The 115,343-nt window shown below is 44.2% G+C and carries 99 protein-coding genes and 2 pseudogenes (2 of these 101 only partly in view); 31 read left to right on the top strand and 70 right to left on the bottom strand.

What is annotated here, in order from left to right:
• The 6 genes from ICW23_RS04735 to ICW23_RS04710 form a co-directional block, all read left to right on the top strand.
• Window positions 1–11,546 carry the 3' portion of a non-ribosomal peptide synthase/polyketide synthase gene (locus ICW23_RS04735; RefSeq protein ID WP_188154101.1) on the top strand. 4,540 nt of this gene lie to the left of the window's left edge, so 11,546 of the gene's 16,086 nt are visible here — the last part of the coding sequence; its start codon lies beyond the left edge, outside the window; it ends in the stop codon at window positions 11,544–11,546.
• 88 nt (window positions 11,547–11,634) lie between these two features.
• Window positions 11,635–19,491 (top strand): non-ribosomal peptide synthetase, encoded by a 7,857-nt coding sequence (locus ICW23_RS04730; RefSeq protein WP_188154100.1) that lies wholly within the window; start codon window positions 11,635–11,637, stop codon window positions 19,489–19,491.
• A gap of 307 nt (window positions 19,492–19,798) precedes the next feature.
• Entirely contained in the window at window positions 19,799–21,337 is a 1,539-nt protein-coding gene (locus ICW23_RS04725; RefSeq protein ID WP_188154099.1) for a glycoside hydrolase family 43 protein, read from the top strand.
• 76 nt (window positions 21,338–21,413) lie between these two features.
• Window positions 21,414–22,685 carry a glucuronoarabinoxylan endo-1,4-beta-xylanase XynC gene (xynC, locus tag ICW23_RS04720; RefSeq protein ID WP_188154098.1) on the top strand — a complete coding sequence of 424 codons (1,272 nt, stop codon included), beginning with the start codon at window positions 21,414–21,416 and terminating at the stop codon, window positions 22,683–22,685.
• Window positions 22,686–23,189: 504 nt separating this feature from the next.
• Window positions 23,190–24,689 (top strand): cellulase family glycosylhydrolase, encoded by a 1,500-nt coding sequence (locus ICW23_RS04715; protein ID WP_188154097.1) that lies wholly within the window; start codon window positions 23,190–23,192, stop codon window positions 24,687–24,689.
• 481 nt (window positions 24,690–25,170) lie between these two features.
• Window positions 25,171–26,307, top strand: a complete 1,137-nt coding sequence (locus tag ICW23_RS04710) for an alpha/beta hydrolase (protein ID WP_016935956.1) — start codon at window positions 25,171–25,173, stop codon at window positions 26,305–26,307.
• Between the two features lie 610 nt (window positions 26,308–26,917).
• Here the strand turns inward: ICW23_RS04710 and ICW23_RS04705 are convergent.
• The 4 genes from ICW23_RS04705 to ICW23_RS04690 all read right to left on the bottom strand — a co-directional run bounded on the left by ICW23_RS04705 (window position 26,918) and on the right by ICW23_RS04690 (window position 31,538).
• Window positions 26,918–28,546: a YndJ family protein gene (locus ICW23_RS04705; RefSeq protein ID WP_188154096.1), complete on the bottom strand. Its 1,629-nt coding sequence runs from the start codon at window positions 28,544–28,546 to the stop codon at window positions 26,918–26,920.
• Entirely contained in the window at window positions 28,540–29,148 is a 609-nt protein-coding gene (locus ICW23_RS04700; RefSeq protein WP_016935958.1) for a DUF4166 domain-containing protein, read from the bottom strand. Before ICW23_RS04700 ends, ICW23_RS04705 begins: the two co-directional genes overlap by 7 nt.
• Window position 29,149: 1 nt before the next feature.
• Complete coding sequence (locus ICW23_RS04695) at window positions 29,150–29,962, bottom strand: hypothetical protein (protein ID WP_188154095.1); 813 nt, start codon at window positions 29,960–29,962, stop codon at window positions 29,150–29,152.
• A 157-nt stretch (window positions 29,963–30,119) separates the two neighbouring features.
• A complete protein-coding gene (locus ICW23_RS04690) occupies window positions 30,120–31,538 on the bottom strand; it encodes an alanine/glycine:cation symporter family protein (protein WP_188154094.1) in 1,419 nt (472 codons plus the stop codon).
• A 378-nt stretch (window positions 31,539–31,916) separates the two neighbouring features.
• Between ICW23_RS04690 and ICW23_RS04685 the strand changes: the two genes are divergently transcribed.
• Together ICW23_RS04685 and ICW23_RS19085 are read left to right on the top strand one after the other, a co-directional pair.
• Window positions 31,917–32,270, top strand: coding sequence for a hypothetical protein (locus ICW23_RS04685; protein WP_188154093.1), 354 nt, complete (start codon window positions 31,917–31,919; stop codon window positions 32,268–32,270).
• A 24-nt stretch (window positions 32,271–32,294) separates the two neighbouring features.
• Complete coding sequence (locus ICW23_RS19085; RefSeq protein ID WP_013352436.1) at window positions 32,295–32,420, top strand: hypothetical protein; 126 nt, start codon at window positions 32,295–32,297, stop codon at window positions 32,418–32,420.
• A gap of 70 nt (window positions 32,421–32,490) precedes the next feature.
• On the opposite strand, the gene parC is transcribed toward ICW23_RS19085, so the two are convergent.
• The 3 genes from parC to ICW23_RS04670 form a co-directional block, all read right to left on the bottom strand.
• Window positions 32,491–34,914 (bottom strand): DNA topoisomerase IV subunit A, encoded by a 2,424-nt coding sequence (parC, locus tag ICW23_RS04680; RefSeq protein WP_047474768.1) that lies wholly within the window; start codon window positions 34,912–34,914, stop codon window positions 32,491–32,493.
• A gap of 2 nt (window positions 34,915–34,916) precedes the next feature.
• Window positions 34,917–36,884, bottom strand: a complete 1,968-nt coding sequence (parE, locus tag ICW23_RS04675) for a DNA topoisomerase IV subunit B (protein WP_016935963.1) — start codon at window positions 36,882–36,884, stop codon at window positions 34,917–34,919.
• 423 nt (window positions 36,885–37,307) lie between these two features.
• Window positions 37,308–37,715: a CoA-binding protein gene (locus ICW23_RS04670; protein WP_016935964.1), complete on the bottom strand. Its 408-nt coding sequence runs from the start codon at window positions 37,713–37,715 to the stop codon at window positions 37,308–37,310.
• Window positions 37,716–37,866: 151 nt separating this feature from the next.
• On the opposite strand from ICW23_RS04670, the gene plsY reads away from it, so the two are divergent.
• Window positions 37,867–38,448, top strand: coding sequence for a glycerol-3-phosphate 1-O-acyltransferase PlsY (gene plsY / locus ICW23_RS04665; protein ID WP_016935965.1), 582 nt, complete (start codon window positions 37,867–37,869; stop codon window positions 38,446–38,448).
• Between the two features lie 86 nt (window positions 38,449–38,534).
• Window positions 38,535–38,822: a HesB/YadR/YfhF family protein gene (locus ICW23_RS04660; RefSeq protein ID WP_016935966.1), complete on the top strand. Its 288-nt coding sequence runs from the start codon at window positions 38,535–38,537 to the stop codon at window positions 38,820–38,822.
• 32 nt (window positions 38,823–38,854) lie between these two features.
• On the opposite strand, the gene ICW23_RS04655 is transcribed toward ICW23_RS04660, so the two are convergent.
• The 7 genes from ICW23_RS04655 to acnA form a co-directional block, all read right to left on the bottom strand.
• A complete protein-coding gene (locus tag ICW23_RS04655) occupies window positions 38,855–39,154 on the bottom strand; it encodes a hypothetical protein (RefSeq protein ID WP_016935967.1) in 300 nt (99 codons plus the stop codon).
• Between the two features lie 15 nt (window positions 39,155–39,169).
• A complete protein-coding gene (locus ICW23_RS04650; protein WP_016935968.1) occupies window positions 39,170–39,586 on the bottom strand; it encodes a YbgC/FadM family acyl-CoA thioesterase in 417 nt (138 codons plus the stop codon).
• Window positions 39,587–39,671: 85 nt separating this feature from the next.
• Window positions 39,672–39,914 carry a small acid-soluble spore protein Tlp gene (gene tlp, locus ICW23_RS04645; RefSeq protein ID WP_032864748.1) on the bottom strand — a complete coding sequence of 81 codons (243 nt, stop codon included), beginning with the start codon at window positions 39,912–39,914 and terminating at the stop codon, window positions 39,672–39,674.
• A 24-nt stretch (window positions 39,915–39,938) separates the two neighbouring features.
• Complete coding sequence (locus tag ICW23_RS04640) at window positions 39,939–40,085, bottom strand: acid-soluble spore protein N (RefSeq protein ID WP_013352427.1); 147 nt, start codon at window positions 40,083–40,085, stop codon at window positions 39,939–39,941.
• Window positions 40,086–40,148: 63 nt separating this feature from the next.
• The gene (locus ICW23_RS04635) at window positions 40,149–40,274 is read right to left on the bottom strand and encodes an FbpB family small basic protein (RefSeq protein WP_012117651.1); all 126 of its coding nucleotides are present in this window, start codon (window positions 40,272–40,274) and stop codon (window positions 40,149–40,151) included.
• Between the two features lie 78 nt (window positions 40,275–40,352).
• Window positions 40,353–40,862, bottom strand: coding sequence for a TlpA family protein disulfide reductase (locus tag ICW23_RS04630; protein WP_045925797.1), 510 nt, complete (start codon window positions 40,860–40,862; stop codon window positions 40,353–40,355).
• Between the two features lie 60 nt (window positions 40,863–40,922).
• Complete coding sequence (gene acnA, locus ICW23_RS04625; RefSeq protein WP_049628547.1) at window positions 40,923–43,649, bottom strand: aconitate hydratase AcnA; 2,727 nt, start codon at window positions 43,647–43,649, stop codon at window positions 40,923–40,925.
• A 231-nt stretch (window positions 43,650–43,880) separates the two neighbouring features.
• Here acnA and sspO point away from each other — a divergent pair, with 231 nt between their 5' ends.
• The 4 genes from sspO to ICW23_RS04605 all read left to right on the top strand — a co-directional run bounded on the left by sspO (window position 43,881) and on the right by ICW23_RS04605 (window position 45,331).
• Window positions 43,881–44,027, top strand: a complete 147-nt coding sequence (sspO, locus tag ICW23_RS04620; RefSeq protein ID WP_003244839.1) for an acid-soluble spore protein SspO — start codon at window positions 43,881–43,883, stop codon at window positions 44,025–44,027.
• 30 nt (window positions 44,028–44,057) lie between these two features.
• Window positions 44,058–44,204, top strand: a complete 147-nt coding sequence (locus ICW23_RS04615; protein ID WP_003153984.1) for a small acid-soluble spore protein P — start codon at window positions 44,058–44,060, stop codon at window positions 44,202–44,204.
• Window positions 44,205–44,298: 94 nt separating this feature from the next.
• Window positions 44,299–44,670 carry an Hsp20/alpha crystallin family protein gene (locus tag ICW23_RS04610; RefSeq protein WP_188154092.1) on the top strand — a complete coding sequence of 124 codons (372 nt, stop codon included), beginning with the start codon at window positions 44,299–44,301 and terminating at the stop codon, window positions 44,668–44,670.
• A 232-nt stretch (window positions 44,671–44,902) separates the two neighbouring features.
• Window positions 44,903–45,331 (top strand): DUF2621 domain-containing protein, encoded by a 429-nt coding sequence (locus ICW23_RS04605; protein WP_045925794.1) that lies wholly within the window; start codon window positions 44,903–44,905, stop codon window positions 45,329–45,331.
• 27 nt (window positions 45,332–45,358) lie between these two features.
• On the opposite strand, the gene ICW23_RS04600 is transcribed toward ICW23_RS04605, so the two are convergent.
• The 3 genes from ICW23_RS04600 to ICW23_RS04590 form a co-directional block, all read right to left on the bottom strand.
• Complete coding sequence (locus tag ICW23_RS04600) at window positions 45,359–45,850, bottom strand: CcdC family protein (protein WP_095240656.1); 492 nt, start codon at window positions 45,848–45,850, stop codon at window positions 45,359–45,361.
• Between the two features lie 78 nt (window positions 45,851–45,928).
• Window positions 45,929–46,291, bottom strand: a complete 363-nt coding sequence (locus ICW23_RS04595) for a response regulator (protein WP_188154091.1) — start codon at window positions 46,289–46,291, stop codon at window positions 45,929–45,931.
• Window positions 46,292–46,375: 84 nt separating this feature from the next.
• Window positions 46,376–47,083 carry a cytochrome c biogenesis protein CcdA gene (locus ICW23_RS04590; protein WP_016935976.1) on the bottom strand — a complete coding sequence of 236 codons (708 nt, stop codon included), beginning with the start codon at window positions 47,081–47,083 and terminating at the stop codon, window positions 46,376–46,378.
• Window positions 47,084–47,284: 201 nt separating this feature from the next.
• Here ICW23_RS04590 and ICW23_RS04585 point away from each other — a divergent pair, with 201 nt between their 5' ends.
• On the top strand, window positions 47,285–47,458 hold the full coding sequence (locus ICW23_RS04585) for an aspartyl-phosphate phosphatase Spo0E family protein (RefSeq protein WP_012117647.1): 174 nt from the start codon (window positions 47,285–47,287) through the stop codon (window positions 47,456–47,458).
• A gap of 73 nt (window positions 47,459–47,531) precedes the next feature.
• On the opposite strand, the gene ICW23_RS04580 is transcribed toward ICW23_RS04585, so the two are convergent.
• The 6 genes from ICW23_RS04580 to yneA all read right to left on the bottom strand — a co-directional run bounded on the left by ICW23_RS04580 (window position 47,532) and on the right by yneA (window position 51,881).
• Window positions 47,532–47,750, bottom strand: coding sequence for a YneF family protein (locus tag ICW23_RS04580; RefSeq protein WP_003153994.1), 219 nt, complete (start codon window positions 47,748–47,750; stop codon window positions 47,532–47,534).
• An 85-nt stretch (window positions 47,751–47,835) separates the two neighbouring features.
• The gene (gene sirA / locus ICW23_RS04575; protein ID WP_045925793.1) at window positions 47,836–48,282 is read right to left on the bottom strand and encodes a sporulation inhibitor of replication protein SirA; all 447 of its coding nucleotides are present in this window, start codon (window positions 48,280–48,282) and stop codon (window positions 47,836–47,838) included.
• 150 nt (window positions 48,283–48,432) lie between these two features.
• The gene (tkt, locus tag ICW23_RS04570) at window positions 48,433–50,436 is read right to left on the bottom strand and encodes a transketolase (RefSeq protein WP_188154090.1); all 2,004 of its coding nucleotides are present in this window, start codon (window positions 50,434–50,436) and stop codon (window positions 48,433–48,435) included.
• Between the two features lie 165 nt (window positions 50,437–50,601).
• Complete coding sequence (locus ICW23_RS04565) at window positions 50,602–50,835, bottom strand: DUF896 domain-containing protein (RefSeq protein ID WP_003153997.1); 234 nt, start codon at window positions 50,833–50,835, stop codon at window positions 50,602–50,604.
• Between the two features lie 68 nt (window positions 50,836–50,903).
• Window positions 50,904–51,554 (bottom strand): YneB family resolvase-like protein, encoded by a 651-nt coding sequence (locus tag ICW23_RS04560; protein ID WP_016935979.1) that lies wholly within the window; start codon window positions 51,552–51,554, stop codon window positions 50,904–50,906.
• A gap of 15 nt (window positions 51,555–51,569) precedes the next feature.
• Window positions 51,570–51,881: a cell division suppressor protein YneA gene (yneA, locus tag ICW23_RS04555; protein ID WP_016935980.1), complete on the bottom strand. Its 312-nt coding sequence runs from the start codon at window positions 51,879–51,881 to the stop codon at window positions 51,570–51,572.
• A 152-nt stretch (window positions 51,882–52,033) separates the two neighbouring features.
• Between yneA and lexA the strand changes: the two genes are divergently transcribed.
• Window positions 52,034–52,654, top strand: a complete 621-nt coding sequence (gene lexA, locus ICW23_RS04550; protein ID WP_007611720.1) for a transcriptional repressor LexA — start codon at window positions 52,034–52,036, stop codon at window positions 52,652–52,654.
• A 339-nt stretch (window positions 52,655–52,993) separates the two neighbouring features.
• On the opposite strand, the gene ICW23_RS04545 is transcribed toward lexA, so the two are convergent.
• Window positions 52,994–53,422: a hypothetical protein gene (locus ICW23_RS04545; RefSeq protein WP_188154089.1), complete on the bottom strand. Its 429-nt coding sequence runs from the start codon at window positions 53,420–53,422 to the stop codon at window positions 52,994–52,996.
• Window positions 53,423–53,578: 156 nt separating this feature from the next.
• On the opposite strand from ICW23_RS04545, the gene ICW23_RS04540 reads away from it, so the two are divergent.
• Window positions 53,579–54,028 (top strand): YndM family protein, encoded by a 450-nt coding sequence (locus ICW23_RS04540; protein ID WP_188154088.1) that lies wholly within the window; start codon window positions 53,579–53,581, stop codon window positions 54,026–54,028.
• 26 nt (window positions 54,029–54,054) lie between these two features.
• On the opposite strand, the gene ICW23_RS04535 is transcribed toward ICW23_RS04540, so the two are convergent.
• The 5 genes and pseudogenes from ICW23_RS04535 to ICW23_RS18890 all read right to left on the bottom strand — a co-directional run bounded on the left by ICW23_RS04535 (window position 54,055) and on the right by ICW23_RS18890 (window position 56,917).
• Window positions 54,055–54,885 carry a prohibitin family protein gene (locus tag ICW23_RS04535; RefSeq protein ID WP_016935983.1) on the bottom strand — a complete coding sequence of 277 codons (831 nt, stop codon included), beginning with the start codon at window positions 54,883–54,885 and terminating at the stop codon, window positions 54,055–54,057.
• Window positions 54,872–55,021: a hypothetical protein gene (locus tag ICW23_RS04530; RefSeq protein WP_016935984.1), complete on the bottom strand. Its 150-nt coding sequence runs from the start codon at window positions 55,019–55,021 to the stop codon at window positions 54,872–54,874. The genes ICW23_RS04535 and ICW23_RS04530 overlap by 14 nt, the downstream gene beginning before the upstream one ends.
• A 106-nt stretch (window positions 55,022–55,127) precedes the next feature.
• The gene (locus ICW23_RS04525) at window positions 55,128–55,952 is read right to left on the bottom strand and encodes a poly-gamma-glutamate hydrolase family protein (protein ID WP_188154087.1); all 825 of its coding nucleotides are present in this window, start codon (window positions 55,950–55,952) and stop codon (window positions 55,128–55,130) included.
• Between the two features lie 212 nt (window positions 55,953–56,164).
• Window positions 56,165–56,599, bottom strand: coding sequence for a dUTP diphosphatase (locus ICW23_RS04520; protein ID WP_016935986.1), 435 nt, complete (start codon window positions 56,597–56,599; stop codon window positions 56,165–56,167).
• Between the two features lie 164 nt (window positions 56,600–56,763).
• Window positions 56,764–56,917 (bottom strand): annotated as a pseudogene (locus tag ICW23_RS18890) (TM2 domain-containing protein).
• Window positions 56,918–57,190: 273 nt separating this feature from the next.
• On the opposite strand from ICW23_RS18890, the gene ICW23_RS04515 reads away from it, so the two are divergent.
• Together ICW23_RS04515 and ICW23_RS04510 are read left to right on the top strand one after the other, a co-directional pair.
• Complete coding sequence (locus ICW23_RS04515) at window positions 57,191–59,608, top strand: peptidase G2 autoproteolytic cleavage domain-containing protein (RefSeq protein ID WP_188154086.1); 2,418 nt, start codon at window positions 57,191–57,193, stop codon at window positions 59,606–59,608.
• Window positions 59,609–59,775: 167 nt separating this feature from the next.
• Window positions 59,776–59,946 carry a hypothetical protein gene (locus ICW23_RS04510; protein WP_188154085.1) on the top strand — a complete coding sequence of 57 codons (171 nt, stop codon included), beginning with the start codon at window positions 59,776–59,778 and terminating at the stop codon, window positions 59,944–59,946.
• A gap of 378 nt (window positions 59,947–60,324) precedes the next feature.
• On the opposite strand, the pseudogene ICW23_RS04505 reads toward ICW23_RS04510, so the two are convergent.
• Window positions 60,325–60,790 (bottom strand): annotated as a pseudogene (locus ICW23_RS04505) (GNAT family N-acetyltransferase).
• A 142-nt stretch (window positions 60,791–60,932) separates the two neighbouring features.
• Here ICW23_RS04505 and ICW23_RS04500 point away from each other — a divergent pair.
• Entirely contained in the window at window positions 60,933–61,022 is a 90-nt protein-coding gene (locus tag ICW23_RS04500) for a YjcZ family sporulation protein (RefSeq protein WP_016935991.1), read from the top strand.
• Between the two features lie 160 nt (window positions 61,023–61,182).
• On the opposite strand, the gene ICW23_RS04495 is transcribed toward ICW23_RS04500, so the two are convergent.
• The 11 genes from ICW23_RS04495 to ICW23_RS04445 form a co-directional block, all read right to left on the bottom strand.
• A complete protein-coding gene (locus ICW23_RS04495) occupies window positions 61,183–61,803 on the bottom strand; it encodes a lytic polysaccharide monooxygenase auxiliary activity family 9 protein (RefSeq protein ID WP_064778967.1) in 621 nt (206 codons plus the stop codon).
• 205 nt (window positions 61,804–62,008) lie between these two features.
• Window positions 62,009–63,082 (bottom strand): LLM class flavin-dependent oxidoreductase, encoded by a 1,074-nt coding sequence (locus tag ICW23_RS04490; RefSeq protein ID WP_016935993.1) that lies wholly within the window; start codon window positions 63,080–63,082, stop codon window positions 62,009–62,011.
• Window positions 63,083–63,251: 169 nt separating this feature from the next.
• Window positions 63,252–63,899 carry a DUF3885 domain-containing protein gene (locus ICW23_RS04485; RefSeq protein ID WP_188154084.1) on the bottom strand — a complete coding sequence of 216 codons (648 nt, stop codon included), beginning with the start codon at window positions 63,897–63,899 and terminating at the stop codon, window positions 63,252–63,254.
• Window positions 63,900–64,243: 344 nt separating this feature from the next.
• On the bottom strand, window positions 64,244–64,468 hold the full coding sequence (locus ICW23_RS04480; protein WP_316936457.1) for a DUF4944 domain-containing protein: 225 nt from the start codon (window positions 64,466–64,468) through the stop codon (window positions 64,244–64,246).
• A 24-nt stretch (window positions 64,469–64,492) separates the two neighbouring features.
• On the bottom strand, window positions 64,493–64,852 hold the full coding sequence (locus ICW23_RS04475; RefSeq protein ID WP_188154205.1) for a hypothetical protein: 360 nt from the start codon (window positions 64,850–64,852) through the stop codon (window positions 64,493–64,495).
• A 194-nt stretch (window positions 64,853–65,046) separates the two neighbouring features.
• Window positions 65,047–65,589, bottom strand: a complete 543-nt coding sequence (locus tag ICW23_RS04470) for a GNAT family N-acetyltransferase (RefSeq protein ID WP_188154083.1) — start codon at window positions 65,587–65,589, stop codon at window positions 65,047–65,049.
• A gap of 172 nt (window positions 65,590–65,761) precedes the next feature.
• On the bottom strand, window positions 65,762–66,523 hold the full coding sequence (locus tag ICW23_RS04465; protein ID WP_045926665.1) for a GNAT family N-acetyltransferase: 762 nt from the start codon (window positions 66,521–66,523) through the stop codon (window positions 65,762–65,764).
• Window positions 66,524–66,571: 48 nt separating this feature from the next.
• Window positions 66,572–66,991 (bottom strand): UPF0715 family protein, encoded by a 420-nt coding sequence (locus ICW23_RS04460; protein WP_188154082.1) that lies wholly within the window; start codon window positions 66,989–66,991, stop codon window positions 66,572–66,574.
• Window positions 66,992–67,262: 271 nt separating this feature from the next.
• Entirely contained in the window at window positions 67,263–67,553 is a 291-nt protein-coding gene (locus ICW23_RS04455) for a YozQ family protein (protein WP_064778961.1), read from the bottom strand.
• A 52-nt stretch (window positions 67,554–67,605) separates the two neighbouring features.
• Window positions 67,606–67,719, bottom strand: a complete 114-nt coding sequence (locus tag ICW23_RS04450) for a hypothetical protein (RefSeq protein WP_064778960.1) — start codon at window positions 67,717–67,719, stop codon at window positions 67,606–67,608.
• Between the two features lie 243 nt (window positions 67,720–67,962).
• A complete protein-coding gene (locus ICW23_RS04445) occupies window positions 67,963–68,610 on the bottom strand; it encodes an LbetaH domain-containing protein (protein WP_395940998.1) in 648 nt (215 codons plus the stop codon).
• Window positions 68,611–68,861: 251 nt separating this feature from the next.
• Between ICW23_RS04445 and adhP the strand changes: the two genes are divergently transcribed.
• Complete coding sequence (gene adhP, locus ICW23_RS04440) at window positions 68,862–69,878, top strand: alcohol dehydrogenase AdhP (protein WP_188154081.1); 1,017 nt, start codon at window positions 68,862–68,864, stop codon at window positions 69,876–69,878.
• Between the two features lie 117 nt (window positions 69,879–69,995).
• Here adhP and ICW23_RS04435 read toward each other — a convergent pair whose 3' ends face one another.
• The 3 genes from ICW23_RS04435 to ICW23_RS04425 all read right to left on the bottom strand — a co-directional run bounded on the left by ICW23_RS04435 (window position 69,996) and on the right by ICW23_RS04425 (window position 72,010).
• Complete coding sequence (locus ICW23_RS04435; RefSeq protein ID WP_188154080.1) at window positions 69,996–70,496, bottom strand: DinB family protein; 501 nt, start codon at window positions 70,494–70,496, stop codon at window positions 69,996–69,998.
• A 64-nt stretch (window positions 70,497–70,560) separates the two neighbouring features.
• Window positions 70,561–71,472: a helix-turn-helix transcriptional regulator gene (locus tag ICW23_RS04430; RefSeq protein ID WP_188154079.1), complete on the bottom strand. Its 912-nt coding sequence runs from the start codon at window positions 71,470–71,472 to the stop codon at window positions 70,561–70,563.
• A gap of 352 nt (window positions 71,473–71,824) precedes the next feature.
• Window positions 71,825–72,010, bottom strand: coding sequence for a C2H2-type zinc finger protein (locus tag ICW23_RS04425; protein WP_045926671.1), 186 nt, complete (start codon window positions 72,008–72,010; stop codon window positions 71,825–71,827).
• Window positions 72,011–72,484: 474 nt separating this feature from the next.
• Here ICW23_RS04425 and ICW23_RS04420 point away from each other — a divergent pair, with 474 nt between their 5' ends.
• On the top strand, window positions 72,485–72,580 hold the full coding sequence (locus ICW23_RS04420; protein ID WP_016936006.1) for a YjcZ family sporulation protein: 96 nt from the start codon (window positions 72,485–72,487) through the stop codon (window positions 72,578–72,580).
• Window positions 72,581–72,811: 231 nt separating this feature from the next.
• On the opposite strand, the gene ppsA is transcribed toward ICW23_RS04420, so the two are convergent.
• The 3 genes from ppsA to xylA form a co-directional block, all read right to left on the bottom strand.
• The gene (gene ppsA / locus ICW23_RS04415; RefSeq protein ID WP_188154078.1) at window positions 72,812–75,409 is read right to left on the bottom strand and encodes a phosphoenolpyruvate synthase; all 2,598 of its coding nucleotides are present in this window, start codon (window positions 75,407–75,409) and stop codon (window positions 72,812–72,814) included.
• Between the two features lie 376 nt (window positions 75,410–75,785).
• The gene (gene xylB, locus ICW23_RS04410) at window positions 75,786–77,288 is read right to left on the bottom strand and encodes a xylulokinase (RefSeq protein ID WP_188154077.1); all 1,503 of its coding nucleotides are present in this window, start codon (window positions 77,286–77,288) and stop codon (window positions 75,786–75,788) included.
• 115 nt (window positions 77,289–77,403) lie between these two features.
• Window positions 77,404–78,741, bottom strand: coding sequence for a xylose isomerase (gene xylA / locus ICW23_RS04405; RefSeq protein WP_047474837.1), 1,338 nt, complete (start codon window positions 78,739–78,741; stop codon window positions 77,404–77,406).
• 241 nt (window positions 78,742–78,982) lie between these two features.
• Here xylA and xylR point away from each other — a divergent pair, with 241 nt between their 5' ends.
• Window positions 78,983–80,137, top strand: a complete 1,155-nt coding sequence (gene xylR, locus ICW23_RS04400; protein ID WP_016936010.1) for a transcriptional repressor XylR — start codon at window positions 78,983–78,985, stop codon at window positions 80,135–80,137.
• A 112-nt stretch (window positions 80,138–80,249) separates the two neighbouring features.
• Here xylR and xynB read toward each other — a convergent pair whose 3' ends face one another.
• Both xynB and ICW23_RS04390 read right to left on the bottom strand, forming a co-directional pair.
• Window positions 80,250–81,851, bottom strand: a complete 1,602-nt coding sequence (gene xynB / locus ICW23_RS04395) for a xylan 1,4-beta-xylosidase (protein WP_188154076.1) — start codon at window positions 81,849–81,851, stop codon at window positions 80,250–80,252.
• 41 nt (window positions 81,852–81,892) lie between these two features.
• Window positions 81,893–83,284 (bottom strand): MFS transporter, encoded by a 1,392-nt coding sequence (locus ICW23_RS04390; RefSeq protein ID WP_095240678.1) that lies wholly within the window; start codon window positions 83,282–83,284, stop codon window positions 81,893–81,895.
• 552 nt (window positions 83,285–83,836) lie between these two features.
• On the opposite strand from ICW23_RS04390, the gene ICW23_RS04385 reads away from it, so the two are divergent.
• Window positions 83,837–84,931, top strand: a complete 1,095-nt coding sequence (locus tag ICW23_RS04385; protein WP_188154075.1) for an L-dopachrome tautomerase-related protein — start codon at window positions 83,837–83,839, stop codon at window positions 84,929–84,931.
• Between the two features lie 481 nt (window positions 84,932–85,412).
• On the opposite strand, the gene glnA is transcribed toward ICW23_RS04385, so the two are convergent.
• The 5 genes from glnA to spoVK form a co-directional block, all read right to left on the bottom strand.
• The gene (glnA, locus tag ICW23_RS04380) at window positions 85,413–86,747 is read right to left on the bottom strand and encodes a type I glutamate--ammonia ligase (protein ID WP_016936014.1); all 1,335 of its coding nucleotides are present in this window, start codon (window positions 86,745–86,747) and stop codon (window positions 85,413–85,415) included.
• A 57-nt stretch (window positions 86,748–86,804) separates the two neighbouring features.
• Entirely contained in the window at window positions 86,805–87,209 is a 405-nt protein-coding gene (locus ICW23_RS04375) for a MerR family transcriptional regulator (protein WP_007410366.1), read from the bottom strand.
• A 109-nt stretch (window positions 87,210–87,318) separates the two neighbouring features.
• Window positions 87,319–88,584, bottom strand: coding sequence for a methionine gamma-lyase family protein (locus ICW23_RS04370; RefSeq protein WP_016936015.1), 1,266 nt, complete (start codon window positions 88,582–88,584; stop codon window positions 87,319–87,321).
• A gap of 16 nt (window positions 88,585–88,600) precedes the next feature.
• Complete coding sequence (gene hflX / locus ICW23_RS04365; protein ID WP_016936016.1) at window positions 88,601–89,863, bottom strand: GTPase HflX; 1,263 nt, start codon at window positions 89,861–89,863, stop codon at window positions 88,601–88,603.
• A gap of 128 nt (window positions 89,864–89,991) precedes the next feature.
• Window positions 89,992–90,960, bottom strand: coding sequence for a stage V sporulation protein K (spoVK, locus tag ICW23_RS04360; RefSeq protein ID WP_032864740.1), 969 nt, complete (start codon window positions 90,958–90,960; stop codon window positions 89,992–89,994).
• A 307-nt stretch (window positions 90,961–91,267) separates the two neighbouring features.
• Between spoVK and ICW23_RS04355 the strand changes: the two genes are divergently transcribed.
• Window positions 91,268–92,026: an N-acetylmuramoyl-L-alanine amidase gene (locus ICW23_RS04355; protein ID WP_188154074.1), complete on the top strand. Its 759-nt coding sequence runs from the start codon at window positions 91,268–91,270 to the stop codon at window positions 92,024–92,026.
• 48 nt (window positions 92,027–92,074) lie between these two features.
• Here ICW23_RS04355 and ICW23_RS04350 read toward each other — a convergent pair whose 3' ends face one another.
• The 9 genes from ICW23_RS04350 to ICW23_RS04310 all read right to left on the bottom strand — a co-directional run bounded on the left by ICW23_RS04350 (window position 92,075) and on the right by ICW23_RS04310 (window position 98,842).
• On the bottom strand, window positions 92,075–92,695 hold the full coding sequence (locus ICW23_RS04350) for a hypothetical protein (RefSeq protein ID WP_188154073.1): 621 nt from the start codon (window positions 92,693–92,695) through the stop codon (window positions 92,075–92,077).
• 48 nt (window positions 92,696–92,743) lie between these two features.
• Window positions 92,744–93,733: a class 1b ribonucleoside-diphosphate reductase subunit beta gene (nrdF, locus tag ICW23_RS04345; RefSeq protein ID WP_049628520.1), complete on the bottom strand. Its 990-nt coding sequence runs from the start codon at window positions 93,731–93,733 to the stop codon at window positions 92,744–92,746.
• A gap of 17 nt (window positions 93,734–93,750) precedes the next feature.
• A complete protein-coding gene (nrdE, locus tag ICW23_RS04340; RefSeq protein WP_007611605.1) occupies window positions 93,751–95,853 on the bottom strand; it encodes a class 1b ribonucleoside-diphosphate reductase subunit alpha in 2,103 nt (700 codons plus the stop codon).
• On the bottom strand, window positions 95,813–96,205 hold the full coding sequence (gene nrdI / locus ICW23_RS04335; RefSeq protein WP_016936022.1) for a class Ib ribonucleoside-diphosphate reductase assembly flavoprotein NrdI: 393 nt from the start codon (window positions 96,203–96,205) through the stop codon (window positions 95,813–95,815). Before nrdI ends, nrdE begins: the two co-directional genes overlap by 41 nt.
• 259 nt (window positions 96,206–96,464) lie before the next feature.
• On the bottom strand, window positions 96,465–96,680 hold the full coding sequence (locus ICW23_RS04330; protein ID WP_016936023.1) for a hypothetical protein: 216 nt from the start codon (window positions 96,678–96,680) through the stop codon (window positions 96,465–96,467).
• 82 nt (window positions 96,681–96,762) lie between these two features.
• The gene (locus ICW23_RS04325; RefSeq protein WP_045926683.1) at window positions 96,763–97,038 is read right to left on the bottom strand and encodes a YmzC family protein; all 276 of its coding nucleotides are present in this window, start codon (window positions 97,036–97,038) and stop codon (window positions 96,763–96,765) included.
• Between the two features lie 95 nt (window positions 97,039–97,133).
• Window positions 97,134–97,355 carry an RNA chaperone Hfq gene (gene hfq, locus ICW23_RS04320; RefSeq protein WP_003154064.1) on the bottom strand — a complete coding sequence of 74 codons (222 nt, stop codon included), beginning with the start codon at window positions 97,353–97,355 and terminating at the stop codon, window positions 97,134–97,136.
• Between the two features lie 39 nt (window positions 97,356–97,394).
• Window positions 97,395–98,339 (bottom strand): tRNA (adenosine(37)-N6)-dimethylallyltransferase MiaA, encoded by a 945-nt coding sequence (gene miaA / locus ICW23_RS04315; RefSeq protein ID WP_188154072.1) that lies wholly within the window; start codon window positions 98,337–98,339, stop codon window positions 97,395–97,397.
• 98 nt (window positions 98,340–98,437) lie between these two features.
• Window positions 98,438–98,842 carry a YmaF family protein gene (locus ICW23_RS04310; protein ID WP_049628518.1) on the bottom strand — a complete coding sequence of 135 codons (405 nt, stop codon included), beginning with the start codon at window positions 98,840–98,842 and terminating at the stop codon, window positions 98,438–98,440.
• Window positions 98,843–98,979: 137 nt separating this feature from the next.
• Here ICW23_RS04310 and ICW23_RS04305 point away from each other — a divergent pair, with 137 nt between their 5' ends.
• The 3 genes from ICW23_RS04305 (at window position 98,980) to erbB (ending at window position 100,073) form a co-directional block, all read left to right on the top strand.
• Complete coding sequence (locus ICW23_RS04305) at window positions 98,980–99,249, top strand: hypothetical protein (protein ID WP_395941033.1); 270 nt, start codon at window positions 98,980–98,982, stop codon at window positions 99,247–99,249.
• 138 nt (window positions 99,250–99,387) lie between these two features.
• On the top strand, window positions 99,388–99,702 hold the full coding sequence (gene erbA, locus ICW23_RS04300) for an SMR family multidrug efflux transporter EbrA (protein ID WP_064778945.1): 315 nt from the start codon (window positions 99,388–99,390) through the stop codon (window positions 99,700–99,702).
• A 17-nt stretch (window positions 99,703–99,719) separates the two neighbouring features.
• Window positions 99,720–100,073, top strand: coding sequence for an SMR family multidrug efflux transporter EbrB (erbB, locus tag ICW23_RS04295; RefSeq protein WP_223152198.1), 354 nt, complete (start codon window positions 99,720–99,722; stop codon window positions 100,071–100,073).
• A 13-nt stretch (window positions 100,074–100,086) separates the two neighbouring features.
• Here the strand turns inward: erbB and ICW23_RS04290 are convergent, their stop codons facing one another.
• The 3 genes from ICW23_RS04290 to ICW23_RS04280 all read right to left on the bottom strand — a co-directional run bounded on the left by ICW23_RS04290 (window position 100,087) and on the right by ICW23_RS04280 (window position 101,795).
• Window positions 100,087–100,539 (bottom strand): OsmC family protein, encoded by a 453-nt coding sequence (locus ICW23_RS04290; RefSeq protein ID WP_016936030.1) that lies wholly within the window; start codon window positions 100,537–100,539, stop codon window positions 100,087–100,089.
• Window positions 100,540–100,599: 60 nt separating this feature from the next.
• Window positions 100,600–101,307: a poly-gamma-glutamate hydrolase family protein gene (locus ICW23_RS04285; RefSeq protein WP_045926688.1), complete on the bottom strand. Its 708-nt coding sequence runs from the start codon at window positions 101,305–101,307 to the stop codon at window positions 100,600–100,602.
• 254 nt (window positions 101,308–101,561) lie between these two features.
• A complete protein-coding gene (locus ICW23_RS04280) occupies window positions 101,562–101,795 on the bottom strand; it encodes a hypothetical protein (protein WP_016936033.1) in 234 nt (77 codons plus the stop codon).
• Window positions 101,796–101,959: 164 nt separating this feature from the next.
• Here ICW23_RS04280 and aprX point away from each other — a divergent pair, with 164 nt between their 5' ends.
• Both aprX and ymzB read left to right on the top strand, forming a co-directional pair.
• Window positions 101,960–103,288, top strand: coding sequence for a serine protease AprX (aprX, locus tag ICW23_RS04275; protein ID WP_188154070.1), 1,329 nt, complete (start codon window positions 101,960–101,962; stop codon window positions 103,286–103,288).
• Between the two features lie 182 nt (window positions 103,289–103,470).
• Window positions 103,471–103,833, top strand: coding sequence for a protein YmzB (gene ymzB, locus ICW23_RS04270; protein ID WP_188154069.1), 363 nt, complete (start codon window positions 103,471–103,473; stop codon window positions 103,831–103,833).
• 34 nt (window positions 103,834–103,867) lie between these two features.
• Here ymzB and ICW23_RS04265 read toward each other — a convergent pair whose 3' ends face one another.
• Window positions 103,868–104,623, bottom strand: coding sequence for a YoaK family protein (locus tag ICW23_RS04265; RefSeq protein WP_032864741.1), 756 nt, complete (start codon window positions 104,621–104,623; stop codon window positions 103,868–103,870).
• A 60-nt stretch (window positions 104,624–104,683) separates the two neighbouring features.
• Window positions 104,684–105,115 carry a NucA/NucB deoxyribonuclease domain-containing protein gene (locus ICW23_RS04260; protein WP_016936037.1) on the bottom strand — a complete coding sequence of 144 codons (432 nt, stop codon included), beginning with the start codon at window positions 105,113–105,115 and terminating at the stop codon, window positions 104,684–104,686.
• Window positions 105,116–105,411: 296 nt separating this feature from the next.
• Here ICW23_RS04260 and ICW23_RS04255 point away from each other — a divergent pair, with 296 nt between their 5' ends.
• The gene (locus ICW23_RS04255) at window positions 105,412–106,623 is read left to right on the top strand and encodes a cytochrome P450 family protein (protein WP_064779007.1); all 1,212 of its coding nucleotides are present in this window, start codon (window positions 105,412–105,414) and stop codon (window positions 106,621–106,623) included.
• 139 nt (window positions 106,624–106,762) lie between these two features.
• On the opposite strand, the gene ICW23_RS04250 is transcribed toward ICW23_RS04255, so the two are convergent.
• Together ICW23_RS04250 and ICW23_RS04245 are read right to left on the bottom strand one after the other, a co-directional pair.
• Window positions 106,763–114,217, bottom strand: a complete 7,455-nt coding sequence (locus ICW23_RS04250) for a beta-ketoacyl synthase N-terminal-like domain-containing protein (protein ID WP_188154068.1) — start codon at window positions 114,215–114,217, stop codon at window positions 106,763–106,765.
• 13 nt (window positions 114,218–114,230) lie between these two features.
• Window positions 114,231–115,343, bottom strand: partial view of a non-ribosomal peptide synthetase gene (locus ICW23_RS04245; RefSeq protein WP_188154067.1) — the end only. Its footprint extends 15,186 nt past the window's final position; the window shows 1,113 of its 16,299 coding nt (coding positions 15,187–16,299); its start codon lies off the right edge, out of view — the gene reads right to left on this strand; the stop codon is at window positions 114,231–114,233.

The raw sequence follows: 115,343 nt of genomic DNA, 5'->3' as shown, positions 1-115,343 counted from the left end.
GATATGAAGAACAAACCGGCCTTCCTAAGGATCACCATGCACCAGAAGAACGATACATTCCGGAGAAAGTGACGTGTGACATAAGCACCGACCTCACTTTAAAAATGAAGCAGACGGCCGGCGGGCGCCATGTCACGCTGAACACGCTGCTGCAGACGGCATGGGCGGTTTTGCTGCAGAAATATAACCGAAGCAAGGACGTTGTTTTTGGGAGTGTCGTATCGGGAAGGCCGGCCGGAATTCCGAATGTGGAAACGATGATCGGCTTATTCATTAACACCATTCCCGTCCGGTTCAGGTGTGAAGCCGGGACAACGTTTGCCGAGCTTATGAAAGAAGCGCAGGAAAGGGCTGTAGCATCTCAACAATTCGAGACGCACCCGTTGTACGATATTCAAGCGCGTACAACGCAAAAGCAAGATTTAATTACACATTTAATGATCTTCGAAAATTATCCGGTTGATCAATATATGGAGAGCATAGGCCGGCAAAACGGATCATCCATCACCATTTCCAACGTACAAATGGAAGAGCAGACCAACTATGATTTTAATTTGACCGTTATACCGGGCGACGAGATGAACATCTCTTTTGAATACAATGCCAATGTATATGAGCGGGCAAGCATAGAGCGGGTTCGGGAACATTTCATGCAAATCCTGCAACAGGTCGTGACAGATCCGGATATCCGGGTGGATCAAGTAGATTTGTTAACGGAAAGTGAAAAAAGAACCCTTCTGCAGACGCTTAACGACACGGCTGCGCCATTTCCGCAGACGCCGGTACATCAATTATTTGAAGAGCAATCGCATCGTACGCCCGATCAAGCGGCCGTCATTGATAAGGACAGGCAGCTCACGTACGGAGAGCTCAATAAGCGGGCAAACCGCCTGGCGCGGACGTTAAGAGCGATGGGTGTACAGACGGATCATCCGGTAGCCATCATCAGCAGAAACAGCATCGAATCGGTGGTCGGAATCCTTGCCGTTTTAAAATCAGGCGGCGCCTATGTCCCTATAGATCCGGAATATCCGCAAGACCGCATCCGGTATATGCTGGATGACTCCCAAGCCGGAATCGTTTTGACGCAGCGAGATGTCAGGGAACAGCTTTCCTATGAAGGCGTCACGATTTTACTGGATGATGAAGAGTCGTATCACCAAGATGACTCTGACCTTCCACCGATAAGTGATGCAAGCCATTTGGCGTATGTCATTTATACGTCAGGTTCCACAGGGCGGCCAAAAGGCGTATTAATCGAGCACCGGGGCTTGACCAATTATATTTGGTGGGCGAAAGAAGTTTATGTAAAAGGCGAGAAAACCAACTTCCCGCTGTACTCCTCCATCTCTTTTGATCTGACGGTGACTTCTATTTTCACACCGCTTATCACAGGTAATACGATCATCGTCTATGACGGAGAGGATAAAACAGCTCTGCTTCAATCGATTGTGCAGGACCCGAGGGTGGATATTATTAAATTGACCCCGGCCCATTTGCAGGTTTTGAAGGAAATGAACATCGCCGATCAAACGGCTGTCCGAAGAATGATTGTGGGCGGAGAAAACTTAAGCACCCGGTTAGCCCAAAGTATTCATGAACAGTTCGAAGGCCGGATTGAAATATGCAATGAATACGGGCCGACGGAAACCGTTGTCGGCTGCATGATTTACCGTTATGATGCCGCAAAGGACAGACGGGAATCGGTACCGATCGGAACCGCTGCGGCAAACACGAGCATTTATGTGCTGGATGAGAATATGAAACCCGCGCCGATCGGTGTCCCAGGAGAAATCTATATCAGCGGCGCCGGTGTAGCAAGAGGATATTTGAACCGTCCGGAATTGACGGCAGAGAAATTCGTCGATGACCCGTTCGAACCGGGAGCCAAGATGTATAAGACCGGAGATTTGGCGAAGTGGCTGGCTGACGGAAACATTGAATATGCGGGCAGAATAGATGAACAAGTGAAAATCAGAGGCTACCGTATCGAATTAGGCGAAATCGAGGCGGCGCTGCTTCAAGAAGAAGCGGTCAAGGAAGCTGTCGTTACAGCAAGAGTTGATGCCAACGGGTTTAAACAATTGTGTGCATATTACGTGAGCGGCGGGCAAACAACGGCAGCCCGGCTCCGGAAACAACTGTCTCACAGCCTGGCGGGTTATATGGTTCCGGCTTATTTTATCGAGCTTGATGAAATGCCTTTAACGTCTAACGGAAAAATAAACAAAAAAGGGCTGCCGGCTCCGGATTTCGAGCTGCAGGACAGAGCAGAGTATAAAGCTCCCCGAACAAAAGCGGAAGAAATATTAGTTTCTGCCTGGGAATCGGTATTAGGCGCAGAGAATATCAGTATTCTTGATAATTTCTTTGAACTTGGCGGAGATTCCATTAAGTCAATCCAAGTGTCATCCAGATTAAAACAGAGCGGATACAAAATGGAAATCAAAGACTTGTTTCAATATGCTACGATTGCTGAATTGAGTCAGCATATCAAGCAGAATCTGCGTATAGCCGATCAAGGTGAGGTCAAAGGAAAAGTCAGCCTGACTCCTATTCAGCATTGGTTTTTTGAACAAACAACAATAGATCCGCATTATTATAATCAAGCCGTCATGCTGCATGCGCCGGAAGGTTTTCGGGAAACGCCGCTTCGTCAAACCCTGCAAAAGATAACAGAACATCACGATGCGCTCCGGATGACGTTCCAGACTACGGAAAAGGGTTACGAGGCACATCATGCAGAGATCGCCCAAAGCGGACTGTACAACCTTGAAGTCCTGAATCTGAAAGCAGAATCCGACCCAGGGCAGACCATTGAAGCCAAGGCTGATGAGATACAAAGCAGTATGCATTTAAGTGATGGCCCGTTAATGAAAGCCGGATTGTTTCAATGTGCAGATGGAGATCATTTGCTCATCGCCATCCATCATTTGATGGTAGACGGGGTGTCATGGCGCATTTTACTGGAGGATCTCGTGACCGGCTACAGGCAAGCCGAGAACGGGCAAGTGATTCAACTGCCGCAAAAAACAGACTCTTTCCAATTATGGGCTAAGAGACTTTCAGAATATGCGCAAAGTGAAACGATAAAACAAGAACAGGAATATTGGACAAAGATCGAACAAACCGAAGTAAAACCGCTGCCTACAGATTTTCAGGAAACCCATACAACTGCAAAAGACAGTGAAACAGCAACTGCGGAATGGACGAAAGAGGAAACGGAGCTCTTATTAAAACAAGCGAATCGCGCTTATAACACGGAAATAAATGATTTGCTTTTAACTTCTCTTGGTCTTTCTATATCCCATTGGTCGGGGCTTGACCGGATTCCGATTCATTTAGAGGGACACGGAAGAGAACAGATCATTCAGGATATGGATATATCGCGCACGGTCGGCTGGTTTACTAGTCTGTACCCGGTTGTGCTGCACGCGCAGCCAGGCAAAGAAATCTCTGATTATATCAAAACGACCAAAGAAGGACTGCGCCAAATTCCGCATAAAGGGATCGGATATGGAATAGCAAGGTACTTAAGCGGCGGAATGCCATCGAAGCTCAATCCTGAGATCAGCTTTAACTACCTGGGACAGTTTGACCAAGATTTACAGCAGCATGGGGTTCAATTATCTTCTTATTCTTGCGGTTCAGACTCGAGCGGAAATCAAGAAAGACCGTATGTATTGAATATAAACGGAATGATCACCGAGGGCCGGCTCAAGCTTACGATCAGCTACAGCAGCAAACAGTACGCAAAAGAAACAATCAAGCGGTTATCGGAAACGATTCAAAGCCGCCTGCGGACAATCATTACGCATTGCGTTCAGAAAGAACAATCGGAACTGACACCAAGCGATATTTTGTTAAAAGGCATGTCCATTGACGAATTGGATCAGCTCCTCATTCATCTGCCGCATACAGGTGAGATTGAAAACGTGTATCCGCTCACTCCGATGCAGAAAGGAATGCTCTTCCACAGCTTGCTGGACGAGGACTCACATTCTTATTTTGAACAAGCATCGTTCGATTTGCAGGGAGAGTTAAAGATTGATTGGTTTAAACAAAGCTTGGAGCGATTGTTTGAAAGATACGCCGTGCTCAGAACCCGTTTTTACAGCGGCTGGAACGATATTCCTTTGCAAATTGTCTATAAAACGCAAAAACCGCAAATTCATTTTGCAGATTTGCGTGACATAGAGGATCACCGGCGTGAGGATGTAATCGCAGCCTATCAAAGAGAAGACAAGGCAAAAGGATTTGACCTGGCTCGCGATCCTCTGATGCGGATAGCAATTTTCCGCATGGAAGACCGCAACTATCATTTGATTTGGAGCTTCCATCATATTGTCATGGATGGCTGGTGCCTGTCTCTTATCACGAAGGAAGTGTTTGATCATTATAGCGCCTTACAAGAAGGAAGGGGGACAGAACCGTCATCTGCAGCGCCTTACAGCGACTATATCGAGTGGCTTGACCGCCAAGATCAGGGAGCAGCAAAGCGGTTCTGGAGCGAGTATCTTGAAGGATATAAAGGTGAAACCGCGCTTCTTCATAAAACACCGCAGCATGAGCAAAAAGAATACGCTTATGCCAAGGTGATCTGCCAATTTGATCACGAACAGACAAAACAATTACAGCAGATCGCAAATCAGCATCAGGTTACGTTAAATACGTTGATCCAAACGTTGTGGGGAATTTTATTACAGAAATACAGCGGGTCCGCAGACGTTGTCTTTGGCAGTGTCGTGTCGGGAAGGCCGGCGGAAATTCCTGATGTGGAACAGATGATCGGCCTGTTCATCAATACCATTCCGGTTCGGGTCTGCTGCGATGAGACCAGCTCTTTTGCTGATACGATGCAAATGGTTCAACAAAAAGCGTTGACTTCCCAAGCATATGATACTTATCCTTTATACGAAATTCAGGCCCAAACGGAACAAAAGCAGAACCTGATTGACCATATCATGATCTTTGAAAACTATCCGATCGGACAGCAGGTCGAAGAGACGGGCCATCATGGTACGAAGCTGAACATTACGAATTTTTATATGCAGGAACACTCCCACTATGATTTGAATGTGGTTGTCATACCTGGCAAACAGCTGGCCGTTCATTTCGGTTTTAATGAAAACGAATATGAAAAATCAGAAGTGGAGCGGCTCTCCGGACATTTTGAACAGCTCATGCAGCAAGTATTACAGCAGCCGTCTGTCAAAATAGAAGAATTGGAGCTTCTCTCTCAGCAAGAAAAAGAACATCTGCTCAGCAGCTTTCAGTCTAATGACATGCATTACCCGCGTGAACAAACGATACATGAGCTGTTTGAGGAGCAAGCGCATCGTACTCCGGACAATACAGCGGTTGTATTCGAGGGTAAACAATTCACCTACGAAGAACTGAACCGGCGTGCCAATCAGCTTGCGCGAACCTTGCAGGCAAAAGGTGTGCGGACGGATCAGCTTGTCGGTATTATGACTGAACGCTCGCTTGAGATGATTGTAGGCATCTTGGGAGTTTTAAAAGCGGGCGGCGCATATTTGCCGATAGATCCTGATTCTCCGTCTGAACGCATCAGTTATATTTTAAATGATTCAAGCATCAGCGTTTTGCTTTACCGCGGGAAGCTTCCGGATGACATCGGCTTTCCAGGAACATGTATTGATCTCATGGAGGAACATTTCTATCACGAAAAAGACAGCAGTCTTGCACTCTCTTATCAGTCCAGTCAACTGGCCTATGCCATTTATACTTCCGGTACGACAGGCAAGCCTAAAGGCACGTTAATTGAACATCGCCAGGTCATTCACCTGATTGAAGGACTTCGACGCCAAATTTACTCTGCCTACGATGCGGAGCTGAATGTAGCCATGCTCGCTCCATATTATTTCGATGCTTCTGTTCAGCAAATGTATGCTTCCTTGCTGTCAGGACATACCTTGTTTATTGTTCCGAAAGAGATTGTGTCAGACGGTGCTGCCTTATGCCGTTACTATCGGCAGCATTCGATTGACATCACCGACGGAACACCTGCCCACTTAAAGCTTTTGATAGCTGCAGGTGATTTGCAGGGAGTCACGCTTCAGCATCTTTTAATCGGAGGAGAGGCTCTTTCCAAAACGACGGTAAATAAGCTCATGCAATTATTCGGCGATCATGGCGCTGAGCCTGGGATTACCAATGTATATGGGCCTACGGAGACTTGCGTAGACGCGTCTCTGTTCAACATTGAATGTTCTTCCGATGCGTGGGCACGCAGCCAAAACTATGTCCCTATAGGCAAGCCGTTAGGCAGAAACCGCATGTACATTCTTGATTCAAAAAAACGGCTGCAGCCGGCGGGCGTCCAAGGCGAGCTGTATATTGCAGGTGACGGTGTCGGGCGGGGTTACTTGAACCTGCCGGAACTGACGGACGAAAAATTTGTTGCCGATCCGTTTGTACCGGAGGACCGAATGTACAGAACCGGTGATCTGGCCCGCCTTCTGCCGGATGGAAATATTGAATATATCGGCCGGATTGATCATCAGGTGAAAATTCAAGGTTTTCGGATTGAACTCGGTGAAATCGAATCGGTGATGCTGAACGTTCCTGATATTCAAGAAGCCGCCGCAGCTGCCCTTAAAGATGCAGATGATGAATATTACTTGTGCGGATACTTTGCTGCGGATAAGACAATACAGATCAGTGAACTTCGCGAAAGAATGGCCCGGCATTTACCGGGATATATGATCCCGGCTCATTTTGTTCAGCTGGATAAGATGCCGCTGACGCCAAACGGGAAGTTGAATCGCCAGTTATTGCCGGCTCCGGTCAAAAAGCGTGACAGCGGCATAGAGTACGTCCCGCCCCAAACTTCGGCAGAAATCCAGCTGACAGCAATTTGGGAGGATGTCCTCGGATTAGAGCAGGTGGGGATCAGAGATCACTTTTTTGAGATCGGCGGACACTCCCTGCGGGCAACGGCGCTGATTGCAAAAATACAAAAGCAATTGCATGTCCAAATTCCTTTGCGGGACGTCTTCCGTTTTCCAACCATTGAACAGCTCGCACAGACGATCACGAAGACGGAGCTGACCGGGTATGCCGCGATTCCTGCAATTGAAGAAAGACCTTATTATCCGGTATCCTCAGCACAAAAACGGTTGTACATCCTGAATCACTTGGAAGGCGGAGAACTCAGTTACAACATGCTGGGACTGATGGCTGTCGAAGGCAAGCTTGACCGTGACAAGCTGCAGCAAGCCTTCCGCACGCTGATTTTGCGCCATGAATCTTTGCGCACCGGTTTTAAAATGGCTGACGGAGAACCCGTTCAGTATGTCTTAGATCACGCAAAGTTCGAAGTAGAGTGGTATCAGGCAGAAGAAAATGATGCGGACCTTTATATCCGCAAATTTATTCGTCCTTTTCATCTGGATGAGCCGCCGCTGCTTCGCGTGGGGCTGATTGAACTTCAACCTGACCGCGGAATTCTGATGTTTGATATGCACCATATTATTTCTGACGGAACATCCATGAGCGTATTGATTAAAGAATTTATCCGCATTTATGAAGGAGAAACATTACCGCCTTTGCGCATCCAGTACAAGGACTACGCAGTATGGCAGACCGGCGAAGCGCGGTTAAAACAGATCCAAAATCAAGAAGCCTATTGGTTAGAGCTGTACAGCGGCGACGTTCCTGTCCTTCATCTGCCGACCGATTATATCCGGCCGTCGGCACGGGATTTTGCGGGAGCCACAATGCATTTTACGCTTGATAAGCAAAAAAGCGCCGGATTAAAGCTGCTGGCATCCCAAACCGAATCGACTTTATATATGGTGCTCCTTGCGTCTTATACATTATTGCTTTCAAAATACAGCGGCCAGGAAGACATTATTGTCGGCAGTCCTATAGCGGGAAGACCGCACGCCGATTTGGAACCGATTATCGGAATGTTTGTGAATACATTGGCCATGAGAAATTACCCTGAAAAAGGGAAGACGTTCTCTCAGTATCTGTCCGAGGTGAAGGAGAATGCATTAAAAGCTTATGAACATCAAGATTATCCGTTCGAAGCGCTGATCGATCAACTGAATATCGCCAGAGACTTGAGCCGTAATCCATTGTTTGACACCATGTTTGTGCTTCAAAACACAGAGCAGGAACAGTTAGAGATAAATGACGTCACTTTCAAACCATATCCAAACGGACATACGATGGCTAAATTTGATTTAACCTTAACGGCTGTGGAAGAAGAGGCGGGTATTCAGTTCACGATGGAATACTTGACGGCTCTGTTTAAACCGGAAACGATCGAACGCATGATGGGGCATTTTGTGCAGCTGATTGATTCGATTATTAAACAGCCTGATGCCGAGCTGGCTCGTCTGAATATGATGACCAAGGAAGAGGAAAGAAACATTCAGCAACTCTTTAACGATACTGCAGTTGCGGAAAAACGAATTCCAACTACGGTTCATCAGCTTTTTGAGCAGCAGGCTGAGCTTAACCCGGATCATGAAGCCGTCCGGTTTGGAAATCAGACGCTGACTTATCGTCAGCTGAATGAACGCTCCAATCAGCTGGCTCGCGTCCTTCAAGATAAGGGTGCCTGCACTGATCAGGTGGTTGCCGTTCTCACGGATCGCTCAGCACATATGATCATCGGCATTTTAGCCATATTAAAGGCCGGCGCAGCATTTCTTCCTATCGATCCGGAGCTTCCCGAAAAACGGCGGGCTTTTATGCTGAAAGACAGCGGTGCCGACGTGCTTTTGACTTGTGCAGGTCACGCTATTCCGCCGCTCTTTGAAGGAGAAGCGCTTCTGCTTGATGATCCGATGATATATCAAGGCAGAGCAGACAATCTTAATCTTTCCTGCTCGGAAAATGATTTAATGTATGTTATTTACACGTCAGGCACAACGGGGCAGCCGAAAGGCGTTCAGCTGGAGCACAAGACGATGACGAATCTGCTCGCTTATGAGCAGGATCATACGCAGCTTCGCTTTGACAGAGTGCTGCAATTTGCCGCAATGAGCTTTGATGTCTGCTATCAAGAAATGTTCTCCGCGCTTTCAAGCGGAGGAACACTCTTTATCATCGGCAATGAGGCAAAACGTGACATACGTCAGCTCAATGATTTTGTCAGAACGCACGGGATACAAACAGCCTTTCTTCCGACAGCGTTCCTTAAGCTCCTTGCCTCAGAGAAACACTATTTCGAACCGTTTGCCGAGTGCGTGGATCACATCATCGCTGCGGGAGAACAGCTCATCGCAACAAGTATGCTGCGTGACATGCTGGCACGCCATCAAGTCACATTGCATAATCATTACGGTCCGTCGGAGACGCATGTCGTGACCATGTATACCGTTGATCCGAATACAGATCAGGAGCTTCAGCCGATCGGCAAACCGATTTCAAATACGGAGATTTTCATTTTGAATGAAGCCGGAACGCTTCAGCCTGTCGGAATCGTCGGTGAACTTTGTATTTCAGGAGTGAGCCTGGCCAGAGGCTATCATAACAGGGAGCCTTTGACACTCGAAACTTTTGTTCCGCACCCATATGACTCGAATCAGCTGATGTATAAAACAGGCGATCTGGCCCGTTACCTTCCTGACGGAAACATTGAATATGCGGGAAGGAGAGACCATCAGGTCAAAATCCGCGGTTATCGGATTGAACTCGGTGAGGTGGAGGCCGCTCTTCTCAAGCACGTACAGGAAGCAGTTGTCCTAGCAAAAGAAAATACCGATGGCCAAAGCGATTTATATGCCTATTTTACAGCGGAGCAATCACTCTCGATCAGTCAGCTGAAAGAAAAACTTGCTGGTCAAATACCGGGATACATGATCCCTTCATACTTCATCCAGCTGGAGAAACTGCCGCTAACCGGCAATGGAAAAGTAAATCGAAGAGCATTACCGATGCCTGAAGCAGGTCTGCAAACGGGAACCGATTACGTTGCTCCGCGGACGAATATGGAAGAGCAGCTGATATGCATCTGGCAAGACGTTTTGAAGGTAAAAGAAATAGGTGTAAAAGATAACTTTTTCGATTTGGGCGGCCACTCGTTGCGGGGGATGACGCTCATCGCCAAAATTCATAAGCAATTCAGCAAAAACATTTCATTGAGAGAAGTCTTTCAATGTCCGACAGTTGAAGAAATGGCAAAGGCTATTGCAGGAGCTGAAAACACCGGGCCGGATTACATTCCGAAAGCCAAAGCAAAAGATGTCTATCCTGTATCTTCCGTGCAGAAGATGGTTTACCTGTCAACACAAATAGAAGGCGGAGAACTGAGCTACAATATGCCGGGAATCCTTACATTAGAAGGAAAACTCGACATGAATCGCTTGCAAACCGCTTTCCAAAGACTGATCCAGCGTCATGAATCGCTGCGTACCGGTTTTGAAATGGTCCGCGGAGAACTGATGCAGGTGATCAAACCGCAAGTGGAGTTTTCGATGGAAAGATACAAGGCAACAGCTGACGAGGTTGAGGAATGTTTCCGCACCTTCGTGCGGCCGTTCGATCTCAGCCAGGCTCCATTACTCAGGGCCGGACTCATCGAGTTAGAACAAGACCTGCATATTTTCATGTTTGACATGCACCACATCATCACGGACGGCGCCTCCATGAATATTTTTGTCGAAGAACTGATTCAATTGTATGACGGCAAAGAGTTAGCTCCGCTCCGTATTCAGTACAAAGACTTTACGGAATGGAAACATCAAAAAGAACAAAGAGAACGAATCAAGAAGCAGGAAGAGTATTGGCTTGGTGTATTTCATGAAGAGCTCCCGTCATTCGAGCTGCCGAAAGATTTTGCGAGACCGCCGGTTAGAAGCTTTGATGGAAAAAGGCACAATTTTACGCTCGATAAGACTGTCACCCAAGGGATAAAGCAGCTGGAAGAATTGACCGGAACGACCGCTTACATGATTTTGTTCTCGGCCTATTCCATACTGCTGACAAAATACAGCGGTCAGGATGATATCGTCGTCGGCACCCCTATTGCGGGGAGACCGCATGCGGATTTGGAACCCATTATCGGAATGTTTGTCAATACATTAGCCATCCGCACCGCTCCGATGGCGGAAAAGACATTTTTGGATTATATAACGGAAACGAAAGAAACCATGCTGAAGGCTTTTGAACATCAAGAGTATCCTTTTGAAGAATTAGTTGAAAAACTGGGTGTAAAACGGGACTTAAGCCGAAATCCATTGTTTGATACGATGTTTGTCCTGCAAAATACGGAACAAACGGATATTGAAGTGGACTCTCTCACAGTCAGACCTTATGAACAAACGGAGACGGCAGCCAAGTTTGATTTACAGCTGAACTTCTTAATAGATCAAGATGAGATTCAAGGCAGTTTTGATTACTGTACGAAACTGTTTAAAAAGAAAACCATTGCTGTATTGGCCAAGGATTACGTCATGATTCTTTCGGCGATTATGAGAAACCCATCCATTCCTTTAAAAGACATTCAATTAAGCGAAAAAGTAAACAAAAGTAAACATCTCGCAAGCACAATCGAATTGGATTTCTAATCACGGGGGCAGCGGCTGTCCCGGCATGAATGCCGCGGCTGCCGCCAGCTGCCTGAAAACAGGAATGAAACCAACTGGAGGGGTATGAATGTCAGAATTCAAACAACAGGAGTTGTTCTGGGGCCGAATGTTTCACACGGAAGACCGTCCCAGTGCATTCCCTTCGTTTCAAGTGTCCGACTCAACAGTAAAGCGTGATATAACAAGCGGATCTGACTGTATTCACAGTTCATTGAGTGCGGATGTATCACGGCGCATCCTGACCATGACGAACCAAACGCCAATGGCCGTCTATCTGGTTCTCCTGATCGGAATTGAATCCCTTTTATACAAATACACGGGGGATGAGGGCGTGATTACAGGGGTTCCAACCTTTGAAGACGAAACTGATGAAGATCTTCGTTCAGACCAGCTCATGTTAATCAAACAGCATATCAATTCCGGCAGTACGTTTAAATCAATTTTCCATGAATTGAAACATACGCTGGACGAAGCGATCTTATATCAGGACGTTCCCTTTGATAAAATGGCCGGACAGCTGAGGCTGAACTACAATGCAAATCATTTGCCGATCATCCATACAGTCGTTTCACTAGAGCAAATTCATTCTGATGGTTTCATAGAAACGGCTGCTGCAGATGCTTTATTTCAGTTTGTTATGGGTGAAGGCTTGATTGACCTAAAGTTATGTTTTAATGAACAAGTCTATGACCGTCAGTATATGATGCAGGTGCTCGGACATTTAAACCGGCTATTTTCTGTCATATTATTTCAGCCTGACCTCCCCCTCGGCCAAGTGGATATTTTGCCAGAATCGGAGACACATACACTTCTCGTTGACAATCAAACTGCGAAAACTGAATATCCGCGGGATAAGACGATTTATCAGTTATTCGAAGAACAGATGAAACGAACACCGGATCAAGCAGCTGTTATTTGCGGAGAAAAGCAATTCACATATCGTCAGCTCAATGAACGTGCCAATCAATTAGCCCGAACGTTAAGGAAAAAGGGGGTAAAGACGGACCGGCTCACTGCGATTATTTGCGAACATGAGATCGAACTGGTCGTGGGAATACTGGCCGTTTTAAAAGCGGGAGGGGCCTATGTGCCAATTGACCCGGATTATCCGAAGCATCGCATACAGTATATAGCAGAAGACTCCCAAGCTGATATCATTCTGACGCAGAGCCATCTTCAAAAACAGTTGGAACTTGCGGGCACAATGGTTTTCCTCGATCAGGAAAGCTCTTACCACGAAGACGGCTCTGACCTGGAACCGATCAGCAGTACGAAGGATTTGGCTTATGTCATTTATACGTCAGGCTCCACAGGCAAGCCTAAAGGAGTGGCAATTGAGCATCAGGGCTTAACCAATTATATTTGGTGGGCCCGCCGGGTCTATGTCAAAGGGGAAAAAACCAACTTTCCCCTATATTCGTCCATCGCTTTTGATCTGACGATAACGTCTGTTTTCACTCCGCTTATTACAGGAAATTCCATTATTGTCTACGGAGGAGAAAACAGTGCTGCCTTGCTTGATTGCATTATTCAGGATTCAAGGGCGGATATTATCAAGCTGACCCCGGCGCACTTGCAGTTATTGAAAGAGATGAATATCCCTGCTGAGTGCACCATTCGGAAATTCATTGTCGGCGGTGACAATTTAAGCACGCGGCTCGCCCGAAGCATCAGCGGGAAATTCGGCGGAAAAATCGAAATTTTTAACGAATACGGGCCTACAGAGACAGTCGTCGGCTGTATGATTTATTCCTTTGATCCGCAAAACGACAGACGGGAATCAGTGCCGATCGGAACCGCCGCGGACAACATGAATATTTACGTGATGGATAAGAGCATGAAGCCGGTGCCTGCCGGCGTCCCGGGAGAAATCTATATCAGCGGGGACGGCATCGCCAGAGGATACTTGAACAGAGCGGAATTAACGGCGGAAAGGTTTTTGCAGCACCCCTTTGTGCCAGAGGTGAAAATGTACCGGACGGGAGATTTAGCAAGGCGGCTCCCGGACGGAAATATCGAATATTTAGGCCGGATCGACCACCAGGTCAAAATCCGCGGTTACCGCATTGAAATCGGGGAAGTCGAATCCGCATTTTTCCAAATACCGCCGATTCAAGAAGCTCTCGTTACGGCACAAGAAACCAACGGGGAAACATCCTTGTGCGCCTATTATACCGCACAGCATTCTTTAACCGCAGGCGAAATTCGGGAGCACCTGTCCCGGCAGCTTCCGTCCTATATGATCCCTGCTTATTTTGTACAGCTGGCAGCGATGCCGCTTACTTCCAACGGAAAAATAGATCGCGAGGCGCTGCCTGCTCCAACGGGAAATCTCACTGGCAATCCTTATACAGCTCCGCGGACAGAACTGGAAAAGATACTGGCCGGGGTGTGGGAATCCGTATTAGGCGCAGAACAGGTCGGAATCGATGATCATTTCTTTGAGCTGGGAGGAGATTCGATTAAGTCGATTCAGGTGACCTCAAGCTTATATCAAGCCGGGTATAAGCTTGACATCAAACACTTGTTCAAACACCCGACGATCTCCGGGCTTGCTCCTTTTATTGAGCCCGTTACCCGAATCGCAGAACAAGGGGAAATCAAAGGCCGTACCTTATTGACGCCGATTCAGCATTGGTTTTTCGCCCGGCAATACCCTGATCCGCACCATTATAATCAATCTGTCATGCTTTATTTTAAAGAGGGGTTGGACGAATCGAAGCTTCAGAAAGTCATGAAGAAGATAGCCGAGCATCACGATGCTTTGCGCATGGTCTATGTTCAGGGAGATCATGGACACGAAGCCCGAAATCGGGGGATCAGTGAAGGAGAATTATTCAGCCTCGAAGTATTCTCTTTACTCGAAGAAAACAACCCCGCTCAACCGATAGAAAAGATAGCCAATGACATTCAGCAATCCATCCATTTAGCCGCTGGTCCGCTCATGAAACTGGGATTGTTTCAATGTCAGGATGGCGATCATTTGCTGATTGCGATTCATCATCTGGTTGTAGATGGCGTATCGTGGAGGATTTTACTTGAGGATATAACGTCAGCTTATGAGCAGCTCCAAAACGGAGAAGCGATCACGCTCCCTAAGAAGACGGATTCCTATCTGTTATGGGCTGAACGATTGAAACGTTATGCAGAAAGTCCGGAATTTGAAGCGAAAAATCAATATTGGCTTGAGCAGAAACATATCTCGCAACACAAATTGCCAAAGGACAATGAGCAGGAAACCGGTCTGGCCGAAGACCGGGAAACGATCATCGTCCAATGGACAGAGGAAGAAACCGAGCGTTTATTAAAAAAATCGAACCGGGCCTATACGACTGACATTAATGATTTATTGCTGACCGGACTCGGAACGGCTGTTCATCGCTGGACGGGGCATGAAGAAATTCATGTTCATCTGGAAGGGCACGGCAGGGAATCTATTTTTCAAGACGTTGATATTTCACGTACGGTGGGCTGGTTCACAACCCAATACCCGGTTTCTCTTCAAATCCAGTCGGACCGGGACATCTCCCAGCGGATTAGAACAGTGAAAGAACAGCTGCGTCAGATTCCCCAAAAAGGAATAGGATATGGCCTGATGAAATATTCGTCCGATCATCCGAAGGCATCAGAATGGACCGGACATCCGGAAATCAGCTTCAATTACCTCGGACAATTTGATCAAGATTTCGAAAATGGAGGAATCGAGGTATCTCCTTACTCCGGAGGGAAAATTGCAAGCGACAGACATCCCATTGCCTATACGCTTGACATTAACGGCATGATCTCAGACGGCCGGCTGTCATTGGCCATCAGTTACAGCGGTAAACAATATCGAAGAGAAACAATGGAAACATGCGCAGCTCTCTTAAAGAACAGCTTAAAAGAAGTCATCGAACATTGCGCAGCTCAAAAAGACATTCACCTGACGCCAAGCGATATCTCGCTGAAGGACTTAACAATCGAAGAATTAGATCAATTTGTTCAGCAAACACAGCATATTGGCGACATTGAAAATATATATCCTTTAACTCCCATGCAGAAAGGTATGCTGTTCCATAGTTTAATGGATTCGGCTTCCAGAGCTTACTTTGAACAAGCCGCTTTTGATCTCAAAGGCGACTTGGATATCGAGGCATTTACAATGAGTTTGTCACAGCTGGCGGAAAGACATGAGATTCTCCGGACTCATTTTTATACGGAATGGAAAGATCAGCCTTTGCAGATCGTATTCCGGAAAAAACCGATCGAAATAACTGTTGACGATATTCGAAGCATGAAGAATAAACAACGAAACGAGTTCATTGCCGGCTTTGTACAAAAAGATAAGGCAAGAGGATTCGACCTTACCCAAGATGCGTTAATGCGCGTATCAATCCTTCGTACAGAGGATGACCAAGCCCGATTGATATGGAGCTTCCATCATATTTTAATGGATGGCTGGTGTCTGCCTCTTATTACGAAAGAAGTGTTTGAAACCTATTATGAGCTTATTGATAGAAGAAAACCGGAGCCCGAAGCCGTCACCCCGTACAGCCGATATATCGAATGGCTGGAAGACCAGGATCATAAGCACGCTTCAGCCTATTGGCAAAAATATTTGGACGGTTATGAAGGACAAACCGTTTTACTGAAAGAACCTGTCTCAAACCAAGCCACGGGATATCAAAAACAAAGGCTTGCATGCCGGCTCGGAAAACAGCTGTCAGAAGAAATCAGACAGACTGCAAGCAAGCATCACGTCACCGTGAATACGTTCATTCAAAGTGCGTGGGGACTATTGCTGCAAAGATACAACAACAGTCAGGATGTCGTTTTCGGATCGGTCGTATCCGGCCGCCCGGCAGAAATTCCGGGTATTGAATCCATGGTCGGTTTATTTATCAACACCATTCCCGTCCGTATTACCGCTCAGCCTGGAATGACTGTGGAACAAGTGTTGAAAATGAGCCAGGAGCAGGCATTGGCTTCTCAGGCGTATGATACATTTCCGTTATATGAAATTCAGGCTCAAACCGAACAAAAGCAGCAGCTGATCAGTCATATCATGGTATTTGAAAATTATCCGGTCGAGAAACAAATGGAACATATGAAACCGAATCGTGACGCGCTGGACATTATCAATTTCCATATGGAAGAGCATACCCATTACGATTTCAATTTCATTGTCATGCCCGCGGGAGAAATCGACATTCATTTTGTATACAATAGCAACGTCTATGATCATGCAAGTGTCAAGCGGATGGAAGAGCATTTTATGCAAATCATTAAGCAGATGGTGAACAGTCAGGCGATTCGCGTCCAAGACTTGGATATACTTACGGGGGATGAACGTTCGCTCCTTATAGAGGCATTTAATGATACGGAAGCAGATTATCCAAAGGAAAAGACGCTTCATCAATTGTTTGAGGAACAAGCACAGCGTACGCCTGATCAAACGGCTGTCGTATACGGGGAAAGCCAGCTGACATACCGGGAACTGAATGAAAGAGCCAATCAACTTGCCCGGACATTGCAATCAGAAGGCGTGCAGCCGGATCAGCCGGTCGGGATTATGGTCGAACGTTCCTTGGAAATGATCGCAGGACTCTTCGGAATCTTAAAAGCCGGCGGCGCGTATGTGCCGATCGATCCGAGCTATCCGGAAGAACGGATTCACTATATATTGGAGGATTCGGATACGAAGCTGTTGTTAGTACAGAGTCACTTGAGGAAAAGCGTGCCTTTTACGGGAAAAGTGCTTGACCTGGAAGATCCGCGATTCTCTTGGGAAGATGGTTCAAACTTGAAACAGACGGCCGGACCGAATCACTTAGCTTATGTTATCTATACTTCGGGATCAACAGGCCGACCGAAAGGGGTTATGGTGGAACACCGATCCGTAATCAATCGTCTCGTTTGGATGCAGGAACATTACCCGCTGGATAAGCAGGATGTCATTCTGCAAAAAACCCCAATCACCTTTGATGTATCGGTGTGGGAATTGTTCTGGTGGTCGATGACTGGTTCTAAAGCGGTATTGCTTCCAAACGGAGGGGAAAAGAACCCTGACGTCATCTTAGATACGATTGCGCAGAAAAATGTCACCGTTATGCATTTTGTGCCTGCGATGCTGCATGCTTTTCTTGAGTCCATGGAGCAGAAATCCGACGAGGAATTAAAGAGAAAGCTGGCGTCATTAAAATATGTATTTGCAAGCGGCGAGGCTTTGACGCCTGCGCACGTTGCCGGGTTTCATCGCTTGATCACACCGGCGGGTGAGGCTAAAATCATCAATTTATACGGGCCGACCGAAGCGACGATCGATGTATCGTATTTTGAATGCGAAGCGGGAGAAACGCTTAACTCAGTTCCGATAGGTAAACCGATTTCCAACATTCAATTGTATATCGTACACCCTGAATCAGAATTTCTTCAACCGCTCGGTGTGGCAGGAGAGCTGTGTATCGCCGGAGACGGGCTCGCACGGGGCTATTTGAACCGCCCGGAGCTGACGGCTGAGAAGTTTGCAGCTCACCCATTTGAAGCAGGGAAGCGGATGTACCGGACAGGCGACTTGGCAAGATGGCTGCCCGATGGCAATATCGAGTATTTGGGACGAATCGATCATCAAGTGAAAATCCGAGGCTACCGGATAGAACTCGGCGAGATCGAAGCATCTTTACTACAACTCGATGCTGTCAAAGAAGCGGTCGTCATCGCGATTGAAGAAGAGGGCTCAAAGCAGCTGTGCGCTTACTTGTCAGGAGACGAGTCATTAAATACGGCGCAGCTGAAGCGTCATTTGCTGAACAATCTGCCCGCGTATATGATTCCGGCTTATTTTGTACAAGTAGAGAAGATGCCGATAACCGCTAATGGAAAAATCGATCGAAAAGCGTTGCCGGCTCCTGAGGGAAATAGGCTTACCGGAACCGAATACGCAGCGCCAGGAACGTTAATTGAAAAGCAGCTGGCCGATATATGGAAGGATATTTTAGCTCTGCCTGACCCCGGGATTAAAGATCACTTCTTTGACGTTGGCGGCCATTCACTTAAAGTATTGCAGCTCATTCATCAAATTAACGCCAGTATGGGAATCAAAATGCATTATCAAGCCGTATACGATTTTCCTACCATCGAAACAATGGCACGCGCCATTCAAGCTGCAGTTTTCGAATCCGAGACGGATCATAACGTATTCGTCAAGCTGAACCAGGAAGATTCAATCCCTGTGTTCTGTTTCCCGCCTTTAATCGGGTATGGACTCGTTTATAATGAAATGGCGAAAAGACTTGACGGCGTCAGCACCGTCTATGCGGCAGATTTTTTAGAAGAGCCGTCTCATGAGAAAGAGATCGTTGACCGGTATGCAGAAAGCATGATAAGCATTCAAGAACAAGGGCCTTTTGTTCTGCTTGGTTACTCTTCGGGATCGAATTTGGCTTTTGAGGCTGCTAAAGCTTTGGAGAAGCGGGGCCGCACCGTATCTGATGTCATTATGCTGGATTCTAAAATCACCGATTCGGTAACTCATTTATCGGAAGAGGAAATCCAAGAGATCGTCCATCTGAATATGGACATTATTCCGGACTACTACAGAGAAATATTAACCATTCCTTCGATTAAGGATAAAATCAGAGGCTATCTTGCGTATCACAATGAACTGATCAATTCCGGCGCCGTTAACGCCAACATCCATCATTTGCTATGCGGCGATGTAACCGATGATAGGGGCTGGACACATTCAACAGCACAGCATTATCTTGAGTACAAATTAAAAGGAGATCACGTGACGATCTTTGAACCTCACAATATCGAAGAAAATACGGATGCAATTCGATCTATTATTAAACGGATTGAAGAACGGCATCATCACGGACTTGTTCTTGAAGAACAACTGTCAATGGGATCATTTGCGGGAAATACGAAGTTTGACAAAATGTAAATGATCCAGTGTAAAATGCCGCTGGATGACAGTCAGCGGCATTTTGTACGAAAAAGAAGAGAGTAAGCTCATGCATTTGAAACGGTTTCCTCGCATGCGTTCTCCATGACCATTTGTCATCAAATGTTAAAAGAAAATTCTCATTTTAAGGAAAAAGAAGGATATTCAGTCATGACAAAAAAGTGTAGCTTATGTTTAGGGGTTCTTGCTTTATGATTGAGCTGCTTATCTGGGAAGTCGTCGTATGCTGCCAGCACTGCAATTTCCCAAAAGGACCCTTATTTTAGGAAAAGGGGGATATGAAGTAATGAGGAAAAAATGTAGCTTATGTTTATGGGTTCTTGTTTTATTATTGAGCTGCTTATCTGGGAAGTCTGCGTATGCTGCCAGTACGCCAATTGCAAAACATGCAGGGAATTCAAACCCGCTGATCGACCATCATCTGGGCGCAGATCCGTTTGCACTGACTTATAACGGAAGAGTCTACATCTATATGTCAAGTGATGATTATGAATATAACAGCAACGGAACGATTAAGGATAATTCATTTGCCAATTTGAATAGAGTATTCGTCATATCTTCAGCGGATATGGTGAACTGGACAGACCACGGAGCCATTCCGGTAGCAGGTGCCTATGGCGCTAATGGCGGCCGGGGGATCGCAAAGTGGGCAGGTGCGTCCTGGGCCCCGTCAGTCGCCGTTAAAAAGATAAATGGCAAGGACAAATTCTTCCTTTATTTCGCAAACAGCGGCGGCGGTATCGGGGTTCTCACTGCAGACAGCCCGACCGGTCCGTGGACAGATCCGATCGGAAAACCGCTGGTGACGCCAAGTACACCAGGAATGTCCGGCGTTGTATGGCTTTTTGATCCGGCAGTATTCGTAGATGACGACGGTACCGGTTACCTGTATGCCGGCGGAGGCATCCCCGGAGGTTCAAATCCGACACAGGAGCAATGGGCAAACCCTAAAACAGCAAGAGTCATGAAATTAGGGCCTGATATGACCAGTGTTGCCGGAAGTGCATCTACAATCGATGCGCCTTTCATGTTTGAAGATTCGGGAATGCACAAATATAACGGGACATATTACTATTCCTATTGCATCAATTTCAGCGGCGCGCACCCGGCCGATAAACCCCCAGGTGAGATCGGCTACATGACCAGCTCAAGTCCCATGGGTCCCTTTACATATAGAGGGCACTTCCTGAAAAATCCGGGTGCATTTTTCGGAGGCGGCGGAAACAACCATCATGCCGTTTTCAATTTTAAAAACGAGTGGTACACGGTGTATCATACTCAAACTGTCAGCTCCGCTCTGTTCGGGGCCGGCAAAGGATACCGTTCTCCCCATATCAATAAGCTTGTGCATAATTCAGACGGATCCATTCAAGAGGTAGCGGCAAATTATACAGGCGTAAAACAGCTTTCTAACTTGAATCCATATCACCGGGTAGAAGCTGAAACGTTTGCCTGGAATGGACGGATTTTGACCGAGAATTCCTCTGCACCCGGCGGGCCGGTAAATAATCAACATATAACAAACATTCAGAACGGAGACTGGGTTGCTGTAGGAAATGCAGACTTCGGGTCGGGCGGTGCCAGGACGTTTAAAGCAAATGTAGCATCCGCTCTTGGCGGGAGAATAGAAGTGCGTCTCGATAGTCCAACCGGTAAACTTGCGGGAACACTGAATGTCCCTTCCACAGGCGGAACACAAAATTGGAAAGAAATAGAAACTGCGGTAAGCGGCGCAGCCGGTGTGCACAACGTATTCTTTGTATTTACCGGAACAGGCTCAGGAAACTTGTTTAATTTTGATTATTGGCAATTTACGCAAAGATAACATCAGTTTTGTGATATAAAAGCAGGACAGAACACATTTTCCTAATACGTTAAAAGACAGATAAAGGAGAGAAAAAATGATGTCGAGCGTAAAAAAAACAATTTGTCTATTATTGGTATGTTTCACTACGCTGTCAGTAATGTTAATGGGCCCAGGCGCTGCTGAGGTCTTGGCGGCAAATGATGTAACAGTTAACATTTCCGCAGAAAGACAAGTGATTCGCGGTTTTGGAGGGATGAACCACCCGGCTTGGGTTGGAGATTTAACAGCTGCTCAAAGAGAAACTGCTTTTGGCAATGGGCAGAACCAGTTAGGCTTTTCGATCTTAAGAATTCATGTAGATGAAAATAGAAATAACTGGTACAAAGAAGTAGAGACTGCAAAGAGTGCGATCAAACATGGAGCAATCGTTTTCGCTTCTCCCTGGAATCCGCCAAACGATATGGTCGAGACTTTCAATCATAATGGTGACACATCAGCTAAGCGGCTGAGATACGATAAGTACGCCGCATACGCGCAGCATCTTAACGATTTCGTTAACTTCATGAAGAGTAATGGTGTAAATCTGTATGCAATTTCCATCCAAAACGAGCCTGATTACGCTCACGAGTGGACATGGTGGACGCCGCAAGAAATACTTCGCTTTATGAGAGAAAACGCCGGCTCAATCAATGCCCGCGTCATTGCGCCTGAATCATTTCAATACTTAAAGAATTTATCGGACCCGATTTTGAACGATCCTCAGGCCCTTGCCAATATGGATATTCTCGGAACCCACCTGTACGGAACTCAGGTCAGTCAATTCCCTTATCCTCTTTTTAAACAAAAAGGAGCGGGGAAAGACCTTTGGATGACGGAAGTATACTATCCGAACAGTGATAACAACTCGGCGGATCGATGGCCCGAGGCCTTGGATGTTTCGCAACATATTCACAGTTCGATGGTAGAAGGGGATTTACAAGCTTATGTTTGGTGGTACATCCGAAGATCATATGGTCCTATGAAAGAAGATGGCACGATCAGCAAACGAGGCTACAATATGGCCCATTTCTCTAAATTTGTGCGCCCTGGATATGTAAGGATTGATGCAACGAAAAACCCTAATCCGAATGTTTACGTGTCAGCCTATAAAGGTGACAACAAAGTCGTGATTGTCGCCATTAACAAAACCAATACAGGGGTCAACCAAAACTTTGTGTTGCAGAACGGATCCGCTTCTCAAGTATCCAGATGGATCACGAGCAGCAGCAGCAATCTTCAGCCTGGAACGGATCTCAAAGTAACGGACAATCACTTTTGGGCCCATCTGCCGGCTCAAAGCGTGACAACATTTGTTGTAAAGCGTTAAAGGTATCTGTTTGTTCAAATAGATCATAGCAATAAGCCAATTTTCTGACTCTAAAAAGAAAATTGGCTTATTTTCTGTGGGTCTGACTGCATCCCTCACTGAAGTACAATCTCATTGTACAACTCCAACCTTAACCCGTATTAATCCGAACCTTACATCAACCTTAAATTAACCAGTACAGAATAAGGGATTGTCCTCTTACAGCAATCATAAGATTCAATGCCATATTGAGACTCATCACATTTAGCGTATCTACGTTGGAAATAAATTTAATTTTTCGATTCGATTGAAAAATGACGTGTAAAGTCCCGATTCAGTCCAGTTTTCTTTGTTCTATATGTGTCAGGTGTATCTTATTCAATAGAGATAGAGCAAATTGACAGGCTTTTAAACCTCCCAAAAACAAGAAATTAGGTTGATAGACAATCATGAGAAAGATTTTTACAATGAGTTCGTGCTCATAAGAAGTAGAGCCAAAATGATGTGAAGGAGGAAAAGACAGATATGAAACGGTCAATCTCTATTTTTATTACGTGTTTATTGATTGTGGTATTGACAATGGGCGGCATGCTGGCTTCGCCGGCATCTGCAGCAGGGACTAAAACGCCAGTAGCCAAGAATGGACAGCTTAGCATAAAAGGGACACAGCTCGTAAACCGAGACGGCAAAGCGGTACAGCTGAAAGGGATCAGTTCACACGGATTGCAATGGTATGGCGATTTCGTCAATAAAGACAGCTTAAAATGGCTGAGAGACGATTGGGGCATCACCGTTTTCCGCACGGCGATGTATACGGCAGATGGCGGTTATATTGACAACCCGTCCGTGAAAAATAAAGTGAAAGAAGCGGTTGAAGCAGCAAAAGAGCTTGGGATATATGTCATCATTGACTGGCATATCTTAAATGACGGCAATCCAAACCAACATAAAGAGAAGGCGAAAGAATTTTTCAAGGAAATGTCAAGTATTTACAAAAATACGCCAAACGTCATTTATGAAATTGCAAATGAACCAAACGGTGATGTGAACTGGAAGCGGGATATTAAACCGTATGCGGAAGAAGTGATTTCCGTGATCCGCAAAAATGACCCCGACAATCCCATCATTGTAGGTACCGGTACATGGAGCCAGGATGTGAATGATGCAGCCGATGATCAGCTAAAAGATGCAAACGTCATGTACGCGCTTCATTTTTATGCCGGCACACACGGCCAATCTTTACGGGATAAAGCAAACTATGCACTCAGTAAAGGAGCGCCTATTTTCGTGACGGAATGGGGAACAAGCGACGCGTCTGGAAATGGCGGTGTATTCCTTGACCAGTCGCGGGAATGGCTGAATTATCTCGACAGCAAGAAAATCAGCTGGGTGAACTGGAATCTTTCTGATAAGCAGGAATCATCCTCGGCGTTAAAGCCGGGAGCATCTAAAACAGGCGGCTGGCCGCTTACAGATTTAACTGCTTCAGGAACATTCGTAAGAGAAAACATTCGCGGCAACAAAGATTCAACGAAAGAACGCCCTGAAACGCCGGCACAAGATAACCCCGCACAGGAAAACGGCATTTCTGTACAATACAAAGCAGGGGATGAGGGTGTGAACAGCAACCAAATCCGCCCGCAGCTTCACATAAAAAATAACGGCAATACGACGGTTGATTTAAAAGATGTCACTGCCCGTTACTGGTATAACGCGAAAAACAAAGGCCAAAACTTTGACTGTGACTACGCGCAGATTGGATGCGGCAATCTGACCCACAAGTTTGTAATGCTGCATAAACCTAAGCAAGGTGCAGATACCTATCTGGAACTGGGGTTTAAAAAAGGAACGCTGTCACCGGGAGCAAGCACAGGGAATATTCAGCTTCGTCTTCACAACGATGACTGGAGCAATTATGCACAAAGCGGCGATTATTCCTTTTTCCAATCAAATACGTTTAAAACAACGAAAAAAATCACATTATATCATCAAGGAAAACTGATTTGGGGAACAGAACCCAATTAGTTAAGCTTTAGGCGGACATCAGCAACACGATGTCCGCTTTTATGATCTTAAAAACAGCAATACAAAGAAGTTTACGTGGCGGATGAAACTTCTGAAACAGTCTATAGGCCTGTACAAAATGTGCTAAAGGGCGAGTCATTCCCCTTAATCAAGGACATTTTACGCCGAATGAGGGCTGATGGAAATCTACGGCCTGATATTGGCGATGATCTGATTTCTTTTATATTTGAGTCAATGCAGTTTAATTTAGCCATGGTTTTTAGAGAATTCGATATTAAGGACTCTAGGCTATACTATAAGATTAGCAAGTACTTTGCTGACTTTATGGATCACGAGCTGCTTTAATATCACAAATATTCTGAAATTTTTAGCAATCTCAAGAAAGCAAGGGAGTAAATATGACTCACTGAACATAGGATGTAGTATTCAAAGTATGTATTTCACATTCGCCACTTTTATTCATTAAGGGGGCACAAAGAGAATGAAAACTTATGACACATTTCCAAAACCAATTGGCGGCTATACTGTCGGCCGAACCCAGATGGATTTTGATTACACGGCATCAGATCACTCAAAAAGAGAACTGACAGCGTTTGTGTACTATCCGTCCGACAGCAGCGAAGGGAAGACTACATCAACGTACATGTTTCCTGAAGTCTCCGAAATGCTTAATGAGCAGCCGCTTCTCACTGCGTTGAAGGATGCTTACTCTATAGATATCAAGACCCAATGTTACGACGACCTTGCTCTCTCCGGGAAGGAAAAACGCTATCCGGTGTTATTCTATGTTTGCGGCGGAGGCGGTTCTCCGGAATGGGGTACAGTGATCTGTACAGACTTGGCAAGCATGGGGTATGTTGTGGTAAGCATCGGCCATCAGAATAGCACAATGTATAAGCGTAAAGATGGGCGCATGTTTAATGTATCAAAGGATTTTTCGGATGCCATTTTGGCGTTTTCTGAAGATCCGGAGATGCTGGCGTTGGCTGATAAGATGGAGATGCGGCCTAACGATGAAACTGCCATTGAGATGTGCCGTAACGTGCTTACACTGCCGATACTTGACAAGTTAACAGTGTATAGTGAATTACAGGCGGAAGATGTAAGGTATGCAGCCGATTATCTTTACAAACTGGACTCTGGAGAGCTGAATTCTATCTTTAAAGATAGATTGTTGCTTGACATCGGCATGGGCATAGTCGGACATTCTTACGGAGGGCCTACGACAGCGATTGTTTGCCGGGATGACGACCGATTCGCCTGCGGGATTGGCCTGGATAGCGGTGCGTTCGGCCTTCAGGGCAGCGACCTAAAGAAACCCTTTTTGCTGCTGTTTTGTGAACCGAACTATAACATGAATGCGATCATTGGCGCTAACAATAGCATGGAAACCTATTATTTCTCTGTTGATCGTGCTGCGCATTTAGATTACTGCGACATCGTGTTTACTAATGTGAATGCGGAACTCAGAGGCGAACGGGATGCTATGGAGATGCGGAATCTTGTTACAAACTATACGAAGAACTTTTTTGATCATTACATACTGCAGAAGGCTGCAAGTGTGGAAAGTCTGGCATACGATGGCGTGGACTTGATCAAGAAGGCCGGCAACAAGTGACATAACCGATTAAAATACTCAAACCGAAAAACCTTTATGACCAATTTAATTTATTAAGGACGTAGAGGTTTTTTAATAGTACACTGCAAAAAGGGAGTGCTGTTAGAATCCATTTTTATATTCTCTTCACAATTTCTAGTTTACATAATATATATTCTAGGAAGTTATGTTAAGAGATGAATTACCTGTCTCATAAACTAAGTATACTTTAATCAATGAGACAAAAAAAGAAATATATAGCAAAATAACCGTATATTCCGTTTGCGCTTATTATTATTCATCTGTCACGCACAGGTTTAATTCCGGTTGATACAGCTGAATCAAACCTAATACTGCAAACGTCGCAAAAGCAATTTTTATAATGACAAAACCAAACCATAACAAATTATTTATCCAATGAACACACAGCTGTCAGCCTGAGCGCTGCCGCGAAATAAAATCCGGTTCTGTGCCCCAGCTCCAAATATATTGAACCGCCAAGCGATTTCAAACAAGTCGGCAAATGACGAATCTTGAGTACAACACGTTACGACAGCGCTTCCATTTCATAATTTCAGGATGTTCTATACATTGTAAATAAGCCGTCTTGAACAGACGGCTTTACAGCTTGTTATTTGCTTTGCTTACCTGCGGAAGTGTGAGTGATCCGATACTGCACAGTTAAAAACTTCAGGCCGAACAGCCACATATGATGAACGGCCTTCAAGCTTGTTTCGCTCTGGGCCGCAATAAGAAATGTCTCTGCCAGAGGAAGATGGCATGCCCCCCATTTCGTTTGCAGATAAATCCCTTCATCACCCGCTCCGCTTTTTCGGCGTCTGCTCGTCAAAACAAGATTCTGCTTATGCGCATAAGGTTTTAAAATGCCCGTCATTTGGCCAAACGGCAGCGGGAGAGAAATATTCATGTATCCCTCCCCTTTTGACCTGTACGCTGAATACAGCGCAGTAAAAACGGTTTCCTGCTTGTCATTTGTCCTGATCCACGCCCGGACATTTTTTCTGCCGTCTCTGTCAGAATCGACTCCTTTCATGCTAGTGTGCATGGTATACCAATCCGGATTCATTGACAGGTGGATCTGCCCCGCTCTTCTGCTGAACGGCTCGTACATGCGCGCGAACGGCCGAAACCATCCGCTCCACGTCACTTTTGCCTTGATGTCATAATCGATTGTCTCTTCATAAAAGGAAATAACGGCCGGAGCCAGTTTTTCAGTTGAAAAGTCTTCAGAATGCAGTTCTCTCATCTGATCCTGAAGGCCGGTATAATGGATTTCATTTGCTGCATGAATGTCAGTCAAAAAATTTTCGCCTATCGTTCTCTTCCCGTAAATTCGGCTGAACGTTCTTTCACTGCCCTCATCAAACGGTCTCGGATTTTCCAACCTCCACCCCGCCAAAGCCGGCAGAATAACGCCGAATGCATTGACGGCCCCGTGAATCCAAATCATCTGACTGATCGTGAGCGTTGCCTCCTCGCGGTAGACACCGAACGAATATATTAAAGAAAAAGCAATTGTAATCATTAACACAGCCGAAGAACTCCTGATCAAGAACCTGGCTGTTTTCACAGCAAACGGCGCCTTAAAGACGAGATACGCATTAACATACAGACCCGTCAGATACAGAGCGACAGCAATCACATCAAGTATCTTTGAAAATGTAATCCCCAGGGCGATAAGGATCGGCGAAATCAGGAGAATGACCGTGCTCAGTCTGTAAAGAACGCGATTCTCCCGCAGGACCCTGCCGAGCAATCCGTTAAAGATCGGAATGAGAAAAGCCGAATAGTGAAAGTGCACCGCCGTCAGCAGCACGATAAGCGGACCAAAATCCATGATAGGAATCTTAAGGATATATGCAAAAAACCAAAATCCGCCGCCGGCCAAATAAACGAAACCCATCATAACAGACATCTCTTTCGCTCTGTGGATATTTGTTTTCATCAGCCGCCATACAGCATACAGTGCCAGTCCAAGCGTATAAATGAGCCAGACAAAGGCAAAAAAGCTGAAGTCTGTAATCAGCGCAAGCACTGCACATAAAGCGGCAATGGGATAACTCCGTAATAGCACATTCTCTAAGGTCTTTGACGGCCGAAACGCAAAGCGGAATACAGCTGGAACGAAAAATAGTACGGATAATAAAACAAACGTCTCAGCAGCTGATATATGCGGTGCTTCAGCCGCCGCAAATCCCAAAAAGCAAACCGCGCCTACCATGAGATGACGCTTCAGCATGTTTCTCCCTCTGTTTCCCGGAAAGTCCCCCGGTAAGAGAAAATTGTGCCGAGTATCCTGTTTTTCACATGAACCTTTATGCTGAAGCAATTCACTTCCTCATCATAAGCCTCATAAACGGTTGAACTGCCGCACAGCCAAGCCGGAAGCGGGATTTTCTTTCCGCCTATCAGGAGCCACTGCTTTCCGGATGTAATAACAAGCCCTCCGTCTGAAGACGCTTCTAAATGCAGTTCAGACAGCAGGATATGAGGTTTACCGAAGTAATCAAGAATTCTGTTTTCCCGCTCGTCATATTCCATGATCGCATCAAAAAACCGGGTTTTGCCTTTAAAGAAAAAGGTTCGGTTCCACTCCACACCATTTTTCCTGTTTTTGTTCTCAATGGTAAAAGGGATATCTGTTCCCCTCTCTGAGAAAAAACATCTGAAAAAAACGCCTGTCTTTAAAAGCATTCTGACAAACAACGAACCTCCCTTAATTTCTGACATAACCCCTTCTCCGCAAAACGTGCGTGATCCGGCAAACCTATACCGTTTCTGCAGCATCGGATGCAGGAATTGATAATGAATAATCGCTTTTTCATACATTGAATCCGTCATTTCACTTCTCTCTCTTTCGTTTTGTATGCGCGGCGCTCGGCAGCAGGAATGTAAGAATCATACCCGCTATTGTAAGTAATCCTAATGAAATGGCGAATCCGCCGCCGGAATACTGCATTGCCGTTATACAAAAGAAGGCTGACTGTCCGGCGTGGATCAGCCGCTTTCTCCGCATAGGCAGCAGCCATAATATCCCTAATCCTGTCTTTTGCGCTCCTTTCACGATCTCTGCATCGGCACAGCCATCATGAAAGCCTTGAAAAAACCAATACAGACTGAATACGAGACACATCAGGACATAGACAAACCCGAAACGGACTGATATCTTCGGATGTCGGCTTTGTTCTATCCAAAGCCGCAACGCATCAAAGCTCCATGCGGTAGCCCAGCCGAGCAGCGGACGAAATAAAAACCGGTCTATCCATCTTCCCGGCAGACCCCAGGCCGTTTCATATTGATATTGAGTCAAAAATGTGATGTCCCCGTTATCCCGCTCTATATACCTCCAGTAGCCCCGGCCGTCTTTTATCAGAGACAGCGGATGATCCGATGCAAAAGCAAGCGCCGACACCCTTTCTGACGATTGAGGCCTTATGTCACCCATTGATTCACCCGTGCCGGACACCTTCAGCCCAAAACCGATTCGCGTTTCATATAGGAATCTCTGCGGTTCATCCGGTAACTTATGAAGATATGTAATGTCAGAAAAGCGCAGGTCCCATTCCTTATGAAGAACCGGATTTTGCGTATATTCCCAAAGCGTTTCTATATCAGACGCTATATTGATCTCGACATATATCGGCTTTTGTTTCATGCCCCCTCCTCTTCCCTTCTTTTGTAAACAATTCCTATATTATCATAGGGATGTATGAAATTCCGCAATAAGATTTCAGGAATATGAAGCTGGTTTTTAACATAAAAAAACCCTTCACATTAAACGTGAAGGGTTTCGTAAATGATATGCATATTCCTCAGTTGGCAGCCTTGTGTTCAGGGCTTGTACTTTCTTCTTCCGCCCATGTTTCAATATGCTTGAGTTCCGGAGTGTTCTCCGCTTTAAATACAGGGTCAAGTCCTTTTTTGCGCTGAGCGGCATAATCTTTATAGATTTTATAGGCTACATTACTCAGCAGCAAGATTGCCACTAAGTTAATGAGAGCTAAGAGACCCATGAACAAGTTTGCCATGTCCCAGACAATCTGGAAGTCAGCCAAACATCCGTATACCACCATCACTACGACGAATACGCGGTAAATATTAAGCCATGTTTTGCTTGTTTTAATAAATTCGATATTCGTTTCACCATAGTAATAGTTGCCGACGACTGAGCTGAATGCGAATAAGAACATCGCAATTGCAATAAACGTCGGGGCCCAGCCTCCGAGATGGTGCTGCAGTGCGGCTTGCGTCACTTGGATGCCGTCGCCTTTAGGCGTAAAGCTGTACAATAAAATGATAAAGGCAGTCGATGTACAAACGATAAATGTATCGAAAAACACGCCTAGCGTCTGGATTAATCCCTGCTTAGCCGGATGCGATACGTGTGCAGCTGCTGCGGCATTCGGCGCGCTCCCCATACCCGCTTCGTTTGAAAACAGGCCGCGCTGCGCACCGATAATAATGATGCTTCCTAAGCTTCCGCCGACGATCTGCTCAAAACCAAACGCATTTTTCACAATCGTCGCAAGCAATTCAGGTACTGCGGTAATATTCACAATCACAACATACAGCGCGATCAGAATATACATACCCGCCATGACTGGAACGATTAATTGCGAAACGGATACAACACGTTTCAGCCCGCCGAATATAATGAAAGCCGTTAATACAGCTAAGATGATGGCGATAATTGTTTTATTCACATGGAAAGCTTCGTCAAACGCGACAGAAATCGTATTTGACTGCACGGCATTAAAGATAAGTCCGAAAGAAACGGTAATCAATACGGCAAATAAAATACCGAGCCACCGGGCGCCGAGACCCTTTGCCATGTAATATGCCGGACCGCCGCGAAATTCATCGCCGGAGCGCACTTTATACAGCTGAGCCAAGGTACTTTCCACAAAGCTTGAAGCCATACCGACAATTGCTACGATCCACATCCAAAATACTGCGCCGGGACCGCCTGTTGCAATCGCCAGCGCGACACCGGTCAAGTTTCCGGTACCGACACGTGAAGCGGCCGAGATAAAGAATGCCTGCATTGAAGACACTCCTTTATTTCCTTGCGGCTTCTCCCCGACAATTCTAAACATTTCAATAAAGTATTGGAATTGAATGAAGCGAAAACGGAATGTGAAATACAATCCGATTCCTACTAAAATATAAACAAGATACTTCCAAATAAAATCATTTGGAACATTTATGATTTCACTGATGAAAGCCTCCATGTTTAACCTCCCTTTTACATATCTTTTACTGTCATTTTCGCTGCATATGTTAGATCTTTTAACACAACGGGTATTATTATATCACAACAACAGATGTTGAGAAGTTTTTTTAAGAAAATGTTTCGGTTTCTTCATCATGCTTATTGCTGGTATGCCCCGTTTCTTTATCCTGCAGCCTGAAAAATGTTGTCACATCAGAAGGGTTGCGTGCATATCATAACAAATAGGCCTTTAAGAATAAAAGAGATGAAATGACGGACGGAATGGTATATACTTAACCAGCATAATAATTTTTTAAATTTAATAAATGTGTTTACTTTCAATTTAAATTAGGGTATTATAATAAAAATATTCAGACTTATGAAGGGGGGAGAACATTTGAAAAAAATCTTGTTTTTAAAAGCTTCTATTTTATTTTTAGCGATTGCAAGCTTTCATTTGCTCTCCATTCCCCATGCGTTTGATACTGCTCATCATTTTAAAGCCGTAGCCGACCAGCAGGAAATGCACGAAATGAAGGCCGGCCAAAATGCTGACGATGAGAAAAAATCGCTGACGGGCTCATTTATTTTGACGGCGCTTTTTGCCGCTTCTGTCTCACTGATCGTGATATCAGACAGAAAGCGCCCCGCTTCCCGGAGAAGACAGCGAAAGAAAAGCTTTTTAATCGCTAAATTTTATCAGTCCTCGTATTTCGATGAGCTTCATGTTCAACATCGCCTAACTATGTAACATAAAATGAGGAGGTTGTTCAACATGTTGTTTATCTTACGAATGGTGATTTTAGGCTTATTTTCATTCACTGCATTAAATTTATTTGTGTGGCAGGGAATTGAAGTCGTTCACGCTATCACGGACTTATTCGGCAGCCACGAGAGCTAATAAATAGCAAAACCTCCGCTTTAGGACCAATTGAGCGGAGGTTTTTTTTCATTTTATTTTATTTTTACTCTTAAACATCAGATGCGGGGATACGCCATACATCTGTGACCGGCCCTGTCTCATCTTCATCTGTAAAGAAGGAGCCGTTGCTGTATCGGTCATTAGCCCGCAAAGATTTCACGGAGGCTTCAATTCTCTCGCCTTTTTCGGTTTCCGCAGCGATCATGTCGGCTAAAGCGCACGCGAATACTCCGACAACACGATGCGGGTTCTTTTTAAGCTCACGCAGCATGATGACGCCGCGCTTAGCCCTGGATGTTCTTTCGAATTCAGAGAGATTCATCCGTTTGATGGCTCCCCGCTGTGTGACGAGGACAAGCGAATCTGTTTCATGCAGGATTTGTCCTGATACGACGGTATCGCCGTCTTTTAAATTAATGCCCTTTACGCCGGCCGCACGGGCTCCGACTACATTTACTTCATCTTCACCGAACCATAAGCCGTACCCGAGCCGGGTGGCGATAAACAGCTGGCAGCCGCCGTCTGTGACATGAACATCAATCAGCTCATCGTCCCCTTTAAGGTTAAGAGCAACAAGCGCTTTTGAGTAACGCTGCGCTTTGTAATGCGTCATTTCAGTTCTTTTCACCATACCGTTTTTCGTCATAAACAATAAATATGAAGATGGATCAAATTCTTTTACCGGTATAGCTTTCACGATGGTTTCGTCACGGTCCATCGTGGTGATGTTCGTGACGTGCTGCCCCATGTCTTTCCACCTGATATCAGGGAGCTGGTGAACCGGACAATATATATAGCTTCCCTTATTGGTAAAGAGCAGGAGTACATCCGTTGTATTCATTTCAAATTGGTGAATCAGCCTGTCCGTGTCCTTCATCCCGAAATCCTGGCCGTTGGAAGCGGCAAATGACCGCTGGCTTGTTCGTTTTACATAGCCGTCTTTCGTGACTGTCACATAGACGTCCTCAGAGGCAACCATGACTTCGAGATTGATTTTAATTTCTTCAATCTTCTCTTCAATGACCGACCGTCTGCTGTCGGCATAAGTCTTTTTCACTTTTTTCAGGCTGCTGGTAATGACTTTTAACAGCTTTTTATCATGACTTAAAATGGCTTCAAGCTCCTGAATTTTCTTGCTGAGCTCTTCCGCTTCCTCTTTTAATGCCGTAATATCCGTATTTGTCAGACGATACAGCTGCAAAGATACGATCGCTTCCGCCTGAGGCTCCGTAAATGCGAATTTAGAAATTAAGTTTTGTTTCGCATCTTTCTTGTCGCTGCTTGCCCGGATGACGGCAATGACCTCATCTAGCACAGACAGTGCCTTCATCAGTCCTTCAACGATATGATGCCGCTCTTTTGCTTTTTGCAATTCAAAGACGGAGCGGTTTGTCACAACTTCCTTCTGGTGGGAAATATACGCATCCAGAATGGCCGTAAGACTCATCAGCATCGGCCGGCGGTTATGTATGGCGACCATATTAAAGTTATACGTTGTCTGCAGGTCAGTGTTTTTATATAAGAAATTCAAGATGCCTTTTGCATCGGCTTCTTTCTTTAACTCAACGACAACCCGCAGTCCCGTTCGGTCCGTTTCATCCCGGACTTCAGAAATACCTTCAACTTTTTTGTCAATGCGGTATTCGTCCATTTTCTTCACGAGATTGGCTTTGTTTACTTCAAACGGGATTTCTGTAATGACGATCTGCTCCCGTCCGCCTCTTACGGCTTCCACTTCAGCCTTGCCGCGGATAATAATTTTGCCTTTACCGGTTTCATAGGCCTTCCGAATGCCGTCGACACCTTGGATGATGCCTCCTGTCGGAAAGTCAGGCCCTTTAATCACCTGCATCAAGTCATCGACGGTGCAATCGGGCGATTCAATCCGCTTAATGACAGCATCAATGACCTCACCCAGATGATGAGGGGGAATGTCAGTCGCATAGCCTGCGGAAATCCCGGTAGATCCATTGACCAGCAAGTTAGGAAACATAGCGGGCAAAACAACCGGTTCTTTACTTGTGTCATCAAAGTTCGGAACGAATTCAACCGTATTTTTATCGATGTCCCGTAAAAGCTCTGATGCGATAGAAGATAATCTCGCTTCCGTATAACGCATGGCAGCAGGCGGATCACCGTCAATGCTTCCGTTGTTGCCGTGCATCTCAATCAGCACATTCCGCACTTTCCAATCCTGGCTCATCCGCACCATCGCTTCATAAACGGAGCTGTCTCCGTGCGGATGATAATTACCGATAACGTTCCCGACCGTTTTTGCCGCTTTCCGGAAATTTTTATCGAATGTATTTCCGTCTGCGTGCATGGCGTATAAAATTCTCCGCTGCACCGGCTTTAACCCGTCACGTGCATCGGGCAGCGCCCTGTCCTGGATAATATATTTACTGTAGCGTCCGAAACGGTCGCCGATTACTTCTTCTAACGGTAAATCATGAAATAATTCTGGCTGTGCCACTATTAAACCTCCTCAGCGACCGACAAGTTTTCATTTTCTAAAATATTGCTTTCCTCGTCTAATCCGAAGGCAACATTCTTTTCAATCCATTTTCTTCTCGGTTCTACTTTGTCTCCCATTAATGTCGTTACGCGGCGCTCTACGCGTGCCGCATCGTCAATCTTGACTCTGACGAGCGTTCGCGACTCGGGATTCATCGTCGTTTCCCAGAGCTGGTCTGCGTTCATTTCTCCCAGACCTTTATAACGCTGAATGGTATAGCCTTTGCCGACTTTCTTTAAAACGCCGTCCATTTCTTCGTCGGACCAAGCATATTCAATAATCTCTTTCTTGCCGCTTCCTTTGCTGACTTTGTAAAGAGGCGGAAGCGCGATGAAGACTTTTCCGTGCTCAATTAAAGGTTTCATATAGCGGTAGAAAAATGTTAACAGCAAGACTTGAATATGTGCGCCGTCGGTATCTGCATCGGTCATGATGACGATCTTGTCATAGTTAATGTCGTCTATCTCAAAATCTGCGCCGACTCCCCCGCCGATCGCATGAATAATTGTATTGATCTCTTCATTTTTGAAAATGTCTGCAAGCTTTGCTTTCTCTGTGTTGATGACCTTTCCGCGAAGGGGCAGCACGGCTTGGAATTTCCGGTCTCTTCCCTGTTTTGCAGAACCTCCGGCAGAGTCTCCCTCCACGAGATACAATTCATTCTTCGCCGGATTTCTGGAGCCTGCCGGTGTGAGTTTTCCGCTCAGCGTCGCTTCTGATTTTTTGCGTTTTTTACCGCTTCTCGCTTCTTCTCTCGCTTTACGGGCAGCTTCACGGGCCTGGCTTGCTTTAATCGCTTTTTTGACGAGCAGAGTCGCTGTATCGCGGTTTTCTTCCAAGAAATAAGCAAGATTCTCAGAAATGACTGCGTCTGCGGCGGATCTCGCCTCACTTGTGCCAAGTTTCCCTTTTGTCTGGCCTTCAAATTGCAGCAGTTCCTCCGGGATACGCACGGAAATGATCGCGGACAACCCTTCTCTGATATCGGCGCCTTCAAGGTTTTTGTCTTTCTCTTTTAAAAGCGCGACCTTTCGCGCATATTCATTAAACGCTCGTGTCATTGCCGTTTTGGCTCCTGATTCGTGGGTGCCGCCGTCCTTTGTTCTGACGTTATTAACGAATGACAGCATATTTTCTGAGTATCCGTCATTAAATTGGAAAGCAAAATCGACTTCAATGTCGTGGTGCTCGCCTTCAAAAGAAACCACTTCGCATAAAGCGTCTTTTTCTTCGTTTAAATAGGCGACAAATGCTTCAATTCCGTTCTCATAATAAAATACTTCTTTTACGTTGTTCCGCTCATCAATTAATTCTATTTTTAAGCCTTTTAATAAGAAGGCGGATTCGCGCAGACGTTCCGACAGCGTGTCAAAATTATAAACCGTTGCGCTGAACATTGACGGATCAGGTTTAAAATGGGTAAGCGTTCCCGTTTTCTTGGTCGTACCGATTTTTTCAAGTGAAGTCACAGGCTTGCCGCCGTTTTCAAACCGTTGTTTATAAACATAGCCGTCACGCTCAATGGTAACTGTCAGCCACTCTGATAAAGCGTTTACGACAGATGCGCCGACACCATGCAGACCGCCGCTTGTTTTATAGCCGCCCTGGCCGAATTTCCCTCCCGCATGCAGCACGGTGAAAATAACTTCCGGTGTCGGCTTTCCGAGCTTATGCATTCCGGTCGGCATTCCGCGCCCTCTGTCCTGCACGGAGATGCTGTTGTCCTTATGTATCGTTACGATAATATGATCTCCGTAGCCGGCAAGGACTTCATCGACGGAATTGTCGACGATCTCATATACCAGATGGTGCAGGCCGCGTGCGTCCGTCGAACCGATATACATTCCCGGTCTTTTTCTGACGGCTTCCAGGCCTTCAAGCACCTGTATGGCATCTTCGTTGTAATCAAATTGCTGTTTTCTAGCCAAACGTACAAACCCCTTTCAAAAAACCTGCTCTTAATCATTCTCTTTTTAAATGTTTTCATGTCTTTGTTTTTCAGTATGCGCAAGCTTCGGTCCAATTCTCCTCGGACTCACAATTATAACCAATATGCTTGATTTCGCAACATCTTTAAGCGAATGGCTCGTTTTTTAGGCCGCAAGACATACATTCGAACGGCTTTTCATCTTTTTGGTGCTCTTTTCCGGATACGGGAACTTATGTTCGCTTTCTATTATATAGATTTATGCCGTCCATCGCAAACAGACTGCAGCCCCCTTTAATGCAGGGGTTTCTAAAAAAGCTGTTCATGCTTTATTGTATCTGTTTCAACATCATACGCAAAGAGTATTCTTTCAATAAAAAAACAAAAACCCCTGATTTGCCAAGGATTTTTGCCTTTTTTGTTCCTATTTTATAACAGCGCGGGCGACTTTTATACATAAATCCATAATAGCCGTCCGCCCTTTCTCTGTAATCATGCGGTACGCTTCTTCATTTGCCAGGCCCTGCTGCGCCCAAAAAACGGGAGCATCCGTCTGTAAAAACTCTTCAGCGACGCCGGGAAGCTGCTCAGAGCGTCTGAACACGTTGACGATATCAATCGGTCCCTCAACGTCTTTTAATGAAGCGACGGCTTTAACGCCAAGCGCTTCATCAATCGTCGGATTGACAGGAATAATCTCGTACCCTTCATCCTGCATCGCTTTGGAAACCATGTAAGAAGTCCGGTCGGGACGGTCTGACAGCCCGACGACGGCGATACGTTTGCTTCGGTCAAGAATTTCTTTAATCTCTGACTTTGAAGGATTTTGCATCTTTACCATCTCCTTTTGTATTATTGTACACGACAGCTTCACCGGATTCAAAAAAAGCGGTTTGTCAGCTTAATTCTCAAAAAACTTGTCATCAGACAATAACAACTCGTGTTAAAATAAAGTGAAGGGACATTGAAAAGGAGAAATGTAGATGTTGATTGCTTTATTGATTATTTTGGCTTATGTAATAGGCAGCATCCCGTCAGGTTTAGTCGTAGGCAAACTTGCGAAAGGGATTGATATTAGAGAACATGGAAGCGGTAATTTGGGCGCCACAAATGCTTTTCGCACGCTTGGCGTTAAAGCGGGATCTGTCGTCGTTGCAGCCGATATTTTAAAAGGCACCTTGGCCGCGGCGCTGCCGTATTTATTGCACGTTCCCATTCACCCTCTTCTCGCAGGAGTGGCAGCAGTGATCGGTCATGTATTCCCCGTGTTCGCAAAATTCAAGGGCGGAAAAGCCGTAGCCACTTCAGGAGGCGTCCTGCTGTTTTATGCTCCGCTGTTATTCGTAACGATGGTTGCAGTGTTTTTCGTATTTTTATTCCTTACGAAATTTGTTTCTCTGTCTTCAATGTTAACAGGGATTTATACGATTATTTACTGTCTGTTTGTAAAAGACCCTTATTTATTAATCGTAGTGACGCTTTTGACCGCGTTTGTTATCTACAGACACAGGGCAAACATCAAACGGATTATGAACAAAACAGAACCGAAAATCAAATGGTTTTGATGAAACTTCAATTTTGACATCAAAATGCCATATGCGTTTATAATAGAGATAATTTCTTTATGAGAAACAAAAAGGGAGTGTACCGGATGAACATGAAAGTAACGAAAGGCGCGCTGGATTGGTACAAAGAAGAGCTTGAACTGGAAACAGGCGATCAGGTCCGTTTCTTTGTCCGTTACGGAGGATGCAGCAGCGTCCAGAAAGGCTTTTCTCTCGGTGTTTCAAAAGACCAGCCGATGAACGTCGGAATCAGCACGGAAGTTGAAGGCATTACCTTTTTTATTGAAGAAAGCGACTTATGGTACTTTGATAATCACGATCTGTCCGTCACATATTCAGATCAGTCAGAAGAGCCGGTATTTGATTACGTGTAAGAAAAAAGAACGCAGCGGATGCGTTCTTTTTTTTACAGTTTGAACCTTCTGATATGATCAGTCAGATGTTCTTTTTCTAATATGCGTTTCTGCGTTTCACCGAGCAGGTCAAAGTGGGGAAATGCATTTTTATGATGAATCCACTCAGGCTTCAGCCCGTATTCCGATCCCCATCGGATCAGCTTATCGAGATCGCTTGAACCGGCCTTCGTCACGGTCTTAGCCTCCGGAAAGCGGTCGTCCAGCCAATAATGCGTTAAAAAAGCGATTTTTCCTTCCGATACATCCCGCTTCCATCTTTCCAGTTCTCTGCGTGTAATTCCAAATGCCATAACTTGAGCCGCTCCTTATTTTTTTGCCTTTTCGTAAGCGGCATGCCAATCAGGAAAGGCCTTGCGGAACTGAATCGGTTTGAAGCTCTGTTTATCGACGCATATGTGAGAGGATGACGCTTCGATCGCAAGTTCTTGATCCGGATTATAGATGCGGTAGCCGTAAATGATTTTAAATCCGTTATATTCTTCAATCCACGTATGTACTTCTGCTGTTTCTCCGTAGCGGAGCGGCTTTTTATAAGAAATGCTGATATCCACTACAGGTGACAGCACCCCTCTTTCTTCCATGTCCTTGTACAGAAATCCGAGGTCCTTAATGAGCGCCGTTCTCCCGACCTCCATCCAGACTAAGTAATTGGCATGATAGACAATGCCCATTTGATCTGTTTCCGCATAACGCACTTCTATTTCTTTTTTTGACACATGCAACGTTCTCTGCTCCCTTATTATCAGATTAGCCCTATTTTATCACAACGAGGCGGAAAGAGAAAAAACCAGGTTTCCCTGGTTTTTATTACGATTGATAGCCGTTTTCTCTCGCAGCCGATTCATCCTGAATTTCACTTCGGAATGATTCAATGCTTTCATTGCGTCTGGCATTCTTCTCCTGAATGCGCTGTTTTTCCTCTTCTGTCGCAAACTCCATTGATTCTTTCGCTTCTTCTATATTTTCGATTGTATTCTGTACCATATCCTGAAGCTTTTCAACGTTATCAGAACGGTCGTCCGGGTTCGGTCTTTGGTTATGATTTGTCATCATGTCAGCTCTCCTTTAATGATATTATTCGCCTTTCGTCTGCATGACAATCGGATGTCCGTTTGACTTGTCATGAAACTTTTCCCCTTTGTTTCGTTTATATTTAACGGGTTTTGTCCCTAAGTGGCTCGGAGCGTACTGCGGCTGGCCGTCTTTCTTGTTTGTGCCCATGTTCATCCCTCCTTAAGAGTATATTTCGCAAAAGGAGGCGCAAACATGACTGCAAATTAAAGGTTATTTTTGTTTGAACCGCTGCTCCAGCTTTTCTTCAAGCTGATTCAAATATTCCGTATTGGTCATCAGCTCACGTTTATTCTCCATAACCAATTCATGAAAAGAACGTTTTCTCATTTTTTTCAATCTTCTCACCTCCGTGTTTTCATTCATTTTTTCCAATTTTTTAAAAGATAAGCCTTTCGCATAAAAAAAACTGAACCTCTACTTGAGATCCAGTTTTTCTTTCATTTCTTTTTTTGTCATCGTGCCTACTCGGATGTGCTGAATGGTTCCTTTTTCGTCTAATATGTATGATGTCGGATAAGAAAGCACGTTGAAATCTCCGTTAATCCCGCTTTTGTCAATCAGAATTGGAAAGGTCAGCTGATAAGTATCAGCGAATGATTTCACAGCCTGTATATTTTTTTCAGAGGACGTGAAATTAACGGCTACTACCGCAATATCAGGATTTTCTTTCTGCAGCTCCTGCATATCGGGCATTTCCATCCGGCATGGCTTGCACCACGTCGCCCAGAAATTAAGAAGCACTTTTTTACCTTTATAATCAGAAAGGGAGCTGCTTTTTCCTGACAGTGTGTCGAGTGTAAAGTCAGGAGCCTTCATCCCTTCTTCTGTCCCTTCTTTCGGACTTGTTTGTGCAGAATAAATGTTCCAGCCCGCATACACTAACAACCCGATAAGTAACAATACGCCCAGCCATTTTGCAAGCATCTCAAGGCCTCCCGTATAAAAAGAGAGAAAGCAGGCCGCTTTCTCTCTTTTGTCATTCTGCTACTGTTTCATTTTATCGCGAAGCACCATTTGTAAAATGCCGCCGTGGCGATAGTAATCAATTTCCACTTCACTGTCGAAACGGACAACGACTTCAAATGTTTTTACCGTACCGTCTTCACTGATAGCTCTGACAGTCAGCAAGTCGCGTGGACGTACAGTTTCATCAACATCCACCTCGATAACTTCCTTACCGGTTAAACCGAGTGTATCCGCGTTTTCACCCTGTTTGAACTGGAGCGGCAGCACACCCATGAAGACGAGGTTGCTTCTGTGAATTCTTTCAAAGCTTTCCGCAATGACTGTTCTGATGCCTAGCAGGTTTGTTCCTTTTGCAGCCCAGTCACGTGAAGAGCCCATTCCGTAATCTTTGCCGGCCAGGACGACAAGACCCGTTTTATCTTCTTTATACCGCATGCATGCGTCATAAATAGATGTCACGTCACCGGTAGGCCAGTGTGTAGTGTATCCGCCTTCTGTACCAGGCGCGATTTGGTTTTTAATGCGGATATTGGCGAATGTTCCTCTCATCATGACTTCATGGTTTCCGCGGCGTGAGCCATAAGAGTTAAAGTCCCGAGGAGAAACGCCTTTTTCCTGCAGGTATTTGCCCGCCGGCGTGTCTTTTCCGATCGCTCCGGCCGGAGAAATATGGTCAGTCGTCACGGAATCTCCGAATTTGCCGACAACGCGAAGCCCTCTTAATGGCTCAACTTTTCCCGGTTCTACAGACATTTCTTCAAAGAACGGCGGGTTTTGGATGTAAGTAGAATCCTTATCCCACTTGTAAAGTGCTTCATCCGTCGTTTCGATTTCATTCCAGCGCTGGTTGTCGTCAAATACCGTTTCATATTCTTTACGGAATAATTCCGGCGTCACAGTCTGTTTGACGAGGGAATTGATTTCATCCATTGACGGCCAGATGTCATCGAAGTATACGTTTTGCCCGTCTTTTCCGACACCGATCGGGTCAGATTTCAAGTTAATATTCACAGTGCCTGCCAATGCGTACGCGACGACAAGCGGCGGTGAAGCAAGGTAGTTTCCTTTGACAAGCGGATGGATCCGGCCTTCAAAGTTTCTGTTGCCTGACAGGACAGAAGTGATCAGAAGATCATTTTTAGCAACCGCTTCTTCAATCTCTGGAGAAAGCGGTCCGGAGTTTCCGATACATGTCGTACAGCCGTAACCGACAAGATTAAAGCCGAGCTCCTTCATATAAGGAAGAAGGCCTGAGTTGACTAAGTATCCAGTAACAACCTTAGATCCCGGTGCAAGTGATGTTTTCACATAATTCGGCACTTTCAATCCCAATTCTACCGCTTTTTTCGCTACCAATCCGGCACCGATTAATACAAAAGGATTAGATGTGTTTGTGCAGCTTGTAATGGCGGCAATTGCAATTGCCCCTGTTTTCATGACCGCATCTTCGCCGCTGTTAAGTTTAAATGAGATTTCTTTGTTCTCTTCAGCAGCATCCATTCCGAATCCTTGGTTGCCGGCCGGGCTGACGAGATGTTTTTTAAACGTTTCCTGCATGACAGAAAGCGGGATTAAATCCTGCGGACGTTTCGGGCCTGATAGGTTCGCTTCAATTTTTGACAGATCAATTTCTACAACGTCTGTAAAAATCGGCTCTTCTGCGTCAGGCGTATAGAATAAACCGTTGTTGCGGCAGTATGCTTCCACGACATCGATCTGCTCTTCTTCACGGCCGGTCAGACGCATGTAAGAAAGTGCTTCCTCGTCAACCGGGAAGAATCCGCAAGTCGCTCCGTATTCCGGCGCCATATTGGCAATAGTCGCCCGATCCGCAAGCGGAAGCTCAGCAACACCAGGGCCGAAGAATTCAACAAATTTATTGACTACGCCTTTTTCGCGCAGCACTTGAGTGACTTTCAGCGCTAAGTCAGTTGCCGTCGTTCCGTTAGGCAATTTTCCGACAAGTTTCGCGCCGATGACCTCAGGAACAGGGAAATATGAAGGCTGGCCGAGCATTCCCGCTTCCGCCTCAATACCGCCGACACCCCAGCCGAGAACGCCGATTCCGTTAATCATCGTGGTATGGGAGTCTGTTCCCACCAAAGTATCAGGATATGTCACAAGCTCTCCGTCTTCATCTTTCGTATGAACGACACTTGCCAAAAACTCAAGGTTTACCTGGTGGACGATACCTGTTGCAGGCGGAACGGCCTGATAGTTGTTAAACGCTTTCTTTGCCCAGCTTAAAAATTTATAACGTTCTGCATTTCTTTTGAATTCTAAGTCCATATTAATGGCTAACGCGTCTTCCGTACCTGCTTTGTCGACTTGTACGGAGTGGTCAATGACCAGGTCAACCGGAATTTCAGGATTGATTTTATCAGGGTCTCCGCCGACAGAAGCCATGGCTTTTCTTAAAGATGCCAGGTCAACTACGGCCGGAACGCCGGTAAAGTCCTGAAGGATAACCCGTGACGGTTTAAACGGCACATCGATATCTTTTAATTCAGCAGTACCCCATCTTGCTAAATTTTCAACATGTTCTTTCGTAATGACGCGTCCGTCTACCTGACGCAAAACGGATTCCAAAAGAACCTTAATAGAATAAGGAAGTTTTGAAACATTGCCGACTCCTGCGTCTTCCAATGCTTTTAATGAATAGTAGTGGTATGTTTTCCCGTTTGAAGAAAATGTTTTTCTTGCTTGGAAAACGTCTTGTGTTGCGACTTTTTGCTGATTTGTCATTCTCCAAAATCCCCCTTCAAAGATCAAGATCGTTCTTTAGATGAATGTTCACATTCCATCACAATTTTCTCACAATTTCATCTTAGTATAAAATCATACATAAGTAAATATCAATGTTTTTATTAAATACAATAAGATCGTCTTATCAGAATAATTTCCGGTAAATTTTGTCCTGTTTTATGTCTCATACAACGGGCTGTAAAGAGCCATATTAAAGTTGAGGTGATGATCATGGTAAAACGAAAAGCCAATCATGTGATAAATGGCATGAATGATGCAAAAAGCCAAGGTAAAGGCGCGGGTTATATTGAAAATGACCAGCTTGTCCTGACCGAAGCAGAACGGCAGAACAATAAAAAAAGAAAAACAAACCAATAGCCGTCACCCCTTAAAAAAGGAGGCTTTAACATGACAAATAAAAATACGAGCAAAGATATGCATAAAAATGCTCCGAAGGGCCATAATCCCGGCCAGCCGGAACCGTTAAGCGGAAGCAAAAAAGTGAAAAACCGCAACCATACAAGACAAAAACATAATACAAGCCACGATATGTAAAACAGACCTCGGTGTCTGTTTTTTTGTGCTTTCACCCATTCAAAGCTTCTGCATACGTTATAGCAAGGCTTTTTTAATATGGAGGGATGCTTCCATGAATCATTCAAATCACGCTGAAGAATTTGATGATATCGAAGAATGGCTGCGGCAGTTTTACGAGGACCCGTATGCTTGGTATGACGAGGCGCTTCCGATCGACCTATATGAAACAAGCCGTCAATACATCATTGAAGCTGACCTGACGGCGCTGAAGCCAGTGCAGGCGATGACCGTCACTCTTTCGGGAAATGAGTTCATGCTCTCTGTTAAAACGCTTGAACAGACGTTAAACAAACAAATGATGCTGCCTTTTTATCTGAATGACAAACATATTTTCACTGATTTCACAAACCATATTCTGACCGTCTCCATGAACAAGGAGCCAAATGAAACCCCTGTCTCTTTTTCCTTTCAATTTCCTCTATAACATAAAAAAGCCGTTTTCATCCCTCAATGAAAGCGGCTTTTTTGTCCGGTCATATCAGTCATATACCCTCGAAGTGAATCTCCCATGGCCAAATAGCAGAATCACTATACGATAGAATATGTTCTAGCAACCGGATTGACTGGACATCTATCATTTTTTCTATTCTTTTTTCATGTGTTCTTCTATTCTGTCTTCGTTTACAATATGGTTAAAGTAAGGAGGAGATAAAACAATGCTTGAAGGCTGGTTTATGTGGTTTATTTTATTTTGGGTCATCGTAATGATCGGATTGCTGTCCATCGGCGGGTTTTTTATGTTTCGAAAATTTTTAAAACGCTTACCGAAAGAAGACGGCCGGTCAGAACTGGATTGGCAGGATTATTATATTGAAAAAAGCAGACACCTATGGAATGAAGGCGACAAGGCGTTTTTGGATGAACTGGTCGCCCCCGTGCCAGAGCTCTTTCGGGATGTAGCCAAAGCTAAAATCGCCGGAAAAATCGGTGAAATCTCTTTACAAGAGGAAGCTGAACAAATAAACCGGGATTTAATCATCAGGGGTTACATACTGGCAACTCCTAAGCGGGATCATCAGTTTTTGAAAAAACATCTCCGCGAAAAACAGATTGACCTTACTCCTTATCAAACCCTGCTCAAATAAAAAACCTTTCCGTCCGCCGGAAAGGTTTTAATTCATCTGAATATCAGCGGTCTTCAGTTCATTGGCAAGTTTGCGGTACGACATAAACATCGCGATGCGCCACGGGACAATCATTCCGAAAGCCAGAATCCAAAACATTCCGCTTAAAGCTCCGTAATCAATCGTCGTGCTCAAAATGGATTTCATAGCGATTCTGATAACCAGCAAACCAATTAGGATAAACACAAATGCTTTTGACCGTTTTAAATAGATTTCATTATTTTTAATCTCAAATTTAGATGTTTTTATCAGAAAAATAGAGAAGATCACGCCCAGCGTAATGGCCTCCAAAAATTCTTCGCCCGTCACTCTGAAAATCGGAAAAAGAAACATCAGCGCTCCCGTACTCATGAAAATCGGCGGGAGAATTATTTTTTTTGGTGAAGCGGGCTTATCGGAGGATTTAATCCTCACGATCATTACAGAGATTGCCATGGCCGCTGCAATAACGGATGAAATTATAATCATCATCTTTATCATTCCTTTGCTTGCACGGAGTTTGATACTATATACTATACTCCAAAAACATAAAAAAACCAATGTGAAAAGAAAATACGTTTATGTTCCCGTTACCCTGCCTACGGCCTCCAGCACTTTAGACCCTTCAAACGGTTTAACGATAAAATCTTTAGCGCCCAGTTCAATCGCTTCCAGAACGATCCGCTGCTGCCGCATGGCGGTGCACATAATGACATGGGCTTTCGGGTCAAAAGCTAAAATCTCCTGCAGCGCCTGTATTCCGTTTTTAACCGGCATGGTAATATCCATTGTCACCAGATCGGGGCGGATTTTTTGATAAATGGCCAGAGCTTCCTCGCCGTCAGCCGCTTCTCCGGCCACTGTATAATTCGCCGATTCCAGAATCTCTCTGATTTTCACTCTCATGAACTTGGCGTCATCTACAACTAAAACTCGTGTCATATTCCCCTCCACATATTTAACATTAACTAGTCTTATTGTACCAAAAAAGAAAGGGTATATAATAGTTCAAAAGCTATCAATCTCTTACAGCCCCTTGAACCCTCCGAAAAGATTTGACAGAACGATCAGAATATAACTCATCCAGTTAAAAAACAGCATAATTCCGATGACAATCATAACAATGCCGCCGGTTCTCATGATAAGCAGCTGGTGCTTTCGAATCCAATTCATTCTGGTAATAAAAAATGAAAGAACTAGAAAAGGAATGGCGAATCCCAAAACATATAAAAACATATACGGCACCGCTGAAGAAGGATTTGTACCGGCCAGTGAAAACACGGCGCCTAAAATAGGCCCGCTGCACGGCGACCAGCCGGCTGCAAACGCCAGGCCGATCAGAACAGAGCCGATAAACCCCTCGGGCCGGTGCTTAAAATGAATGCGCCGCTCTTTCATCATGATTTTCGGCTGAAACACACCCGCCGTAATGAGCCCGAAAAGCACCAGCATGATAGCGCCAAACTGGCGGATCGCTTCATGATAACGGGTAAAAAAACTGCCGATGAACGAGGTTCCGTATCCAAGTGCAATAAAAATCACGGAGAAACCAAGCAAAAAACAAAGTGTATGCACGAGCCCCCGTTTTTGCAGCATCACCTTTTCCGTTTTCACCTCGTCCATGCTGACACCGGTTATGTATGACAAAAAAGCGGGGTACAGCGGCAGACAGCAGGGAGAAATGAAAGACAGAAACCCGGCCCCGAACGTCAGAAAGTAATTAAAACTCACCATGACACACTCCTTTCGAGTTATGACAAAATCATTTCATTTTTTTAACACTTTCCCATGAAGGATTACTTTTTATAGAAAAAGCTTATATAATTTAATTTGACATCAAGATATTATACTCCTTCTTATTTGAAAAACAGTATAAATGTGGATATAATAATAGCGATTCAAGTGAAAGATTTATGTATGAAAGGATATATCCCTGTGATTAGAGAGCATCTATTAAATGAAATTGAAAAAAAACGGGCAGAGCTGCTTAAAATCGTCATGACAAACGGAATGACATCAAACATTACGATAGAACTCAGCCAGGAGCTTGACCACCTTCTCATACAATATCAAAAGGAACTGCACACCGGCAGTTGGGGTGAAACATGACGCCAAAATAAAAAACCCTCTCCGGGTTTTTTATTTTTATAACCATGTATCTCTATATCATAATCTTTACGTATTATTTCGCTTGATTATTCATGGCTTTCATCATTTGATTAATTTTCTTTTGAGAAGGTTTCATTCCCATTTGCATCATCATCATGCGTAACATTTGTTCATTAATAGGCGGATTCTTTTTCAAATAGCTCATCATATATTTACGAGCAATAAAAAACCCGAGTGCAACACCTATGAGCAATGCGACAACGCCCACTAGGATGCCAACCCATAAAGTCATTTTATTTCCTCCTTCATGTTGTCTAGTTTAAAGTGTACTAAACCAAAGGCTATTATACAACATTTACATCTCTTTTTGCTCGTTTTTAGACAAAATTTCTTTCTCTGACCGGATTTAACCACCCATAACGCCTTGTCTTAAAATCCATCGCAAGAAAACAGGGGCTGATTTTACGGAGAATCTCAAAGAAAATCGTTTCCGCCTCATAATCTCCCGAAGCTGCAATCTCAATCAAGCTGTCTTTCATCATGAAGGTGGCGCGGCCCTTTTCTCCGGGCAGTGTAAGCTGATAAATTGAATCTAAACGGCTGTAACTCATTCGGTTTAAATGAAGCTGGAGACGCTGATGCATATGTATCACCGGAATCGGTTCTGTTATATAGTGAACTTGCTTTTTTGTCAGTTGATATTCTTGGGGTGTCAGGTTTGTCCAATGATAGTCTCGAAACAATTCAAACATAGCGGTTTCCCGCCCGAAGTAGTGGTTCGCAAACTCTTCCTTAATCAGGTGCGTATAGTAATGACGTTCCATTTCCTCATCCCCTTTTACAGCGCTGCGTATTGCTTTCTATTATACAAAAGGAGAAAAGAAAGAATTGTCTATTACTGTTACGGCGCCCCTTCTATTTTTGTCGTATAAACAGGAAAAAGAGGATGATTTGACTCATCCTCTTTCGTTTCTTTATTTGTTTAGCAGTTTCTTCACGCGGTCAGCCACGTTTTCTGCAGTAAACCCGTATTCTTTCATAATTGTTTCTCCCGGAGCCGAAGCACCGAAACGGTCAATTGCGAGAACGTCTCCTTCAAGACCGGTAAATTTGCCCCAGCCGAAGCTTGATCCCATTTCAATCGCAAGACGTTTCGTCACATTCGGAGGAAGTACGCTGTTTTTGTACTCGGCCGATTGTTTTTCGAAACGGTCCCAGCTCGGCATGCTGACTACAGACACATGAATGTTTTCGTCAGCAAGCTTCGCCTGTGCTTCAATCGCAAGTCCGACTTCAGAACCTGTCGCTAAAAGAAGGGCGTCCGGTGAATCGGTTTTTGCTTTGGAAACGGTATAAGCCCCTTTTTCTACTCCGGCATACGCTTCTTCAGCCTGCTGATCAATTGTCGGCAGGTTTTGGCGTGTCAACACAAGAGCTGTCGGATGATCCTGGCTTTGAACGGCTAGCTTCCACGCAGCTGCGGTTTCATTTCCGTCAGCAGGTCTGATCACAGAAAGATTAGGAAGCGCGCGTAAAGATGCAAGCTGCTCAATCGGTTCGTGAGTCGGTCCGTCTTCTCCTACGGCAATACTGTCATGCGTAAATACATAAGTGACAGGAAGCCCCATTAATGACGCCAGACGAATAGCAGGTCTTAAATAATCTGAGAACACAAAGAATGTGCCGCCGAATACGCGGAGGCCGCCGTGAAGCGCCATTCCGTTTAAAGCAGCGCCCATCGCAAATTCACGGACACCGAACCAGAAGTTTTTCCCGGCGTAGTCTTTGGCCGTGAAGTCCCCTGCGTTTTTGATTGTCGTTTTGTTTGAACCCGCAAGGTCAGCAGATCCCCCGACAAAGAAAGGAATTTTCTTGGCGATGCCGTTCAGCACCTCACCTGAAGATGCGCGGGAAGCAAGGCTGCTGCCTTTTTCATAGACAGGAACTTCCTGATCCCAGTCTTTCGGCAGTTCGCCTTTCATTCCGAGTGACAGCTGTTCAGCAAGCTCAGGATATTTTTCCTTGTAAGCCGCGAACTGTTCATTCCATTCCTGTTCTTTTTTCGCGCCGGCTTCTTTTACAGCTTCGTTGAAATGCGCGTATACTTCTTCTGGAACATAAAAATCTTCTTCAAACGTCCAAGCGTACGCTTCTTTAGTCAGCTTGCTCTCTTCTAGTCCCAGCGGAGCGCCGTGAACACCGGATGTGCCCGCGCGGTTTGGAGAACCGAAACCGATTGTCGTTTTCACTTCAATTAATGTCGGTTTTTTATCATTCTGGCGCGCTTTCTCAATTGCAGCCGTCAATTCAGCGATGTTATTTCCGTCCTCAACATAAAGGACTTCCCAGTTCATGGATTCAAAACGCTGTTTTACATTTTCAGAGAAAGAGCGGTTTAAATCGCCGTCTAAAGAAATATCATTAGAATCGTATAATACGATCAGGCGGCCTAATTCCAGATGGCCTGCAAGAGAAGCGGCTTCAGAAGAAATGCCTTCCATCAAATCGCCGTCTCCGCAAATACTATATGTATAATGATCAACTACGTTGAATGAATCCCGGTTATATGTTTCAGCCAAATGGCGTTCTGCAATTGCCATTCCCACTGCCATAGCGATACCCTGTCCCAAAGGCCCGGTTGTTGCGTCGACGCCGGCTGTATGCCCGAACTCCGGATGTCCCGGTGTTTTGCTTCCCCATTGGCGGAACTGTTTCAGATCTTCAATGCTGAGGTCATACCCGCTTAAATGCAGCATGCTGTACAAAAGCATTGAACCGTGTCCTGCTGATAAAACAAAGCGGTCGCGGTTAAACCATCCCGGGTTCTGCGGATTTACATTCATAAACTTCGTCCACAGCGTGTAAGCCATCGGAGCAGCTCCCATCGGCATCCCTGGGTGTCCGGAATTAGCTTTTTCAATTGCGTCTATAGATAGTGTACGTATGGTGGCAACTGATTTCTTTTCAATTGTATCCATTATAATCCCCTTCCTTATTGTTGTACCTTTTCATCATAAAGCGATGCTGACTTTTTCTCAACTCTTTCAGCTTAAATTTGAGATAAACTTGTTGAAAATTGTCGCAAATCACAGCCTGATATTAGTATATACAAAAAAGAATACGTATTGCCGTATTCTTTCTGTTTAATGAAGATTATTTTTCTGTTGTTCCCTTTTTAATTTTTCAGGAGTGACATCATTACCCTCTGGATCAATAACTTTTACGCTCTTTAACGTATTTTTCATTGAGGAGCGGAACCCTTTCAAATACTCCTGGCGAAGCTTTTGCTGTTCGGCTTTTTCCTCATCGGTTATCGTGTTTGATTTAGCTTTTTGAGCCAATTCGTTAATTCTTGCGATTTTTTCTTTAGAAATCATAATAAGCTCCTTTGATGCGTGTTGATTATATACTACTAAAACATAGTCTTTTTTACAACTGAAGCATGTCAGCTGCCTTCGCTGTCTGCGATATATTCCTGAAAACGCCGGTGAACCGTGGCTTTGGATACATCATAGCCGAATCCTCTTAAGGTGGCGGCGATTTCTGCAAAGGTAAGCTTGTTGGCTCTCAGCCTGATAATTTCCGAAACAGGAACCTCTTTTTTTTCTTTTCCGCTGTTTTCATGTCTGTTTTTCAGATTCCGTTCAGGTTTATAACCGTTTTTTACGGCTCTTTTCATTCCCCGCCGAATTTTCATATTGTGAATTTTCCTTTGATATTCCTCAACAATACTGACGATTTCGAGTACCATCGTATCAGCTTCGGAAAGCTCCAGCTCACCTTTATGAGCCGTCGTATATATCTTTACATTCTCCCTGTAAATACAATGCAAAAGCGCGATCTTGGCGTTTCCTCTTCCCAGTCTTGTTTCATCCTGCACCAATATCGCGTCAATATGTGACTTTTTAATTTCATCAAGCATTTCAAATACTCCGTCGCGGTCCATTTCGTAACCGCTGGCTTTCTCTGAAATGACTTTTACGACTTCCATGCCGTTTGCCGCAGCGATCTCACTGAGCTCCTCTTCCTGTCTTTTTAAAGACGTCTGCTGCTGTTCTTTGTTTGTGCTTACCCGGGCATAAATGAGCGCCTTCATTTCTCTCTTTCCTCTCTAATTGACAATGGCCAGCTGATATACAGCCGGATGCTCCTTCTTAACCGGAAGAATAAGTTCGTCTCCGGGCTTTATATCAGCAGTTTGGAGATGATTATTCTCCGTCACCCACTCAATGAAATCTTCTTTGTTAATATTTTTCTTCTCTGCTACTTGATCCGCAAGTGACCACAGAGTATCTCCGTCCTGAACCTTTATTTTAACATATTGGCTGAGTGCTTGATCATTTCCCGCACATGAAACAAGTAAAATAACGGCACTTAAAATCGCAGTAAACAGTCCGACAAATATGATAGATTCCTTCGCCATTTAAACAACCTCCAGAATGTTTGTTCGCTTTTTATACCTTTCAGTATATACGAACAAATGTTTCTGTCAATCGTTTTTTTCGAACCTATGTTTGTACTGTCAGGAAAATCATGCTATAATCTACTTAAAATCGACGTTTTGAGGTGCGAAATATGACGAAGCTATCAAAAAGGCAGCTTGATATCCTGCGTTTTATTAAAGAAGAGGTAAAAACGAAAGGATATCCGCCTTCTGTAAGAGAGATAGGAGAAGCAGTAGGACTGGCTTCCAGTTCAACCGTGCACGGACATTTGGCGCGGCTGGAGACAAAAGGCCTGATCAGACGGGACCCTACTAAACCGAGAGCGATTGAGGTATTGGATGAAGAAGAAGTCCAAATTCCGAAAAGCCAGGTTGTCAATGTCCCGGTCATCGGAAAAGTGACGGCTGGTATTCCGATTACGGCTGTTGAAAATATCGACGAATATTTTCCGCTTCCTGACCGGATGGTTCCTCCGGGAGAACACGTATTCATGTTAGAAATCATGGGAGAAAGTATGATTGACGCCGGCATTTTTGACAAAGATTACGTCATTGTCAAACAGCAGAACACGGCCAATAACGGGGAAATCGTGGTGGCTATGACCGAAGATGATGAAGCCACGGTCAAGCGCTTCTATAAAGAAGACAATTATGTGCGGCTGCAGCCGGAAAATCCGACGATGGAACCGATTATCCTGCAAAACGTAAGTATTTTAGGGAAAGTGATCGGCGTATTCAGAGCCGTTCATTAATTCTATTAAACTTTATTTATCGTAAAACCCCTCTGAAAGGGGTTTTTCTTTTGCAAAAAAAGAGCAGATTCGCCCTGGCTTAAGAAACGAACCTGCTAAGGAGGAAAAACTTACATCTTTATTATCGGGCATCTCACTTTTGAAGTCAACAAATAATGTTTACCCAAGGAAACTTTTTATCCATATTTCAACTTTTGTATTTGTGCGGGCTGATTTTGATATATATTTATCTTTACCTGGAGCGGGCGGATTACATTGTATTTGTGAAAATTTAGTACATAGTACAATAAGTTTTGATGAGGTGTAAAAAAAACCCGCTTCCTTTGCGGGTATCTATTTTCAATCAAAATGATAATATTCCACGCCGTATAACCCTTTAATATGAACAGGTTCACAGACGCTTGAAGAGCTTTCAATCAGAATCCTGTATTTGTGATACGGATCAATTGATTTTTTGTCCTGGGCACTTAGGTTTAACCAGCTGCCGCTGTAACTTTTAGAACTTAATGTATAAAAGTTTCCGTTCAGCGCCATCCGCTGGAGTTTCACGTTTAAATTGCATGAAGAATTGTTCACAATGGTGAACTTGTATCCTAATAGGTAATCATCAGCTGATACAGCCCCCGGATTTTCAATAAAAAACTCTTTTACATCTCCCTCCATAATGAAGCTTGTTTTTGATCCGAATTCAGTGGTAGCCGCTTCTGCTGAGTGTACTCCGCAAAAACATAATAAAAAAACAGCAATACATATCCACCATTTTTTCAATTTTGCATCCCCCTTTTTTACATATTTTAACTTGTGAATATGGTGATGTCTATTTACATTTTATTGAAACGCACACTTTATAACCACTATATACCAGTTTAAAAATTTGCTGATTGCCTACAATGAAGACTAAACGAAATAACGAAGGTGGTTCAAATGAAACATGTAATTGCTTTCGCTTCTAAAACAGCGCTCACACTTGCTTTGCTGTACATTGTCCTGGATCTGATGTACCAAGTAACTTTTTTAAACGTTCTTTTTATTACCTTGATCTTAAGTTTGATCACTTACTTTTTGGGTGATTGCATGATTCTGCCGAGAACAAGCAATTTTACAGCCGTTGCAGCTGATTTCGGAATTTCATTCATTATATTATGGATATTTCTAATGAACATTGGCGGGTTTAATGTCTCCCCTGCAGCGGCAGCAGTTATTTCTGCATTTTGCCTTTCTGTTTTTGAAGCATTTTTCCACCGGTATCTGCAGCAATTTGTGCTGCCTGAAGATTATCAGGGCGAAACAGGGACAGACAGCACACTATTGAGATATCAAACCGAGGCGTCTGAAGAATTAATGCCGGAAAAAGATTCTGAAGAAAAAACATAAAAAGGAGGCATCCGCCTCCTTCCTTTTTATTTTTGCTTCTGATCGTCCAGCGGCAGCTGCAGCAGTGAGTCTGTGCCTGTCGCTTTCGGTGTTTTTCCGTCCCATTTTTCAATCCATTTATATTTGATCATTTCATCAGACATTGATTTTTTTATGATTTGGTTATAATCAGCGATCCCTTCCGCTTCAATTTTTTTCTTTTTCGCTTCTGCTTCAGCTATTTTAATTTCAGTCTGCGTCCGTTCAAGCTCCTGTGAAGACTTCACTCTTGCATCAATGGCTTCCTGTGTGGCTTTATCCGGCTTCGGTACGCCAAGCGTCAGATCATCAATTAAAAATCCAAGGTTCTTCATATCCTCAGCAAACCTTTTTTGAACATCGGCAGCGGCTTCTGCAGATTTTTGCCCGTATGTGTCAATAACCGAGTATTTGCTGATTGATTTTCGCGCCGCATCCCACAGTCTTGTTTTTAAATATGTATTTTCAATCGTTTCAACGTCTACCGCCCCGAATTTGTTAAACAGATCGACTACTTTATCAGGCTGCACAACATAGTTGTAAGCGATATCCATTTCAATATTTTTACCGTCTGAGGTTGCCACTTTTATATTTTCATTATTTACGGTCTGCATACGCACCGGATATTCCGTTACTTTATTAAACAAACCGACTAAGTGCCAGCCTTGATCCAAAGTTTCGGATTTTACCCCGCCGTTCGGTGAGTATACAACTCCGACATAACCATTCGGTATTTTTTCAATAAATAATGACGCCGTAACGCCCGCAATTAAAAGGGCTGCGCCTATAATCACACCGCCGAGTATTTTTTTTGTGTTTCTCCGCTTATTTTCGCTCATGCTGATCTTCTTCCTCCCATGACTTTTTAAATTTTTTGGCTCCGCTTCCCACTTGTTTAAAGATTGGACTCAGCATCAGCCATAAACCGAATCCGATGATGGCAAGAAGAATGACAGACCCAATCATCACTTTCATTCGCCCACCTCTTTTCTTTCATCCTGTCAGTTATGTATACGATCTTAAGAACTTAAAGTTTCATAAATTTCAAAAGAAAAAGCTCCGCCGGCAAAAAGCGGCGTGCTTATTTATAATTGTCATTGATAAAATCAGAAATCGTTTTTGTGAATTGGAGAAAGGTATCGTTTTGTGTGGACGCTCTGCTTTTAAGCGTAAAAGTATCAAACAGTGATTTTCTGAAACCGGTGCTCATTTCGATTTGAATACTTAATCCGGATGAAGATTGATTGGCAAGATTGTTCGGACTGACACCTGCGTATTTATCATTTATGCCAAGAAGAACGGCAGGATACCCGTTCCGTTTCAGCACACTTGTCAAAAGTTCGGCCCGTTCTCTGTCTGTACCGCCGATTTTTATCTTTTTATCGTCGCTGCCGTAACCGTGCAATGAAATGACATTTGAGTGCTCTTTCACCATTTGAACGGCTTTAGGTTCGTCGAAATGCGAACTGGTCAAATGCAGCTCAGCATTGCCGGCTGATTTTAACCCTTCAAATAAATACAGGCTCCGGTTTTCGGCAATTTTTCTGGCCAACTCACTGGTCCCCGGCTCTATGCCTCCGCCGTGTATAGCTAATATGAGAACAGAAGGGTCATGTTCTTTCGATGAAATAGAAAAAACGGAGGGGGCCTCATGCAGTTTTAATTCTTCGAAACTGCCGTAAGTATCTGAAGCGGCATCAGCCCGTAAAAACGGCAGAAGAAAAAACGATAAAATTAAAACTAAAATTCCTTTTTTGGTTATTGATGGCAATTGTATGTTTATGTTACAATACAAATGCTTCAGCCTTTGAAGCGAACGGCAGAACAGGGTGACTTTGGACGGTTTCTTCTGCTCTGCCTCTTTGCCAGCAGCTTTACGGTCTTCTCTTCTAACCCTTTTTTTCATAACATCATCCTTTCTTTTGTTTACACTTTTGTCACAATATTATATACGTTGGACAAGACCTCCGTTCATCTTAAAGAATAAAAACATCAGAGCATCTTCTAGATAGACGGAATGCTGAAGAGGGAATATCGGGAAATCATTTATCAATATGCTAGCGCGGCTGGCGCTTCGAAATCAATAAAAAGACTGCTTAACAGCAGTCTTTAATCGTTTTATTTTGTGCCTGTTGATCCCAGACCGCCGCGGTCATTGTTCCCGAGCTTGTCCACTTCGATCAATTCCACTTGAGGCATTTTCTTCATGATTCTGAATTGGCAGATCCGCTCTCCCTTGGAAATATCGGTATCCCGAAGTGCATATGCCGGGAAAAACCAGAAATCATTGTCACCTTTATAAGATTCATCGATGACACCCATTGAATTTGTCTGAATAATACCGAAATGCTTATATGTACTTGAACGCGGAACGACATGGGCCTCATATCCTTCCGGCAGCTCCATCGCAACTCCGAGCGGGATAAGTTTGAATTCACCTTTTTTGATTGTTATATCCTCTGCAGCCCGCAGATCGATCCAATCCCCCTGTTCAATTTTACTGATTCTCGTTTGTGTATCATCTGAATATTTAATTTTAATTTGTAAAGTCATGTTCGCCGCTCCTTTTGATTCCCTATTTTAGTCGTATTAATGACCAATCCGTGCACCATTATACCATTTTAACTGAGCAGCTGAGGAAAGGATTTAATGCGAAGAAAAGAAAATGCTGAATTGAGAAGAAACCGATAAGAGGGATATCCCACTCAGGCTTTTGATTACTGTTTGTCATAATAAACATTATACTTTTGATCAAATACTTGTTCGCTTCCGCAGAGATAAATAATACATTCAATAAATGCTTATGAATGCCGAAACCGCCTAGAAAAATGCTAATATTGCAGCCGCAATTCTGCTTTCCTTACTTATCATAACGTCCCCCAACAATCTTTTTCCATCGTTTTCACAGGAGAGCTCCACTTATAATACACACTCTATATAAAGGTAAATTTTATACTAGTTTTCAAAAACTTTCTTCGTTTTGATCTTTCACCTGAAATATTGGCGTTTTTTTGAAATTCAATCTGATTTTAAAAGGGATTTCGTTCTCAACAAAGAATTTGATGAATAAGCGCATAAGGCGCGCGGCTTTTTACTGCTCCCCTGCGTCAAGCGCTTATATCAAAAGAAAGAGGTGTCTTTAGAATGGTTCAATTTAAAAACTTTCCTGATCCGTCTTTAAACGCCGCATTGCAGTCTCACCCTTCGCATTCCTCTGAATTGGAACATCTCAAAGCAAGGATGCAAAATTTTATTAAGCATTCCGCAACAGATGATAATCTTGAGATCGCAGATGCCCGAGTGACGGCGGAAGGAATGGTCACCTCACTTTTAAAAGAACGGCTTGATACAGAATACGAAATGCTTATGAATAAAATCACCCGGGAAGTGAATGTAGAGGATTACGGAGCGGTCCCTGACGGCCGAGACAATACGGAAGCCTTTCGGAGAGCGATCGGGAACGGCCGCGTCAAAGTAAATGTTCCCGCAGGAGAATTTTTAGTTCAAGGGATAAAACTTCCGTCGTGGACTACCATCTCCGGTGAGGGACAAGGGATTACCGTAATTAAACTCCATGAGGACACTCCCGCATATGAATGGGTTATAACCAATGATAACTACGAAAATGGAAACCGTAATATTTTTGTCCAGGGCATGACTTTAGACTGGAATCCTGATCGTCAATGCGGAGTCCGAAACCCCGGGGGACAATTTTCCAGCTGTTTAACGTTTGCCAATGTGCAATACGGCTGGGTCAAGAATGTTGAAGCGGTTAACGCAGGTCTGCATGGTATCGATATCACATCCCCGGCTTATGATCATTTGCCTGAAACAGAATGGACGAAAGACGGCTGCCGTTATATATGGATAGATAACTGTGTGGCGTACGGCGCCGGAGACGACGGTATTACCACCCATTACAGCGAATATATTTTCATTTCCAACTGTCATTCAGGGAACCCGCGCGGCACAGAGCATGCCGAGGGCAGCGCAAATTCGAATGGCATTGAAATTGATGACGGCTCTAAACATGTGTGGCTTTTGAATAACTATACGAGCGGAAATATCCGCGGAATTGAAGTAAAGGCGCACAGCCTGTGGCCGGCTTCCCAAAATGTTCATATTATCGGCCATGTTTCGTATCGTGATGTACGTTCGTTTGATATTCGTCATATCGGACACCACCAGGCCTCAGACCCCGAAAGCACGACGGCTTATGATGTTACTTTAACCGACTGCACCGCGATTGAACCGGTCTTCAACGCTCTCTATGACAGCGTGACGCCAAGGGCGCTGGTTATCTCTGCCTATAAAAACGTAAATGTAAACGGATTCACAGCTATTGGCGATCCTTCATATGATTATGGCGGGAATCCTGTCGTAGCCCTTCAATACCGCAGTCAAAATATTACGATCAGCGGCATTAAAATACGCGGTTTTACACAAGCCGGTGTTGACATCAATATATCCGGCGGATCAAATAAAACCGATTATGTTAAAATTTCAAATTTTGATATTTACAAGTCTTCTCCCAAAGGCATCTCAATTGGCGGAGGCCAATATAACGTAAATATTATGAATGGAACGATGATCGGAGATGGCGGTGCTGTCGGAATTACGTCCCCTAACAGTCAGGCTGTCATTCTCGGCGTGCAGGCGGAAGGCTACAGCGCTGCCGCTTCTATAAAAGGACAGACTTACGAGCAGATCCCCGTCAATTTAAAAGGCGGCGCACAGCTTGCGACAAGCTCGGGTTTTGCATTTAACCCGACAAGCGCCGTTATTGCGGGCACAGGCGATATTACGGCAAGAGGTGACAGAAATGCGATCATCAGCTCTTCCGGAGGTTCAAGTTCCGAAGGTTCAAGGGCATTTATCGCTGCTTCAAACAATGTCCATGTTACGGGCAGCAAAGTCTCCAGAACTATTCTGTCATCAGAAAGCATTACATTGGAAGAACCGTACACCGTTGCCGGAGGGCATCAGTCCATTAAGTGGAAACTGGACTCAGCGGGCGGCCACGGAACTTTCGCCGGAGCCGTCACCTCTTCCCTGTCAGGGTACGGAGAATATTTTGAAAGTGTAAACGGCCAGACGATTCCCGCCGGGACGATCGTCACAGTGAGGGGAGAAAAAATCGAGCCGGCTCACGTTGGTGATTATATGCTCGGCGTCATTTCAGAAACAGCCGCTTTTATATCAGGAGCCGCAAGCTTCGGATGGCAAAGCCGTTTTTTGACAAACGAGTTCGGCGGTTTCATATATGAAAATGTAACTGACGAAGAAACAGGAGAAACGATACGCGTGCCGAAACAAAACCCAGACTGCAGTCCGGCTCTTGAAGCTGACTATGAAGCGCGCGCCGCCAGAGACGAATGGCATATTGTCGGACTCAGCGGCCGGCACTACGTACGGGTAGACAGTACGGTAAACCCGGGAGATTATATCACGGCCCATAACGGAATCGGTACAAAAGCCGCGGAAGGCTGGAAGATATTGAAACTGACCGCCTTATACAGTCCAGAAAAAGGGTACGGCATTGCAATAGCGGTTATCAAATAGGATTTTCATATCAGGATCATTTCCTCCCTATCTATCGGACGGGTATGATCCTGTTTTTTTATACCGGATGAGACGCCTCTTTTACAGCATATCGTTTCATTTGTCCAAGCCATCTGTTCCTTCTGTCATAGAATACTACCGTCAGATGAAAAAGGAGGGATATGAGTATGGATATGAATATGGAAATGGATATGGATATGGATATGGACGGACATTATGATCACGGTAAAAAGGAAGAAAAGCAGCCTAAACAAAAAAAGAAGAAGAAACAAGACAAAAAGCATCTTGATTATGATTACATCGTTGTCTATAAAAGAAAATGCAAAAAATGTTGCTGACATGACATATCAACGCTTTTTACACCCGGTGAACTCCGGGTGTTTTTGTTAATGTGCATTTCTAAATAAGATTTTGATCGTGATAATCAGCATATTGAATTCCACAGACCTTAATGCGAAAAAACTTGCGGCAGCGCACCGCAAGTTTTTTTATTTTTGCACCGAGATACTGCTCATTTTTCTCCTTTATAATGAATATACTTGAAATAGTCTTCGATCACAGATCCGGTAAAGTCTTTCAAAGTGAGGGTATGTCATGTCAAAATGTCTAAAAATAACTCTGTGGAGCATATTTGTGTTGATTATCTTGTTGGTGATTATTGGAATCGTTTCTTACAATCAAACTCCTTCTGCAGGAGGCGCAGCTGAAAGATTGCTTTATAGCGTCTCATCAACGTCCTCATTCAGTATAGAATATACACGTGTATCATGGGGCAGTCCGTTTTGATACATATATCCTCTCAAAATTCCTTCTGATTGAAACCCCGCCTTTATCAATAATTGATGAGACGCTGCATTCTCAATGAAAACAACAGCGCCTATCGGATGAATCTCATAACCGACCTCCGCCCGCTTATGCTTGGGCACCCAAGAGTTGAAACCAATAGTTCCGATTATTCCATTCGCATCTTTTCTCTCAATTCCCCAACGGCTTCCCTTTTTATCATGATATTGATCTTTAAACCAGCCAATCATTTTTTCAGCCTGTTCCATTGAATCAAAAGGTTCCAAACCATAATAGCGTGTTACATTTGCATCCTGAAAAACAAGCAAATATTTGCTTTGCATCTTTCTTTTCAACTTCTCTAAGAATAAGTCTGTCCGTTTCTATTACAGGAAGCATTTACGATCCCCCCTTTAAAAGATGGAAATGTGAGAAGAAAATATATGCAGACGAACTTTTTTTCAAAAATAAACTAGCATCCCTATCAAACTTTGATATTCAGCATAATATGTATTAATCCTCTTAAGGGAGGTGAGATCATATGGGCGGTTATGGTAGCTCCTTTGCGTTAATCGTGGTGCTATTCATTTTATTAATCATCGTCGGTGCTTCTTTCCTCGGCGGTTATTAAGAGTCTCCCTTACCTCCGCATCCATGTCAGCATTACCTCTATGATCGTAAGGCGCCATAATGAATTCATTATGGCGCTTTGCTGTTTCTTCCTTTAACTAACTCTTTCAAACGAAAAAGATCGGCAATGCATGAATGCAGCCGATCAGTCATTTCATAGATTACTGTGTAAGGTTTATATCAATGACATTATAGAAGGCATTGGAAGTATCCGCGACATCCCATACCCCTAAAATGATATGATAACCGCTTCGATCAGTCGGCACAAAAATTCTATGAGTCAGATTCGTATCTGCCTTGGAGCCATCGTGGTTTACCGTTCCGATTAATTCGAATTCATCCCTCGACAAAGGTTTATTAGGATTCCAATTTTTCTTGGTGATATAATAGTGCCACTTTGATGTCGCATGGGGTGCGGTATAGTGCCAAGTAAAAGAATTAAAGCCGCCGCGTATATTCTGTTTTACCCAATGATCTGCAGTCTGCTTGTCCAGACCGAAATCAATTTGTCCCGATCCTCCGTTTGCAGATGCAATTCTTCCATCCGGCGGACCTGCAGCCGGAAATCCTTTCGGCCCTTCAACAGACTGAGGATTATCAATGACGGAGCCATATTTCTGAGCAGCGGCCGTCCAGCCCATTGTCTGTTTCTCTAATGCTCCCATGTACGCTCTGCTGGCGGGATCTTTTATATACCCGTGTGCAGATGCATCACTCGAATAGAAAGCGCCTCCAATACCGAGAGTAACAGTTAAAACTGCAGCTTTGACTAAACCCTTCATCTCTACATCATCCTCCCTCTTTTGTAAAAACCTTTCAGTATATACACTTCACGATGGAGGATGAAATGACCTTCCTTTTCTTGATAGGAAAAAGCAATGAGGTTCGCGCTCTTCCCTTTGTTTTTTATAATCATAAAAAAGCCGGACCGTTTCTGATGTCGAGTCCGCGATGTTCAAAAACCGGCCCGCTCCGCCTGACTCCCATTTAATCGCTTGATTTGCCGGTTTCTCTTCGGATCACCGGTGCTACTTCTGATGCTAATCGTTCGATGTTTTCCGCAGCTTTTTTAAACGGCATACCGCCTATATCGATTTGCGCAAGAAACCGCTGATGGCCAAACAGCTCGTATTGGTGCATGATTTTTTCAATGATCTGCTGTGAGCTTCCGACAAATAAGGCTGTTTCTTTACCGGACGCCCGCTCAAAATCTTCCCTCGTTAAAGGTTCATGAATCCCGTGGTATGAATGAACATGAGACCAATAATTAGAATGATACGGGTAAAATTCTTGTATTGCCTGTTCATTCGTTTTTGAAATGAACGTATGCCCGGTTACAGCAACCTTCACATGTTCCGGCGGATGACCGGCTTTAGAAGCTGCTTCTCGGTATTTGTCAACAAGCGGTTTAGATGATTTCGGATCACCGCTCAATACAGCTAATGCCAGACCGGCGCCTGCTCTTCCGGCCCGCTCCGCACTTTCCGGAGTTCCTGAAACACCTAACCACAGCGGAATGCTTCCGTGAAAAGGCTGAGGGGAAATTTCTGCGTCATTCAGCGGCGGCCGGTAACGTCCTTTCCAGGTGACCGATTCTTCCCCCGAATTTAATTTCAAAAAAAGCTCAACGTGTTCTTCAAACAGTTCTTTATAATAACCCACATCATAACCGAAAAGAGGAAACGAGTCTAAAAATGCACCGCGTCCCGCAATGATCTCCGCCCTTCCGTTTGATATCAGATCAAGCGTTGCAAAATCCTCAAATAAACGGACGGGATCTGCGGTGGATAATACAGTCGTGGCACTCGTAAGCTTAATGTTTTCGGTGAGCTGTGAAATCGCTGATAAGATGACCGGCGGCGACGACACTGCATAATCAAGACGATGATGCTCGCCTACGCCGAATACATCAAGCCCTGCGTCGTCAGCCAATTTCGCCAGCTTTATCAATTCCTCTACCCGTTGCTTTGCGCTGACTGTTTTCCCTGTCAGAGGATCGGGGTATAATTCTGCAAATGAATAAATTCCAATTTCCATACCATCATGATGTTCAGCCCTCACGTATCTCTCCTCCTGCACTGTGTAAAAAAACTTTTATGCCATTATTCTATTCAGCCGTTTTACAAAATGGAATTCATCCAAATAAATACAGCATCTTAGCATCCAAAAGTTCCGTTACATTCCTCACGTACAAATGCGAAACCGCGCAAGAGAACACACCTCGAAAAAGCTAATTCGAATGCATGCGTTCACTTTCAATCCAATCGTGATATTGGTCATAAAGCGCACATATTCTTCCGGCATCAAGGGCGATAACTTCACACCCTCTGTCATCATATACAAAGAAAATAATGTCTTTTGCAATATTCACAAAGAAAACATCGGGATAATCAACGGTGTAACCCCCGAATCTTGGCTTCAGAGGAAAATCTTCGTGAGCAGCTGCCTTAAGTAATGGGGTAATACGCAAATCCTTCCGTTTACATAATAAAGAAAACTGCTGCATCTCGTATTCTTCTGCATCATCTTCTTCGAACGGATACGGACAGGTCTCCACATGAATCCGATATAAATCATCCTTGCACTTCAGAAACGGCTGATAAATTTTTAATTTTCTGGCGTCATTACTTTGAGTTTTGTGCTTATATATGTTTGCAACAAGGAATAAGTCATCGTTTTGTTCAAACAACTCATTAAAAATTTCGGTGATTTGACGATGGACACACTGAAAATACTCATGATTCAGCTCACCGTTTTCATTAAGTTGATATATATGACGGCCGAGAGAAAAGTGAATTCCAACGTCCCATTGATGATAAATGCTCGGCATTAATTTTAAAGCCGGAAACCTTTCCTTCAGATAATCCTTTATTTTCATTCAAAACATTCTCACTTTCTGTTAATGATCGACCCACTTTTTACTTTTTCGCCCTTGTAATATTATTCCGATTGGAATACAATGAAATAGAACACTGTGAACCCCATTATCAGGGTGGATGCTGGTCACATCCATCCTGATCCTTTTTTCACAAGCTCACCTCCACTGCGGATCCTTCCATTTCCGAAGCTGCTCATTGATTTTACACATTTCCATAGTATTACTTTCTTATACATAAGCAGCAAGTGACTCTTTTATGGATCCGGATCAATTTAGAAAATCGAGAAAAACAGACAAAGCTAATTGTTTTGGATGAAAGAGAGGGTTATACCGCCCTTTTTAGTTCAGTCATACCAATGTGTTCTTTTCAGTTTAAATTTTTCTTTATAGGACTCATGATCGGTTTTCCATACTGCTTCAACAGTGATTTCATGACCGATCACTTCATTTCCCGGCATATATTCAAACGTCTGAATATGATCTTCCCCCGTTCCGCCGCCTGCTAATTTCTCTCCGGTGTATTCTGAAAGATGATAGTCTTTATCTTCTCCATATTTCTGGCTGTCAATAAATTCTGAAACACCGATGTAAAATTAAATAGATGTTTGATACGCGTTAATGGCTTGACTTCTCAACAGCATATTATCCTTCGTAACCAGTCCAAGATTGTATGCTTGTTTGGTGATATCCAGCACTTGGTTATCGGTTTCAGTTACAGCTCGTCCTCCAGTGATTTTGGACTTCCAGTAATCGAACTTGTGATGTAACTCTGAACTGCTTTGCAGATTTTGATTTTCAACCACTTTGCCATTCTCCAGCGCTTCTTTGAATTCAGTAAAACCAATTGAACATTGCTGATTCGAACTAATTCCTGCACCTTCTGTCGCTAAACTGCAAAATGCTAAAAACTTTGGATCTTTCGTGATATTGTAAGAGTTATTTAGGCTTTCCATCACATTCACGCCTCTCTCGAATTTTACAACGTTACGGTAAATGATTTTCACTGCTTTTCCAAACCTGAATCTCATTTGATCGTTACTAAACTAAGCATTTTTTCAATTCCATAATCCATTGGTATTATCGGTAATTTTATTGAAGAATTTAACTTAAACGCAAAAAAACCTGCCCCCGGCAAGGTTTTTTTGCGTTAACTATGTTTTTGTTTTAACCATTCTTTCTTTAGCAGTGCGTATTGGAAAGTGTTTTCATATTTAGGTGTTCCATCCTCATATTTTGTAAACGAAATAAATTCAAGAAAATAACCTTCTTTACGCATACCTAATCTTTCACATAATTTTTGTGACTTGTCATTATCATCTTCAACATATGCATAAAGCCTTCTTGCGTCTTTTTGCATAAAGAGATACTCAAAGAAAGCCTTTGCACTTTCACTGGCGTATCCCATCCCTTCAAATCGAGCATTGAAATTCCAACAAACGGAATATGTATCAGGCTCTTCTTTTAAATAAAATAGTTCCCCGATCAGATCATTACTCTCTTTTAAACAAACAGCAATATAAGAATCATCTCTGCTTCTTTTTTGAACGTTTAAGACAGCTTCTTCTATCGTAGAGATTCTGTCATCAAGAAAGCAGTTCACTCTCGGATGTGCCGAATATTCCAAAAGGCCGTGCGAATCTTCCTCGGTAAAATTTCTTAAAACTAAGCGAGGGGTTTCAATTTTTTGCATTTGTTAGTCTCCTATTTTTGAAATGATTCTTCAACAGGCCTCGCCCGTTTGTTAAAGAACGATCTCAATCTATTCGTACTATATATGTTATCATTTTTGTCCAAATCAATAATGTATAATGCTGACGGTTTTTTTAATGAACCTCATTACCCAGAATAGGGAGAAGAACCAGTTAAGCCATTAAAAGCTTATTGAGTAACTTTTCAAACTTATTCACGCTCATCATTTCATGAGTGAGAAATTCTCCATTATAAAACACGCTGAAAGTTGTCCAGATTGCCGGTGATGTTTGGGCCTTATCTTTGGAGGATAATCGATGAGCCTGAAAATGAAGCCCTTTCTTTTCAGTCAGTTCCTTCAAATCCTCTAACACTCCGACTGCGAATGGACATTGAGCTGTATAAAATATTGTGATCCCCTCATCATTAAAAGAACAACTTTTAACCTGTTTTTTAAATACAGGAAGAGCTGCATGCTCATTCCAGGTCAATGACATTAACTGAAAATAGGGTTTTGCTTCATCTTGCAAAGTAAATCCCATATGCTCGAAGAAATGCTTATCACTTAAATAGGGAAGTTTTTTCTTACCAACTATATGAACAATTCCATCCATACCGCGGGATTTGGCATCTTCCGCACATTTATCTAACAAGTGTTTCGCATGTCCGCTGTTCTTATATCTCCCCGAGACCCAAAGACAATTAATATACATAAAATTAGGAGCGCTTATCGGAACCCACGCTTTTTCTGCAGGTAAATATTCAATAAAAACTTTTGCCCGCTCGTTTAATCGATAAAACACCAAACCATCAGCCATTCGATCTTTAAGCCAGCTTTTCTTTTCCGTTACGGCCTTCTCATATTGTTTCGCACCTAGTGCGCAGCAAATATGATTGTCATCAATATTGTCCTTTTTCAATTCAATGTATTCCATTATGATCTCCCCATTCCAAGATCAGCGTTTAACCCGAAATTGTTAAGCTCATGATTTTTCTATAAAAAACTGCTTTCTCAGAAATATAGAGTCCCAAAACCAATAGATTAACGCAGCAGTAATGCTCATCATGTAATAAATGAAATTCTCGAAAACTCTAACATTAATGGACTGACTACCCATGCACCAGAACAAGAACACAGCTAAAAAAGCGACTGCTGTATAAATGAAAAGATGAATCAAACTACACTTTTTCGGCTTCTTTCTTAACCAAAATTGCACAGGAACAGCAAATAAAAAGTAAGTGACGAAAGCGTAAAAAGCAATGATAACTACAGTGACTAATGCGAATGGCACAAAACCCGAGTATACAAACATATACAATCCAAAAACAAGACCAAAAGACATGCTTGAAAACGCCAATGTGAAAGCATAACATTTTAAGCTGCTCCGCGCTGCGCCTTCCATTTATTTCACCCGCTTTTTAAAATTCAGTTCTCTAATTTTTCATTTTCTTCCTGTTATTTAAATCAGTATATATTGATCACTTTAAAAGATCTATATTTTTTGAAATCTTTTTTTTGCCCATAAAAAAGGTCAAGGAGATACCTTGACTATAATCTTCATCCGATTCATCATATTCAAATCCAAAGCCCTTAATCCACATGTCACCGTACCAGCTTACCGGTAAGTATCAATATAACGGAACTGACTTCTGCAAGAAAGTTCCGTTACATGACTATTCCAAATTTTGATCAATCGTTCCTTCAAAATAGTCATCGCTGACCTGTTCATGTGTTTCAGCCAATCCTTTTTCCAGTTGCGTATTTCCCTCATAATCTGATGTGTCAAAATATTTCCCTGCCGTATTTGTTGTGTCAGTTTTTTTATGATGAGTTTGTGTTTCCGTGTCTGCCTGGTTTGCTTTGGTATCGCCGGCTAAAGATTGCTGCTGAAAATCAAAGTCCTTGTCCAAAGAAGAAAATCTTTTGTAATCGTCCGGTCTGTCTGCGCCATGTTGTTCAGCCATGTTGTTCACTCCATATTGATCAATTTTGTTTGACGGGTGTAACTAAGTGTTTTCATTTGTTTTTGGTTTGAACTTTTTTGGGATCATCTGCTTTAAAAGCGGTTTCGGTCTCATGGTCTTTTTTTAATTGTTCAATGCTTGAATTTTGGATTCCTTTTTTGCTCACTGGTTCTCACTCCCTTTCAAATAGAATATAGACCGTTCTTATTGTGTCTATGGGAATTATATTCATACGCTATTCGGTGGATTTTCTTAAAAAGAAGCTTCAGACAATCGCTTTGAATTAAGGCTTTCAAAGATAACCTTTGCCTATAAATTCTCCTTATCAATCAGCCCATCACACCCAATGACCGCACTTCATAAAAAATAAACTCCCCTCCCTCTGAGATGGGGAGTTATCTGTTTTTCTTCAACTGAATAACGCTTGATAAGAAGCGGGAAATTCTTGATTGACGCGCTGCACTTCCCGTGCAAATTCACGTTCCTCTTCTGTCACTCTTCTGAGTCTGTTAGCTTTTTCTTGTGTATCTATGTCGGCACCGGGAGGAACGAACCGATTCGGTGCAATCCGTACACCATTTGTGATAACAGCATTGTATGAAACAAATGATCCTTTTCCTATAATTGCATTGTACACGATTGCCTTAAAACCGATGAACGTGTGATTTCCAAGATAACAAGGGCCATGAATGAGAGCGTCATGCCCGACACTTACATTGTTTCCGATATAAATGGAATATGCCCTATCTTTTACTGAAACAAATTGTTTTAACAAACCATGTAAAATGACCCCATCTTGAAGGTTTGTATTTGATCCAATATAAAAGGGCGTCCCTTCATCTGCGCGAACAGCAGCATTCGGCCCGACATAAACATTGTCCTTTATTCTCACGTCTCCTATCACACTGGAAAACGGACTGATGAATGATGTTTTATCAATTTCAGGGTATCTCTGAACCGGATTAAATGACGTAACAGGGTTAGGGCTGATAAATGGCGCAAAGTTAGCGGGCTGGTGATTATCAAGGTTTTCTTCCGTCAGCTTTCTATCACTCAAAAAAAAGACCTCCTTTGAAAACGTACTATTATATATACTATGTAAATTCCGTTCATAGAGAGACGACAAATTCCTATTTAAACACTATTCGGATAACAAATAATTTCTAGTATCTTTATAGCGTGCGCCCTCAATAAATTTTTAGAGATACTTGTCCGCAAAGTTATGTAAGGGTTTTCAAAAGAAGAGTATTATGCTAAATTGTAAGATAAGTACCAATTTTCTGCCAATATTTGAAAGGGGTGTATGTTGTGAAAGCAGTAGTAGCAACGAAGGACAAAAATATAGCGATCGTACAAAAAGAATTGCGTCCTTTGCGACACGGTGAAGCCAAAGTTAAGATGGAATACTGCGGTGTATGTCATACTGACTTGCATGTTAAAAATGCTGATTTCGGGGATGTGACAGGCGTCACTTTAGGTCATGAGGGAATAGGCATTGTAACCGAGATTGGTGAAGGCGTAGCAAACCTGAAAAAAGGAGACCGCGTCTCCATTGCGTGGATGTTTGAAAGCTGCGGCCGCTGTGAATATTGCTTAACAGGCCGTGAAACCTTGTGCCGGGATGTGAAAAATGCCGGCTATACAGTTGATGGTGCAATGGCTGAAGAAGCAATCGTGGCGGTTGATTATGCAGTGAAAGTGCCTGAACATTTAGATCCGGCAGCCGCAAGCAGCATTACCTGCGCAGGTGTCACAACTTATAAAGCAGTAAAAGTCAGTGAAATTAAACCTGGTCAGTGGATCGGTGTATTTGGAGTCGGCGGTTTGGGCAACTTGGCTGTTCAATATGCAAAAAATGTCTTTAACGCTAAAGTGATTGCTTTCGACATTAGCGATGAAAAACTGAACTTTGCTAAGAGCTTAGGCGCTGACGCGGTTGTAAACAGTTTAAACGAAGACCCCGTCAAGAAGGCTAAAGAAGTGACCGGCGATTTAGGTCTGGATGCCGCGGTCATTACTGCTGTCTCAAAAATCCCTTTCAATCAAGCGATTGATGTTGTAAAAGCCGGTGCGCGTGTAGTGGCTGTCGGTTTACCGGTCGACAAGATGGAATTAGATATTCCCCGTCTTGTGTTAGATGGTATTCAAGTAGTAGGTTCATTAGTAGGAACCAGAGAAGACCTGAGGGAAGCTTTTCAATTTGCTGCAGACGGTAAAGTTGTACCTAAAGTGACAAAACGCCCGATTGAAGACGTGAATGATATATTTGAAGAAATGGAGCAAGGGAAAGTGACCGGCCGTATGGTTATAGATTTTACTTCCTAATGATTAAGGCTGCCGGGAATGATACGGCAGCCATTGAGCTCTATTCTTGCGCAGCGCCCTCACCTTTGTCATTTTAGTTCTGACCAAACGGCCGTTATTCATTTTGCAAGTACTGAACTAACCCTGATACCAATATAATACAAGGTCATTCATTGCTGAAGCGTAACCCTGCTGTCTTAACATAGTTGTTATGCTGCCCCGATGATAAGTGCCATGATTGGCAACATGGAATAAAATTTCTGAGTAAGCAGTTTCTCTGGAACCTAACCAAGGATTATGTAAGTTCATTTTTTGTTCTAAATCTGTTTGGTTATTCATCCATTCTTCAAACTGTGAAGCCAGTTCATTATAAGACGCCGCAAATTCATCTGCAGAATATAAATGAGTCCTTTCTGCATAAGCCGCAGAACCTTCCACTGCTTCCTGCATGTCTATTCCTTTAAGTACTTGCAGCCACATAGCATCCACCGCGCAGATGTGACTGAACGTTTGAGCAATTGTAGGATATGAACTGCGAACCTCTTCATAAAGAACGTTACTTGGTAATTCCTTTATTCTTTCTAATAACGCTTTATTCGCCCAAACATGGTACTGATACATATTTTTTGCATGGTTCATTTAACATCTTCTCCTTTAAAGTTGATGCTTATGATTATAAAAAAAGATATATGACAGCAGATCGTCATACATCTTGATAAACTTTCATTATTTTTTTGGCTTCAGCGATTAATTTTGATTGCAGCTGCACCGGTTTTATCATTTTAGCTCCGCTGCCAAAGCTTAAGAGAATTGATATAAGCCATCCGGCATGCAGAGGCTGATAAACAGAAATGGTAAACGTCATACTTCCATCACTGTTCATAACTTTAGACGCGTTCTGAAATTGATCTAAAGCTTTTGCCAGAGAATTGGGATCAACCCAAATGACAACATCCTCAAACCCTTCCGCATTGGAGTCTGAATAAGATGAATCATCTTTCACTTTGTGACTGTGCATAAACTCTTCTTGAGTCAGCGTTATATTCATCATACGTGATACTTTAAATTCTCTAACATCTTGACGTTCTCTGCAATAACCATATACATACCAATTACGGAACTTATAATGGAGATGGATTGGTTCTGCTTCACGTGAGGTAAATTCATTTTTATTGCTGACATAATCAAAGCGTACCACCTTTTTTTCATGTATAGCTTTTCGCAGATGCCTTAAGGAATTCGGTTCTGTTCTAAGGCTTTCCAACTCAACATACAACGTCCTGTTGCCGCTTGTATCCAGAGATTTTAATCTATCTATCGTATGTTCAACTTCCCTATCTTCAAAAAGACTCGATAAACTGCTTAATACAGTGATAAGATTTAATACATCGTGAGATCCGATTAAACTTTTATCAAATTTGTATCCTTTCATAATCCCGAAACCGCCGTTAGCACCTTGATATGAAACGATCGGTATTCCAGCAGCACAAATCGCTTCGATATCTCTATAAATTGTCCGCGATGATACTTGAAATTCATCAGCTAAACTGGAAGCAGATAAAATTTCATTATGTAAGAGCTTGAATATGATTGATAATAAACGTTCTAATTTCAACTCTCAATTCCTTTCCTCATCATTGATTAAGATCAGCGGTAATAGTTATTAAGATCTTGTTTTGTTCATTTCATCGACATTACCGCCTTATAGATGGTAAAATTTCTTAAAACAAGCAAAGGAGCACTGTTACATATGAGTCTTATCATTCTAGCATCAATGCTTTTATGGGGTGCAGTGATCCACGAACTAAGCAAACCTTCCAAAAAGCAAAGCAAACGAAAAATGATCTCTTTGGTATCCTTGGGTTCTTTGTCTACTTTAGTCATTACAATTTCGCTTTTTTCCAATTTGAATTGACCGACATATATCATGAGGAAACCCGCCAGAGTTTCCTCATGACACTGACGATCTACTCACTACACTTTTTACAGTAAACCTTATCAGCGAATTTACTTAACACTCTGTCCATTCTCCCCACAGGCATCATCTTCTCACTTGGAAGGGTAATATGAGCTGTCAGCCCATCACCAGATTTTAATGTTTTCCCGCAGATGGAGCATTTTAACTCTATATTAAAGAAATGTTTTAATCCCATTCAGAAGCCCCCTTATTTATCTTTATAAAAGTAATACGTTACTGCTTTATAAAAGTTTCACTTCGTTCCGGTTGATCTGTGCCCGCCCAACAGGCATCACCTTCCCCTGTGTCCAATCTTGTTCGTTCACTTTAATGCGTTCTCTTCCAAAACGAAAAAAGGAAAATACTTATTATTTGTCGTATACTGCGCTTGCCCGGGAAATGATGAATGATTCTTTCTTGATTATTTCTCATTATCTAATTTATTTCGTGCGAGGATAACTTTGCTTCCATCGTGAAGAAAACGGCATATCCTAAAGGTTCTTACTCTCAACTAAACATGCCATAGCCTAAGGAGAACCGAAAATGATATTTCATTCATCAACCCTTCATTTTAGACAAAAACTTCATTTTTTCTCTTTTAGACTAAAATCCATGTCGAAATTTATCGTTCGGCATAGTATATACTATCCTAACAAGAGGAGGTGGCAATATGGGATACTACGGTGGAAATTATGGCGGAAGCACTTTCGTCTTGATCGTTGTGCTTTTCATTTTGTTAATCATTGTAGGTGCTGCTTTCCTTTAATAGCACATTGACGAACCATATTCGTCTCCCAAGAAAATTGCATCTCACAGTTCGGACAGACGCCATAAGATCTTTTTATGGCGTTTTCACTTTTGACATTAAGTCATTTTCGCATAAAAAAAGCCGGACTCCTCATTTAAGAGGTTCCGGCTTTTCTTATTGTTCGATCTTTGTTATTACCATTGGTACAAATGCGGGGAATACTTGATGTCCCGCTGCACACACCCGCTATTATAATATTTCAATACAGCCTTCTGTTCCGTGTACGCGGATTCGTTGCCCATCTTTTATCAATTGGGTTGCATTTTCAACTCCAACAACTGCAGGTAAGCCGTATTCACGCGCTATAACCGCTCCATGGGTCATCAGTCCGCCAACTTCCGTGACCAGGCCTTTTATGGATACAAACAATGGTGTCCAGCTGGGATCGGTAAAGGAGGTAACTAATATATCCCCCTCTTCCAAATTGGCATCTTCCATGTTTAAAATAACACGTGCCCGCCCCTCTATGACTCCCGAGGAAACAGGAAGCCCTGCAATCGCTCCGGCCGGGAGATTTTCTCGTTTGTACTCGCCTGTAACGATTTCGCCGTCAGACGTGATAACACGCGGCGGAGATAGTCTTTCATATACTTTGTACTCGTCTTTTCGTGTACTGATGATTTGGTAATCCAATATATTTGTGCGTACGACTTCTTGAAGTTCTCCAAAAGTAAGAAAGTATATGTCTTCTTTTTCTTGAATAATCCCTGCTTCTGCGAGTTGTTCGGCTTCTTTCAGTAAAGCCTGCTTATAAACGAAGTAGCGACTGACCATGCCGTATTTTGGATATTCCCTAAACCCGCTGAAGTTCCGGATGATGCGGATCATTCGTTCGGTTTCTTTGGCTTTTTGTTCACCATCCGGTAATTGCTTCAATCGATCTAATAACTCTTGTTCTTTCTTCAATGCCTCCTGCCGCCCTTGCTCAAATTTCTGCCGGCTGGCATTTGGCTCAAAGTTTTTGAGGTTATTAAGAATCATAGGGACAAGTGCAGTTAGTTTTTCGCTCCATCGAGTTCTTGTCATATCAATTTCTCCGGTACATCGCATTCCGTACTTGTTGAGGAAAGCATAGATAGCGTCATGGATTTCCTGTCCGCCTTCAAACTTCACCAGCTCATCCAAAAAGGAATCATCTTTTACATCCTCTAAATAAGCAATTACTTCTGGATAAGGACGGATCACATCGGCGACGTCTAATAGCGCAAGCCCCATTTCTGAAGTAATATTATGGGGTACAGATTGAGAAAGCGTGTCTGCTGCGTTTTTTTCACCTAACCACTCGTTCATTTTTTCGTTAATCCATGATGAAGCATCCATTGCAGTTCGAATCAACACCGAACTTTTTGGGTTAAATAAAATCTTCTTTAATTCCTGGATATCATCCAAAATAAAACGAAATAAATCAGATCCTGATTTCGTCTGGATGTTTTGTTTTAACTCTTCTATCGATGTTTCACTGCTCTTAATCAAATCAGAAACAATTGCCGGATCGTTTTCAGTTTGATCCGGCATATCTGCATTGCCTTTTCCGGGAATCGGTGCCGTTTTATCAGGTATCGGCTTAATGAAATCACGCCGCTCTATTATGGTCATAAGTGCGTCTTTTAAGAGCGGATCGTGCTGCCCCATGCCTTTTAAGAAAACTTCTCTGACTTTAGGGGATGCCAGATGATGTGTGACATCAACAAATAGCCTTCCGCCGGCTTTACGCATGGGTGCAGAAGTCGTCAACAGAAAAAAAGACAATCCAAGGGGTTTTATGGGATCCGTCATCATTTGTTGATGACCAACAGAGATATAGACGTGATTTTCTTGATCGTTCGCTTCAGGAACGGGGTATAACGTTGTGATCGGACGACTCTGGACGATATAAAAAGTATCGCGGTCCAAACACCATTCGATATCTTGCGGCTGGCCGAAATGAGCTTCGATCTGCCTCCCGATACGTGCCAGCTGTAAAATTTGTTCATCAGTCAGTGTTTGAATCTTTTGCTGATCAAGATTGATCTCTTGTATTTCCGTTCCGCCATCTTTTCGTCCATAGACAGCCTTTTTTTTAGTTTCTATTCTCTTATCGACGATTTGCCCGTCCTGTACTTTATAACAATCGGGGGATACTAAGCCGGAGACCAGTGCTTCACCAAGTCCAAAACCGGCATCAATAGATAGCAGCTTTCGGTTTCCGGTCACCGGATCAGCGGTAAATAAGATCCCCGAAGCCTGAGGGAAAACCATCCTTTGGATGATAACGGATAAATAAACTTGGCTGTGATCAAATCCATTTTGCATACGGTAAATGACCGCGCGATCAGTAAATAGGGACGCCCAACATTTACTGATATGCTGCAAGATTGCATCGACACCGGTAATATTTAAATAGGTGTCTTGCTGACCGGCAAAAGAGGCGTGCGGTAAATCTTCAGCAGTCGCACTAGAACGCACGGCATAGGCATGTTCTTCGCCATACCAGGAGAGATAGCAAGCAACTGCTTTAACTACATCGGAAGGAATTTCTGCTTCCATAATGGTTTGCCGAATTTCCCTGCTGATTTTACCGATTTGATCCCGATTCTCCACTTTCAGCATGGTCAGTTGATCCAACAGCGCTTGTAACGTCTCGTTTTGTTCAATGGCTTTTTGATATCCTGCTGTTGTGACACAAAAGCCTTCTGGTACTTGTATTCCTTGAATTTTTGATAATTCCCCTAAATGCAACCCTTTTCCTCCAACGAGCAAAGGCTGTGTTTTTTCAATTTCGTGAATACCGAGAACCAAAGAACTCATTCTATATCTCCCCTTCAAAAAAAAATTGACAAGAGCTTTTCAGCATGATATAATCATAATATAAGATGGATAACTATGAATTTTCACACAGAAAGCACGCGTGATCTGATTATATCACCGTGTCTGTTTTTGTGCAATATAAAAAGAACCTGGCCAATTTGGCGGGGTTCTTTTTTAATTTCCTAAGGAACTCCTGAAGTTGAATGATAGCTGTGAATCCATTGCAAAAAGGTATCCCCACGGAGTCCGAATGATTATCTGTTTCCTCCGACAAATGACATTATTTATAAGCAGCTTTGCCATCAAAGCTTTTTAGCTGTTAATTGTTTTTTCATTGATCTCCCGGCAAAAACACTCTCTTGACGAACCGCACTTATCATTCATTTTCCCGAAAACTCTTCAATGCTGTATTGAGATCCTTTGTGTGAGTGTAAATGTTCTTATACAAATCGAATAGTATTTTATATTTTTGAACATTTTGTTCTTCCGGATAGAATACAGCAGCCTCACGTATGAATTGCTCTGCACATTCTTCAAGGGATTCAAACCACCCGCTCCCGAAGGCAGCTAACATAGCAGCTCCCATGGCGGGACCTTGTTCGTTTTCTAACTTAATCACCCGCGTATTGAAAATATCAGCTTGCATTTGAAGCCACGTTTCATTTTTAGCTCCCCCGCCAATAGAGACAACAGAATCAACTGATTTTCCCGCTTCGCGGAATAGCTCAATTGATTCATTCAAAGAGAATGTGATGCCTTCCATTACCGCCCTCATAACATGCTCTCTTTTATGGGCCGCATCCATTCCGATCAAGCTTCCCCGAATAGATGAATCAGCATGCGGCGTTCTTTCACCAACCAAATAAGGAGTATACAGCAGTCCATTTGCTCCTATCGGAATAGCTTCCACCCCATCCAATAATTGCTCAAACGATTCGTTTGGCGCAAACGTTCTTTTAAACCAGTCTAAGCTGTATCCAGCAGCGAGTGTGACTCCCATCGTATAAAAAGAATCCTTTTTTCCATGATTAAAAAAGTGCACTTTCCCTTTAAAGTCCCTTTCTTTGTCTTCTTCACAGGAAAGTATGACCCCTGACGTCCCAATACTGCATAATGTTTTTCCGGATGAAAGGATACCGGCTCCAATTGCACCGCAAGCATTATCTGCTCCCCCGGCGTACACTTTTGTTTTTTCCATCAGCCCTGTCTCCGCCGCGACGTTCGGAAGCAGCGATCCTACGCAATCATGGGATTCAACAAGCGGAGGACAAATATCTGCAGAAATACCAAATTGATTGCAAATATCATCGCTCCACTCCTTGCGGATAATATCTAAAAGTAACGTTCCCGCCGCATCGGAGTATTCAGTGTGAATGGCACCGGTCATACGGAATCTCACATAGTCTTTCGGAAGCAAAAAAACAGCAGTTTTTTTAAAAAGTTCAGGCTCATGTTCCTTCACCCATAACATTTTAGGTAATGTAAATCCTTCTAGTACACGGTTTTTTGTGATATCAAGCAGATGATCGCCAAATGTCTCGGTCATCCTCATACATTGAGGCGTCGTTCGGGTATCATTCCAAAGAATCGCATGACGCAGCACCTGCCCATCTTGGTCAAGCAGGACTAACCCATGCATTTGTCCTGAATAGCTTATCCCGTCTATATCTTCGGCTTGAACACCGGATTCATAAACCAATTCAGCCAAGGCATCAATTGTTTGCTGCACCCAGTCTTCGGGATTTTGCTCACTATACCCCGCCTTCTCTTGAATAAGCGGATATCTTTTGGACGTTTCTGCACAAACCTTGCCGTTTTGATTGACTAAAATGGTTTTAACGGCGCTCGTTCCAAGATCTATCCCAATGACATACTTCATTTTTTCACTCCTTTCCCTCTCAATAGGTCCCCATTGAAACTTCCCGCCAGAACGGGAAGTTCCGGGGCAGCTCGGCTTTCCCTGCTAAAACTTTTTAGCGGATCAAGCTTCTTTGTTATACCTCTAAAATGTATTGGTTCAATATCGCTTTTAACCGCTCCTGTCTCCCTGATTCGTTTTTAATTGGCTGATTGTTTAGCGCATATTGCTCAAGTGTCTTAAAATCAGCTCTTCCTTCTGCAATTTCAAGACCGATCCCTTCGGTAAAGCTGCGGTAACGATGCTGAATCACATCTTCAAACACACGGTCTTCGATTAATTTGTGAGCGACTTTCAATCCCCTTGCAAATGCATCCATCCCAGCAACATGGGCATAAAGTAAATCATCAGGCTCAAAAGAAGATCTTCTGACCTTTGCGTCAAAGTTTAATCCGCCGCTTCCAAGGCCGCCATTTTGCAGGATTTCGTACATGGCTAATGTCGCAGAATATAAATCTGTCGGAAATTCATCTGTGTCCCAGCCTAACAGCGGATCACCTTGGTTCGCATCAACAGATCCAAGAAGGCCATGCACTCTCGCCATTCGTAATTCATGTTCGAATGTATGCCCGGCTAATGTGGCATGATTGGCTTCGAGATTTAATTTAAAATGACTGTCTAAGCCATATTGCTTCAAAAAGGCAATGGTTGTTGCTGCATCTGTATCATATTGATGAGTGGTCGGCTCTTTTGGTTTTGGTTCAATCAAAAATTGCCCTGTATACCCGATTTCCTTCGCATAATCCACTGCCATATGCATGAATCTGGCCAGATTATCAAGCTCAAATTTTAAATCCGTATTTAACAATGTTTCGTATCCTTCACGTCCGCCCCAAAATACATAGTTTTCGGCGCCAAGCTCTTTTGCTGTTTCCAGCCCTTTTTTTACTTGTGCTGCGGCATACGCAAACACATCTGCATTGCAAGAAGTCGCGGCACCATGGACGAAGCGGGGGTTCGTAAACATGTTTGCAGTATTCCATAATAGCTTCACGCCGCTCGTTCTCATGTACTCTTTCATCATGCTCACGATAATATCTAAATTTTGATTTGTCTCTTTTAACGTACTTCCTTCAGGTGCGATATCCCGGTCATGGAAAGCAAAAAATGGCGCATCCAGTTTTTCAAACATCTCAAATGCTGCTTCTACCCTCGCTCTCGCCAGATCCATGCCTTTATAACGATCCCACGGTCTTTGCATCGTAGCCGCTCCAAACATGTCTGTACCGTCAGCGGTAAATGTATGCCAATAAGCAATAGAAAACCGCAGATGCTCTTTCATTGTCTTTCCGCCGATTACTTCTTGAGGATTATAATATTTAAATGCTAAAGGATTCGTGGAATCTTTCCCTTCATAAATCACTTTGTTTACGCTTTCAAAATAGCCGGCTGTACCGGAATGAGACTGAGCCATGACATTTCCCCCTTAAAAATAAATTCAAGCGCATTTTATGTCATATTCACATGTTAGTTTGTTGCTTAAACAAACTAACATATTTTCATCTTATATAACCTCATCAGTATTTTCAATATTTTTTTTAGTTTTTCACGAATACATTAGATATAATAAGGTTGGATTCGCTATGTGTGACGCTTCGCATGATAACACAGAAAACTCAACTTAATTTAAAGATTATACAAATGGAGTGGATGAAGTGGATATCGCTGATCAAGCCTTTGTCAAAAAAGTAAACCAAAAGTTATTATTAAAAGAAATCCTTAAAAACTCACCTATTTCAAGAGCAAAATTATCTGAAATGACCGGATTAAATAAATCTACTGTTTCATCACAGGTAAACACATTAATGAAAGAAAACCTTGTATTTGAAATCGGTCAGGGACAATCAAGCGGCGGCAGACGACCTGTCATGCTTGTTTTTAATAAAAAAGCAGGATACTCCGTAGGAATAGATGTCGGGGTCGATTATATTAACGGCATTTTAACAGACCTTGAAGGGACGATCGTCCTTGATCAACACCATCATTTGGAATGCAGCTCTCCTGAAATAACGAAAGATATTTTAATTGAGATGATTCATCACTTTATTGCGAATATGCCGCAATCTCCGTACGGGCTTATCGGTATAGGCATATGCGTTCCCGGATTAATTGATAAAAATCAAAAAATTGTTTTCACTCCGAACTCCAACTGGAGAAATATTGACTTAAAACCTATCATCCAAGAGAAGTTCAATGTGCCTGTTTTTATTGAAAATGAGGCAAATGCCGGCGCATATGGAGAAAAAGTATTTGGCGCTGCAAAAAATCACGATAACATGATTTATGCAAGTATCGGTACAGGGATAGGGATCGGCGTTATAATCAATAATGATTTATATAGAGGGGTTGGCGGATTCTCTGGAGAAATGGGACATATGACAATAGACTTTAATGGTCCGAAATGCAGCTGCGGAAACCGGGGCTGCTGGGAATTGTATGCTTCAGAGAAGGCTTTATTAAAATCTCTTCAGACGAAAGAAAAAAAAGTATCCAATCAAGATATCATAGACCTCGCCCATCTGAATGATGTTGGAACTTTACGTGCCTTACAGAATTTCGGCTTCTATTTAGGGATAGGCCTGACCAATATTTTGAATACATTCAATCCGCAAGCCATCATTTTAAGAAACAGCATCATTGAATCGCATCCTATGGTTTTAAATTCAATTAGAAGCGAAGTGTCGTCCCGGGTTTATTCCCAATTAGGCAATAGTTATGAATTATTACCATCTGTTTTAGGAAAAAATGCATCGGCATTGGGAATGTCCTCTATTGTAATTGATCATTTTCTTGATATGGTTAATCATTAAGTTTTACGCTGTTTTTTTCATGCTGAACAGGAGTATTTCTGAAGGAATTTTTCACATAGGACATGATATGAAAAAGGAGTTCTAAAATAGAAGCTCCTTTTTCTTGTGCGCATTATTTTTCTTTATAACGAAAATATCTGAAGTCAGCCGGAATGTGGTGACCGCTGGTATCTTGGCACTGCATCCCTACAAAAGCTCCTGTAAAGAATCCTCCTCCGCGGATGTAATCATCTGATAATTTTTTCGATTCTAATGTAATGTCAATTTTATGCCAGTCTTCTTTGTTAAACGAATAGAAATAATAATATTTTTCCTTTTCGATATTCACTTTTAAATAGACATACTTTACTTCACCGGGGATCACAATTTTATTGTTTAATGGCTGTGAAAAAGAAAAGTTATCACATATTGTTAATTCAAGAATACGGCCGAGTTCTTCATCATGCGTGACTTGAAGAGCCGTCCAGTTCTCTGTATTGTAATAGTTCACCAATCCAGCGGCTTGTTGAAAATTCTCCGGGAAAAACGCTACAGCTGTTTCCGCTTCAAAATGGACACTTTGCCAGCGTCTGGCTACAAATGCCTGAGTAAATGCCGAGGTTAATGATTCATGGCCGTATAACCGCAAATGATTTGGCACTTGAGTCAATGAGCCTAATTCTTTCCTGAACGGAATCCTTAACGTTTGAAAATTGATATTTAATGTTGAGTTCTCGAATTCATCAACTTCCGGGTACGTTGCTTCAAATATGGTTTCAGGAATAGAAGGCGCTTCCACCTCCAAACTTCCCTCTTTTCCGCCATCTACATAAGGCCATTCATCTTTCCAATAGAGTTTTTGAATAGCTGTTTCTCTGCCCAAAGGACAATAACCTCGCTGCTGAAAAATTGAATCATCGTCCGGATGAATAGGACGTCCCGTTAAATGAGCTAAGTACCACTCACCTGTATGTGTTTGAACGATGGATGCATGCCCGCATTTTTGCAGCGGATTTTCGGGATCATGCCATGACGTTAAGATAGGATTATCAGGATGAACTTCATATAGCCCCTCAATATTTGCAGAACGGGCAATTGTAGCAGCATGTTCGAACCGCGTTCCTCCTTCTGCAGTTAATAAATAATAATAGTTCCCGATATGATAAAGGTGCGGCGCTTCCGTCAGCTTTCTTTCAGTTCCTTTAAATATTACTTTCGGTTTTCCAATTAATTTTTGCTCCTCATCAGAATATTCCTGCATGACAATTCCTCCGAAAGAGTGCCGATCAATACGCTGATCCCATAACATATTTAATAAATATTTTTTTCCATCCGTATCATGGAATAAAGAAGCATCAAATCCCGAGCTATTTAATGTGATCGGCTCCCCCCAATCACCATCAATCGTGTCACAAGTCACTAAATAATTGTGGCAATCTTTCCAGGCGCCATCTACTACCTTAACATCCGTATAGATCAGCCAAAACTTTCCGTCGCTGTAACTTAAACATGGCGCCCAGACCCCTCCTGAATTAGGGTTTCCTTTCATATCTAATTGAGAAACTCTCTGTAATGGATGTGCAACTAAGTGCCAATTCACTAAATCTTTTGAGTGGTGTATCTGGACTCCCGGAAACCACTCAAATGTAGATACGGCGATATAATAATCCTCTCCGACCCTGCAAATACTCGGATCGGGATTAAATCCTTTAAGTACCGGATTGATAATCTTCATCGGAACGCCTCCTCAGCTATTTTCTGTTGACTCATCATATTTTAAGCTTTGAAATCATCAATATGATCCAAATAAACCTTGTCTCTATTCTCTAATTCTCGAACCATGTTTTTATATTTTTTCTCATCTAAGTTATAGAAATTAATATCAATCATGGCTAAAACCAGTAAGAACACGGGAATAATGGTGGTTGTAATTAAAATTCCCGTCAATGCCTCCGCCGTTTGCACCTGATTTGCCACATATCCAAACTTATCTAAAACCAGCCCAGGTATAACCCCTCCCAAGGCCATGCCGAATTTAAAGAAAAATCCGATAATAGCGTATATGAGCCCGCCCATTCTTTTCCCGGTTCTGTACTCTCCATATTCTATTGTTTCAGGAATAAGCGCCCACATATATCCCCCGGCAGTGAGACTTCCGGCAGCAGCCAGTAATCGAAAGGAAAGGATAAGGAATACATTACTTGACGGAACAAACAATAAAGCTAGAAGGCCGATCATATTCAGTAATAATGCGTAGTTTAGTAATTTCTTCTTCCCCAATAATTGATGAAGCTTTGGAATAAAAGGTAAAATGACCAGAGCGGGCAAACTTCCTAACAAACCGTACCACTTCACTAAATCCTCTCTTCCTAAGTTATACGTTACGTAATAGATGCCGACCGAATTACTTATTGAATTCACTCCAAAAATAATAATAAAGAAAATACTTAATACCACAAGCGGCCGATTAACACGAAATTGCTCGAATATATCCGAAAATTTAATTTTTTCTTCAGATTTTTGAAGAGTGACACGCTCTTTTGTGCTTTTAAAACAAAAGATTAAAAGACACCCGCCTATGAATCCCATAATGGCCATGGTTAGCTGCCAGCCAAGAGATTCGCTGCCTGAAGTATCGCTTAAATAAGCAGCCAGTAAAGGAACAAAAAATGCAACGACAAGTCCCCCAAGATTCGCAAATAACATACGGACAGATGTTATACTAACAACTTCTTGATTATTTCTGGTCATGGCAGAAGTTAACGCGCCATACGGAACGTTTATCGCTGTGTATGTAAGCGACAAGCCGACATATGTTATATAGGCATATATTAATTTCCCCATATCTGAAAAATCGGGGGTTGTAAAACAGAGGATGGCCAGTATGACAAATGGAAAAGCTCCGAATAAAAGATACGGTCTGAAGCGCCCAAACCTGCTATTTGTTCTGTCTACTATAGTTCCAATAAAAGGATCAGCGAGGGCGTCGATGATTCTGACCACTAAAAACATCGTACCGGCGGCGGCTGCCGATAAACCAAATACATCTGTATAGAAGAACAAAAGATAAGTAGACACCGTTGCATAAATTAAATTACATGCAAAATCCCCAGACGCATATCCAACTTTTTCAGCCATGCTGATCTTCTTTACATTTTCACTGAGCATGATTTCCTCCCCTTTTCGATCCTTTCATAAGGAACCAGTATGAAAGGATATAACATGTCTTCAAATTTATTGGGCAGTGCGCACTTTATAAAAGCGCTTTCATAAACTGATAGCCGATGACTTTCACAGAGCGTTTTCCTCAGATAAATAGTGATCAGATGGCTGCAATTTCATCTTATATGCCCGGAAAGGATAACAGCCCCGTGCTTTCGTTTTTTAAATTCTTCTTTCGAGCCTCTTATCCCCCTTCCATCATGCATTTAAATGGGCAATTTAATCGGATTCCTTAGTTTGTTGAGTAAACAAACTAACTTGATTTAATCTTATAAAATCTGATCTGCTTTTTCAACTCCTTTTTCAGAAAATTTAAAACCGACCAAGGACATACCATAGTGTAATCGCCAACTGCTTCGACAGACGTATAAGTAAAAATCCCTTGTGGCTGACTGATCATCACCTTTTCGTTTAGAAAAACGTATTAATAAACATGCACTAGAAAAAATGCGAATCATATATAAGTCATATCCCGTTTAATTGGTTGAGGAGGATATTATGAAACCTATGCTGCCTTTTGAAAAGTATTTCGGTGATTTAGAACTGGTTTATGCATTTTATGGAGCTATGCCTACCGGTGTTACGGTTTCGGAAACTGGTCGTATTTTCATTTGTTTTCCGAAATGGGGAGACGATGTTAAATTTACGGTGGCGGAAATAGTTGGGGATAAATTGCAGCCCTATCCTGATTTACAAACCAATTTGGTTAACCCCGAGACTATCAAAATGACTTTCATCAGTGTCCAAAGTGTAGTTGCTGATGGAAAGGGAACGCTTTGGGTACTAGATACAGCGGCACCCAATTTTTCTGAACCAATTAAAGGCGGGGCAAAATTAGTCGCTGTTGATTTAAAAACCAATACAATCAGAAGAGTGTATACCTTTACAGAAGATGTTGTCCTGCCAACAACTTACCTGAATGATGTCCGATTTGATTTTCGTGTTGGAACTGCAGGTTATGCCTATATAACGGATTCTTCTTCCAAAGGACCAGGAGCGATTATCATCGTTGATTTGGAAACCGGAAATGCATGCAGACGGTTAAATGGAGCAAATCCAACTTCACCGGATCCCTATTTTATACCGAAAGTAGAAGGCAACATTTTGATGAATCGTAACAGGGATGGTTCAACTTCCCCATTTAGGCTGGCATCCGACGGTATTGCGATTTCTCCTGACGGGAAGGTATTATTTTTTTGTCCACTGACCAGCCGCCATTTGTTCTCGATCTCAACAGAAGCCCTGAGAGATAGAAATATACCGGACATGGATTTACTTTATCATGTGGCGTATTGGGGAGAAAAAGGTGCGTCTGATGGAATGATTACAGATGCAAAAGGAGCCGTTTATGCCGGAGATTACGAGAACAATAGTATTCGAAAAATACTGCCGAATGGCATAATGGAAACCATCGCACATGATCCGAGAATTTTATGGCCGGATACTTTTTCGATTGGTCCGGATGGATACTTATACGTCATCGTGAACCAATTACATCGGCAGGCTAGATTTCATTATGGAAAAGACTTACGACAGAAACCTTATAGTTTACTTCGTATAAAAATCGATGAATTACCTGCTCCTTCCTATTGAAAATGAAAATTGAAGGCAATCATATAATATCCTCATTAAATATAGATGGGTTTATTCGAGCCGTTTATAATCGGCCTGTTGACGTATATAAGAAAAAAACAGACCACCCGTGAGCCTGGAAACCTGAAGGGTTAGGTCTATCATGAAACCACATCGAGCAAACCCTTTGATGGGCAGCTTTTATTACAGAGCCGGGGTGATACCAACACCCTGGTCTTTTTATTAAGGGAAAAACACTGTAATCCGTCTGTATTTTACAGTTTGTCACGCTTTTCTTCTTTTTGAATCTGGGGCAACAATAATTTGTCCAGGAAAGGTTTGGACATAAAAATATAACCATCACTTCAGACGTGGACTCCCATGTCTCAGAGAAACTTTAAAATTCATCAGTTGATGGTTATGAAGAATATATATGTTTAGTATTTTTGGCGGTCAAAATCAAAAAATCCCCTGACACCAATAGTGCCAAGGGATTGAGAGATTAATATTGAGACATATACTGTTCGCGCTCCCACGGATGAACCTGTGTGCGGAACATATCCCATTCGATTTCTTTTGCTTCGATGAAGTGTTCGAACAGATGCTCACCGAGAGCTGCAACCATGACTTCGTTTGATTTGAATTCGTCGAGAGCTTCCGCAAGTGTCGCCGGAAGGTCCACGATTCCGCTTTCCATGCGCTCTTCTTTGCTCATGACGTAGATGTTGCGGTCAATCGGAGCCGGCGCTTCAAGTTTATTTTTGATTCCGTCAAGGCCTGCTGCAAGCAATACGCTTAATGCCAGGTACGGGTTTGCCGCCGGGTCTACACTGCGGACTTCAACACGCGTGCTGATGCCGCGGGAAGCCGGAATACGGATCAGCGGACTTCTGTTTTGCGCGCTCCATGCCACGTAGCAAGGTGCTTCATAGCCCGGAACAAGGCGTTTATAAGAGTTCACTGTCGGGTTTGTGACAGCTGTAAAGCTTGTCGCGTGTTTTACGATACCGGCAATGAAGTGTTTTGCTGTTTCACTCAGCTGAAGATCAGCGTCTTTATCAAAGAATGCGTTAACGCCATCTTTGAAGAGTGATAGATTACAGTGCATACCGGAACCGTTTACGCCGAACAGCGGTTTTGGCATGAATGTCGCATGCAGACCGTGTTTGCGGGCGATCGTTTTGACGACAAGTTTGAAAGTTTGGATGTCGTCACAAGAACGGATGGCACCGGCATATTTAAAATCGATTTCGTGCTGGCCGGGAGCGACTTCATGGTGAGATGCTTCGATTTCAAATCCCATTTCTTCCAGCTCAAGCACGATATCGCGGCGGCAGTTTTCTCCCAAGTCAGTCGGAGCCAGGTCGAAGTATCCGCCTTTATCGTTTAATTCGAGTGTCGGTTCGCCTTTTTCATCTAATTTAAACAGGAAGAATTCAGGCTCAGGTCCAAGATTGAAATCGCTGAAACCGAGTTCTTTCATTTCTTTCAGAATCCGTTTGAGGTTGTTACGCGGATCACCTTCGAACGGGGTGCCGTCCGGATTGTAGATATCACAGATGAAACGTGCTACTTTACCTTTTTCAGCTGTCCATGGGAAGATAACAAATGTGTTCAGATCAGGATATAAGTACATATCAGATTCTTCGATACGGACAAAACCTTCGATGGAAGAACCGTCAAACATGCATTTATTATCAAGTGCTTTTTCAAGCTGGCTCACAGGAATTTCCACGTTTTTAATCGTTCCGAGAATGTCTGTAAACTGAAGGCGGATGTACTTTACGTTTTCCTCATTTACTAATTTTACGATGTCTTCTCTTGTGTACTTTGCCATTTCGTAAAACTCCTCCTCTAAAAGGTAAATGTATATAGCAAAACAGTTGCTAACGGATTAATGAAAGAATCGGGACATATCACCTTGGCGGAAGGTGTTCCCCCGCTGGAATCGGCCTGCCTGCATCAGTTCGTTTTTCAGAAGCTTTCTGAGTTCGTCGTCAGACAGATTATGCTTCATCGGTTTGGCAGTTTTTTCAGATTTTTCTTCAGGTTCGGCAGATGCCTTATCCAGAATTTGTTTGATCCCCGCCATATTGACGCCTTGTTCAATCAAATTTTTGATTTCTAACAGTTTATCTACATCATGGAATGAAAATAATCGTCTATTTCCTTCGCTTCTCGCTGGAAATATCAGTCCATTTTCCTCATAATATCGAATTTGCCGGGCAGAAAGTTCTGTTAACTGCATGACAATTCCTATTGGAAATAAAGGCATTGAGCGGCGAATGTTATCACTCATCTCAATTTCCTCCTTTTCTTATCTTAGTCTCATTATAGGTGATGTTATATTTTGTGTCAACACAATGTAAGGAATCTTAACATCGAATTCTTTGAAAATTGCAAACGGCTCAGATCAGCCCTTTTTCCATTAGAGCATTAACTGCGCTGCAAATCGCATTTTTTACGTGCGCATAGGTTAATCCTCCTTGGACATACGCGACGTAAGGCGGTCTGATAGGGCCATCTGCCGATAATTCAATGCTCGCCCCCTGTACGAAAGTGCCCGCTGCCATAATGACATCGTCTTCATATCCCGGCATATAGCTCGGATAAGGCGTCACATGCGCATTAATCGGTGAAGCGTATTGTATCGCCTGGCAAAAAGCGATCATCTTATCAGGGTCCTGAAACTCAACAGATTGGATCAGATCCGTTCTCGGCGCATTCCATGCAGGGTTTGACGAAAATCCCAGCTTTTCAAGAAAACGGGCGGTAAATACCGCTCCCTTCAAGCTTTGCGCCACTACGTGCGGAGCGAGAAAAAAACCTTGATACATTTCCTGCAGTGAATACAGCGATGCGCCGGCTTCACTTCCGATTCCCGGTGAGGTCATCCGGTAAGAGCAGGCTTCAATCCACTTGGCTTTCCCCACAAGGTATCCCCCCGTTTTGGCAAGACCGCCGCCCGGGTTTTTAATCAGGGAGCCGGCCATAAGATCCGCTCCGACGTGACAGGGTTCCCGCTCTTCCGCAAATTCTCCGTAGCAATTGTCCACAAAAACAATGACATCTTCTTTGATTTCTTTTACGAAACGAATCATCTCTTCAATCTCATTTATCCTGAAAGACGGGCGGTTCGCATATCCTTTTGAACGCTGAATACCGATCACTTTTGTATTCGGACGGATTGCAGCACGGACCGCTTCGAAGTCCACTTTGCCTTCTGTGGTTAAATCGACTGCATGATACCCGATTTGAAATTCCTTAAGCGAGCCTGAATACTCCCCGCCTCTCACCCCGACAATTTCTTCGAGTGTGTCGTAAGGCTTGCCTGTGATATAAAGCAATTCGTCTCCGGGTCTCAGCACACCGAACAGCGCGATTGAGATCGCGTGCGTCCCCGAAATGATTTGCGGTCTCACAAGCCCCGCCTCTCCTCCGAACACATCAGCATAGATCTCTTCCAGAGTATCCCTGCCGATGTCATCATAACCGTATCCGGTTGAAGGTGTAAAATGCGTATCGCTTACTTTATGCTTTCTGTAGCTTTGCAGGACTCTCCATTCATTCCGTTCACTGATTTCTTCTATTCTTTTATGAACGGCGGCGATTTCCGCTTCTGTTTCTTCGGCGGTTTTTTGCAATAGAGTGCCGTGTGTCAGTGTCTCAAACATGTTGTGTATACCTTCCTTACATGAATTTCTTCAGTTCTCCAAGTATGCTTTGTTCTTCTTGCACATAACCCGAGACTTCGTAGCGTTCATTTTCTTCATTAAAATAAAGGCTGTCGATCATAGTCTCTGATTTAATGCGCGACATCAATTTGCCTTCAGCGGCGGGTACATGAACTTCATACGGCGTCATCAGCTCACGGCGCAAATAAGCTTCGATTTCCGCTTTCAATTTCGCTTCATCCCCGGCGATTCTGGCGCTGATCATGATGTGGCCTTCTCCTGCTGTCGGAATGAAGTCAGGAAGTGTTTCATCCCTTTTGTTATAAGCTGTTAACACTGGAATATCATCTGCTTCAAGCTCTTTTAACAGTCCGAGAACAGTCTGTTCATGCCCGGCATAATCTTCATTGGAAGAATCAATGACATGAATGATCAAGTCAGCTTCCTTCACTTCCTCAAGCGTTGAACGGAAAGCAGCAATGAGCGTCGTAGGCAAATCCTGAATAAAGCCGACCGTATCAGACAAAAGGACGCTGTAACCGCTTGGAAGCGCCATCTTTCTTGTCATCGGATCAAGTGTTGCAAACAGCAGATCTTCTTCATAGCTGTCTGAGCTTGTTAATTTATTGAACCACGTTGATTTCCCGGCATTGGTATATCCGACGAGCGCAGCTTGAAGCACACCATTTTTCTTGCGTCTCTCCCGATAACGGCTTCTGTGGCGGATAACCGTTGACAGCTGCACGTTAATTTCGTGTATGCGGTTTCTAATGTGGCGCCGGTCTGTTTCAAGCTTTGTCTCACCGGGCCCTCTCGTCCCGATTCCGCCGCCTTGTCTGGAGAGATTGATTCCTTGTCCGCTCAGACGCGGCAGTGCATATTGAAGCTGGGCCAATTCGATCTGAAGCTTTCCTTCCCTCGTCTTCGCCCTTTTTGCGAAAATATCCAAAATAAGCTGCGTGCGGTCGATGATCTTCGCTTCAATTGCCGTGGCGAGTGATTTAAGCTGGCTCGGTGACAGTTCATCATTAAAAATGACCAGATCCGCTTCAAGCTCTTCACACAGCGCCTTCAGCTCGTCTACTTTCCCCTTGCCTATATATGTAGCGGCATCCGCTCTGTTCCGTTTTTGCGTAATCCGGGTCAGCACCGTTCCGTCAGCCGTTTTTGTCAATGAAGCGAGCTCGTCCATGGAATGTTCAAAGTGCTCGTCGGTCATGTGCGGAAGCTGGCAGCCGACTAAAATGACCGTTTCTTTTTTTTCTTCCTGTTCGTTCAAATGGATGTTCCTTTCTGTGTCGTATTGGGCAGTAGTACTATCATACCAAACCCGCAGGACGTATACCACACATCCGGCGGGTTTTAAAGAGAGAAATAAAAAAAGGCCTCTCAAACCGGCTGAGAGGATTATTCATGAGCTGCCGTGTCATCTTTTATAAATAAATCCTGACTCTTAATCGTCATCAGGTCGTTTTTTAAGTATTGGTCCCCCATTAAAAGCCTCATAGCCTGAGCGCGGATTGATTTTTCAATCACATTTCTGACAAAGCGTCCGTTGCTGAATTTAATGGGGCTTGTCGTGCTTTTCACCGTCATTAAGTAATCTTTTAACTTCCACTCGGCTTCCTGGCTTAATTGATACTCCCGCTCTGCTATCATGCGCTTTGCAATGTCCATCAGCTGAGCGACAGAATAATCCGGAAAATCGATGCTGATAGGAAAACGCGATTGCAGGCCGGGATTTAATGACAGGAAATGTGTCATTTCTCTCGAGTACCCTGCCAGGATCAGAATAAATTCATGCTGTTTGTCTTCCATATGCTTGACAAGCGTATCAATCGCCTCTTTACCGAAATCCTTTTCTCCGCCCCTTGCAAGTGAGTATGCTTCATCAATGAATAAAATGCCCCCGAGCGATTTTTTAATCAGATCTCTCGTTTTTTGCGCCGTGTGTCCGATGTATTCACCGACCAGATCGGCACGTTCTGCTTCGATCAGATGTCCTTTGGAAAGCACGTTCATTTCGAAGAAAAGCTTGCCGATCAGTCTCGCGACGGTTGTTTTTCCGGTGCCGGGATTGCCTTTGAACATCATATGAAGAGCTTGTTTTCCGACTTTCAGCCCTTGTTCGGCCCGTTTTTGGTTGACGAATATCCACGCATAAATTTCTTTAATGTTGCGCTTCATTTCTTCCATACCCACTAATGTGTTCATTTCTTTTTCAATTTCTTTCAGAATGCTGTGCTTGGCTTCATTTTTTTGCAGGGCGGCTTGATATTCCGCCTCAGCTTCCGCATTTGTCAGCACTTGCTTTTGGCCGTTAAGAATGATGTTAATTTGTCCGTTATTTTTATAGGTTACAGCGCGCTCCAACATGCTCACCTCTCTGTTCTCTCTTTATCTTATTCATGATAAAGGCGTTCCGTGACACCCGCCTATCATCATGAGACCCGATTACCCCTTTTATCTGTCGCATTTTCCGTTCTCTTCGGGAATGATGCTGAATCCTGCGCTTTCCCGAGAAATATTTTTCATTTCTTATTGTATTCAGCTGAAACGGAAGGACAAACCATTTATTTTTATTTTCCGGGAAATGCTGGGTGTATTTCTCATTTTTTTTATGAATGACAGCCGTACAAGCACCTTTTAAATATCATCATATGCTGTAATGAGGTGATGGAGAATGGTTAAAATTTTTATAGACCCCGGTCATGGCGGAACTGATTCAGGCGCAACCGGAAACGGGCTTCAGGAAAAAGCGGTCACGCTGGAGATCGCGCTGGTTTTGCGCACGATTCTGACGAATGAGTATGAAGGGGTTTCTGTCACGATGAGCAGGACAAGCGATAAGACGGTCAGTCTGACGGAAAGAACGGATGCCGCCAACAGCTGGGGCGCAGATTATTTTTTATCCATTCATATTAACTCAGGCGGCGGAACCGGATTCGAAAGCTATATTTACCCCGGTGTCGGAGCGCCGACTTCGACTTACCAGTCAGCCGTTCACACGCAAGTAATCCAAGCATCCGGTTTTAATGACCGAGGGAAAAAAACAGCCAACTTCCATGTGCTGCGGGAGACAAGTATGCCGGCGATTTTGACGGAGAATGGTTTTGTTGATACGGCAGCTGATGCAAATAAACTGAAAACAGCCAGTTTTATTGAAAGCCTTGCAAGAGGACATGCCAAGGGCTTGGAGCAGGCTTTCGGGCTAAAAAAAAAGACTGACTTATATAAAGTACAAATCGGCGCTTTCAATGTGAAAGCAAATGCTGATGCGCTTGCCGCCAATGCGGTGTCTAAAGGTTTTGTTGCGATTGTGCTTCCGAAAGACGGCTTATTTAAAGTACAGATTGGCGCATTCTCTTCCAGAGATTATGCTGAATCTTTAGCAGCGCAGGCCAAAAAAGCGGGATTTGATACTGTCATTACGTTAAACTAATGAAAAACCCCTGTTCTCCCTTATTTAGGAGGAACAGGGGTTTTTCTGTTATTGAAGAATATCGGCGACAAACTGAGACCAAGTTTCAAGCCGCTGATACACGTCTTCTTCTTTTAATTCGTTCACTTTCATCCAGCGGCCGGCGATCTGCTCTTTTTCTTTCACTTCGACTTGTGCTCCAGACACTAATTGGAGCGTAGAAAGGATGCCGATATGCACCTTTCCGACACTGTTTTCATCATCATTGATTAAACCGAGTGTGACAATGTTTTGTTTGTCTTTCTCAAGGATGTGCAGTTCTTCTGCTAACTCCCGGTCGGTATTCTGTTTCAGCACCTCCGCAAATGAAGCCGCTCCCTCCATAGGATTCATGTGTCCGCCGAAGCCGAGGGAAAGCTTATTATGAAGGCGCGATTCTCCGCCGCCCGCGAGCCGCTCATACACAAACACTTCATCATCGCGCCGGATGACGACATACGGAATCGGCTGTTTAAAACGCGGGTCCTCTTCCGCGTCGCCTCTTCTGATTTCTAAAAAATGCTCCTCAATTTGAGCCATAATCTTCACGATACGCTCATCTTCGCTGTTGACTCCCTGGAATGTCAGCGTTTCATTTTGGAAGACGTCACTCCGCGGCGCGGCTAAGATGATTTCATCCATTTTATCCATGTCGGTTCCTCCTGTCATACCTCTCCATTCAAGCCAAAAGAGCAGATATTATATCTGCTCTTCATCTTGGCCGAAATAAAAATCCTCGTCTTTAATCGGTTCTACCGTCGCTTTTTTGTAGCCGTTCCCTTTCATGGAGAAGAAATCATGTGATTTCGTTTTGGTGTTTAATCCGTTTAATACGATCGGATTAATATCCTCTTCTTCAAAGTAAGCATCGAACCCTAAGTTCATCAAAGCTTTATTGGCGTTATAGCGGATGAATTTCTTTACGTCATGAGACAGCCCGACTTGATCGTACAGATCCTCGGTATACTCAAGCTCATTGTGATAAAGCTCTTCTAAAAGCTCAATCGCAAATTCACGAAGTTCCGCCTTTTTCGCTTCTGTTTGTTTATTGTATATTTCTTGGGCAAGCAGTCCGACATAGACGCCGTGGATCGCTTCATCACGAAGAATCAGGTTGATGATTTCACCGCTTTGCATCAGTTTTCCCTGTCCGTAGAAATATAACGGATAATAGAAACCGCTGTAGAAAAGGAAGCTTTCTAAGTAAACGGAAGCAACCATCGCTTTAAACAGCGAAATCTCATCGTCTTTTTTGATGGCGCGGTACAGTCCGACAACGGTTTGGGCTTTTTTCTGCAGGTACTTATTTTGCTTTACCCATTCAAACACTTCGTTGATCGTTTCAGTCGGAGCAAGTGTCATAAAAATATTTGAATATGATTTTGCGTGCACCGCGTTTTCCATCATCGCCATGAAATTAAGAACCGCTTTTCGCTGATGGCCTTCTACGTGCTCGGCCACAATCGGCATGCCCGTGTTCCCCTGCTCTGTATCAAGCAGTGTCAGGCCGGCGAGCACCTTCATGTACGTATCCTGCTCATTTTTACCCAAGTATTTCCAAGTGAGGAGATCGCCGTTTAATGCGATCTCTTCGGGAAGCCAGAACTGCTTTACGTTTTGGTTGTAAAACATTTGGGTAAAATCATCTTCATGCTTTGACCAGTTTGCTGCGTCATAAATTTTTGTCACTGTAAACTCTCCTTTAATCAAACGACACAAGAAAGACAGCTGTCCTGCCCGGTATCTTTCGTTCTTGCATAGTAAATGGTTTTGATGCCTCTATGGTGGGCATACAGATCAATACGGTTCAGATCACGAGTTGTCATCGTATCTTTCAAAAACAGGGTAAAGCTGATTCCCTGATCGATATGCTGCTGGATTGTCGCGATCATATCCACCACTTTGAACATGTCCATATCATAAGCTTCTTTGTAGAAGAACCAGTTATTAGACGCTAACCCCGGCATCGGATAATACGTTTTGGAGTTTCCGTATGTTCTTTCCTCAATCCGTTCCATAATCGGCATAACGGATGCCGTGCTGGATTGGACGTAGGAAATGGAGCCTGTCGGCGCGATGCACAGTCTGTAGCTGTGGTACATGCCGTTTTCAGCGACAAACGCCTTCAGCTCTTTCCAGTCTTCGATTGTCGGGATGTGCATGCCTTCAAAGAGCGCAGCGATTTTTTCGTATGCCGGCGAGAATTCTTTTTCGATATATTTATTGAAATATTCTCCCGTTGCATAAGTGGAGCCTTCATAATGCTCAAACGTTTCGCCTTTTTCTTTTGCAAGCTCAGCTGAACGCTGGATAGAATAAAAGTTCACCATCATAAAGAACGTATTCGCGAAGTCTCTTGCTTCCGGGCTTTCGTAAGCGATGCCGTTTTGGGCAAGGTAGCCGTGCAGGTTCATCGCGCCTAGACCGATCGACTTCATCGCTTTGTTTGCGCGTCTGACTGCCGGCGCGTTGCGGATATCCGTCGTCTCGGATACATGAGTCAGGGAATCCGTCGCGAGTTTCACCGTGCGCTCAATCGATTTATGTTTCATGACATTTAAAATATTTAAAGAACCAAGGTTGCAGGAAATGTCCAGGCCGATTTCGTCTTCCTCGTCATAATCTGTGTAAGCTGAAACCTGTGACGCCTGAAGCACCTCAGAGCAAAGGTTCGAGAATTTCACTTTTGATACGTGGTTATTCGCGTGCTCTTTGTTTACGTTATCCTGGAACATAATGTACGGATAGCCTGACTCAGAACGGAGAACGGCAAGCTTTTCAAGCAATTTGCGCGCATTCACTTTTTCTTTTTTGACGCGCGGGTTGTCGACAAGCTCCTCATACATCGCCGTCATGTCCATTTCGTCCATATGCTGGCCGTATTCTTTATAAATCGTATGCGGATAAAAGACATAAGCGGCTTTATCCTCACGCGCAAGCTCGACAAACTTGTCCGGAATCACAACGCCGATGGAAAGGGTTTTAACGCGGACATCTTCATCAGCCGAGATCTTTTTCGTATCAAGAAAATCATTAATATCTCGGTGGAAGATGTTCAGGTATGCCGCGCCTGAGCCTTGTCTCTGCCCCATTTGGTCAGCGTAGCGGAACGCATTATCAAGAAGCTTCATCACGCCTACGACGCCTTTTGTGGCGTTTTCCACATCTTTGATCGCTTCACCTTTCGCACGGAGCTTAGACAGGTTAAGAGAAACCCCGCCGCCCAGTTTAGAAAGCTGCATGGAGATGTCGATCGCTCTTGAGATGTCGTTTAAGGAATCATTGACTTCCAAGAGGAAACAGCTGACAAGCTCTCCGCGGCGTTTGCGGCCCGCATTTAAGAATGTCGGTGTGCTCGGCTGATATTCCTGATTGATCATCAGATTCACATATTCTTTCGCTTTCTCAGTGTCGCCGTTTGCGAAGAACAGCGCAACAATTGAGATCCGGTCCTCGTAACGCTCGAGGATTCTTTTTTTGTCATTCGTTTTCAAAGCATAGTCATTATAGAATTTAAACGCACTCATGAAGGAAGGAAAACGAAACTTCTTTGCGTAAGCTGTCTTAAACACTTCTTTAATGTCTTCAAAAGAATACAGGCTTAAGAATTCTTCTTCGTAGTATTGGTTTTCAATTAAATAATCCAGCTTCTCTTTCAAATCGTGAAAGTAAACTGTGTTTTGGTTGATATAGTCAACAAAATAGCTATGTACAGCCTCTTTATCTTTATCAAACTGGAATTTTCCATCTTGTTGGATCATAATTTCGTTATTTAACTGAATCCATTTTGGCACTTGGTTTTGTGACAACTTTTTCTACCTCCTGAGTAAACAATTCAACGTCTTTCGCTGTGCCGCTGAGTTCAAATTTGTGCAAGATCGGCACCTGATATTGTCTTGAAATGGTATCGGCGCTTTTTGCAAAGTTATCGCCCCATACTTTGTTGCCGCTCGCAGCGACTCCTAATAAGAGATGGGCGTATTTTTCGAGAAATGATTGTGTTGATGCCGGTACCTGGCCGAAGTTTGTCGTGTAGGTGACCAAAACAAACGGAGTGTCCACGTGGTCCATTTCATCCACCTTGCGGATCAGCTGAAAGTCTGTTTTATTCACAAAACGCTGAACATTCCCTGTCTTTGAATCAAATATGATTTGAACCATCCTTATCACGACCTATCAAAAATAATGAATCTCTTAACACTATATATAGTATACTAACCTCTCAGAAAAACACAACATATTGAGATCGATTTATAAAAAGTTCATATTTTTGAAAGAGCGGACCTTGGTTCTGCCCCGATTAACGCCCAAAAAAGAGAGCAGAACGAGAATCATCTCTCATCCTACTCAAGGTGTCATGTGTAAGCCGATGTCTATCATAACATGAAAAAAAACTGCTTAGTAGTCTAGACTTTTATTCTTATTTTTTGTAAGAATCACATTTTTTTTCGCTTTCAACGGTCTCTTCTATTTCCGCATCAGCACCGATTTCTTTCAGCACGGCTTTCAGAGCGCTTGTGATGGAAGCCTCTCTGAGCAGTTCTTTGCCGTCAACAATGATGCTGGTTCCATATTCATAGCAGGAATCATCTTCACAGGTTTCTTCCCAATGGTTGATTATCACCTTGTGTTTCAATCGTCTCACCCTCTGCATGATCAATGTCAGTACCTAGTGTAGCTTGTGCGGCCCGCTTTGTAAATTCGAAAGCTTGTGAAATTTATTCAAGCTCATCTAACGTCGTTTCTTTTTTCAGTTTGACTTTATTCGTTTTTTCGTCGTAACGATATATTTTTAAATAACCGTCTTCGACGACGCCGAAATGGTTATGCTCCAGCTGCACCGTGCCTTCTGTCTGCGGTTCGGCATCCGCCGAGCCGCCGTCATCATCCGTCACCACCGTTTCATGATTGCTGCATGCTCCAAACAGCAAAAAAACAGCGATCCAGACGAGCGTTATCCTGATTCTTCTCAGTTCATTCTCACTTTCGAACATCGTTTTCCAAGCCCCCTTTTATGTTGCCGATATAAAGCCGGCAATATACAGACGCGCATAGAAAAAGACCATTGTTCATGGTCTTTGGCAAAAGTTTATTCAAGCTCAAGCTGAACGTTTTTTTGCGGGGCGAACGTGGAGATGGCATGTTTATAAATAAGCTGCTGCTTCCCCTCCGTTTCGAGTAAGACGGTAAAGTTGTCAAATCCTTTTACCTGGCCGCGAAGCTGAAAGCCGTTGAGTAAAAATACCGTGACGAACGTATTGTCTTTTCGGATTTGATTCAAAAACTGATCCTGAATATTAATCGGTTTCATGTTTCGTCCTCCTTGGTTCTCAATACAATACTGTTTCGATTAAATTTCCAGTTTTCCTGCTATACACTCGAAAATTTCCTTTTTTTTCTGTTCAAGATCAACAGGCGGCGTCATATCAGTCCATGAAACGGACATTTTATTGCGAAACCAGGTCAGCTGGCGTTTCGCATAACGTCTTGAATTTTGTTTTAATTGCTCCACGGCCTGAGAAAGCGGCACTTTTCCATCAAGATATTCATACAGCTCTTTATAGCCGATCGCCTGAATCGATTGGCTGTCCCGGATATTCATATCATACAGCCGCTTGACTTCCTCAAGAAGGCCGGCTTCCATCATCAGGTCAACACGCTCGTTAATCCGGCCGTACAGCACTTCTCTGTCCATTGTAAGACCGATGAGCACCGCATTGTAAAGCAGCTCCCGTTTTTGGGTTTTAAGATGTTCTGACATTGTTTTGCCCGATATGTGCAGAATTTCGAGCGCGCGGATGACTCTTCGCGTATTGTTTTGATGAATGGCTGCCGCAGCTTCCGGATCGGCCGCCGCAAGTTTGGCATGAAGAGCCTCAGCCCCTTCTTCGGCAGCCAGTTTCTCCATGCGCTCCCGGAATACAGGATCACCGGAGTGTTCCGTAAACGTATAATCATACAGCACAGACTGGATGTACAGACCCGTCCCTCCGACAATCATCGGGAGCTTTCCTCTGGCGGCAATCTCGCTGATTTTTTCTCTCACCATTTTTTGATAATCGGCCGTTGAAAACGTGTCGGACGGCTCCAAAATATCAATCAGATGATGCGGCACGCCTTCTGTCTCTTCTTCGGTGACTTTGGCCGTTCCGATGTCCATCCCTTTATATACCTGCATGGAATCCCCGCTGATGATTTCCGCATTCAGCATTTTTGCGAGTCCGATGCTCAGTTTTGTTTTTCCGACTGCCGTCGGGCCGACAAGTATGACGACAGGCTGTTTTGTATTTTTCAATATGTATCACTCTCTTTTATAAATCTCCCCCTAATTATAGCATTCATTGCTCCATGCACCTATCCATTTTGCCCTTTTTCCTGAGCGCTAAACGTCAATTACCACCCGATCGGCTCGTTGCCGACAACCTCTTTCGTTTTTCCCTTGAGCGTGTGGCGGTGCGTTTTCCGGCCTTCCTCCCGCGGATCGTAAACGACGCCGCCGTACTGGATCTGAATCGGCTCATTGTAGGCGGCAAAGGTGGTCTCTGAAAGCTCATGGTAATGCGTTCCGTCAACCCTCGGAATGGCAGGGCCGGAAATACCGTAATATCTGTGGAAATGGCCGTTTTCAAATGAGGTGATGCCCGTATAGAAATGTGTATGCTGATCCGTATTGCTGCCGTTCTCAGGCTGTGAGAAGCCTTCGATCAAATGGTAGTGCCCCTGCACAACATCCGTTACAGCCCGGTAAGCGTGTGTGTGCGGAGGTTTTTTTGACCAATCGGACTGATACAGGCCCACAAAAGCTCACTCCTTTATTTTTTTGATAAACGCCCAATCAAAAATTGGTGGGCTGAATACTCTGTTATCATCTAAAATTTATTCTTGGAGGTACCTTAATTATGAATGAAGAATACGCATACGCAGCAGATAGTGATATGAGACAGTTTGGACGGCCTGGATTTGGTTTTGGCCGGCCAGGGTTCGGGTTCGGACGTCCCGGATTCGGATTCGGACGGCCTGGATTCGGATTCGGACGGCCGGGTTTTGGTTTTGGCCGGCCTTGGTTTGGCGGGTTCGGACGGCCGTTTGGTTTTTACGGCGGACCGTTTGTCGGAGGGCTTGTCGGGGGACTTGTCGGAAGCGCTTTGTTCAATCCGTATTTGTACGGAGGTTACGGCTACCCTTACTATCCGTATTACTACTAAGACAATCAAAAAGGGCTCCTTTCAGGGGCCTTTTTATATAGGCCGAATGTCTTGACTTGCCGGGTAAAGTTCGGATATTATTTTATTTTAATGCCTTAAACAAAAGGCATGAAGATGATGATGAGAGGGGGATTGGATATGATTCTGGGTTATATCTTCCTCACAATTGCTATTTTATCAGAGTCAATGGGTGCGGCCATGCTGAAGGTCTCCCGCGGATTTACGCGGTTTGTGCCGAGCGCGCTTGTAGTGGCTGGCTATTCATTGGCCTTTTATATGCTTTCACTGACACTGAATCTTATTCCGCTCAGCTTATCCTATGCCACATGGAGCGGGGCCGGAACGGTGCTTGCGTCCATTATCGGAGCGAAGTGGTTTCAGGAAAAATTGGACAAGCAGGCTGTCTTCGGACTCTTTTTCTTATTGGCCGGTGTCATTTTGATGAATTGGTAGAAAGGAGAGGCATGCTGATGAAAGGATTACTTTGCTTGGCATTAGCCATTGTATCAGAAGTGTTCGGGAGCACGATGCTGAAGCTGTCGGACGGTTTTACGCACCTGTGGCCCGCTCTCGGCGTCATTGCCGGAATCGGAGCCTCTTTTATGTTTTTGAGCTTTTCATTGAAAAGCCTTGATTTATCCACCGCATACGCAACATGGTCAGGTGTCGGCACGGCTTTAACTGCAATCGTCGGCTTTATTGTTTTTAAGGAAGCCATGACGATCAAAATGATGGCCGGTCTTGTGTTGGTCATCACGGGCGTCATCCTGCTCAACCGTTCCAAATCTCAAAAAACGAAAAAAAATCAAACGGCCCGGAGCTGACCGTTTGAATTCGTCATGCGCGGGCGGCTTTTACTTCAACCTCAAGCTCCATCTCCACGTTTCCCTGAACCGCTCGTGAAATCATACACGACGATTCCGCTTTTTGCGCTAACTTCCTGGCCAGTGCAAAATCCGTTTCGTTTGCATCCGGCTTTAATAATATAAACGGGCGGTGAATGATTTTTTGATACGTGAACACACCGTTTGTTACATCTACAATTCCTTCAGATTCCATATGTAAATCTTCTTTATCCAGACCGCTTCTTTCCATCATTGCCGCAAGCGTTATAATATAACAGGTCGCGGCCGCTCCAAGCAGCATCTCATCAGGGTTTGTGCCTTCTCCCGGACCGTCCATTTCCTTAGGAATGGACACAGCCGTTTCCAGCCGGCCGCTTTTAATGTCGCCAACGTCATTCCGATTTCCGGGCCAATTTGCTTTTAAATAAAAATGATGTTTTGCCAAGGGACCATCCTCCTTTTTTTAAAGTTTACTCATCTTTCACTGGTTTGTCTTATGATAAGCTCATGAATACTCTTGATTGATCACTCTTTTTATCGTACGGACAAACCGGTAAAATTCGTCTGTTTTTGTGAATTCTCTTTCACGGTAGTCGAAATTATCAAAAAACGCTTCCCGCTGTTCTCTGCTGATCTCAAGCTGTATGCTCAGACCTGTTTGCGCCTGATTATTGATATTTTCTGTGTCAACCCCGGCCAGACCGGTTTTTGAGGTTGCCAATTCTGCAGGAAATCCATTTCGTTTGAAAGCTCTCACCAATTTTTCCGCCCGCTTCCGGTCGCTTCCTCCGACAAGGGTATTTTTCTCGTCGCCTTTATAACCGTGAACTGCGATCACATAATGGTGCTGCTTAATGCTTTCGACTGCTAAAGGCTCATCGAACTTGGTGCTCGTAATATGAAGAGTCTGGTTATCATGCGCTTTTAATCCCTCAAACAGGTAGGTTGAATAATCATCTCTGAAAGAGCGGACGATCTCGCTCACCCCGCCCTCAATTCTCCCTCCGTGCGGCGACATGATCAATACAGGGCTCCCCTCTCGCTTATTGTACGATATATGATAATCATCGGGGTCTTCATGTTCAGCCAGATCTTTAAAATCTGTGTATGTATCTGAAGAATTCGAGGGATCAGGGTCTGACGCATAATGAGCACATCTTATTAGTAAGACCATTGCTACGATAATGATGACATTAAGTATTATTCTTTTCATCAGCTCTCCTTCTTTGCTCCTTTCTGAAAAATGAGATATTCATTATTTGGATTTTTGTCAATAGGTCTTATCTTAACATTCTATTAACATTATCATCAGTGAAAAACTTCCCGGTTTCGAAAAATCAATGGATGGTCACGGTTCAAGCGCTCAAATGCCGGGCATCAGTGAAAAAAGGTTGAGAGAGGCAAAAAAAAAGGGAGGAATGCCCGAATTTTCAGGGGCGGGAGATTCACAGCCGGAAACATCCGGCATCAAGAATACGCTTTTAAAAATGAATATCCGTCTCCCGAAGCAAATGCGCAGGACAGAATGGAGCCCGTCAAAAAAGTTCTCATCTGCCTTTTTGTACAGCAAAATGCCGTTACAGCCCGCTCATCCCCTTTTTTAATAATAATGGTTCGTTTTGAAATGGAGCCGTCTTTTTTCATATATATAATATCAATCGGAAGCTGCTTTTCCAAGGAATGTCTCAATATTATGTTCATGTATATACCTCCTTCTGTCGGTTTCATTATAAGAGAACAAATGTTCTTTTTCAAATGAAAAAGCCGCAAGTAACCAACTCTCAGAAAGGACAAACAAACGGACCGAATATACTGCCTGTTCATATGGTATAGAGAGAATCGCCAGAATGGGAGGAAAAGTATATATGTTTGGTTACTCAATGGTACAAATGGTTCGGTCAAATGCTCATAAGCTGGACGGGCCGCTCAGAGAAAATGTATTACAGTTATATAAACCTTTCAAATGGACGCCTTGCTTTCTCCATCGTTTTTTCGAAAAAAAGGTGAAAAACAGAAAGAAAATGTCAGTCATCATTGAATTCGAGGAAGGCTGCCATGAATCCGGGTTTCACAGCACAGGCCAGATCCTGTCAAATGAGAAACGCTGCACGATCAAAAAGCAGTTTCACACAATTAATTGCTGCAGCGCTGAAGTCACCCCGGCCGCCCTTCACATGCTTCTTTCTCAATGCCGGGATATCCGTAAAGTCTATTTAAACCGGGAAGTAAAAGCACTTCTCGATACGGCAGCCGAATCAACCCATGCAAAAGAAGTGACCCGAAACGGAACCGTATTAACAGGAAAAGGCGTAACCGTTGCCGTCATTGATACCGGAATCTATCAGCACCCCGATTTAAAAGGAAGAATTACCGGATTTGCAGACTTTGTGAATCAAAGGACGGAACCGTATGATGACAACGGCCACGGCACCCATTGCGCCGGTGATATCGCGAGCAGCGGCGCATCGTCTTCCGGAAAATATCAGGGACCCGCGCCTGAAGCCAATCTGATCGGTGTCAAAGTTTTAAACAAAACAGGCTCGGGAACCTTGGCTGATATCATTGAAGGTGTGGAATGGTGCATACAATATAATAAAAAACACACTGACAATCCGATCCGGATCATCAGCATGTCACTGGGCGGAGAAGCGCTCAGATATGACAAAGAAACGGACGATCCGCTCGTCAAGGCCGTTGAAGAAGCATGGAACGCAGGAATCGTCGTCTGCGTCGCTGCGGGCAATTCCGGTCCGGAGGCTCAAACGATTTCAAGCCCCGGCGTCAGTGAGAAGGTCATCACGGTAGGCGCCTATGATAACAATGATACGGCCGCGAATGGAGACGATACGGCTGCTTCTTTCTCAAGCCGCGGCCCGACGGTGTACGGAAAAGAAAAGCCTGATATTCTCGCGCCCGGAGTCGATATCGTGTCCCTTCGTTCACCTCGTTCATACCTTGACAAATTACAAAAATCAAATCGTGTAGGGGCGTTGTATTTCAGTCTGTCGGGCACGTCCATGGCCACTCCGATCTGTGCGGGCATTGCCGCTTTAATCCTCCAGCAGAACCCGCAGCTTACGCCTGACGAAGTGAAAACACTGATCAAGGAAAGTCCGGATAAATGGACAAATGAAGATCCGAACATTTACGGAGCGGGTGCAGTGAACGCCGAAAACGCCGTGCCGAAAGAATAATCTTTATATGATGAGTAAACGGGGTTGTCTGCACCGGAAGATGACCCCGTTTTTAGTAAACAATTATAATGAAGAAACTAGTAACTCTTCAAAACCGGCTGTCAGAAAAAAAGATTAAGCGGAGCAGTGTATTTCTAAAAAAACAGGGAATAAGTATGGTGTAGATAAAAGGAGGAATAACAATGGCACTTACAAACACCGAACTGTCAGAATGGCTGCAAAAGCAGATCGGACAAACGCTTGATATCAGAAAAGGAGAGCTGACAGACAGCCGGAACGAGATTTCTGATATGGACCAGATCATGCTTCACCTTGATGATGTTCTCGTCCGCCGGACAAATCATCCCGATGACTATGTAGCTGACGAAGAACTCGTCCTAAAAGGACACGGCACAACCTATACGGAGGAAGGAAATGTCCCGCTCCCCCAAGATGCGTATGAAATCCCTTTGCTCGGCGAGATTACCATCCAAAAAGAGCAAGACGGATTAAAGGTACATACAGATCGGGCCGTTTATACAATCGGGACCCAAAAAGAGCAATAAAACGAAAAAAACGCCGTGAATCAGCGGCGTTTTTTTATTGTTTTTTTTCTTCCGAGTAACCGTGGAACATTGTAAATGCGCAAAGCATAATACCTAAAATAATGATAATCGGGAGCCAGATCACAGCGAATTTATAATTCGGTTCGGCAAATGCGCCGATAACCGCCCCAAAGCAATACAGCACCAAGGCAAGCGCGCGCAATACCGCATCTCTCGTAAACTGCTTCCGCTTGTCCGCTTTGTAAAACCTTGCGGTGAGATCTTCAAAAAAATTAGCAAGCGTTCCCGTTAATACAGTCGTGGAAATCCCGGCTACACCAAGTTTTCGCGCGGCTGTTGTCTGCATTCCCATTGCGAAGCTGAGCAGCATAATCAGTACATAAACAGAAATGGATTCTGCAAAAAAGCAGGAGAACAGAGCAAACAAAAGCAAAACAGCCCCTTCAATGATCAATGCGGCAGTGACCGCAGGGGGCCAGAATGATTTCTGTTTATTGCCGACAAGCCAAGCCGCGGCAATAACGCCTGCAATAAATCCGATTAACGAGGTTAAAGATTTGAGTACGGCAAGATGCCATGAGTTGCCGATCGCCATGCCGAACAAAACGATGTTCCCCGTCATGTTGGCGGTAAAGACGTGTCCTAAACTTAAATAACCGATCACATCCACAATTCCCGCAGTTAAACAAAGAAGCAAAAGTGCAATATTTCGGTATGTAGTCACCGTCAATGTGATCCAATCCTTTCTCATGCTGAGTCCAACATATAAGTTTACTCTTCGCCATTTCATATGTCCAGCCGGTACGCCGCCTTTTCATAGCATAAAAAAACTCCGGCGCGCCGGAGAAGATTACTGAACGATAAATAATACTTTCGTGCCGTCGGAATACCTGCTCATTTGATTTCCAACCCATGAGCCGGCCCCGCGATTGTCCGAAGGGGTTACATATCTGATATCAGCTCCAGCTCCGCCTTCTGTACAGACCGCCATCGGCCATTCATCACGGTCAAATCCGGGCTTTGTCGGAATTCCTTTCAATGATTCTTTCCTTCTATCCTCAGCTCCGCCGCGATCAATTGTACAAATGTCAGAGTGCCCTGCCGAAATGGCGTCTTTTATATGATTTCCCGTCTCCGGATATTTTAACAGCGGGAAATAAAGCACCTGATCGTATCTGGACGCGGCTCGGGCAGTATTCTCCGAAGTGCCGGCGCTCATAAAACTGAACTGAAGAGAGATCACCAAAAGCAGACTTGCCGCCCATTTCATAAACGCAGTCATTCACAGCCTCCTTAAGAAGTTGATATGAAGCGTAAATATGTATATTAGCCGGATTCGGCACACATGATGAATTGGTAAAAAAAGTTTGCTGTTTTGGTGATAACCAACGAAAATGACGGCTTTACGGTTTTTCTATTGAACAAGCTTCTGATTCCTTATATATTTTAGACATACTTATGCGCCGTTGTAATCAGTGTCTTCAGCGGATAAAAGGAGGAATGCCGACCGGCCGGCAGGCACCGGCAGTTTGTTATGTCTTAAGTCTTTCTTAAAAACATGAAGGCGGGGAAATCACGATGGAAAAAATAATGTTTCATCCACACTCATCCGAGTTTCACGAGAACCCTTTTGCGGTTTTAAGCACATTCAGAGAGCAGGATCCCATACATAAATTCGAACTGCAGCGTTTCGGAGGCACCTTTCCGGCTTGGCTCATCACGCGTTATGATGATTGTATGGCGTTTTTAAAGGACAGCAGAATTACGAGAGATGTAAAACGGGTCATGCCGAAGGAGCTGATCGCAAAGCTGAATGTCAGTGAAGATATAGATTTTGTATCAGAGCATATGCTGGCAAAGGACCCGCCGGATCATTCACGCCTGCGGTCTTTGGTGCATCAGGGGTTCACTCCCCGGATGATTGAGCAGCTTCGCACCGGGATAGAACGGATTACAGAAGAGCTGCTGGATGAAATGGAAACAAAAACAGATCCTGATATCATGAGAGATTTCGCCGCTCCGCTTCCGTTTATCGTCATTTCAGAGCTGCTCGGAATTCCGAAAGAGGACCGCGCCTCATTTCAGGTGTGGACAAACGCGATGGTCGACACGTCAGAAAGCGGACGAGAAGCGACCAATCAGGCGCTCAGAGAGTTTAAACAATATATGAAAACACTGATCGAAGAAAAAAGAATACATCCGGGTGAAGACTTGACGAGCAAGCTGATTTACGCAGAAGAGGACGGCCAAAAGCTTAGTGAATCAGAGCTTTATTCCATGCTGTTTTTGTTAGTCGTTGCCGGACTTGAAACAACGGTTAACCTTCTCGGCTCCGGCACACTGGCGCTTCTTTTGCACAAAGACCAGCTGGAGAATATAAAGCGGCAGCCTGAAACTATTCAGACGGCGGTCGAAGAGCTTTTGCGTTATACCTCTCCCGTCATCATGATGGCGAATCGCTGGGCGATTGAAGATTTTACCTATAAAGATGTTTCCATTAAAAAAGGCGATATGATATTTATCGGCATCGGTTCAGCCAATCGGGACCCGGAATATTTTGATGATCCTGATACATTAAATATAGCGAGAACACCGAACCGCCATATCTCTTTTGGCTTCGGCATTCATTTCTGTCTCGGAGCTCCGCTCGCCCGGATGGAAGCATCCATTGCCTTTACAGCGCTTTTAAAACGGTTTCCGAATATAGAGCTGAAGGGAGCGCCTGAGGATTTATCATGGAGAAAGAATGTGTTTTTAAGAGGGCTTGAAGCACTGCCTGTCAGATTATAATATCCGCCCCCATATTTGGGGGTTTTTAAATATCTTATTAACAGGAAACAACAAATTACTATGAAAATTTAGTACATAGTAAATTTAGTTCTCATTAGTCAAAAAGAGCTGCCGGATTGCTCCGGCAGCTCTTTCTATATTACCGTTTTACCAACTCATTTGTTTCGTCCAGCTTTTTTCTGAAAGAATTAAGGAAATTGGCGCTTATTGTTCCTTTATTTGCGTACAGTTTTTCACAGAATGCCTTAATGGCGTTTTGCGGCTTTGATTCCGACAGCATTGTAACATGATTAGAAGAATGAACATCCAGCAGGTGAAATTGTTTTATCTGCCGTTCCCATTCTTCCCAATACGCCTCATGGTCTAACAGATTTTGTTCTTCCTCTGCTGTCAGATAACGTTCAAGATCTCCGAGGAACAAGCCGCTTTTATTACGGAAATAGTAGCACTGCAGCGTTTCCGGATGCGGCAGCGGCTTCATATCATACTCTTCCATTCCGTAAGCAAGCTGCGTCTTCATCATTTGCTCCATCTGCATCCGGATCGCTTCTTCCGGTTTTGGCAGTCCGCGCTCTTTGGCAAGGCTGATCAATTCATTCAATACAGCCTCTTCCCCAGCCTGCACGTTAATGTCTTCCCTGCTGATTAATGCGTCTTCAGGATTTTCAGGCTTGAGATATGCCGTAAGCATCGTATTGATCGTTTGCAGCATGACTGACTTGACAGATGGTTTTCTTTCTTTCCATTTTTCACTATACGGGGTATCAATCATGACGGCGCTTTTCACCGTATGACCTTCCTCCTGCAAAAGGCGCGCCGTTTCATATGCGAGCATTCCGCCCAAGGAATATCCGCCGAGGTCATAAGGGCCTTTCGGCTGTACCGCTTGAATGATTCTCGCATAAGAAGCGGCCATCTCTCCGATTCCTTGCAGCGGATCTTTCCCTGTCAAACCTCTTGCCTGAATGCCGTAAAAAGGACGCTGGCTTTTTTTAGCGAATGGCTGATACGCTTCGACGCCTCCCGTTCCTCCATGAAACCAGAAAACAGGACGTCCTGTTTCTCTTTCATTCAGCTTGACGAGTTCGGGAAATTTCCCTTCCCCATCCTGCGATTGGTTCGTTTTTAACAGCAAGCTGAGCTCCTGAAGAGTGCCGCAGTTCTGAAGAGCTTCCAGACTTATTCGGCAGTCTGTGTCTTCAAGTTTTTTCAGAAGCTGAATACAGGACATTGAATCGAAGCCGTATTCAGTCAGCGGCTTATTTGGATCCATTTCCGCTGCGTCCATTCCTAAAATGTCAGCCACTATGTCAGCCGCGCCCCCGCGGCGGAACTGTTGATTCTCTAGAATCGGTTCAAGGCTGATGTCTTCCGTCTGACTGCCGTTCCAATACTTCTGTTTTTCAAAAGGATATGTCGGAAGCGGCACTCTTTGAACAGATTTGCCTTGATGGAGTCTGTCCCACGGTATATCCGCACCTTTCACCCAGCAAAATGCAAGCTTTTCCAGATTGTTTTCAGCCAAAAGCGTCTCCGTGACGACTGTACCGAGCGTCCCTTCCAGTAAAATGCCGATGTCTCCTGCTCCAGTCTGCTGACTGCCGGTAAAGAAGCTGTTCACTCCATTGCTTTCTCCTGAAAACTCTCTGTAATCTTTCAGCTTTTCCAGCAGTTCATCTTGATTGCGGGCAACGAATGCCAGGCGGCAATGCATCGCCTCGCGGCCGGTCTGGAGCGTATAAGCAATATCCCGCAGTGACGGAGTATGTTCAGCTTGTATGAAATCGGCCAGCTGACCTGCGGCCGCCTTAAGCCGGCCTTCGCTCTTAGCAGAAAGCACGATAAGCTGCGGTTCATGCACAGATTCTTTGTCTTTAGAGCTCGGACTGTACTGTTCCAAAACGACATGCGCATTCATGCCGCCGAATCCATAGCTGTTAATTGCGGCCCTGCGCGGAATCGGACTGCCTGTACGGTCGGTAAGCTGTGTCCATTCTTGATTGTCTTCAGTGAATCGGAAGCGGCTTTGCTGATTGGTCATTTGCTCATTTGCGGCTGTGAAACCGGGAATCCCCGGGATGGTATGATGTTTCATGGCCATCGCCACTTTTATAAGGGCAGCCAGTCCGGAAGCGAGTTCGCCATGGCCGATGCAAGGTTTCACGGTGCTGATGTAACAAGGCGCACTTTCCTCCTCATTCGCAGACTCGCCGTAACCCGCTTGGATTGCATTGAACTCAAGCGCATCTGCCATTTCGGAGGCGATGCCGTGTGCTTCAATGTATGTGACGGTTTGCGGGTCAACATCGGTGTTTTCGTACGCTTTTTTCATCGCAGCCTTCATCCCCGCCGGATTCGGCGCGTGAAGCGACATGCCTTTACCGCCATGCGACACCCCGGTTCCTTTTATGACCATGTGAATATGATCGCCGTCTTCAATTGCCGCCTCAAGCGGTTTGATAATGATGACGCCTGCGCCTTCACTTCTGACAAAGCCATCGGCATCTTTTTGGAAAGATTTCGCCCGGCCGTTTTTGCTTAAATATCCCATTGAATCAAAACCGATAAAGCCCTTCGGCGATTGCAGAATATTGGCGGCGCCCACGACAGCCTGCTCACATTCGTTATGACGGATTGATTGAACCGCCCTGTGCAAAGCCACTAGTGTTGACGTGCAGGCCGCCTCGTAATATTCACTCGGTCCTTGTAAATTCAAGGCATATGATATCCTGTTCGGAATAATGGACGGAATGGCTGTTCCATTGTTCGGGTCGCTATTGCCCGCGGCAACGAAAACGCCCGTCGGTCTGCTTGATAACGTCTTACTCGTCAGGCCCGCATCCTCCATTGCCTTCCATGTATGCATCAAAAGCAGAAATTGCTCCGGCCCCATTTGTGAAGCCTCTTTAGGAGAAATTCCGAAAAAGAGCGGGTCAAATTCTCCGACGCCGTCAATAAAACCGCCCCATTTGAGACCTGTGTCATCCTCATCATCGGCGTAACGGCGCCAGTCCCAGCGGTTCGCCGGAATTTCTGAAATACAGTGATCTCCGTTTACAATGTGCTCCCAAAAAGACTGGACATCCGGAGATTGCGGAAACTGGCCTGACATACCGATAATGGCGATTCCTTGTTTGATATTACCGTTATCACAAGGCGTATGATGTTCCTTCGGTAAGGGGCGCTCTTCTGTTTCCGGGACCTTAGCCTCTTCTGTATGTTTGTGATCGGCAAGCAATTGAGAAAACTTACTCTCATACGCTGACGCGAAGTGGCGGGTCAGCTCTTCTGCCGTCGGGTACTCGAAAAACAATGTCGGATTCACATCGATTTCTGCCTCTTGGCCGATCTCTTTTGTCAGTCCGATCAGGCTCGCTGAATCAAGCCCCAATTCCATAATATTTACATCAGGACGCAGGGATGGCACAGGTTCACTCATCATCTTGGCAAGCTTGCCAAGGACATAGCTGCGGATATGATCTGTCAGACTGCCGGCAGAAACCAGATCACCCGGGCTTTTAACAGCCGTTCGGGCCGGCTGATTGATCTGTTTGGCTTCCGGACGGAACCGTTTCAGGGCATAGCCTTCATAACACATCACCACTTCAGATCGGCTGCTGATGACATCTGCGTTAAACAGGATCATTTCCCCTGTTTGTTTGGCCAGCTTGATGTGCAGCCAGCAATCATCGAGATCTGCCGGGCTGCTGAAGGTGACGGCATTAATGCCGAACGGCAGATAGCTTTCCGCATCGGCTTGGTTCAATAAAGAAAGCGCGGCCAAGTAAGCACTGTTGGCGATTAACGGATTTATGGCGTAATGATGCGCTTGTTGTGAACCGATATTATTCAAGTTCAGCTTTGCTAACACCGCATCAGTGCCTTTGTACAGGCTTGTGATCGTTTTAAATTCTTCTCCCCACACGACGGTTCCCGTGCCGTCGCCGTATAACTTATCTATCCCCGCTTCCCGGTAAGAACGCTGAATGGCCGCCAGATCTACGTGCTGCTTCTGAAACGGATACAGACTGCACTCGGCATACGCCGCTATGCTCCAATCAGGAGACGTGCGGCTGCGGTACATCATGCTCAGTTCAAATGCATCCCCGTTTTGCTTCGATTCCGTTTTCAGCTCGATGCGATCGCCTTTTTTTACGGCAATGGGATTGACGTAATTCAGTTTTTTGATTTGTCCTCCTTCCGCTTCAGGAAAGAGATGATAAAACTGCTCGGCTGCCAGGCTTTTGTATGTAGCGCCGACGAGGACAGGTTCTCCGCTGAATTGATGCCCCTGCACATATGGATCATCATCACTGTATATCACCTGAACGCCGGCATCGTTTTCTGATTCACCGAACTGAAAAGAAGTCCGGCGGTCAAAAGCATAAGCAGGCAAATGAACAGCGTGCTCTTGCCGCAACTGATCAAATGCGATATTCTCTCCTTTTTCCCATTGCCGCGCCCGATGGCCGACAGCAGAATCGGAGCGGCTCCGGCCCGGCTGATCCGCGCGGTAAGAGGCCAGCTCGTTCAGCAGTTCCTGTACGGAAGAAGCCGTAAATGCCGCCCGGTATTCCGAATGATGCGTTCTTTTTTGCAGAGCGGATGCAATGGCGGCCGGATGAAGAGATGGCGTTTTTTCTAAAAAAGCCGCCAGCCTGTCAAGATAGGCTTCAAAACTCCATTTCGTTTTCGCTGACACGGGGAAAATATATTCCTCATCGCCGTGACGGGCCTGAGCGGAATTCGGGCTGATATATTCTTCTACGATCAGATTTGCATATGCCCCGCCTGCCCCGAAGGAATTGATCATGCTTCTCCGCGGGATGATGTCTCCCGTCTCGGCATCCTTCAGACGCTCCCAATACTCGGTTTTCTCCTGCAGATAAAAGGCCGTTTGTTCAAGCGAGATATTCGGATTTTGCGGTTTTGCGTTAATCGTCGGAACTAACGTTTCCCGCTCCATTTGCAGCAGCACTTTCGTGAGCTGGGACATACCGGAAGCCGCCTCTAAATGGCCGAGATTTGACTTGACGGATCCAAGCGCGCAAAAACGTTTTTTACCGGTATATTGCGAAAACGCGTTTGTCAGGGCAATGACCTCAATCGGATCTCCCAATACAGAGCCGTTTGCCGCTGATTCAACATAACTGATTGTTTCCGGATTGATTCCGGCTTTGCTGATGGAAGCCGCCATGAGCTTCGCCTGCTGTTTCGGATCCGGAGCCGTGTACATCTGCCTTCCGCCGCTATGGCACAATGCGCTGCTTTTAATGACGCCGTAAATATGATCGCTGTCTGCAACCGCTTTGGAGAGCGGCTTCAATAGCACTGCCCCGACCCCTTCTCCCGGCATCAGGCCTGTGCCGGTTCCGAAGCTTTTACTTTCACTTCCCTGTTCAAGCAAATTCGCCCGTTCAAGCGCATCATATTTAGACGGTTCAAGCGTGAGATTGACCCCTCCGGCAATCGCCATGGAACAGCTGTTAAGCTTCAGGCTCTCACAGGCGAGATGGATGGCGCTCAGTGAGCTGGAGCATGCGGTCGTAACGCCCATGCTCGGACCCGTTAAATTGAAAAAGTGAGAAATGCGGTTGGCGATATGCCAATCCCCTCCGTTAGAGCTGAGAGCGGCTTTTTCCAATGACGGGATATTCCAGAAATATTGATTGTACATACTGCCCATAAATACACCGATGCCGCTGTCTGATTCCTGCCATTTGTTTAATCTTTCTAACGAGTAGCCGCCGTTTTCAAATGTTTCCCATACGGTTTCAAGGCTTAACCGGAGCTCAGGCGTCATCTCCATCACATGGTCTTCCTTAACGTCAAACAAGTGATGATCAAAAGCGTCAATATGCTGCAGAAATCCGCCGTACCTTGTTTTGCGATCTTCTTTTCGTGTTTCTTTTGCCATTGTTTTCAGAAGACCGGATTTCCATCTGTTTTCCGGGGCTTCTGAGATACAGCTGTCTCCGGCTTTTAAATGCTCCCACAGCTCATCGAGGGTTTCAGACTCCGGGTAGCGGCCGCTGATGCCGATAATGGCAATGTCGTCACGTTCAGATCGATCAGCGGCGGCGGTTTCTTTTTCTGGCTTTGGCGCGTCCGGCTCTTTTGGTTCAGTGATAAATCGCCGCGTTTCCGTGACGAGCGGCACCGGTTCAGCCATTACAGGTTCCCGATGCTCCGTTTCAGGAGGCGCTTCTTCAGCTCCAAATGCCTGTTGAAGCTTATCCGGGTAAGTTTCCAGCAAATACTCGGCAAGTTCTTTCGTATTCGTATGTTCAAATAAGACCGTTTTCGGCAGCTCGCCCGTCAATGTTTCCAGTTCACGGATGAAATTCACCTGCAAAATGGAGTCAATGCCGTATTTTTCAAAGCTCGTTTCCGGCTGAATGCGCTCGGGAGCAAGCTTTATCGACTTGGCTAACGTTTCTTTTATGAATTGCACGGTCCGGTCTGTCACTGAGAAAGCCGGTTCTGTGAAATCAGCCGGCTCTTTGGAAGCTGCAGTTTCTTCAGCCGCCTGCGCATCCTGCTGTTTTTGCCTGATGACGCCGTCGCTTTCTGCCGCCACGATCTGCTGGCCGAGCTGATGTGACGGTTCCGCCATAAATGTAACGTACCGATATCCCTCGCTTTCCAGCACGGACTGCCACGCTTCAGGATACAGCCCCGGGCACCCGGGAATACGCAGTTCGGCGTCTTCATACAGCCACCAGCCTTCTAAAAGACCGAATGTCAGGTGAGAATAAACCGAATGGCTGCTGATCTCATTTAATAGCAAAATCCCATTCTTTTTCAGCACCGCTTTGGCATTGCGAAGCGTCTGCCGAATATTTTTTGTCGCGTGAAGCACATTTGCCGCAATCACCGCGTCATATGCGCCGGCCTCTACACCCTGTAAAGCCGGGGGCTCCTCCACGTTAAAGCGCTTATAAGTCAAATAAGGATTGTCGGGGCCGTATTCTTTTTCAGCATGCATGAAAAAGGCCTTTGACAGATCGGTATAACAATATTCTTTTACATGATGTTTGTACTCTTTTAATCTTTTGAAAACGGTCGCGCTTGTCCCGCCCGTCCCCGCTCCGATCTCTAATATCCGGATTTCTGCGTTCGGGTCTTCTTTCAGGCGTTCCTCAATGAAAGCCGTCAATGTGTCAGCGAGCACTTCATTAAAGTAATCTGCCGTTTCATTGTTTTTATAAATTCCTTCTACCAATTCCATTGAGGAATCAGGAAACAGAACATCAGTGGCAGAAACTCTGCCGGATAAAATATCCGGCAAAGCTCTGAGGGCTGTCTCCACTAAAGTGATCATCGCCTGTTTGCTGCTGTCCTTGAGTAAAGGAGCTTTCTTTTCATCCCATTCTTTCCACAGCACGTCCGCACGCTCTATCGGACCTGTTAACACATACGTACTGCCTGACTGTTTCAAAAAGCCTTTTTGCACCAAGATGGAGATGCTTTCTTCCAGCCACCTGCCGTAAAACCCCTGCAATACAGGCTGTGTCTCATTTTCTGTAAAGAATCCGACAGATTTCAGCTGGCCTGCCAATAGTTTGTAAAGAAGATCTTCAGTGTTTTGCAAAGCCTTCCCCTCCTTAACTCAATTGTTGTGCACGCCTAGTTACTTTAGGCTGATAGCTTCGCAGTTTTTGCATCGCCGAGCCGTGATGTTCCGGGTATACTTCTATCATTTCTTCCGGTTTTTCCAAAGGCTCTTCCGCCTGTTTCATCATGACGAACTGGTTCAACGAGCCGCCGAGCAATCGTTCAAGCGCCGCCATTGCTTCGGGCGCTTCAATTGATCCGACTCCCGCCTGTTTCATCCGTTCTTGATAGTCGGCAGATGAGACGATTCCGACACTGCCCCAGTAGCTCCAATTCATCACCGCCGCCTTATACGGCCGCGTTTGAGCCAAATGAGCGGCAAAGGCATCTTTGAAACTGCATCCGGCGGCGTAATTGCTTTGTCCGGCCGCTCGTGCAAATGATTGTACAGACGAGAAGAACAAAGCAAAGTCCAGCGGCTCATTTCGGAAAACATGGGCCATACTCACGCTGACATTGACCTTTGCAGCGAGCACGCTTTTAAAACGGCTTTCCGGCATATTTGCCAGACTTTGATCCTCTAAAACGATTGCGGAATGGATGATTCCGTTTATTTGCGGGTACGTGCGTTTGATCGTTTCATACGCCCGTGTGAGTTCATCCTGATTTGCCGCGTCTGCTTCAACATAAATCGGAGCCGGGCCGAACTGGCTGAGTCTGTTGATTTTTTCCTGGATGGCGCTGTTATGTTTTCGTCTGCCGATCCAAACGACGCGTGCCTGATACGTTTTTACGGCATATTCGCTCCATGCCTCGCCGATACCTCCGGCGCCGCCAATGACGACATAGACGCCGCCTTTTTGGTAAGCGGGCTGGCTTGACACCGACTGCTGTACAGGAATGAGGCGCTGTTTGTACCAGAGATTGTTCCGGTACGCCCATGTATTGCCTTGCTCATCGAACGGCGCCGAGAACAGCTCCGCCTTTGAAACATCTTCCGGACATCCGGCATCAATCAGCCTTGTCTGCCAGTTCGGATACTCTTTTGCGAGCGAGCCGATTAAACCGTGAAGGCCTGCGTGAGCCGGATCAATGATGTCCGCCGGCTGTACGGACTGTGTTTTTATGGTGACTGCAGTCAGGCTGATTCGCTTGCCTCCATA

This window comes from Bacillus sp. 1021, assembly GCF_014534735.1.
GTDB lineage: Bacteria > Bacillota > Bacilli > Bacillales > Bacillaceae > Bacillus > Bacillus siamensis.
The sequence above is the reverse complement of the archived record's forward strand: the minus strand, read 5'-3'. Positions and strand labels throughout refer to the sequence as shown.

Bases quoted from the DNA above. Each gene is read 5' to 3' on its own strand.
- ICW23_RS04730 (WP_188154100.1), top strand. From the start codon at position 11,635: ATGTCAGAATTCAAACAACAGGAGTTGTTCTGGGGCCGAATGTTTCAC.
- ICW23_RS04725 (WP_188154099.1), top strand. From the start codon at position 19,799: ATGAGGAAAAAATGTAGCTTATGTTTATGGGTTCTTGTTTTATTATTG.
- xynC (WP_188154098.1), top strand. From the start codon at position 21,414: ATGATGTCGAGCGTAAAAAAAACAATTTGTCTATTATTGGTATGTTTC.
- ICW23_RS04715 (WP_188154097.1), top strand. From the start codon at position 23,190: ATGAAACGGTCAATCTCTATTTTTATTACGTGTTTATTGATTGTGGTA.
- ICW23_RS04710 (WP_016935956.1), top strand. From the start codon at position 25,171: ATGAAAACTTATGACACATTTCCAAAACCAATTGGCGGCTATACTGTC.
- ICW23_RS04705 (WP_188154096.1), bottom strand. From the start codon at position 28,546: ATGCTGAAGCGTCATCTCATGGTAGGCGCGGTTTGCTTTTTGGGATTT.
- ICW23_RS04700 (WP_016935958.1), bottom strand. From the start codon at position 29,148: ATGACGGATTCAATGTATGAAAAAGCGATTATTCATTATCAATTCCTG.
- ICW23_RS04695 (WP_188154095.1), bottom strand. From the start codon at position 29,962: ATGAAACAAAAGCCGATATATGTCGAGATCAATATAGCGTCTGATATA.
- ICW23_RS04690 (WP_188154094.1), bottom strand. From the start codon at position 31,538: ATGGAGGCTTTCATCAGTGAAATCATAAATGTTCCAAATGATTTTATT.
- ICW23_RS19085 (WP_013352436.1), top strand. From the start codon at position 32,295: ATGTTGTTTATCTTACGAATGGTGATTTTAGGCTTATTTTCATTCACT.
- ICW23_RS04670 (WP_016935964.1), bottom strand. From the start codon at position 37,715: ATGCAAAATCCTTCAAAGTCAGAGATTAAAGAAATTCTTGACCGAAGC.
- plsY (WP_016935965.1), top strand. From the start codon at position 37,867: ATGTTGATTGCTTTATTGATTATTTTGGCTTATGTAATAGGCAGCATC.
- ICW23_RS04660 (WP_016935966.1), top strand. From the start codon at position 38,535: ATGAACATGAAAGTAACGAAAGGCGCGCTGGATTGGTACAAAGAAGAG.
- ICW23_RS04655 (WP_016935967.1), bottom strand. From the start codon at position 39,154: ATGGCATTTGGAATTACACGCAGAGAACTGGAAAGATGGAAGCGGGAT.
- tlp (WP_032864748.1), bottom strand. From the start codon at position 39,914: ATGACAAATCATAACCAAAGACCGAACCCGGACGACCGTTCTGATAAC.
- ICW23_RS04640 (WP_013352427.1), bottom strand. From the start codon at position 40,085: ATGGGCACAAACAAGAAAGACGGCCAGCCGCAGTACGCTCCGAGCCAC.
- ICW23_RS04630 (WP_045925797.1), bottom strand. From the start codon at position 40,862: ATGCTTGCAAAATGGCTGGGCGTATTGTTACTTATCGGGTTGTTAGTG.
- acnA (WP_049628547.1), bottom strand. From the start codon at position 43,649: ATGACAAATCAGCAAAAAGTCGCAACACAAGACGTTTTCCAAGCAAGA.
- sspO (WP_003244839.1), top strand. From the start codon at position 43,881: ATGGTAAAACGAAAAGCCAATCATGTGATAAATGGCATGAATGATGCA.
- ICW23_RS04615 (WP_003153984.1), top strand. From the start codon at position 44,058: ATGACAAATAAAAATACGAGCAAAGATATGCATAAAAATGCTCCGAAG.
- ICW23_RS04610 (WP_188154092.1), top strand. From the start codon at position 44,299: ATGAATCATTCAAATCACGCTGAAGAATTTGATGATATCGAAGAATGG.
- ICW23_RS04605 (WP_045925794.1), top strand. From the start codon at position 44,903: ATGCTTGAAGGCTGGTTTATGTGGTTTATTTTATTTTGGGTCATCGTA.
- ICW23_RS04600 (WP_095240656.1), bottom strand. From the start codon at position 45,850: ATGATAAAGATGATGATTATAATTTCATCCGTTATTGCAGCGGCCATG.
- ICW23_RS04595 (WP_188154091.1), bottom strand. From the start codon at position 46,291: ATGACACGAGTTTTAGTTGTAGATGACGCCAAGTTCATGAGAGTGAAA.
- ICW23_RS04590 (WP_016935976.1), bottom strand. From the start codon at position 47,083: ATGGTGAGTTTTAATTACTTTCTGACGTTCGGGGCCGGGTTTCTGTCT.
- ICW23_RS04580 (WP_003153994.1), bottom strand. From the start codon at position 47,750: ATGACTTTATGGGTTGGCATCCTAGTGGGCGTTGTCGCATTGCTCATA.
- sirA (WP_045925793.1), bottom strand. From the start codon at position 48,282: ATGGAACGTCATTACTATACGCACCTGATTAAGGAAGAGTTTGCGAAC.
- tkt (WP_188154090.1), bottom strand. From the start codon at position 50,436: ATGGATACAATTGAAAAGAAATCAGTTGCCACCATACGTACACTATCT.
- ICW23_RS04565 (WP_003153997.1), bottom strand. From the start codon at position 50,835: ATGATTTCTAAAGAAAAAATCGCAAGAATTAACGAATTGGCTCAAAAA.
- ICW23_RS04560 (WP_016935979.1), bottom strand. From the start codon at position 51,554: ATGAAGGCGCTCATTTATGCCCGGGTAAGCACAAACAAAGAACAGCAG.
- yneA (WP_016935980.1), bottom strand. From the start codon at position 51,881: ATGGCGAAGGAATCTATCATATTTGTCGGACTGTTTACTGCGATTTTA.
- lexA (WP_007611720.1), top strand. From the start codon at position 52,034: ATGACGAAGCTATCAAAAAGGCAGCTTGATATCCTGCGTTTTATTAAA.
- ICW23_RS04540 (WP_188154088.1), top strand. From the start codon at position 53,579: ATGAAACATGTAATTGCTTTCGCTTCTAAAACAGCGCTCACACTTGCT.
- ICW23_RS04535 (WP_016935983.1), bottom strand. From the start codon at position 54,885: ATGAGCGAAAATAAGCGGAGAAACACAAAAAAAATACTCGGCGGTGTG.
- ICW23_RS04530 (WP_016935984.1), bottom strand. From the start codon at position 55,021: ATGAAAGTGATGATTGGGTCTGTCATTCTTCTTGCCATCATCGGATTC.
- ICW23_RS04525 (WP_188154087.1), bottom strand. From the start codon at position 55,952: ATGAAAAAAAGGGTTAGAAGAGAAGACCGTAAAGCTGCTGGCAAAGAG.
- ICW23_RS04520 (WP_016935986.1), bottom strand. From the start codon at position 56,599: ATGACTTTACAAATTAAAATTAAATATTCAGATGATACACAAACGAGA.
- ICW23_RS04515 (WP_188154086.1), top strand. From the start codon at position 57,191: ATGGTTCAATTTAAAAACTTTCCTGATCCGTCTTTAAACGCCGCATTG.
- ICW23_RS04510 (WP_188154085.1), top strand. From the start codon at position 59,776: ATGGATATGAATATGGAAATGGATATGGATATGGATATGGACGGACAT.
- ICW23_RS04500 (WP_016935991.1), top strand. From the start codon at position 60,933: ATGGGCGGTTATGGTAGCTCCTTTGCGTTAATCGTGGTGCTATTCATT.
- ICW23_RS04495 (WP_064778967.1), bottom strand. From the start codon at position 61,803: ATGAAGGGTTTAGTCAAAGCTGCAGTTTTAACTGTTACTCTCGGTATT.
- ICW23_RS04485 (WP_188154084.1), bottom strand. From the start codon at position 63,899: ATGAAAATAAAGGATTATCTGAAGGAAAGGTTTCCGGCTTTAAAATTA.
- ICW23_RS04475 (WP_188154205.1), bottom strand. From the start codon at position 64,852: ATGGAAAGCCTAAATAACTCTTACAATATCACGAAAGATCCAAAGTTT.
- ICW23_RS04470 (WP_188154083.1), bottom strand. From the start codon at position 65,589: ATGCAAAAAATTGAAACCCCTCGCTTAGTTTTAAGAAATTTTACCGAG.
- ICW23_RS04465 (WP_045926665.1), bottom strand. From the start codon at position 66,523: ATGGAATACATTGAATTGAAAAAGGACAATATTGATGACAATCATATT.
- ICW23_RS04460 (WP_188154082.1), bottom strand. From the start codon at position 66,991: ATGGAAGGCGCAGCGCGGAGCAGCTTAAAATGTTATGCTTTCACATTG.
- ICW23_RS04455 (WP_064778961.1), bottom strand. From the start codon at position 67,553: ATGGCTGAACAACATGGCGCAGACAGACCGGACGATTACAAAAGATTT.
- ICW23_RS04435 (WP_188154080.1), bottom strand. From the start codon at position 70,496: ATGAACCATGCAAAAAATATGTATCAGTACCATGTTTGGGCGAATAAA.
- ICW23_RS04425 (WP_045926671.1), bottom strand. From the start codon at position 72,010: ATGGGATTAAAACATTTCTTTAATATAGAGTTAAAATGCTCCATCTGC.
- ICW23_RS04420 (WP_016936006.1), top strand. From the start codon at position 72,485: ATGGGATACTACGGTGGAAATTATGGCGGAAGCACTTTCGTCTTGATC.
- ppsA (WP_188154078.1), bottom strand. From the start codon at position 75,409: ATGAGTTCTTTGGTTCTCGGTATTCACGAAATTGAAAAAACACAGCCT.
- xylB (WP_188154077.1), bottom strand. From the start codon at position 77,288: ATGAAGTATGTCATTGGGATAGATCTTGGAACGAGCGCCGTTAAAACC.
- xylA (WP_047474837.1), bottom strand. From the start codon at position 78,741: ATGGCTCAGTCTCATTCCGGTACAGCCGGCTATTTTGAAAGCGTAAAC.
- xynB (WP_188154076.1), bottom strand. From the start codon at position 81,851: ATGAAGATTATCAATCCGGTACTTAAAGGATTTAATCCCGATCCGAGT.
- ICW23_RS04390 (WP_095240678.1), bottom strand. From the start codon at position 83,284: ATGCTCAGTGAAAATGTAAAGAAGATCAGCATGGCTGAAAAAGTTGGA.
- ICW23_RS04385 (WP_188154075.1), top strand. From the start codon at position 83,837: ATGAAACCTATGCTGCCTTTTGAAAAGTATTTCGGTGATTTAGAACTG.
- glnA (WP_016936014.1), bottom strand. From the start codon at position 86,747: ATGGCAAAGTACACAAGAGAAGACATCGTAAAATTAGTAAATGAGGAA.
- ICW23_RS04375 (WP_007410366.1), bottom strand. From the start codon at position 87,209: ATGAGTGATAACATTCGCCGCTCAATGCCTTTATTTCCAATAGGAATT.
- ICW23_RS04370 (WP_016936015.1), bottom strand. From the start codon at position 88,584: ATGTTTGAGACACTGACACACGGCACTCTATTGCAAAAAACCGCCGAA.
- spoVK (WP_032864740.1), bottom strand. From the start codon at position 90,960: ATGTTGGAGCGCGCTGTAACCTATAAAAATAACGGACAAATTAACATC.
- ICW23_RS04355 (WP_188154074.1), top strand. From the start codon at position 91,268: ATGGTTAAAATTTTTATAGACCCCGGTCATGGCGGAACTGATTCAGGC.
- ICW23_RS04350 (WP_188154073.1), bottom strand. From the start codon at position 92,695: ATGGATAAAATGGATGAAATCATCTTAGCCGCGCCGCGGAGTGACGTC.
- nrdI (WP_016936022.1), bottom strand. From the start codon at position 96,205: ATGGTTCAAATCATATTTGATTCAAAGACAGGGAATGTTCAGCGTTTT.
- ICW23_RS04325 (WP_045926683.1), bottom strand. From the start codon at position 97,038: ATGTTCGAAAGTGAGAATGAACTGAGAAGAATCAGGATAACGCTCGTC.
- hfq (WP_003154064.1), bottom strand. From the start codon at position 97,355: ATGAAACCGATTAATATTCAGGATCAGTTTTTGAATCAAATCCGAAAA.
- ICW23_RS04305 (WP_395941033.1), top strand. From the start codon at position 98,980: ATGAGACAGTTTGGACGGCCTGGATTTGGTTTTGGCCGGCCAGGGTTC.
- erbA (WP_064778945.1), top strand. From the start codon at position 99,388: ATGATTCTGGGTTATATCTTCCTCACAATTGCTATTTTATCAGAGTCA.
- erbB (WP_223152198.1), top strand. From the start codon at position 99,720: ATGAAAGGATTACTTTGCTTGGCATTAGCCATTGTATCAGAAGTGTTC.
- ICW23_RS04285 (WP_045926688.1), bottom strand. From the start codon at position 101,307: ATGAAAAGAATAATACTTAATGTCATCATTATCGTAGCAATGGTCTTA.
- ICW23_RS04280 (WP_016936033.1), bottom strand. From the start codon at position 101,795: ATGAACATAATATTGAGACATTCCTTGGAAAAGCAGCTTCCGATTGAT.
- aprX (WP_188154070.1), top strand. From the start codon at position 101,960: ATGTTTGGTTACTCAATGGTACAAATGGTTCGGTCAAATGCTCATAAG.
- ymzB (WP_188154069.1), top strand. From the start codon at position 103,471: ATGGCACTTACAAACACCGAACTGTCAGAATGGCTGCAAAAGCAGATC.
- ICW23_RS04265 (WP_032864741.1), bottom strand. From the start codon at position 104,623: ATGAAATGGCGAAGAGTAAACTTATATGTTGGACTCAGCATGAGAAAG.
- ICW23_RS04260 (WP_016936037.1), bottom strand. From the start codon at position 105,115: ATGACTGCGTTTATGAAATGGGCGGCAAGTCTGCTTTTGGTGATCTCT.
- ICW23_RS04255 (WP_064779007.1), top strand. From the start codon at position 105,412: ATGGAAAAAATAATGTTTCATCCACACTCATCCGAGTTTCACGAGAAC.